This window comes from Pseudomonas hunanensis (genome assembly GCF_013393325.1).
In the GTDB taxonomy this organism is placed as follows: Bacteria; Pseudomonadota; Gammaproteobacteria; order Pseudomonadales; family Pseudomonadaceae; genus Aquipseudomonas; species Aquipseudomonas putida_P.
The window spans coordinates 1-113197 of sequence record NZ_QJRC01000102.1 but is presented as its reverse complement, the minus strand read 5'-3'; the positions used below and the strand labels follow the sequence as shown (position 1 = coordinate 113197).

Annotated in this window: 105 protein-coding genes (1 of these 105 cut by a window edge); 45 read left to right on the top strand and 60 right to left on the bottom strand. The window is 62.5% G+C overall.

The genetic code is table 11. The features are described 5' to 3' along the window. From DM807_RS26840 to DM807_RS26830, 3 genes are all read left to right on the top strand, one after another. Nucleotides 1-31 carry the 3' portion of a sigma-70 family RNA polymerase sigma factor gene (locus DM807_RS26840; protein WP_012270611.1) on the top strand. 467 nt of this gene lie to the left of the window's left edge, so 31 of the gene's 498 nt are visible here — the last part of the coding sequence; the start codon falls outside the window, past its left edge; its stop codon occupies nucleotides 29-31. Between the two features lie 20 nt (nucleotides 32-51). Continuing rightward, nucleotides 52-1014, top strand: coding sequence for a FecR family protein (locus tag DM807_RS26835; RefSeq protein WP_012270612.1), 963 nt, complete (start codon nucleotides 52-54; stop codon nucleotides 1012-1014). 108 nt (nucleotides 1015-1122) lie between these two features. Beyond that, nucleotides 1123-3552, top strand: a complete 2430-nt coding sequence (locus DM807_RS26830) for a TonB-dependent siderophore receptor (protein WP_060493211.1) — start codon at nucleotides 1123-1125, stop codon at nucleotides 3550-3552. A 105-nt stretch (nucleotides 3553-3657) separates the two neighbouring features. Here DM807_RS26830 and DM807_RS26825 read toward each other — a convergent pair whose 3' ends face one another. From DM807_RS26825 to DM807_RS26810, 4 genes are read right to left on the bottom strand one after another with little or no spacing between them, the layout of a single operon-like run. After that, on the bottom strand, nucleotides 3658-4815 hold the full coding sequence (locus tag DM807_RS26825) for an osmoprotectant ABC transporter ATP-binding protein OsmV (protein WP_012270614.1): 1158 nt from the start codon (nucleotides 4813-4815) through the stop codon (nucleotides 3658-3660). Further along, nucleotides 4812-5465 carry an ABC transporter permease gene (locus DM807_RS26820; protein WP_012270615.1) on the bottom strand — a complete coding sequence of 218 codons (654 nt, stop codon included), beginning with the start codon at nucleotides 5463-5465 and terminating at the stop codon, nucleotides 4812-4814. Before DM807_RS26820 ends, DM807_RS26825 begins: the two co-directional genes overlap by 4 nt. Further along, nucleotides 5462-6376, bottom strand: a complete 915-nt coding sequence (locus tag DM807_RS26815; RefSeq protein WP_012270616.1) for a glycine betaine ABC transporter substrate-binding protein — start codon at nucleotides 6374-6376, stop codon at nucleotides 5462-5464. Before DM807_RS26815 ends, DM807_RS26820 begins: the two co-directional genes overlap by 4 nt. Nucleotides 6377-6390: 14 nt before the next feature. Continuing rightward, nucleotides 6391-7104, bottom strand: a complete 714-nt coding sequence (locus DM807_RS26810; RefSeq protein WP_012270617.1) for an ABC transporter permease — start codon at nucleotides 7102-7104, stop codon at nucleotides 6391-6393. A 496-nt stretch (nucleotides 7105-7600) separates the two neighbouring features. Here DM807_RS26810 and DM807_RS26805 point away from each other — a divergent pair, with 496 nt between their 5' ends. After that, nucleotides 7601-9184, top strand: coding sequence for a peptide chain release factor 3 (locus DM807_RS26805; protein WP_012270618.1), 1584 nt, complete (start codon nucleotides 7601-7603; stop codon nucleotides 9182-9184). A 33-nt stretch (nucleotides 9185-9217) separates the two neighbouring features. Here DM807_RS26805 and DM807_RS26800 read toward each other — a convergent pair whose 3' ends face one another. The 13 genes from DM807_RS26800 to DM807_RS26740 all read right to left on the bottom strand — a co-directional run bounded on the left by DM807_RS26800 (nucleotide 9218) and on the right by DM807_RS26740 (nucleotide 24985). After that, complete coding sequence (locus DM807_RS26800) at nucleotides 9218-10297, bottom strand: polyamine ABC transporter substrate-binding protein (protein ID WP_012270619.1); 1080 nt, start codon at nucleotides 10295-10297, stop codon at nucleotides 9218-9220. 52 nt (nucleotides 10298-10349) lie between these two features. Then, complete coding sequence (locus tag DM807_RS26795) at nucleotides 10350-10691, bottom strand: cupin domain-containing protein (RefSeq protein ID WP_012270620.1); 342 nt, start codon at nucleotides 10689-10691, stop codon at nucleotides 10350-10352. A 33-nt stretch (nucleotides 10692-10724) separates the two neighbouring features. After that, a complete protein-coding gene (locus DM807_RS26790) occupies nucleotides 10725-12131 on the bottom strand; it encodes an NAD(P)/FAD-dependent oxidoreductase (protein WP_041166638.1) in 1407 nt (468 codons plus the stop codon). Between the two features lie 64 nt (nucleotides 12132-12195). Continuing rightward, the gene (locus tag DM807_RS26785) at nucleotides 12196-13020 is read right to left on the bottom strand and encodes an AraC family transcriptional regulator (protein WP_012270622.1); all 825 of its coding nucleotides are present in this window, start codon (nucleotides 13018-13020) and stop codon (nucleotides 12196-12198) included. Between the two features lie 271 nt (nucleotides 13021-13291). Then, complete coding sequence (locus tag DM807_RS26780; RefSeq protein WP_060493210.1) at nucleotides 13292-14260, bottom strand: peptide ABC transporter ATP-binding protein; 969 nt, start codon at nucleotides 14258-14260, stop codon at nucleotides 13292-13294. After that, nucleotides 14260-15228, bottom strand: coding sequence for an ABC transporter ATP-binding protein (locus tag DM807_RS26775; protein ID WP_012270624.1), 969 nt, complete (start codon nucleotides 15226-15228; stop codon nucleotides 14260-14262). Before DM807_RS26775 ends, DM807_RS26780 begins: the two co-directional genes overlap by 1 nt. 10 nt (nucleotides 15229-15238) lie before the next feature. Next, nucleotides 15239-16165: an ABC transporter permease subunit gene (locus tag DM807_RS26770; RefSeq protein WP_060515690.1), complete on the bottom strand. Its 927-nt coding sequence runs from the start codon at nucleotides 16163-16165 to the stop codon at nucleotides 15239-15241. Between the two features lie 10 nt (nucleotides 16166-16175). After that, nucleotides 16176-17186, bottom strand: a complete 1011-nt coding sequence (locus tag DM807_RS26765; RefSeq protein WP_060515691.1) for an ABC transporter permease subunit — start codon at nucleotides 17184-17186, stop codon at nucleotides 16176-16178. 91 nt (nucleotides 17187-17277) lie between these two features. Further along, entirely contained in the window at nucleotides 17278-18888 is a 1611-nt protein-coding gene (locus DM807_RS26760) for an ABC transporter substrate-binding protein (protein WP_179028161.1), read from the bottom strand. 78 nt (nucleotides 18889-18966) lie between these two features. Beyond that, nucleotides 18967-20346 (bottom strand): OprD family porin, encoded by a 1380-nt coding sequence (locus DM807_RS26755; RefSeq protein ID WP_012270628.1) that lies wholly within the window; start codon nucleotides 20344-20346, stop codon nucleotides 18967-18969. Between the two features lie 229 nt (nucleotides 20347-20575). Further along, the gene (locus tag DM807_RS26750; RefSeq protein WP_069942224.1) at nucleotides 20576-22168 is read right to left on the bottom strand and encodes an ABC transporter substrate-binding protein; all 1593 of its coding nucleotides are present in this window, start codon (nucleotides 22166-22168) and stop codon (nucleotides 20576-20578) included. Between the two features lie 147 nt (nucleotides 22169-22315). Next, nucleotides 22316-23941, bottom strand: coding sequence for an ABC transporter substrate-binding protein (locus DM807_RS26745; protein WP_060515694.1), 1626 nt, complete (start codon nucleotides 23939-23941; stop codon nucleotides 22316-22318). A gap of 327 nt (nucleotides 23942-24268) precedes the next feature. Next, the gene (locus DM807_RS26740) at nucleotides 24269-24985 is read right to left on the bottom strand and encodes an SIMPL domain-containing protein (RefSeq protein WP_012270631.1); all 717 of its coding nucleotides are present in this window, start codon (nucleotides 24983-24985) and stop codon (nucleotides 24269-24271) included. A gap of 201 nt (nucleotides 24986-25186) precedes the next feature. On the opposite strand from DM807_RS26740, the gene DM807_RS26735 reads away from it, so the two are divergent. The 4 genes from DM807_RS26735 to DM807_RS26720 all read left to right on the top strand — a co-directional run bounded on the left by DM807_RS26735 (nucleotide 25187) and on the right by DM807_RS26720 (nucleotide 29515). Then, nucleotides 25187-26443, top strand: a complete 1257-nt coding sequence (locus DM807_RS26735; RefSeq protein ID WP_012270632.1) for an ATP-binding protein — start codon at nucleotides 25187-25189, stop codon at nucleotides 26441-26443. Then, nucleotides 26443-27003 carry a response regulator transcription factor gene (locus DM807_RS26730; protein WP_003255244.1) on the top strand — a complete coding sequence of 187 codons (561 nt, stop codon included), beginning with the start codon at nucleotides 26443-26445 and terminating at the stop codon, nucleotides 27001-27003. The genes DM807_RS26735 and DM807_RS26730 overlap by 1 nt, the downstream gene beginning before the upstream one ends. A 155-nt stretch (nucleotides 27004-27158) precedes the next feature. Next, the gene (locus DM807_RS26725; RefSeq protein ID WP_012270633.1) at nucleotides 27159-28100 is read left to right on the top strand and encodes an AEC family transporter; all 942 of its coding nucleotides are present in this window, start codon (nucleotides 27159-27161) and stop codon (nucleotides 28098-28100) included. Nucleotides 28101-28156: 56 nt separating this feature from the next. Beyond that, entirely contained in the window at nucleotides 28157-29515 is a 1359-nt protein-coding gene (locus DM807_RS26720; RefSeq protein ID WP_012270634.1) for an amino acid permease, read from the top strand. Between the two features lie 64 nt (nucleotides 29516-29579). Here DM807_RS26720 and DM807_RS26715 read toward each other — a convergent pair whose 3' ends face one another. The 6 genes from DM807_RS26715 to gatC all read right to left on the bottom strand — a co-directional run bounded on the left by DM807_RS26715 (nucleotide 29580) and on the right by gatC (nucleotide 34801). Next, nucleotides 29580-29954, bottom strand: coding sequence for a carboxymuconolactone decarboxylase family protein (locus DM807_RS26715; RefSeq protein WP_012270635.1), 375 nt, complete (start codon nucleotides 29952-29954; stop codon nucleotides 29580-29582). A 10-nt stretch (nucleotides 29955-29964) separates the two neighbouring features. After that, nucleotides 29965-31008, bottom strand: a complete 1044-nt coding sequence (locus tag DM807_RS26710; protein WP_041166382.1) for a calcium/sodium antiporter — start codon at nucleotides 31006-31008, stop codon at nucleotides 29965-29967. A gap of 60 nt (nucleotides 31009-31068) precedes the next feature. Next, entirely contained in the window at nucleotides 31069-31443 is a 375-nt protein-coding gene (locus DM807_RS26705) for a septal ring lytic transglycosylase RlpA family protein (RefSeq protein WP_012270637.1), read from the bottom strand. Between the two features lie 146 nt (nucleotides 31444-31589). Next, nucleotides 31590-33035: an Asp-tRNA(Asn)/Glu-tRNA(Gln) amidotransferase subunit GatB gene (gene gatB / locus DM807_RS26700; RefSeq protein ID WP_012270638.1), complete on the bottom strand. Its 1446-nt coding sequence runs from the start codon at nucleotides 33033-33035 to the stop codon at nucleotides 31590-31592. A gap of 11 nt (nucleotides 33036-33046) precedes the next feature. Beyond that, on the bottom strand, nucleotides 33047-34498 hold the full coding sequence (gatA, locus tag DM807_RS26695) for an Asp-tRNA(Asn)/Glu-tRNA(Gln) amidotransferase subunit GatA (RefSeq protein ID WP_060494444.1): 1452 nt from the start codon (nucleotides 34496-34498) through the stop codon (nucleotides 33047-33049). Between the two features lie 15 nt (nucleotides 34499-34513). Beyond that, on the bottom strand, nucleotides 34514-34801 hold the full coding sequence (gene gatC / locus DM807_RS26690) for an Asp-tRNA(Asn)/Glu-tRNA(Gln) amidotransferase subunit GatC (protein ID WP_003255165.1): 288 nt from the start codon (nucleotides 34799-34801) through the stop codon (nucleotides 34514-34516). Between the two features lie 205 nt (nucleotides 34802-35006). Here gatC and mreB point away from each other — a divergent pair, with 205 nt between their 5' ends. The 8 genes from mreB to tldD all read left to right on the top strand — a co-directional run bounded on the left by mreB (nucleotide 35007) and on the right by tldD (nucleotide 46098). Further along, nucleotides 35007-36044, top strand: coding sequence for a rod shape-determining protein MreB (mreB, locus tag DM807_RS26685; RefSeq protein ID WP_003255163.1), 1038 nt, complete (start codon nucleotides 35007-35009; stop codon nucleotides 36042-36044). A 226-nt stretch (nucleotides 36045-36270) separates the two neighbouring features. After that, on the top strand, nucleotides 36271-37248 hold the full coding sequence (gene mreC / locus DM807_RS26680; protein ID WP_244965096.1) for a rod shape-determining protein MreC: 978 nt from the start codon (nucleotides 36271-36273) through the stop codon (nucleotides 37246-37248). Then, nucleotides 37248-37736, top strand: a complete 489-nt coding sequence (mreD, locus tag DM807_RS26675; RefSeq protein ID WP_012270641.1) for a rod shape-determining protein MreD — start codon at nucleotides 37248-37250, stop codon at nucleotides 37734-37736. Before mreC ends, mreD begins: the two co-directional genes overlap by 1 nt. 32 nt (nucleotides 37737-37768) lie before the next feature. Then, nucleotides 37769-38377 (top strand): Maf family protein, encoded by a 609-nt coding sequence (locus tag DM807_RS26670; RefSeq protein ID WP_179028160.1) that lies wholly within the window; start codon nucleotides 37769-37771, stop codon nucleotides 38375-38377. Between the two features lie 57 nt (nucleotides 38378-38434). Further along, nucleotides 38435-39892, top strand: coding sequence for a ribonuclease G (rng, locus tag DM807_RS26665; RefSeq protein WP_012270643.1), 1458 nt, complete (start codon nucleotides 38435-38437; stop codon nucleotides 39890-39892). 82 nt (nucleotides 39893-39974) lie between these two features. Further along, nucleotides 39975-43796, top strand: a complete 3822-nt coding sequence (locus DM807_RS26660) for a YhdP family protein (RefSeq protein WP_069942222.1) — start codon at nucleotides 39975-39977, stop codon at nucleotides 43794-43796. An 8-nt stretch (nucleotides 43797-43804) separates the two neighbouring features. Beyond that, nucleotides 43805-44656, top strand: a complete 852-nt coding sequence (locus DM807_RS26655) for a carbon-nitrogen hydrolase family protein (protein ID WP_060494441.1) — start codon at nucleotides 43805-43807, stop codon at nucleotides 44654-44656. Between the two features lie 2 nt (nucleotides 44657-44658). Beyond that, nucleotides 44659-46098 carry a metalloprotease TldD gene (gene tldD, locus DM807_RS26650; protein ID WP_012270646.1) on the top strand — a complete coding sequence of 480 codons (1440 nt, stop codon included), beginning with the start codon at nucleotides 44659-44661 and terminating at the stop codon, nucleotides 46096-46098. Nucleotides 46099-46155: 57 nt separating this feature from the next. Here the strand turns inward: tldD and yjgA are convergent, their stop codons facing one another. Next, nucleotides 46156-46677, bottom strand: a complete 522-nt coding sequence (yjgA, locus tag DM807_RS26645) for a ribosome biogenesis factor YjgA (RefSeq protein ID WP_012270647.1) — start codon at nucleotides 46675-46677, stop codon at nucleotides 46156-46158. A 109-nt stretch (nucleotides 46678-46786) separates the two neighbouring features. Between yjgA and pmbA the strand changes: the two genes are divergently transcribed. The 6 genes from pmbA (at nucleotide 46787) to DM807_RS26615 (ending at nucleotide 52040) form a co-directional block, all read left to right on the top strand. After that, nucleotides 46787-48133: a metalloprotease PmbA gene (pmbA, locus tag DM807_RS26640; RefSeq protein ID WP_060515349.1), complete on the top strand. Its 1347-nt coding sequence runs from the start codon at nucleotides 46787-46789 to the stop codon at nucleotides 48131-48133. 128 nt (nucleotides 48134-48261) lie between these two features. Continuing rightward, entirely contained in the window at nucleotides 48262-48663 is a 402-nt protein-coding gene (locus DM807_RS26635; RefSeq protein ID WP_012270649.1) for a hypothetical protein, read from the top strand. Then, nucleotides 48656-50032, top strand: a complete 1377-nt coding sequence (locus tag DM807_RS26630) for a class II fumarate hydratase (protein WP_060515350.1) — start codon at nucleotides 48656-48658, stop codon at nucleotides 50030-50032. Before DM807_RS26635 ends, DM807_RS26630 begins: the two co-directional genes overlap by 8 nt. Before the next feature lie 28 nt (nucleotides 50033-50060). Beyond that, a complete protein-coding gene (locus DM807_RS26625) occupies nucleotides 50061-50522 on the top strand; it encodes a hypothetical protein (protein ID WP_012270651.1) in 462 nt (153 codons plus the stop codon). A gap of 1 nt (nucleotide 50523) precedes the next feature. Continuing rightward, the gene (locus DM807_RS26620) at nucleotides 50524-51135 is read left to right on the top strand and encodes a superoxide dismutase (RefSeq protein ID WP_012270652.1); all 612 of its coding nucleotides are present in this window, start codon (nucleotides 50524-50526) and stop codon (nucleotides 51133-51135) included. An 11-nt stretch (nucleotides 51136-51146) separates the two neighbouring features. Next, nucleotides 51147-52040, top strand: a complete 894-nt coding sequence (locus DM807_RS26615; protein WP_012270653.1) for a ZIP family metal transporter — start codon at nucleotides 51147-51149, stop codon at nucleotides 52038-52040. Nucleotides 52041-52085: 45 nt separating this feature from the next. Here DM807_RS26615 and DM807_RS26610 read toward each other — a convergent pair whose 3' ends face one another. The 10 genes from DM807_RS26610 to DM807_RS26565 all read right to left on the bottom strand — a co-directional run bounded on the left by DM807_RS26610 (nucleotide 52086) and on the right by DM807_RS26565 (nucleotide 59098). Beyond that, on the bottom strand, nucleotides 52086-52358 hold the full coding sequence (locus tag DM807_RS26610) for an HPr family phosphocarrier protein (protein WP_010952144.1): 273 nt from the start codon (nucleotides 52356-52358) through the stop codon (nucleotides 52086-52088). Between the two features lie 19 nt (nucleotides 52359-52377). Continuing rightward, nucleotides 52378-53232 carry an RNase adapter RapZ gene (gene rapZ / locus DM807_RS26605; RefSeq protein WP_012270654.1) on the bottom strand — a complete coding sequence of 285 codons (855 nt, stop codon included), beginning with the start codon at nucleotides 53230-53232 and terminating at the stop codon, nucleotides 52378-52380. 2 nt (nucleotides 53233-53234) lie between these two features. Continuing rightward, a complete protein-coding gene (gene ptsN / locus DM807_RS26600) occupies nucleotides 53235-53699 on the bottom strand; it encodes a PTS IIA-like nitrogen regulatory protein PtsN (protein WP_069942221.1) in 465 nt (154 codons plus the stop codon). Between the two features lie 12 nt (nucleotides 53700-53711). Beyond that, complete coding sequence (gene hpf / locus DM807_RS26595) at nucleotides 53712-54020, bottom strand: ribosome hibernation-promoting factor, HPF/YfiA family (protein ID WP_003255135.1); 309 nt, start codon at nucleotides 54018-54020, stop codon at nucleotides 53712-53714. A 79-nt stretch (nucleotides 54021-54099) separates the two neighbouring features. Continuing rightward, entirely contained in the window at nucleotides 54100-55593 is a 1494-nt protein-coding gene (locus DM807_RS26590; protein ID WP_041166385.1) for an RNA polymerase factor sigma-54, read from the bottom strand. Nucleotides 55594-55768: 175 nt separating this feature from the next. After that, on the bottom strand, nucleotides 55769-56494 hold the full coding sequence (lptB, locus tag DM807_RS26585; RefSeq protein WP_012270657.1) for an LPS export ABC transporter ATP-binding protein: 726 nt from the start codon (nucleotides 56492-56494) through the stop codon (nucleotides 55769-55771). Next, nucleotides 56495-57019 carry a lipopolysaccharide transport periplasmic protein LptA gene (gene lptA, locus DM807_RS26580; protein WP_012270658.1) on the bottom strand — a complete coding sequence of 175 codons (525 nt, stop codon included), beginning with the start codon at nucleotides 57017-57019 and terminating at the stop codon, nucleotides 56495-56497. After that, the gene (gene lptC, locus DM807_RS26575; RefSeq protein ID WP_012270659.1) at nucleotides 57006-57578 is read right to left on the bottom strand and encodes an LPS export ABC transporter periplasmic protein LptC; all 573 of its coding nucleotides are present in this window, start codon (nucleotides 57576-57578) and stop codon (nucleotides 57006-57008) included. The genes lptA and lptC overlap by 14 nt, the downstream gene beginning before the upstream one ends. An 8-nt stretch (nucleotides 57579-57586) precedes the next feature. Then, on the bottom strand, nucleotides 57587-58111 hold the full coding sequence (locus DM807_RS26570) for a KdsC family phosphatase (RefSeq protein ID WP_012270660.1): 525 nt from the start codon (nucleotides 58109-58111) through the stop codon (nucleotides 57587-57589). Nucleotides 58112-58123: 12 nt separating this feature from the next. Then, nucleotides 58124-59098: a KpsF/GutQ family sugar-phosphate isomerase gene (locus DM807_RS26565; protein ID WP_012270661.1), complete on the bottom strand. Its 975-nt coding sequence runs from the start codon at nucleotides 59096-59098 to the stop codon at nucleotides 58124-58126. A gap of 248 nt (nucleotides 59099-59346) precedes the next feature. Here DM807_RS26565 and DM807_RS26560 point away from each other — a divergent pair, with 248 nt between their 5' ends. The 10 genes from DM807_RS26560 (at nucleotide 59347) to hisC (ending at nucleotide 67269) form a co-directional block, all read left to right on the top strand. Then, nucleotides 59347-60156, top strand: a complete 810-nt coding sequence (locus tag DM807_RS26560) for an ATP-binding cassette domain-containing protein (protein ID WP_012270662.1) — start codon at nucleotides 59347-59349, stop codon at nucleotides 60154-60156. Further along, the gene (gene mlaE, locus DM807_RS26555) at nucleotides 60156-60953 is read left to right on the top strand and encodes a lipid asymmetry maintenance ABC transporter permease subunit MlaE (protein ID WP_012270663.1); all 798 of its coding nucleotides are present in this window, start codon (nucleotides 60156-60158) and stop codon (nucleotides 60951-60953) included. The genes DM807_RS26560 and mlaE overlap by 1 nt, the downstream gene beginning before the upstream one ends. After that, complete coding sequence (gene mlaD / locus DM807_RS26550) at nucleotides 60953-61438, top strand: outer membrane lipid asymmetry maintenance protein MlaD (RefSeq protein WP_012270664.1); 486 nt, start codon at nucleotides 60953-60955, stop codon at nucleotides 61436-61438. Before mlaE ends, mlaD begins: the two co-directional genes overlap by 1 nt. Before the next feature lie 9 nt (nucleotides 61439-61447). Further along, nucleotides 61448-62095, top strand: a complete 648-nt coding sequence (locus DM807_RS26545; RefSeq protein WP_012270665.1) for an MlaC/ttg2D family ABC transporter substrate-binding protein — start codon at nucleotides 61448-61450, stop codon at nucleotides 62093-62095. Beyond that, nucleotides 62092-62394, top strand: a complete 303-nt coding sequence (locus tag DM807_RS26540) for an STAS domain-containing protein (RefSeq protein ID WP_012270666.1) — start codon at nucleotides 62092-62094, stop codon at nucleotides 62392-62394. The genes DM807_RS26545 and DM807_RS26540 overlap by 4 nt, the downstream gene beginning before the upstream one ends. A 117-nt stretch (nucleotides 62395-62511) precedes the next feature. Next, nucleotides 62512-62751 (top strand): BolA family protein, encoded by a 240-nt coding sequence (locus DM807_RS26535; protein WP_003255121.1) that lies wholly within the window; start codon nucleotides 62512-62514, stop codon nucleotides 62749-62751. Between the two features lie 23 nt (nucleotides 62752-62774). Further along, the gene (murA, locus tag DM807_RS26530; RefSeq protein WP_012270667.1) at nucleotides 62775-64040 is read left to right on the top strand and encodes a UDP-N-acetylglucosamine 1-carboxyvinyltransferase; all 1266 of its coding nucleotides are present in this window, start codon (nucleotides 62775-62777) and stop codon (nucleotides 64038-64040) included. Nucleotides 64041-64132: 92 nt separating this feature from the next. Next, on the top strand, nucleotides 64133-64768 hold the full coding sequence (gene hisG / locus DM807_RS26525) for an ATP phosphoribosyltransferase (protein WP_012270668.1): 636 nt from the start codon (nucleotides 64133-64135) through the stop codon (nucleotides 64766-64768). A gap of 126 nt (nucleotides 64769-64894) precedes the next feature. Beyond that, nucleotides 64895-66220, top strand: coding sequence for a histidinol dehydrogenase (gene hisD, locus DM807_RS26520; RefSeq protein ID WP_012270669.1), 1326 nt, complete (start codon nucleotides 64895-64897; stop codon nucleotides 66218-66220). Between the two features lie 2 nt (nucleotides 66221-66222). Then, nucleotides 66223-67269, top strand: coding sequence for a histidinol-phosphate transaminase (hisC, locus tag DM807_RS26515; protein ID WP_060493436.1), 1047 nt, complete (start codon nucleotides 66223-66225; stop codon nucleotides 67267-67269). Here the strand turns inward: hisC and DM807_RS26510 are convergent. Next, nucleotides 67217-68467 carry an alkaline phosphatase family protein gene (locus tag DM807_RS26510; protein ID WP_069942220.1) on the bottom strand — a complete coding sequence of 417 codons (1251 nt, stop codon included), beginning with the start codon at nucleotides 68465-68467 and terminating at the stop codon, nucleotides 67217-67219. The two genes, hisC and DM807_RS26510, sit on opposite strands and share 53 nt — an antisense overlap. 138 nt (nucleotides 68468-68605) lie before the next feature. Between DM807_RS26510 and DM807_RS26505 the strand changes: the two genes are divergently transcribed. The 4 genes from DM807_RS26505 to DM807_RS26490 all read left to right on the top strand — a co-directional run bounded on the left by DM807_RS26505 (nucleotide 68606) and on the right by DM807_RS26490 (nucleotide 71432). Beyond that, complete coding sequence (locus DM807_RS26505; RefSeq protein ID WP_012270672.1) at nucleotides 68606-69256, top strand: FadR/GntR family transcriptional regulator; 651 nt, start codon at nucleotides 68606-68608, stop codon at nucleotides 69254-69256. Nucleotides 69257-69269: 13 nt separating this feature from the next. Continuing rightward, the gene (locus DM807_RS26500) at nucleotides 69270-70550 is read left to right on the top strand and encodes a CynX/NimT family MFS transporter (RefSeq protein WP_012270673.1); all 1281 of its coding nucleotides are present in this window, start codon (nucleotides 69270-69272) and stop codon (nucleotides 70548-70550) included. A gap of 71 nt (nucleotides 70551-70621) precedes the next feature. Beyond that, nucleotides 70622-71098, top strand: a complete 477-nt coding sequence (locus DM807_RS26495; RefSeq protein ID WP_060493433.1) for a nuclear transport factor 2 family protein — start codon at nucleotides 70622-70624, stop codon at nucleotides 71096-71098. Then, entirely contained in the window at nucleotides 71091-71432 is a 342-nt protein-coding gene (locus DM807_RS26490) for a GIY-YIG nuclease family protein (protein ID WP_179028159.1), read from the top strand. The genes DM807_RS26495 and DM807_RS26490 overlap by 8 nt, the downstream gene beginning before the upstream one ends. Here the strand turns inward: DM807_RS26490 and yejK are convergent. Continuing rightward, nucleotides 71380-72387, bottom strand: a complete 1008-nt coding sequence (gene yejK / locus DM807_RS26485; protein ID WP_012270676.1) for a nucleoid-associated protein YejK — start codon at nucleotides 72385-72387, stop codon at nucleotides 71380-71382. The two genes, DM807_RS26490 and yejK, sit on opposite strands and share 53 nt — an antisense overlap. 370 nt (nucleotides 72388-72757) lie before the next feature. Here yejK and DM807_RS26480 point away from each other — a divergent pair, with 370 nt between their 5' ends. Beyond that, nucleotides 72758-73039, top strand: a complete 282-nt coding sequence (locus tag DM807_RS26480; protein WP_003255106.1) for an HU family DNA-binding protein — start codon at nucleotides 72758-72760, stop codon at nucleotides 73037-73039. Nucleotides 73040-73089: 50 nt separating this feature from the next. Here the strand turns inward: DM807_RS26480 and rlmF are convergent, their stop codons facing one another. From rlmF to DM807_RS26455, 5 genes are all read right to left on the bottom strand, one after another. After that, nucleotides 73090-74040, bottom strand: coding sequence for a 23S rRNA (adenine(1618)-N(6))-methyltransferase RlmF (gene rlmF, locus DM807_RS26475; protein WP_012270677.1), 951 nt, complete (start codon nucleotides 74038-74040; stop codon nucleotides 73090-73092). 163 nt (nucleotides 74041-74203) lie between these two features. Next, entirely contained in the window at nucleotides 74204-77050 is a 2847-nt protein-coding gene (locus DM807_RS26470) for a valine--tRNA ligase (RefSeq protein ID WP_012270678.1), read from the bottom strand. Nucleotides 77051-77214: 164 nt separating this feature from the next. Then, complete coding sequence (locus DM807_RS26465; RefSeq protein WP_012270679.1) at nucleotides 77215-77580, bottom strand: hypothetical protein; 366 nt, start codon at nucleotides 77578-77580, stop codon at nucleotides 77215-77217. Between the two features lie 5 nt (nucleotides 77581-77585). Then, the gene (locus DM807_RS26460) at nucleotides 77586-78014 is read right to left on the bottom strand and encodes a DNA polymerase III subunit chi (protein ID WP_179028158.1); all 429 of its coding nucleotides are present in this window, start codon (nucleotides 78012-78014) and stop codon (nucleotides 77586-77588) included. Between the two features lie 48 nt (nucleotides 78015-78062). Continuing rightward, a complete protein-coding gene (locus tag DM807_RS26455; protein ID WP_179028157.1) occupies nucleotides 78063-79556 on the bottom strand; it encodes a leucyl aminopeptidase in 1494 nt (497 codons plus the stop codon). Nucleotides 79557-79857: 301 nt separating this feature from the next. On the opposite strand from DM807_RS26455, the gene lptF reads away from it, so the two are divergent. Continuing rightward, the gene (lptF, locus tag DM807_RS26450; protein ID WP_012270682.1) at nucleotides 79858-80973 is read left to right on the top strand and encodes an LPS export ABC transporter permease LptF; all 1116 of its coding nucleotides are present in this window, start codon (nucleotides 79858-79860) and stop codon (nucleotides 80971-80973) included. Continuing rightward, complete coding sequence (lptG, locus tag DM807_RS26445; RefSeq protein WP_012270683.1) at nucleotides 80966-82027, top strand: LPS export ABC transporter permease LptG; 1062 nt, start codon at nucleotides 80966-80968, stop codon at nucleotides 82025-82027. The genes lptF and lptG overlap by 8 nt, the downstream gene beginning before the upstream one ends. Before the next feature lie 60 nt (nucleotides 82028-82087). Here lptG and DM807_RS26440 read toward each other — a convergent pair whose 3' ends face one another. The 13 genes from DM807_RS26440 to arcD (DM807_RS26380) form a co-directional block, all read right to left on the bottom strand. Beyond that, the gene (locus DM807_RS26440) at nucleotides 82088-82576 is read right to left on the bottom strand and encodes an RDD family protein (RefSeq protein ID WP_003255094.1); all 489 of its coding nucleotides are present in this window, start codon (nucleotides 82574-82576) and stop codon (nucleotides 82088-82090) included. A gap of 90 nt (nucleotides 82577-82666) precedes the next feature. Continuing rightward, nucleotides 82667-82879, bottom strand: a complete 213-nt coding sequence (locus tag DM807_RS26435; RefSeq protein WP_012270684.1) for a cold-shock protein — start codon at nucleotides 82877-82879, stop codon at nucleotides 82667-82669. A gap of 358 nt (nucleotides 82880-83237) precedes the next feature. Beyond that, on the bottom strand, nucleotides 83238-84359 hold the full coding sequence (gene gcvT, locus DM807_RS26430) for a glycine cleavage system aminomethyltransferase GcvT (protein WP_012270685.1): 1122 nt from the start codon (nucleotides 84357-84359) through the stop codon (nucleotides 83238-83240). Nucleotides 84360-84386: 27 nt separating this feature from the next. Then, nucleotides 84387-85763: an L-serine ammonia-lyase gene (locus DM807_RS26425; RefSeq protein WP_012270686.1), complete on the bottom strand. Its 1377-nt coding sequence runs from the start codon at nucleotides 85761-85763 to the stop codon at nucleotides 84387-84389. Between the two features lie 152 nt (nucleotides 85764-85915). Continuing rightward, a complete protein-coding gene (gene gcvP, locus DM807_RS26420; RefSeq protein ID WP_012270687.1) occupies nucleotides 85916-88771 on the bottom strand; it encodes an aminomethyl-transferring glycine dehydrogenase in 2856 nt (951 codons plus the stop codon). An 11-nt stretch (nucleotides 88772-88782) separates the two neighbouring features. Next, nucleotides 88783-89166 carry a glycine cleavage system protein GcvH gene (gene gcvH, locus DM807_RS26415; protein WP_012270688.1) on the bottom strand — a complete coding sequence of 128 codons (384 nt, stop codon included), beginning with the start codon at nucleotides 89164-89166 and terminating at the stop codon, nucleotides 88783-88785. Nucleotides 89167-89444: 278 nt separating this feature from the next. Further along, nucleotides 89445-90650, bottom strand: coding sequence for a sodium/glutamate symporter (gene gltS, locus DM807_RS26410; RefSeq protein ID WP_012270689.1), 1206 nt, complete (start codon nucleotides 90648-90650; stop codon nucleotides 89445-89447). A gap of 127 nt (nucleotides 90651-90777) precedes the next feature. Next, nucleotides 90778-92286 carry a sigma-54-dependent transcriptional regulator gene (locus DM807_RS26405; protein ID WP_012270690.1) on the bottom strand — a complete coding sequence of 503 codons (1509 nt, stop codon included), beginning with the start codon at nucleotides 92284-92286 and terminating at the stop codon, nucleotides 90778-90780. Nucleotides 92287-92445: 159 nt separating this feature from the next. Beyond that, nucleotides 92446-92814 carry a DUF5064 family protein gene (locus tag DM807_RS26400; RefSeq protein WP_012270691.1) on the bottom strand — a complete coding sequence of 123 codons (369 nt, stop codon included), beginning with the start codon at nucleotides 92812-92814 and terminating at the stop codon, nucleotides 92446-92448. Between the two features lie 56 nt (nucleotides 92815-92870). After that, entirely contained in the window at nucleotides 92871-93800 is a 930-nt protein-coding gene (gene arcC / locus DM807_RS26395) for a carbamate kinase (RefSeq protein ID WP_012270692.1), read from the bottom strand. A gap of 69 nt (nucleotides 93801-93869) precedes the next feature. Beyond that, a complete protein-coding gene (locus tag DM807_RS26390; RefSeq protein ID WP_012270693.1) occupies nucleotides 93870-94880 on the bottom strand; it encodes an ornithine carbamoyltransferase in 1011 nt (336 codons plus the stop codon). Between the two features lie 69 nt (nucleotides 94881-94949). Beyond that, a complete protein-coding gene (arcA, locus tag DM807_RS26385) occupies nucleotides 94950-96209 on the bottom strand; it encodes an arginine deiminase (protein WP_179028156.1) in 1260 nt (419 codons plus the stop codon). A gap of 33 nt (nucleotides 96210-96242) precedes the next feature. After that, nucleotides 96243-97670, bottom strand: a complete 1428-nt coding sequence (gene arcD / locus DM807_RS26380; RefSeq protein WP_012270695.1) for an arginine-ornithine antiporter — start codon at nucleotides 97668-97670, stop codon at nucleotides 96243-96245. Between the two features lie 436 nt (nucleotides 97671-98106). On the opposite strand from arcD (DM807_RS26380), the gene arcD (DM807_RS26375) reads away from it, so the two are divergent. Further along, nucleotides 98107-99534: an arginine-ornithine antiporter gene (gene arcD, locus DM807_RS26375; RefSeq protein WP_012270696.1), complete on the top strand. Its 1428-nt coding sequence runs from the start codon at nucleotides 98107-98109 to the stop codon at nucleotides 99532-99534. On the opposite strand, the gene DM807_RS26370 is transcribed toward arcD (DM807_RS26375), so the two are convergent. The 6 genes from DM807_RS26370 to gap form a co-directional block, all read right to left on the bottom strand. Continuing rightward, nucleotides 99514-99927, bottom strand: coding sequence for a YbaN family protein (locus tag DM807_RS26370; RefSeq protein ID WP_012270697.1), 414 nt, complete (start codon nucleotides 99925-99927; stop codon nucleotides 99514-99516). The two genes, arcD (DM807_RS26375) and DM807_RS26370, sit on opposite strands and share 21 nt — an antisense overlap. Nucleotides 99928-99981: 54 nt before the next feature. Continuing rightward, nucleotides 99982-100575: a biliverdin-producing heme oxygenase gene (locus DM807_RS26365; protein ID WP_179028155.1), complete on the bottom strand. Its 594-nt coding sequence runs from the start codon at nucleotides 100573-100575 to the stop codon at nucleotides 99982-99984. Nucleotides 100576-100778: 203 nt separating this feature from the next. After that, entirely contained in the window at nucleotides 100779-103367 is a 2589-nt protein-coding gene (locus DM807_RS26360) for a TonB-dependent receptor (RefSeq protein WP_060493427.1), read from the bottom strand. Between the two features lie 126 nt (nucleotides 103368-103493). Further along, the gene (locus DM807_RS26355; RefSeq protein WP_012270700.1) at nucleotides 103494-104456 is read right to left on the bottom strand and encodes a FecR family protein; all 963 of its coding nucleotides are present in this window, start codon (nucleotides 104454-104456) and stop codon (nucleotides 103494-103496) included. A gap of 87 nt (nucleotides 104457-104543) precedes the next feature. Next, nucleotides 104544-105056, bottom strand: coding sequence for an RNA polymerase sigma factor (locus DM807_RS26350; RefSeq protein ID WP_012270701.1), 513 nt, complete (start codon nucleotides 105054-105056; stop codon nucleotides 104544-104546). Nucleotides 105057-105302: 246 nt separating this feature from the next. Next, on the bottom strand, nucleotides 105303-106304 hold the full coding sequence (gap, locus tag DM807_RS26345; protein WP_179028154.1) for a type I glyceraldehyde-3-phosphate dehydrogenase: 1002 nt from the start codon (nucleotides 106302-106304) through the stop codon (nucleotides 105303-105305). 264 nt (nucleotides 106305-106568) lie between these two features. Between gap and edd the strand changes: the two genes are divergently transcribed. The 5 genes from edd (at nucleotide 106569) to DM807_RS26320 (ending at nucleotide 113112) form a co-directional block, all read left to right on the top strand. Next, nucleotides 106569-108395: a phosphogluconate dehydratase gene (edd, locus tag DM807_RS26340; protein ID WP_071890887.1), complete on the top strand. Its 1827-nt coding sequence runs from the start codon at nucleotides 106569-106571 to the stop codon at nucleotides 108393-108395. Then, on the top strand, nucleotides 108392-109354 hold the full coding sequence (locus DM807_RS26335; protein ID WP_012270704.1) for a glucokinase: 963 nt from the start codon (nucleotides 108392-108394) through the stop codon (nucleotides 109352-109354). The genes edd and DM807_RS26335 overlap by 4 nt, the downstream gene beginning before the upstream one ends. Before the next feature lie 165 nt (nucleotides 109355-109519). Then, nucleotides 109520-110245: a two-component system response regulator GltR gene (gltR, locus tag DM807_RS26330; RefSeq protein ID WP_012270705.1), complete on the top strand. Its 726-nt coding sequence runs from the start codon at nucleotides 109520-109522 to the stop codon at nucleotides 110243-110245. Further along, a complete protein-coding gene (locus DM807_RS26325) occupies nucleotides 110226-111680 on the top strand; it encodes an ATP-binding protein (RefSeq protein ID WP_060493424.1) in 1455 nt (484 codons plus the stop codon). The genes gltR and DM807_RS26325 overlap by 20 nt, the downstream gene beginning before the upstream one ends. A gap of 145 nt (nucleotides 111681-111825) precedes the next feature. Further along, nucleotides 111826-113112, top strand: coding sequence for an ABC transporter substrate-binding protein (locus DM807_RS26320; protein ID WP_012270707.1), 1287 nt, complete (start codon nucleotides 111826-111828; stop codon nucleotides 113110-113112). Nucleotides 113113-113197 lie beyond the last annotated feature (85 nt).

Here is a 113197-nt window from a genome sequence, read left to right as displayed (position 1 = left end):
TTTGCGTGAGCACCTGGATGTGTCGGCATGATGAGTCAGGAGACCTTTTCGATGAAACAGCACGGTACCGATACCGTCCGCGAGCAGGCGGCCGCATGGTTTGCCCGCGTGCAGGATGCGCCTCGGGATGCCGGGCTGCAGAAACAGTTGCGTGCCTGGCTGGCGAGCGACGAGCGCCACCGGGAAGAATACGAACACCTCGACCGCGTGTGGCAGGCCGCCGCTTTCATTCCACGCCAGCGCCTGGAGGCGCTGTGCCAACCAGACCCGGTGCAGCAGTTGCCACGTCGGCGGTTCGTGCGCCAGGCGTTGGCCGCCAGTGTCGCGGTATTGGCACTGGGCCTGGGTTGGGGCGGTTGGCACTATCAGCAGCTGAACCATCAGGGCAGCTTGCAGACGGCTTTCAATGAGCGTCGTCAGGTCGAACTGCCGGATGGCTCGCAGCTGGAGCTCAATGGCAGTACACAGGTGCAGGTCGACTTCAGTGCCGGCCAGCGGCATATTCGCCTGAATGCCGGTGAGGTCATGTTCAGCGTCGCCCACGACAGTGACAGGCCGTTCGTCATCGACACCGCTCAAGGCCGCGTGACGGTAACCGGTACCCGCTTTGACGTGCGCCTGGACCCGGCCAGCACCCGTGTGGCGGTGGAGCAGGGTTCAGTGCGTGTGCAGGGCAAGGGTGCCTCGTTGGCGCAGCTCACGGCAGGGCAGGGCTCGCATATCGATGCACAAGGCCTGGTCACCGCACCCTACGCAGTCAATGCCGCCACTGTGACGGCCTGGCGCCAGGGCAAGCTGGTGTTCGACAACGCCACCCTCGCTGAAGTTGTGGCCGAAGCCTCGCGCTACCGTAGCCAGCCATTACGGGTCGCCCCTGGTAAAGTCGCCCAACTGCGCCTGTCCAGCACCTTCAATGTCGATGACACCGACGCCCTGTTGCGGGCCTTGCCGAGCATCCTCCCCGTGGCCATCAAGGCCCATGAAGACGGCTCCAGCGAAATAATCGCGAAATAGATTCAGGTTTTTTTTCGCTCGTTCGTCTTCCTCGCCAGCTGCAACTGCCAAGCATTTCCATTTGCATGCGGTTGGCGTTTATTCCGCTCTCCAGGATGTTTCGACGACGTGAACAACAACAAACCCTTCCCACGCTTGCGCGCCTTGGCGCTGGCCCTGGCGGTCAGTGCCGTGGCCGTCAACAGCCAGGCCGCAGAGGCCGGCAACACCATCCAGATCCAGGCCCAGCCGTTGGGCTCGGCGCTGACCCAGCTCGGTCAGCAGACCAGCCTGCAGCTGTTCTTCAGCCCCGAGCTGGTCGCCGGCAAGCAGGCCCCTGCGGTGTCCGGCAACCTGGCGCCGGTGCAGGCGCTGCAACAGTTGCTGCAAGGCAGCGGGCTGACCTTCGAGATGTCCCAGGACACCGTTGTAATAAAGCCTCTGCCGACCACCCTTGAGCTGGGCAGCGGCAGCCTGGAGCTGGCACCCACCGACATTAAAGTGGTCGGTGACTGGCTGGGTGATGCCCAGCAAAGCGTGGTGCAGAACCACCCTGGCGCACGCACCGTGGTGCGCCGCGAGGCGATGGTGGAGAAGGGCGCAATGAACGTGCGCGACGTGCTGCGCGGTATCCCCGGCGTGCAAGTGCAGGACTCCAACGGCACCGGCGGCAGCGACCTGTCGCTGAACGTGGGTGTGCGTGGCCTTACTTCGCGCCTGTCGCCGCGCTCCACGGTACTGATCGATGGCATCCCGGCTGCTTTCGCACCGTATGGTCAGCCACAGCTGTCGATGGCGCCGATTTCCTCGGGCAACCTCGACAGCATCGACGTGGTGCGGGGGGCCGGCTCGGTGCGCTATGGCCCGCAAAACGTCGGTGGGGTGATCAACTTCGTGACCCGGGCAATCCCCGAGAAAGCCTCGGCGGAGTTGTCTACCACCCTGGAAACCTCCCAGCACGGCGGCTGGAAACACACCGAGTCGGCCTTCGTCGGCGGCACGGCGGACAACGGCATGGGCGTGGCGCTGCTGTACACCGGGGTTAACGGCAACGGTTACCGTGAAAGCAACAACGGCAACGACATCGACGACGTCATCCTCAAGACTCACTGGGCGCCCACCGACGTCGACGAGTTCTGGCTCAACTTCCATTATTACGATGGCCGTGCCGACATGCCCGGCGGTTTGACCCAGGCCCAGTACGACAGCAACCCGTACCAGTCCCTGCGCGACTACGACTACTTTGCCGGCCGGCGCAAGGATGTATCGTTCAAGTGGCAGCGCCAGCTCGACGATGCCACCCAGTTCGAAGTGCTGACCTACTACACCGACAGCTTCCGCGGCAGCGCCATCGCCTCGCGGGACATGAAGACCCTGTCGTCGTACCCGCGCAACTACCACACCTTCGCCATCGAACCCCGCGTCTCGCGAATCTTCTTCGCTGGCCCGACTACTCAGGAAGTCAGCGTGGGCTATCGCTACTTGAAGGAAGCGATGCGCGAGCAATCGACGCGCCTGGCGCTGATCGACAACGTGCCCACGTATACCCCGACTTCCGATGGCCACGTGTTCCAGGACCGCAGCGGCGGCACCGAGGCCAGTGCCTACTACATCGACGACAAGATCGACGTGGGTAACTGGACCATCACCCCTGGCGTCCGATTCGAGCACATCAACACCGATTGGCGCGACCGCCCGGTGCTGGATGCCAACAACCGCCCGGTGCCGGAGAAGAAGCGCAGCATCACCAGCAACGAGCCGCTGCCGGCGCTGAGCGTGATGTACCACATCTCCGATGCGTGGAAAGTGTTCGCCAACTACGAGACTTCGTTCGGCAGCCTGCAGTACTTCCAGTTGGGCCAGGGCGGTAGCGGCAACAACACGGCCAATGGCCTGGAGCCGGAGAAGGCCAAGACCTACGAAATCGGCACGCGCTATGACGATGGCGGCTTTGCCGGTGAGCTGACCGCGTTCTACATCGACTTCGATGACGAGCTGCAGTACATCAGCAACGATGTGGGTTGGACCAACCTCGGCGCCACCAAGCACCAGGGTATCGAGGCCTCGGTACGTTATGACCTGGCCGGGCTGGACCCGCGCCTGGACGGGCTGTCGGTGAGTGGTGGCTACACCTACACCCGTGCAACCTATGAAGGGGATATTCCGGGCTTCAAGGGGCGTGACCTGCCGTTCTATTCACGCCAGGTGGCGACTGCCGGGGTGCGTTACGCGGTCAACCGCTGGACCTGGAACCTGGACGCCTACGCCCAATCCAAGCAGCGTGCGCCGGGCACCGGGATCAATGCCGATGGCAGCTTCAATGGCGACTACATTACCGAGCCGAGTGCCGATGGGCAGTATGGCGATATTCCGGGCTATGTGACCTGGCATGCCCGTGGCGGGTATGAGTTCGGGCCAGAAATGTCCAACCTGAAGCTGGCGGCGGGGGTGAAGAACCTGTTCGACAAACAGTACTTCACCCGCTCCAGCGACAACAATGCCGGCATCTATGTGGGTGAGCCGCGGACCTTCTATGTGCAGGCCAGTGTAGGGTTCTGACACCGCGTCGCCTGATTCGCGGGCAAGCCCGCTCCCACAGGATTGCGCAAAGCCTAGGGTAAGCGCGAACCCTGTGGGAGCGGGCTTGCCCGCGAAGAGGCCGGTTCAGGAAATTACTGCTTCAGCCGGCGACACGATCGAAGTCTTCGCCCCGCGCGACCTTCCTGAACTCAGGTAGGCCGCAATCGACTCCTGCGTCACCTCGCCCAAAAACACCTGTTCGGCATCCAGCACTGGCAACCACGCCCGGTTGAACTCGTACATGCGCGACAGCAGGATGCGCAAATGTTCATCGTGCGATGCCGTGGCATTGAACGGCCGCAGGAAGTCGCCACAGGTGCCTTGCTGGCGGTGCATGTCGCGCCGGCGCACATAGCCCAGCGCCTTGTTCTGCGCATCGGTCACCACCACATAGCGGCGGTCGTGTTCATCAAGCAGTTCCAGTGCATCGTTTACAGGCGTTTCCGGGCTTACCGACGGCGCGTTGTCTGCGGCATCCTCGGCACGCACCAGCAGCAGGCGCTTGAGGGTGCTGTCCTGGCCAACGAAGTTGCTGACGAACTCATCGGCCGGGTGGGCCAGCAGGGTGTCCGGGTGGTCCAGCTGCAACAGTTTGCCGGCACGGAAGATGGCAATCTTGTCGCCCAGCTTGATCGCTTCGTCGATGTCGTGGCTGACCATGATCACCGTCTTGTTCAGCGCCCGCTGCATTTCGAAGAACTCGTTCTGGATCATTTCGCGGTTGATCGGGTCGACCGCGCCGAACGGCTCGTCCATCAACAGTACCGGTGCTTCGGCAGCCAGCGCGCGGATCACGCCAATGCGCTGCTGCTGGCCACCGGAAAGTTCGCGTGGGTAGCGCTGCAGGTACTGTTTAGGTTCGAGCTTGATCATGTGCATCAGCTCGCGGGCGCGTTCATGGCACTTTTGCTTGTCCCAGCCAAGCAGGCGCGGCACTACGGTGATGTTCTCTTCGATGGTCATGTTGGGGAACAAACCGATCTGCTGGATCACGTAACCGATGTGCCGGCGCAAGGTCACTTCGTCCAGCCCGGTGGTATCTTCGCCATTGATGAACACTTGGCCGGAGGTCGGTGTGATCAGGCGGTTGATCATTTTCAGCGTGGTGCTCTTGCCGCAGCCCGAAGGGCCGAGGAACACGCAGATTTCCCCTTCGTTGACCGTAAGGCTTACCGAGTCGACGGCTTTGACGTCCTTGCCGTTGACGTTGAAGGTTTTGCTGAGGTTCTTCAGTTCGATCATGAGCGCAGTCCTTCTGGAGTCAGGGCACGTTGCAGGGTTTGCAGCAGCAGGTCGGCGATGATGGCCAGCAGGCTGACCAGCACGGCGCCGACCAGCAGCATCGACATGTCGCTGCGGCTGATGGAGGTGAGGATGAGCACGCCCAGGCCACCGGCGCCGATGGTGGCGGCAATGGTCATGACGCCAATGTTCATCACCACGGCGGTGCGCACACCGGCGAGAATCACTGGTACGGCGATGGGCAGCTCGACCATGCGCAGGCGCTGGCCGAAAGTCATGCCGATGCCGCGTGCGGCTTCACGGATTCCGGGCTCGACATTGGTCAGGGCCAGGTAGGTGTTGCGCAGGATTGGCAGCAGCGAATACAGGAACACCGCAGTAATCGCCGGCAACGGCCCCAGGCCCTGGCCGAACTTGGAGTAGAACGGCAACAGCAAGCCGAACAGGGCGATAGAAGGGATGGTCAACAGCACCGTGGCGCTGGCTTGCAGCGGGCCTGCGAGGGTTGGGAAGCGGGTCATCAGGATGCCCAGTGGAACCCCCACGAGGATTGCCAGGCTTACGGCAATGCCCACCAGGGTGATGTGCTGCCAGGTCAGTTGCAGCACCTGTGCCCAGTCCAGGTGGCTGAAGGTATCGATCAGGTTCATGGCTGGCCCTCGCTGTTCAGTGGGTGCTCACGCAGGAAAGTGGCGGCCACGGCGGTGGGGTTCTGGTGCTCGACATCGACCTTGGCGTTGAGCTGGCGCATGGTTTCGTCGTCCAACTGCTCGGCCAGCGGCTTGAGCAGGGCGACCAGCTGCGGGTTGGCGTCGAGCACGGCTTTGCGCACAACGGGTGCTGCGGTGTAGTCGGGGAAGTAGTGCTTGTCGTCTTCCAGCAGCTTGAGGTCGAAGGCGTTAAGGCGGCCGTCGGTGGTGTACACCAGGCCGGCGAACACCTGGTTGTTGCGCATGGCGGTGTACACCAGGCCCCCGTCCATCTGGCGGATATTGCGCCGGTCCAGCGGCAGGCCGTACATCTCGCGCAGGCCGACCAGGCCGTCGGGGCGGTTGGCGAACTCGGTGTCCAGCGCCACCAGGTGGGTACGCTGGCTTTCGTCGCGCAGCACCTGGTTGAGGTCGCTGATGGTGTTGACCTGCGGGTAGGCGTCAGCCACTTGCTTGGGCAGGCCCAGCGCGTAGGTGTTGCTGAACTTCGACGGGGTCAGCCAGATCAGGTCCTTTTTCGCATCCAGCGCCTTCACCCTGGCGAAGGTGGCTTCGGCACTGGGCATGCGCTCATCGATGTGGTTGTACGACACCAGCGACACGCCGGTGTATTCCCACATCAGGTCGAGCTGGCCGGTTTCCTGGGCCTGGCGCGCGATGTTGCTGCCAAGGCCGGTGGTGACGCGCACGTCGAAGCCGTTGGCGCGCAGGTATTGCGCGGTGATTTCGGCAAGCACGGTCTGTTCGGTGAACACCCGCGCGCCGATGCGGATCAGCGGTTTTTCCGCCGCCTGGGCAAATCCTGCGAACAGCAGGGCCGCGCCCAGCAGCAAGGCGATTCTCTTCTTCATAACGTTCCCTATCCTTATTGGGCCAGGCCACGTTCCAGCCAGCGCTTGCTGGAGAAACTCACCGCGGCATCCAGCACCAACGCCAGCAGTGCGGTGCACGCGGCACCCAGCAGCAGCTGCGGCTGGTTGTTCAGGGCGATGCCGGGGAAGATCAGGCTGCCCAGGCTGTTGGCGCCAATCAGGAACGCCAGCGGTGCGGTACCCACGTTCAGCGCCAGGGCCACGCGTACACCACCGACGATGATCGGCACCGCGTTGGGCAGTTCCACCTGCCACAGTTGCTGGCGCGGGGTCATGCCGATGCCGGTGGCGGCTTCCTTGAGCGAGGCGGGGACGTTTTTCAGGCCCTCGTAGGTGTTGCGCACGATAGGCAGGAGGGAGGCGAGGAACAGTGCGAAGATCGCAGGCCCGGCGCCGATGCCCAGAATACTCAGGGCGATGGCCAGAACGGCCAAGGGGGGGATGGTGTTGCCAACGTTGAAAAACTGCATGAAGCGCTCGGCTTTGTCGACCCGGTGCGGTCGACTCAACGCAATGCCGGCGGGGATGCCCACGGCCAACGCCGCCGCCATCGAAGCCAGCACCAGTATCAGGTGCGCTTGCAGGTAGAACCCAAGATCGTCGCGATAACGCGCGATCGTGTCGATGCCGATCCAGTGGATCAGCAGGGCCAGGATGACGAGCACGGTGGCGCATCCCAACAGCCCTTTACCGTAGCGTTTAGCCACAGGCGGACTCCTTGTGTTGTCGGCGAGCACACTTCTTTTTTGCCGGCCAGTCCTGGCGGCGATTGGTGTGTTCGCGAGTAGCAGCGTGACGCACGCCGAAGGCTGCGATCAGGCCATGAGCCGAACCCCGTCGGGCCCGAAAATGCTGATGAAACCAGTCCCCAACCGAAGCGGGTTGCAGGGGAGTGGACGTCTCCGTGGGCGTAAAGGTTCCCATCTGAGGCGGCATTTGGCCAGCGTTAATCACTGGGTGGTGGGTTTTTTGGCGAGAAAAAACAGCGGCTTAATGCACTGTAGGCGTTGAAATAACTGCGCTGCGGCCATCTGTCGTGATAAAGCGATTGCCTGTTGAATTTGTTGTGCCTGTCCCGGCCCCTTCGCGGGCGTGCCCGCGAAGGGGCCGGGACAGGTGTCACTGGTTCAGCAAGTTTTGGTCTGGGCCCAACTTCAGGTATGATATCGCCCCTTTTTGAATCCCCCAGTCAGGCGATTTCCCATGACCAACCAGGCCGCCGAAGTCGCGAAGCGCCGCACTTTCGCAATTATTTCCCACCCCGACGCTGGTAAGACCACCATCACCGAGAAGCTGTTGCTGATGGGCAAGGCCATTGCCGTCGCCGGTACCGTGAAGTCGCGCAAGTCCGACCGCCACGCCACCTCCGACTGGATGGAAATGGAGAAGCAGCGCGGCATCTCCATCACCACCTCGGTGATGCAGTTCCCGTACCGCGAGCACATGATCAACCTGCTCGACACCCCCGGCCACGAAGACTTCTCGGAAGACACCTACCGCACCCTGACCGCGGTGGACTCGGCGCTGATGGTGCTCGACGGCGGTAAAGGTGTAGAGCCGCGTACCATCGCCCTGATGGACGTGTGCCGCCTGCGCGACACGCCAATCGTCAGCTTCATCAACAAACTCGACCGAGACATTCGCGACCCGATCGAGCTGCTCGACGAGATCGAAGCCGTTCTGAAGATCAAGGCCGCGCCAATTACCTGGCCGATCGGTTGCTACCGCGATTTCAAGGGCGTGTATCACCTGACCGGTGACTACATCGTGGTGTACACCCCAGGCCACGGCCACGAGCGCACCGAAGCCAAGATCATCCAGAACCTGGACTCGGACGAAGCCCGCGCCCACCTGGGCGACCAGTACGACTCGTTCGTCGAGCAACTGGAGCTGGTGCAGGGCGCCTGCCACGAGTTCAACCAGGACGAGTTCATCAACGGCCAGCTCACCCCGGTGTTCTTCGGTACCGCATTGGGCAACTTCGGTGTCGACCACGTGCTCGACGCGGTAGTCGACTGGGCGCCGCGCCCGCTGGGCCGTGTTGCCCACGAGCGTACCGTGGAGCCTGTGGAAGAGAAGTTCACCGGTTTCGTGTTCAAGATCCAGGCAAACATGGACCCGAAACACCGCGACCGTATCGCCTTCATGCGTATCTGCTCGGGCAAGTACGAGAAGGGCATGAAAATGCGCCACGTTCGCCTGAACAAGGACCTGCGTATCGGCGATGCGCTGACCTTCTTCTCCTCCGAGCGCGAGCAGTTGGAAGAGGCCTTTGCCGGTGACATCATCGGCCTGCACAACCACGGCACCATCCAGATCGGCGACACCTTCACCGAAGGCGAGGCGCTGGGCTTCACCGGTATCCCGCACTTCGCTCCGGAGCTGTTCCGCCGCGTTCGCCTGAAGGACCCGCTGAAATCCAAGCAACTGCGTCAGGGCCTGCAGCAGTTGGCCGAAGAGGGTGCGACCCAGGTGTTCTTCCCGGAGCGCAGCAACGACATCATCCTCGGTGCGGTGGGTGTGCTGCAGTTCGACGTGGTCGCCAGCCGCCTGAAGGAAGAATACAAGGTCGAGTGCGCCTACGAGCCGATCACCGTATGGTCGGCGCGCTGGATCAGCTGCGATGACAAGAAGAAGCTCGAGGAATTCCAGACCAAGGCCATGGAAAACCTGGCCATCGACGGTGGCGGGCACCTGACCTACCTGGCGCCGACCCGGGTCAACCTGGCGCTGATGGAAGAGCGCTGGCCGGACATCAAGTTCCGCGCTACCCGCGAGCATCATTGAGTATTGGAGTTGGGGCCGCGAAGCGGCCCCATTTCAATTTCCGGCTTTGATGCTGGTCCAGATCCGCGTCCTGATGCGGTCGATCTTCGCCGGCATCGCCTCCAGCGCATACAGCTTGCCCATCACCTCGTCGCTCGGGTAAATCATCGTATTACCCTTCATCGCCGGGTCCACCAACCCGTCCGCCTTGAGGTTGCCGTTGGCGTATTGCACATGGTTGCTGATGTTGGCCATCACTTCCGGCTGCAGCAGGTAGTTCATGTAGGCATACCCGGCCTTCTCATCCGGTGCATCGGCCGGCATGGCCACCATGTCGAACCACATCGGCGCGCCTTCCTTGGGTATCGAGTAACCCACCTTCACCCCGTTCTTCGCCTCTTCAGCCCGGTTTTTCGCCTGCAGCACATCCCCTGAGAAACCCACCACCACGCAGATATCGCCGTTGGCCAGGTCGCCGGTGTACTTCGATGAGTGGAAGTAGCTGATGTATGGCCGCACCTGCATCAACAGTGCCTTGGCCTTGTCGTAGTCGGCCGGGTTCTGGCTGTGGTGCGGCAGGCCCAGGTAGTGCAGGGCGATGGGCAGCAGTTCGGGGCCGTTGTCCAACACGGCGACGCCGCAGCTTTTCAGCTTGCTCATGTATTCGGGCTTGAAGATCAGGTCCCACGAGTCCAGTGGCGCGTTGTCGCCGAGCACAGCCTTGACCTTGTCGATGTTGTAGCCGATGCCGGTGCTGCCCCACAGGTACGGGAAGCCGTATTGGTTGCCCGGGTCGTTCACTTCCAGCGCCTTGAGCAGTACCGGGTTGAGGTTTTTCCAGTTGGGCAACTGCGACTTGTCCAGGCGCTTCAGCGCCTTGCCCTGGATTTGCCGGGCCATGAAGTGGTTGGAAGGGAACACCACGTCGTAGCCGGAGTTGCCGGTCATCAGCTTGCCGTCGAGGGTTTCGTTGCTGTCGTACACGTCGTACGTCGGCACGATGCCGCTGGCGAGCTGGAAGTTTTTCAGCGTATCGGGAGCGACGTAGCTGGACCAGTTGTAGATCTTCACCGTTTCAGCGGCGCTGGCCACGCTGGCGGCCAGCATCAGGGGTGCGAGAAGGAGCGTGCGCATGTCGGGTTTACCTTGCTTTGTCTGTTGTTATCGAAGGCAGGCGATCAGCGGATCAGAAAATTAGTACGTAGGTCTTGCGCACGGTCTCCTGGATGTCCCAGATGCCGGTGCTGTTGGCCGGTAGCATCAGTGCGTCTCCGGCTTCTATGTAGAGGGTCTCGCCACCGTCGGGGGTGAAGGTGCAGCGGCCCTTGATGAAATGGCAGAACTCCTGCTGCACGATCTGCCGCCGCCAGCGCCCGGGGGTGCATTCCCAGATGCCGGTTTCGACGCCATCGCTGCGCTCCACGCAGGTGACCGAGGCCACTGCAATGGGCTCGCCGAGCGGTACCGCGACGGGGTTGGAACTGTCCAGCACGGCGCTGGCGGTGTTCTTGAACTGGGTGATGCTCATGACCGGTGGATCCTGTGCAGGTGATAAGGGAAGTCAGTGCATGAAGCCTTCCATGAAGTCCGCAAGCGAGCTGGCCAGGCGCCGCCTCCACGGCGCGCTGGCGGGGTTGGCGAGGGTCCGGTCCTCGTGGACGAAACTTTGGATGATTGCGTTGTAGCCCAACCAACGGCAGGGCTCGGGCGGCCAGCTGGCCAGGCTGGAAAGCGGGCGGTTGTCGAGTACCCAGGGCTGTGCGGTCAGTTCGTTGTGCTGGTTGAGGATCAGCGCGGCCAGGGTGCGCCCGCCCAGGTTGGTGGCGCCCACGCCTTCGCCGCCGTAACCGCCAGCCAGGGCGATACCGCGTTGGCGGTCGCAAAGCATGTGCGGGCGGAAGCGCCGCGCCATGCCCAGATTGCCGCCCCAGGAGTGAGTGATGCGCACGTGCCTGAGCTGTGGGAACAGCTCGCCGAACAAGTAGCGACGCAGCTCGACTTCGTGCTCGTGGAGGTTGAAGTTTTCCCGCAGGCGTCCACCGAAGCGGTAACCTCCGCGGGCGCCGAACACCAGGCGGTTGTCGGCGGTGCGCTGGCCGTAGGTGACCTGGCGGCTGCTTTCGCTGAACGCTTGCCCCTGGCTCAGGCCGATCTGTGCCCAGGTGGCCTCCGGCAGCGGCTCGGTGGCCACCAGCAGGCTCTGTACCGGCAGCTGATGTTTGCCCAACGGCGGCAGGCTGGCAGCGTAGCCTTCCACGGCGGGCACCATCCACTGGCAGCGAATCCGTGCCAGTGGCGTACGCACCTCACCCGGCTGCCAGTCGATGGCCGGGGTGTTTTCGTAGATCGGTACACCCAGCGCCTCCACTGCCCGAGCCAGGCCGCGCACCAGTTTGGCCGGCTGGATAGTCGCGGTGTGCGGGCTGTAGATGGCGCCAAACGCATTACTGACCCGCAGCTGCGCGTCCAGTTGCTCGGGGCGTAGCCAGCGGTAGTCGTCCTCGGTCATGCCCTGGCGATACAAGTCGTCGAGGTATGCGCGCAGGCTGCGCTCCTGTTCCGGGTAGCGCGCAGCGCAGTACAGCACGCCACCTTTGCGGTAGTCGCAATCGATGCCTTCGCGTAGCAGCACGCTGTGCACTTCATCGGGAATACCGTGCAGCAGGTCGATGCTGGCACGGCGCTGTTGCGGCGACAGGGTGGCGAGCAGGCGGTCTTCGCCCAGCAGGTTACCCATCAGCCAACCACCGTTGCGCCCCGAGGCGCCAAAACCGGCGATGTTGGCGTCTATCACGGCGATGTTCAGCTGTGGCGCCTGGCGCTTGAGGTAGTAGGCGGTCCACAAACCGGTATAGCCGGCGCCAATGATGCACACATCCGCTGTCAGCTCTTCGCGCAGGGCCGGGCGGGCGCACAATGGCTCGTCAAGCTGGTCCATCCACAGGCTTAGTGTGCGCAGGGGTTGCATCGGGTTCGGCTCCACGTCCATCGAGGTCTGTGGGCGATCCTAGTGATGTCGGTAGGCGGCTGTCTTACGTGCGTGCACGCAGGGAAATTTGCTTCAGGTAGGCCTTGGGCGTGAGCCCGGTGTGTTCACGGAAGCACTTGTAGAACGCTGACAGCGAGTTGAAGCCGGCGCTGAACGCCAGCTCGTCGATCGTCGCCTCGACGCGGTCGTCGTCGAGGCTGGCCATCAGGTGCTGCAGGCGGGCCTGGTTGACGTAGCGGTAGAAGCTTTGCCCCAGCACTTGGTTCAGCAGGTAGGAGATTTGGTTGCGGCTATAGCCACTGGCGTCGGCCACTTGCTGCAGGTCCAGCTCCGGGTCCAGGTAGGGGCGCTGGCGCTGGAAGTAGTGCTCCAGGTCCTGGGCCATGGTCGACAACTGCCGGGGTGACAGGCCCAGGCGGCTGGTGGCCGGGCGTGGGCCGCTGCCGGCGTGACCGCTGCCGTTCTGGCGAACAAGCGTGGCGTATTCGTTGACCCGCCAGATCAGCCCGTCTTTGACGGTGATGGCTTCGCTGGACTGGAACGCCACCAGGCCGTCGCCGCCCTGGACTGTGACCTGGTACTGGATGAACGCGGTGCAGCCATCGACGCGGATGCGGTCGCTGTGGACGATGTCTTCGCCGGCTTCGTGGGGCAGGCAGGCGCGTACGTAGTCGCGCAGCGCCTGGTAGCCGAGCACGCGGTTCTGGAAGAAGTCGTGGTACTGGATGTCGGGGTGGTACAGCGCGATGACGCCGTCGAGGTCGCGGTGCTTCCAGCACAGGTGGTAGCGCAGCACGGTGTCGGCGGTGAGCGGGGTTTGCTCGGGGCCGTCAGGAAGGGCGGTGGCGGTCATTGGGAGATAGTGCATTGCAGAACACCCAGGTGCAAGGGTGTGGATCCTGCATATTGCACGGTTCGCTCAAGCGGCCTTTGGAGTAAACCGTTGATTCATATGGATGTAATTTTTTGATACAGCTGGCATGAGGGCTGCACCTTTCTTGTCACCATCGAACAAGGAGAAAGGCCATGCGCTCGATACTGCTTTGGATGATTGGGGTGCCGATTCCGGTAATCATTCTGATCTGGTTCTTCATGCATTGAGAACCTGGGGCCGCAAAGCGGCCCCAGCTATCTAAAGGCTAAAGGAACTGCTCGGCATAGTGACAAGCCACCTGCCGCGTACTCACCTGCCGCAACGCCGGCACCTCTTTGGCACACCGTTCCGTCGCATACGGGCAACGTTTGTGAAATGCACACCCATCCGGCGGGTTCAGCGGGTTGGGCAGCTCCCCGACAATGCGGATCTTCGGCTTCAGCGGGTCGGGATGAATGGCCGGTGTCGCCGACAGCAGCGCCTGGGTATAGGGATGCAGCGGCTTCTCGTAGATATCCTCTTTAGGCCCCATTTCCGCCGGCCGCCCCAGGTACATCACCAGTACCTGGTCTGCCACATGCCGTACCACCGCCAGGTTATGCGAGATGAACACGTAGGCGGTGTTGAACTCTTTTTGCAAGTCCATGAACAGGTTCAGCACCTGCGCTTGGATCGACACGTCCAGCGCCGAGGTCGGTTCGTCCGCTACCAGCACCTTGGGTTGCAGCATCATCGCCCGCGCCAGGGCGATACGCTGGCGCTGGCCGCCAGAGAACATGTGCGGGTAACGCTGGTAGTGCTCGGGGCGCAGGCCAACCTGTTCCATCATCTTCTGCACCTTGTCGCGGCGCTCGGCTTTGCTCAGCGAGGTGTTGATCAACAGTGGCTCGGCCAGCTGGTCACCAATCTTTTGCCGTGGGTTGAGCGAGGCGTAGGGGCTCTGGAACACCATCTGCACATCGCGGCGCAGTTGCTTGCGCTCAGCCTTGCTGGCGCCTTTCACTTCGGTGCCGGCAATTTGCAGTGAGCCGGACGATGGCTCTTCGATCAAGGTCAGGGCGCGTGCCAGGGTCGACTTGCCACAGCCGGACTCGCCGACCACGGCCAGAGTCTTGCCCGCCTCCAGTTCGAACGACACGCCATTCAGCGCACGGACCAGCGCGTGGCCCTTGAACAGCCCGCGGGAGACTTCGTAATGCCGGGTAAGCTCCCGGGCGGATAGAACGACGGCCATCACGCCACCTCCTGGTTCAGCGGGTAGAAGCAACGCACCAGGCTATGGGCCTGTGGGTCGAGGGGCGGGCGCTGGCGCCGGCATGTGTCCTGCACGTACGGGCAACGCGGCGACAGCAGGCAGCCGACCGGGCGGTCGTAGCGCCCAGGGACAATGCCAGGCAGGGTGGCCAGGCGTTCGGCGCCGATGCTGTGCTCGGGGATTGCTGCCAGCAAGGCTTCGCTGTACGGGTGGGCGGGCACGTCGAACAGCTCCGGCACCTGGCCCACTTCCACGGCTTGGCCGGCGTACATCACGCACACCCGCCTGGCGGTTTCGGCGACCACGGCAAGGTCGTGGGTGATCAGGATGAGCGCCATGTTGCGCTCTTTCTGCAGGTTGACCAGCAGCTCCATGATCTGCGCCTGGATGGTCACGTCCAGCGCGGTGGTCGGTTCGTCGGCGATCAACAGCTTGGGCTCGCCGGCAATCGCCATGGCTATCGCCACACGCTGGCTCATGCCGCCGGACAGTTGGTGCGGGTAAGCATCCAGGCGACTTTCTGCAGCCGGGATCTCGACTTTTTTCAACAGTTCGAGGGCACGCTGGCGCGCGGCCTTGCCCTTCAGGCCCAGGTGCTGGCGCAGCACTTCTTCGATCTGGAAACCCACGGTATAGCTGGGGTTGAGCGCGGTCATCGGGTCCTGGAAGACCATGGCGATATCCTTGCCAACCACTTTGCGTCGTTGCCGGCCGCTGAGCTTGAGCATGTCCGTGCCATCGAAGGTGAGGGCGTCGGCGGTAATACGCCCCGGGGCTTCGATCAGGCCCATCAAGGCCATCATGGTGACCGATTTGCCCGAGCCGGACTCGCCGACGATGGCCAGGATTTCGCCGGCCTCCACCGCCAGGTCCAGGCCGTCGACGACCGGTACCGCATTGGCGTCGCCGAAGCGCACGTTGAGGTTGTTGATCTGCAACAGTGACATGGCGTTCTCCTCAGGCGGCGTTCTTGAGTTTAGGGTCCAGCGCATCGCGCAGCCCGTCGCCCATCAGGTTGATTGCCAGCACACTGAGCAGAATGGTCAGGCCGGGCAGGCTGACCACCCACCAGGCACGCTCGATGTAGTCTCGGGCCGAAGCCAGCATGGTGCCCCACTCGGGGGTTGGCGGTTGTACGCCGAGACCAAGAAAGCCCAGCGCGGCGGCGTCGAGGATGGCCGAGGAGAAACTGAGGGTGGCCTGCACGATCAGTGGCGCCATGCAGTTGGGCAGCACGGTGACGAACATCAGCCGTGGCAGGCTGGCACCGGCCAGGCGTGCGGCGGTGACGTAGTCGCGGTTCAGCTCGCCCATCACGGCGGCGCGGGTCAGGCGCACGTAGGAGGGCAGGGACACGATGGCGATGGCGATCACCGTATTGATCAGGCCAGGGCCGAGGATAGCGACGATGGCCACCGCCAGCAGCAGCGACGGCAACGCCAGCATCACATCCATCAGGCGCATGATCGATGGGCCGAGCAGTTGCGGGAAGAAACCGGCCAGCAGGCCGAGGAAAATGCCAGGGATCAGCGACATCACGACCGACGACAGGCCGATCAGCAGCGACAACCGTGCACCCTGAATCAGCCGCGAAAGCAGGTCGCGGCCAAGTTCGTCGGTGCCGAGGATGAACTGCCAGGTGCCGCCTTCCAGCCACACCGGCGGGGTCAGCAGGAAATCGCGGTACTGCTCGCTCGGGTCATGCGGGGCGACCCACGGCGCGAACAGGGCGCAGAACACCACCAGGCACATGAAGGCCAGGCCCATCACCGCGCCCTTGTTGCGCGCGAAGGCTTGCCAGAATTCTTTGTACGGCGAGGGGTAGAGCAGGCTCTGGTCCACCGGGCTGGCCGGCGACACGGATTTTGCAAGCGGGCTAGTCATGGCAAGGGCCTCAGCGCTGATGACGGATGCGTGGGTTGGCCAGGCCGTAGAGGATGTCTACGACGAAGTTGACCAGAATCACCAGGCAGGCGATCAACAGGATGCCGTTCTGGACCACGGGGTAGTCACGGGCACCGATGGCTTCGATCAGCCACTTGCCGATGCCCGGCCAGGAAAAGATGGTTTCGGTCAGTACTGCACCGGCCAGCAGCGTGCCGACCTGCAGGCCGAATACGGTCAGCACCGGGATCAGGGCGTTGCGCAGGCCGTGCACGAACACCACGCGGGCTGGCGAAAGGCCTTTGGCGCGTGCGGTACGGATGTAGTCTTCGCGCAGCACTTCGAGCATCGACGAGCGGGTCATGCGGGCGATCACCGCCAGCGGGATGGTGCCGAGCACGATGGCCGGCAGAATCAGGTGCATCACCGCGTCCTTGAACGCACCTTCTTCGTCGCTGAGCAAGGTATCGATCAGCATGAAGCCAGTCTTCGGCTCGATGTCGTAGAGCAGGTCGATGCGCCCGGACACCGGCGTCCAGCCCAGGCTCACCGAGAAGAACATGATCAGGATAAGGCCCCACCAGAAAATTGGCATCGAATAGCCGGCCAGTGAAATGCCCATTACACCGTGGTCGAACAGCGAACCGCGCTTGAGTGCGGCGATCACCCCGGCCAGCAGGCCGACAATGCCGGCGAATAGCAAAGCGGCGAAGGCCAGCTCCAGGGTGGCTGGGAACAGGGTGAGAAACTCGTTCCACACACTTTCGCGGGTGCGCAGCGATTCGCCGAGGTCACCTTGGGCCAGCTTGCCGATGTAGTCCAGGTACTGGACCGGCAGTGGCTTGTTCAGGCCCAGGCGCTCCATGGCCTGGGCATGCATTTCGGGGTCGACCCTGCGCTCGCCCATCATCACTTCCACCGGGTCGCCGGGGATCAGGCGTATGAGCGCGAAGGTCAGCAAGGTGATGCCGAAAAAGGTCGGTATCAGCAGGCCAAGGCGCCGGGCAATAAAACTCAACATTGTCGGGGTTACCTCATCAGGCCGTGGGGCGATCAGCCCGGTACGGCAGTGCCGCCGGTGCCCGTGTGGGTTGCCGGCGGTCGTTGTTGTTCTACTTCACCTTGGTGGTGGCGAAGTTGTTGTTGGTCAGAGGGCTGATCACGTAGCCCTCAACGTTGTCACGCATGGCGGTGAACATCTTCGGATGGGCCATGCTGATCCAGGGTTGGTCGTCATCGTACACCTTCAATGCCTCGCTATAGAGCCTTGCACGTTCGTCGTTGTCGATCACCTCGCGGGCGCGGGTAATCAGTTCCTGGAATTTCGAGTTGCACCAGCGGGCGTAGTTCTCGCCGGTTTTGACCGCGTCACAGCTGAGCAGCGGGGTAAGGAAGTTATCCGGGTCACCGTTGTCGCCTGCCCAGCCGGTGGACACCAGGTCCGCTTCGCCCTTCTTGGCGCGGCGCAGCATTTCCGCCCACTCCATCACGCGGACATCCAGCTTCAGCCCGATCTGTTTCAGGTCGGCCTGTAACATCTCGGCGGACAGGCGCGGGTTAGGGTTGGTCATGCCGCCACCGTTGCGGGTGAACAGCGTGATCACCGTGCCTTCCGGAACGCCAGCTTCCTTGAGCAGGGCGCGTGCTTTGTCGAGGTCGCGCGGCGGGTTCTTGTTACTGGTGTTGTAACCGATCATGGTCGGCGGGTATGGATTGACGCCCACCAGCGCGTTGCCCTTGCCAAACAGCTGATCGACGTGGGTCTGGCGGTCGAAGGCCATGTTGATGGCTTTGCGCACGCGCACATCGCTCAGGTATGGGTGCTCGGTATTCATGGCGATGTAACCGGTGACCAGCGCTTCGATCTCGGCCACCTTGAGCTTGGGGTCAGCCTTGATCGACGGCACATCATCCGGTTTGGGGTAGAGCGCGACCTGGCATTCGTTGGCGCGTAGCTTTTGCAGTCGTACGTTGCTATCGGTAGCGATGGCGAAGACCAGGGCATCGGCGGGTGGTTTGCCGCGGAAGTATTCGGGATTCGGTTTGAAACGGACCTGTGCATCCTTGTTGTAGCGCTGGAAGATGAACGGCCCAGTGCCGATCGGCTTGCTGTTCAGCTCGGCCGTTTTGCCAGCTTCGAGCAACTTGTCGCCGTACTCGGCGGAATAGATCGAGGTGAAGCCCATTGCCATGTCATGCAGGAACGGGGCTTCCGGGCGGGTGAGGGTGATCACCACGGTGTTGTCGTCGCTCTTGCTCACCGACTTGAGCAGTTCCTTGAAGGCCATGCTTTCAAAGTAGGGATAGCCCACGCTGGTCTTGTCATGCCACGGGTGATTCGGGTCAAGCTGGCGATTCAGGCTCCACAGCACATCGTCGGCATTGAATTCACGAGTTGGCTTGAAGTAGTCGGTGGTGTGAAACTTCACCCCGTGACGCAGGTGGAAGGTGTAGGTCAGGCCGTCTGGCGAAATGTCCCAGCGTTCGGCCAGTGCCGGCTGGATGTCGGTGGTGCCGGGCTTGAAATCGACCAGGCGGTTGAACACGGTTTCGGACGATGCGTCGAAAGTGACCGCCGTGGTGTACTGAACAACGTCGAACCCTTCCGGGCTGGCCTCGGTACACACCACCAGTGGTTTGGCGGCCAGTTGCGTGGTGCTGCCCAGCACCAGGACGGCCAGGGCCAGGCGTAGCGGTAGCGATTTCATGAAAGCTCTCTGCATGGGTTGAAGGCTCCCTGCTTGCATTGATTCCAGCGTAGTCGCCACGGCCCGCTGCGAAGTGGGCCGTGGCGCCGGCGGTCAGAGAATGTTGAATGGGATGGTGGTCACCACGCGGAACTCATCCAGGCTGCCATCACCCTGGGCCTTGCTGGCGCGGTGAGTGGTGTAGGTGGCGCGGATGCTGGTGTCTTTCAGCGGCCCGCTCTGCACCGCGTAACTGGTGCCGATCCCCCACTCGTAGTGGGTTTCGCCATCCAGGCCATTCACGTCGTAGGCTGTACCGCGATAGTGAGTGCCATCGATGCCCCAGCCGCGGGCGTTGTACAGGTTGAACTTCAGGCCTGGTACGCCGTAGGGCGCCATGTTCAGTACGTAGGAGATCTTCAGCGATTTTTCGTTGGGGCCGTTGAAGTCCGACAGCAGTGAGTTGGCCAGGTAGATGCCGTTGGTTTCGTGCAGGTAGTCGAAGTACTCGTTACCGTTGACCTGCTGCCAGGAGGCACCGAGGGTGTGGGCCTGGTGGGTCAGGTCGAACGACAGGCTGTAGGTGTCGTTGTCGATCTTGCCCATTTTCTGGCTGCCGGCGTCGACGGTCTTGTAGTAGTTCAGGCCGGTGCTCAGGCTGAGCACTGCGCTGTCGCCGAGCACGTGGTTGGCGCCGAAGTAGTACTGGTTCCAGAAATCGTCGACCTTGGTGGCGTACAGGCTGGTGCTCAGGCTCTTGAACGGCTGGTAGTTGATGCCGGCGGTGCTGGCGCGGTCGGTTTCCACGCCAGTGGCGCTGTATTCGCTGCGGAACTTGCTGAGGCTCTGCTCGGTACGTGGCGAGACGCGGTCGAAGGTGCCCAGGTCGAAGCTGAGGTTATCGAACTCGGCGCTGTGCAGGAACGCGCCCTGGAAGCTCGACGGCAGGGCACGGTTGCCGATGTAGGCGATCATCGGGGTGTCAACCGACTGGCGGCCGAGGGTAAGGGTAGTGTTGGACACCCGTGCCTTGATGTTGCCCAGGCCCAGTTTGCTCCACTGGCCAATGGGGTCGCCATCGCTGTGGGTCAGGGTGCGGTTGTTGGGGCCGGCGACAGCTTCGCGGCTCTGTTGCAGGGCGATGGCGTTGTAGCCAGCGGCCTCGACGGCGATGCCCACGGTGCCTTGGGTGAAGCCGGAGCTGTAGTTGAGGATGCTGCCTTGTACCCAGTTTTCCCGGCTGTGGGTGGGGTGGCGGGTGCCGTCGCTTTTGTAGTACTTCCACAGCGGGGCGCGTGCGGCGCGTTCGCGGGCGTACCAGTTGCGGGTGCTGCCAGACAGGCTCTGGCCGTCGATGAAGCCGCTGGCCTGCGCCTGCTCGCTGCTGCCTTTGAGGGTGAGCGGGATGTAGGCCTGGCTTTGCGGGTCGGCCTGGGCCACGGTGGATAAGGCACTGATGGATAACGCCAGTGCGGTCAGGGTGAATATTCTCAAGGTTGAAGCTCCCATTGTTTTCTAGTTATTGCCGGCCTTGTGGGCCGGGTGGGTGTTGCGGTGTTGCCTGGGTTGCCACGGGATCGCCGGGCTGAGTTGGGGGGGCGTGCTGCCTGTGCTGGCCTTTTCGCGGGTAAACCGCTCCCCCAGGGATCTGCGCAGACGCCTGGTTTGTGAAGATCTCTGTGGGAGCGGGTTCACCCGCGAAGTGGCCCTTGAGGGCTAAAGATCAGTCAACACTCACACCGGAAAAGTCATTGCGCCCAAACGGGCTGACCTTGAATTCGGAAACCTTGACGCTGAGCGGTTGGTTCACCGTGGAATGCGCCACCGGGGTAATCGGTACCTGCTGCTTGAGCCGCTGCTGGGCCTGCTGGTACAGGGCGGTGCGCTGCGTACGGTCGGTCACCTGCTTGGCCTGCTTGACCAGGCTGTCGTACTGCGGGTCGCACCACAGCGAATAGTTGTTGCTGCCGATGGCATCGCAGCTGTAGAGGGTGCCCAGCCAGTTGTCCGGGTCGCCGTTGTCACCGGTCCAGCCGATCAGGGCGATGTCGTGCTCACCGCTTTTCATGCGCTTGAGGTATTCGCCCCATTCATAGCTGACGATGCGTACCTTGAAGCCGAGCTTGTTCCAGTCGGCCTGAAGCATTTCGGCCATCAGCTTGGCGTTGGGGTTGTATGGGCGCTGCACCGGCATGGCCCACAGGGTGACCTCGGTGCCAGGTTTGACACCGGCCTGCTGCAGCAGCTGTCTGGCCTTTTCCGGGTTGTAGGGGGCGTCCTTGAGGCTTTCGTCATAGGACCACTGGGTGGGTGGCATGGCGTTCACCGCCAGTTGGCCGGAGTCCTGATACACCGCCTGGATGATGGCTTGCTTGTTCACCGCCATGTCCATTGCCTGGCGCACTTCCAGGCGGTCGAATGGTGGGTGCTGGGTGTTGTAGGCGATGTAGCCGAGGTTGAAGCCTGGTTGCTGCAACACCTGCAACGTGCTGTCGGCCTTGAGCGCCGGCAGGTCGGCCGGGCGCGGGTGCAGGGTGACCTGGCACTCATTGCGGCGCAGCTTCTGGATGCGCACCGAGGGGTCGACGTTGATCGAGAACACCAGGTTGTCGATCTTCACCTCATTCGGTGCCCAATAGTCCTTGTTGCCCTTGTAGCGGATCTGCGAATCCTTCTGGTATCGCTGGAACACGAACGGCCCGGTACCGATCGGCTGCTGGTTGATGTCGCTGGGGCGCCCGCTGGCCAGCAACTGGTCGGCGTACTCGGCGGAGAGGATGGAGGCGAAGCTCATGGCCAGGTTCTGGATGAACGCAGCATCGACCGTGTTCAAGGTGAACACCACGGTCAGCGGGCCGGCCTTCTCGATGCGAGCGATATTCTTGTCCAGGCCCATGCTGATGAAATAGGGGAACTCGGTAGGGTAGGCCTGGCGGAACCGATGACCCTTGTCGAGCATGCGGTTGAAGGTGAACAACACATCGTCGGCGTTGAGCTCGCGGCTTGGGTTGAAGGCCTTGTTGCTGTGGAATTTCACCCCTTCACGCAGGTGGAAGGTGTAGCGCAGGCCGTCGTCGGACACTTCCCAGCGAGTTGCCAGGGCAGGCTGCACGGCGGTGCCACCCCGTTCGAACTCGACCAGCCGGTTGTAGATGGGTTCGGCGGCGTCGTTGTCGGTGGCGCTGGTGTACTGAGCGGTGTCGAAGCCGGCTGGGCTGCCCTCGGAGCAGAACACCAGGTTGTTGGCCAGCAGGGCCGGGGACTGGCTGATCAGGCCCAGGGCCAATAGGGTCGAAAGGCGGGTAGCGTGACGCATGGCAAGTCCTTTTTCGTCTGTTTGCGCCGCCTCGTTGTACGAATGACGGCAACAGTTCGCCGCTCCCGCGGCGGATAGCAGCAGGACGACATGAAAGGGTGGCAAGGATGGAAGGGCACCCGCCGCTCAGCGGGTGCCCGGGTCAGCCTACTTGTCCACGCTGACGCCGTAGAAGGAGTTCAGTCCGAATGGGCTGATCTTGTAATCCTTCACTTTGGCGCTCATGGGCTGGTAGACGGTGGAGTGAGCGATCGGTGTGATCGGTACCTGCTCCTTGAGGATGTGCTGCGCCTTCTGGTACAGCTCGGTGCGCTTGGCCTGGTCGGAAGTGGCCTTGGCCTGCTTGATCAGGTCGTCGTAGGGCTTGTAGCACCACTTGGAGAAGTTGTTGCCATCCACGGCATCGCAGCCGTAGAGGGTGCCCAGCCAGTTGTCCGGGTCACCGTTGTCACCGCTCCAGCCAATCAGCATGGCGCCCTGTTCGCCGCCTTTGGAGCGTTTGATGTACTCGCCCCATTCGTAGCTGACGATCTTCGCCTTGATACCGATCTTGGCCCAGTCGGACTGGAGCATTTCGGCCATCAGCTTGGCATTGGGGTTGTACGGGCGTTGCACCGGCATGGCCCACAGGGTGATTTCGGTGCCTTCCTTGATGCCAGCTTCCTTGAGCAGTTGCTTGGCTTTTTCGGGGTCGAACGGGGCGTCCTTGATGCTGGTGTCATAGGACCATTGCGTAGGTGGCATGGCATTGACTGCCAGCTGGCCGGCACCTTGGTAGACCGACTCGATGATCTTTTTCTTGTCCACGGCCATGTCCAGCGCCTGGCGCACTTTCAACTGGGCCATGGGGTTGGCGTCGTTGCTGCCCTTGATCTTGTCCATCACGTTGTAGGCGATGTAGCCAAGGTTGAAACCGGCCTGGTCAGGCATTTTTAGCTTGGGGTCTTTCTTTAGTGGCTCGATGTCGGCCGGGCGGGGGAACAAAGTGACCTGGCACTCGTTCTTTTTCAGCTTTTGCATGCGCACCGAGGCATCGGTGGTGATGGCAAAGATCAGGTTGTCGATCTTCACGTCATCGGGTTGCCAGTAGTCCTTGTTGCCCTTGAAGCGGATCTGCGCGTCCTTCTGGTACTTGCTGAACACGAACGGGCCAGTGCCGATAGGCTTCTGGTTGATGTCGGCGGCCTTGCCGTCCTTGAGCAGCCGGTCGGCGTATTCGGCGGACTGAATCGAGGCGAAGCTCATGGCCAGGTTCTGGATGAACGCGGCATCGACTTCGTTGAGGGTGAACTTCACCGTGTGCTCGTCGAGCTTCTCCACTTTGGCGATATTCTTGTCCATGCCCATGTCGGTGAAGTACGGGAACTCGGTGGGGTAAGCCTTGCGGAACGGTTGCTCCTTGTCGAGCATGCGGTTGAAGGTGAACAACACGTCGTCGGCGTTGAACGGGCGGCTGGGCTTGAAGTAGTCGGTGGTATGGAACTTGACCCCTTCGCGCAGGTGGAAGGTGTAGGTCTTGCCGTCGTCGGACACTTCCCATTTGGTCGCCAGGCCCGGGATGACGGCCGTGCCACCACGTTCGAACTGGGTCAGGCGGTTGAACACGGTCTCGGCCGAGGCGTCGAAGTCGGTCCCGGTGGTGTACTGCCCCGGGTCGAAACCGGCCGGGCTGCCCTCGGAGCAGAACACCAGGTTGGACGCGGCCAAGGCCGACGGTGCACCGGTGAGCAAGCCTGCGCCAAGCAGGAACGGAATGACTGCGTGTTTGAGCATGGTGGCCTCATTGTTGTCATTTTTTGGATGAGGTGGCCTCGTGAGCCGACCTGCGGATACTTATGCAGGGGGTGTTCCCAATGCAACAGGAAGAAGGATAGTTGGCGCCGGAAAAGTGGTACGGCCGTACATGGATGTCGCATCGGTATAACTTTCGGCGAAGTTAAACGTTTGCGCGGGCAAAATGATGGCATTTTGCAGGATGTTTCGAGGCGGGAGTATATGTAGGAGGCACCTTAATGGTGCGTAGGAAGCTTCTGAAAATCTGTTTGACGCGATGCCTGGGAGAGCGGGCGCAGCCGCTCCCACAGGTGTTTCGTGAGCCCGTTAAGGCATCTGCACTTCGATCAGGCCATCGGCATTCATGCTCACTTCACTGGTGCCTGCTTCGATATCCGGCGCTGGTGCCGCTTCATCAGCCCCCATGGCCTTCATCGCCATCGGTGCGCTACGCAGGTACGGGCGTGGGTAGCCGCTGCTGTTGAGGTTCAGGTTGACCACTTTGTAGCCCTTGCCGCCCAGCGCTTCTGTGGCCAGCTGCGCGCGTGCCTTGAAGGCATCGACCGCATCCTTGAGCAGTGCATCTTCGCTGGCCTTGCGCGTGGCCGGGGCGATGGAGAAGTCCATGCCGCCCATTTTCAGCTCTTGCAGCAGGTCGGCGGTCAGCTGGGACAAGGCCGGGAAGTTGGCGCTTTCCAGGCGCAGTTCGGCGCGCTCGCGCCAGCCGGTGATCTTCTGGCCCTTGCTGTCATATACCGGGTAGCTGTTGCGGCTGCCCTGGCTGATCTTCACGTCCTTGACCTGACGCGACTGCTGCACGGCCTTGTTCATGGTTTCGGTGATCTGCTTGGCGAGCTTGCCCGGGTCGCTGTTCTGCGCTTCGCTGTACAAGGTCACGACCATCAGATCGCGCGCCACTTCCTTGCTGACTTCGGCACGCAGCGATACCTGGTTGAAACGCGGTTCATCGGCCGCCAGCGCCGGCAGGCTGGCGAGCAGGCCGCAAGACAGGATGAAGGCGGTGCCGCGACGTGGGATTTGCATGTGGTACTCCTTGGCAATAAAAGGCGTGGCGTCTGGTTGTCCATTCCACGCATGGCCCATCAGACCGGCAACAGTGTAGTGGGTTCAAAAGTGCCATCATCAACCTGTGACAAAGTGTGGCGCTTTGCCGCATCGCTGCAGCTAGGCGCCAGGCTTCGGTATACTCCAGCCGATTTTCTGGAGCACTCATCAGGAGAGCTCATGCTCGCTGCCGTACAACCGTTGTCCGCTACCCGTCAGAACCTCTGGCGCCTGACCGTCATTCGGGTCCTGGTCCTGGCTGCCCAGGCTGGCTCGGTGGGCGTTGCCTACTGGACCGAACTGCTGCCGTTGCCCTGGCTGTCGCTGGCCGGCACCTTGGCCTTGTCTTCGCTGCTGTGTGCCTTCACGGCCCTGCGCCTGCGCTTGTCGCTGCCCGTCACCGAAATGGAGTATGCCCTGCAGCTGGCTTGTGACCTGCTGATCCACAGCGCCTTGCTGTATTACTCCGGCGGTTCGACCAACCCGTTCGTTTCGTATTACCTGGTGCCGCTGGCGATTGCTGCGGTGACCTTGCCGTGGCTGTATTCGCTGATCCTGTCTGGCATCGCCCTGACGGCCTACAGCCTGCTGCTGGTGCAGTTCTACCCGCTCGAAGGCTTGCCCATGGCGCGGGACAAGATGCAGGTCTACGGCATGTGGCTGAGTATTGCCCTGGCGGCGGCCGTGATCACCTTCTTTGCCGCGCGCATGGCCGAAGAGCTGCGCCGCCAGGAGCAGCTGCGTTCCGAACGGCGTGAAGAAAGCCTGCGCGACGAGCAGTTGCTGGCCGTGGCCACCCAGGCTGCCGGTGCCGCCCATGAGCTGGGTACGCCGCTGGCGACCATGAGCGTGCTGATCAACGAAATGCGCCAGGACCATACCGACCCGCTGTTGCAGGAGGACCTGCAGATCCTCCAGGACCAGGTAAAGCTGTGCAAGGAAACCTTGCAACAGCTGGTGCGCGCTGCCGAAGCCAACCGACGCCTGGCGATCGTCGAGCAGGATGTGACTGCATGGCTGGACGAAGCGCTGAACCGCTGGCACCTGATGCGCCCGGAAGCCAGTTACCGCTTCCAGCGTCTGCGCGACGGCAAGGTGCCTCGGTTGACACCGCCACCGGACCTTACCCAGGCGCTGCTGAACCTGTTGAACAATGCTGCCGATGCCTGCCCCGATGACCTGGAAGTGCGCCTTGACTGGGACGCCCAGGACATCGTCATCAGCATCCGCGACCACGGCCCCGGCGTGCCGCCGGCCATTGCCGAAGCCATCGGCAAACCCTTCATTACCACCAAGGGCAAAGGCTTCGGCCTGGGCCTGTTCTTGAGCAAGGCCAGCGTGACCCGTGCGGGCGGTTCGGTAAAACTCTATAGTCATGAACAGGGTGGCACCCTGACCGAACTGCGCCTGCCCTATGGCAAGCGAGGAGATGAATGATGAGCGAAGAAAACCAGGTCGAAAGCGAAGAGCTGCCGCACCTGCTGCTGGTGGATGACGATGCCACCTTCACCCGGGTCATGGCCCGGGCCATGAGCCGTCGCGGTTTCCGCGTGAGCACTGCCAGTTCTGCCGAGGAAGGCTTGATCCTGGCTCAGCAGGACCTGCCGGACTACGCCACGCTGGACCTGAAGATGGACGGCGACTCGGGCCTGGTGCTGCTGCCCAAGCTGCTTGAGCTGGACCCAGAAATGCGCGTGGTGATCCTGACCGGCTATTCGAGCATTGCCACTGCGGTGGAGGCGGTCAAGCGCGGTGCCTGCAACTACCTGTGCAAGCCGGCTGACGCCGATGATGTGCTGGCAGCACTGCTGTCGGAGCACACCGACCTGGATACGCTGGTGCCGGAAAACCCGATGTCGGTCGACCGCCTGCAGTGGGAGCACATCCAGCGCGTTCTGAACGAGCACGAGGGCAATATCTCCGCCACCGCGCGGGCGCTGGGCATGCACCGGCGGACCTTGCAGCGCAAGCTGCAGAAACGGCCGGTTCGGCGCTGATTCTTTGCTCAAAGGGCCGGCTTCTTCGCGGGTTTATCCGCGAAGAAGCCGGCACTGACAGAAATTTATGTATAACACCCCGCGATCCCCGCAAATTCCGGCCGTTGGCGTATTATTAGCCGCCTAACGGCAACCCCCTCCAGGATCGCTTGCGCATGCTCGCCCTTCTTATCCAGACGCTGAACATCACGGCACCGGTTTTCGCCATGCTGTTCATGGGCGTGCTGCTCAAACGCATCCACCTGATCGACGACAACTTCAACCGCGTCGCCTCGCAGCTGGTGTTCAACGTGTGCATGCCGGCGCTGCTGTTCCTCGGTATCTATCACGCCGACCTGGCCGCAGCAGTCAAACCCGGTGTCATGCTGTACTTCATCGCTGCCACCCTGGTCGGCTTCGCCATTGCCTGGGGCCTGGCCATCTGGCGCAGCCCGCTGGCCGACCGGGGCATCTATACCCAGGGCGCATTTCGCGGCAACAACGGCGTGATCGGCTTGGCCCTGGCCGCCAGTTTGTACGGTGACTATGGTATTTCCCTGGGGGCGGTGCTCGCGGGCCTGGTCATCCTCATGTACAACTCGCTGTCGGCGGTGGTGCTGGCGGTGTACAGCCCGGACCTCAAGTCCGACCCATGGAGCATCTGCAAGAGCATTTTCAGCAACCCGTTGATCATCAGCGTGCTGGTGGCTACCCCGATGGCTTACGGCCAGGTGCCGTTGCCCAACTGGCTGCTGACCTCGGGCGACTACCTGGCGCAGATGACCCTGCCGCTGGCGCTGATCTGCATCGGTGGCACCTTGTCGCTGGCGGCGCTGCGTGACTGTGGCCGGCTGGCCATCGATGCCAGCCTGGTGAAGATGGTCTGCTTGCCGTTGCTCGGTACCCTGGGGGCTTGGTTGTGTGGCTTTCGCGGTGCGGAGTTGGGCATCCTGTTCCTCTACATCGGCAGCCCGACCGCTGCGGCCAGCTACGTGATGGCGCGGGCGGCCAATGGTAACCATGAGCTGGCGGCGTCGATCATCGTCATTACCACGCTAATGGCGGCAATCACCACCAACATTGGTATTTTCATCTTGCAGTGGGGCGGATGGATCTAGATCCTTGACTGCAAATAACAGCAACAGCACTGCCTCACTGAGCTAAAGGACACTTCATGCAAGACCAGAGCACGCCCGAGCGGTTACAGCGCGGGCTGAAGAATCGCCATATCCAGCTGATCGCGCTGGGCGGGGCCATCGGTACCGGGTTGTTTCTGGGCATCGCCCAGACCATCCAGCTGGCCGGCCCCTCCGTGCTGCTGGGCTATGCCATCGCCGGCCTGATGGCCTTTCTGATCATGCGCCAGTTGGGCGAAATGGTCGTGGAAGAGCCGGTAGCCGGTAGTTTCAGCCACTTCGCCCACCAGTACTGGAGCGAGTTCGCCGGCTTCGTTTCGGGGTGGAATTACTGGGTGGTGTACGTGCTGGTCGGCATGGCCGAACTGACGGCGGTCGGCATCTACGTGCAGTACTGGTGGCCGGAGTTTCCTACCTGGGCCACCGCGGCGATCTTCTTCGTGGCGATCAACCTGATCAACCTGACCCAGGTGAAGGTCTACGGCGAGATGGAGTTCTGGTTCGCCCTGGTCAAGGTGGTGGCCATCGTCAGCATGATCGGCTTTGGCGCCTGGCTGTTGAGCAGCGGCCATGGCGGCCCGGATGCCAGCGTGGCCAACCTGTGGCAGTACGGCGGCTTCTTCCCTAACGGCGTCAGCGGCTTGGTGATGGCCTTGGCGGTGATCATGTTCTCGTTCGGCGGCCTGGAGCTGGTGGGTATCACCGCCGCCGAAGCCGACAACCCCCGCCAGAGCATCCCCAAAGCCACCAACCAAGTGGTGTACCGCATCCTGATCTTCTACATCGGTGCCCTGGCGGTGCTGTTGTCGCTGTACCCGTGGCAGAAGGTAGTGCAGGGCGGTAGCCCGTTCGTGATGATCTTCCATGAGCTGGACAGCGACCTGGTGGCGACCATCCTCAATATCGTGGTGCTGACGGCTGCGCTGTCGGTGTACAACAGCTGTGTGTACGCCAACAGCCGCATGCTGTTCGGCCTGGCTAGCCAAGGTGATGCGCCGCGCCAGCTGCTGAAGGTAAGCCGCAGCGGTGTACCGCTGACCGCGCTGGGCGTGTCGGCCTTCGCGACCGGCCTGTGCGTGCTGATCAACTACCTGATGCCGGGCGAGGCCTTTGGCTTGCTGATGGCGCTGGCGGTGTCGGCGCTGGTGATCAACTGGGCGAGCATCAGCATTACTCATCTGAAATTCCGCAAGGCCAAGCTGGCTGCCGGCATCATCCCCTTCTACAAAAGCCTGGGGCACCCGCTGACCAACTACCTGTGTCTGGCGTTCATCGTGCTGATATTGGTGGTGATGTACCTGACCCCGCCGATTCGCATCTCGGTGATGCTGATCCCGGCTTGGATTGCCGTACTGTGGGTGGCCTTCAAGCTGAAGAAGGCTCGCCAGGCCAAATAGGCAAGGCAGTACCAGCCTCTTCGCGGGCGTGACCGCGAAGAGGCCGGTACTGGAAAAGGCTGCGTCAGCCTTGGTAGCTGTCGATCACTTCCTGCGCGGCCCTGAAGGCATCAATCGCCGCCGGCACGCCCGCATACACTGCACAATGCAGCAACGCCTCGCGGATTTCCTCGACCGTACAGCCATTGTTCAACGCCCCGCGCACATGCCCCTTGAGCTCCTGCGGGCACTTCAGTGCCGTCAGCGTGGCCAAGGTAATCAGGCTGCGAGTCTTCAGAGGTAGTCCGTCACGCGCCCACACACTGCCCCAGGCATGTTCATTGACGAAGTCCTGCAGCGGCTGGGTGAAGTCGGTGGCATTGCCCAGTGCGCGATCGACGAATGCATCGCCCATTACCTGACGGCGAATTTGCTCGCCGGTCTTGTTGCTATCAGCCATGTTGTTTTCCTTAGTGTTGGCGGCGCCAGGCACGTACGGTGGTGTACAGCAACACCATGGCGAGCACTGGCAGTACATAGAACAGCATCAATCGTTCCAGGCGGCCGGCTAGCGGCATGCCCATGGTAAAGGCTGCCACATGCAGGCCATAGACCAGGTACAGGCAAAGAAACACCAGGCCTTCGGCGCGGGTGATGCGGTAGCCGGAATAGAACACTGGCAGGCTCAATAGGGCAACGCCGAGCATTACAGGCAAGTCGAAAGACAGCGCGTTGGGCGAGATCGACAGCGGTTCTGGGGCGATCAGCGCGGTCAGGCCCAGCACGGCCAGCAGGTTGAACAGGTTGCTGCCGATGACCGTGCCCACGGCAATCTCCCGTTCGCCACGCAGGGCGGCAATCAGCGCTGCGGCCAGCTCCGGCAGGGAGGTGCAGACGGCGACGACTGTCAGGCCGATGATGCGCTCGGACAGGCCCAGGTCGGTAGCCACCTCGACGGCGGCTTCCAGCAGTAAGTGGCCCGCCAGGCTCAGCAGGCCAAGGCCGACCAACACCTGCAGCAGCGTGCCTGACCAGAAGCGCCCGGCGCTGGACCTGGCAGCATCCGGGGCGGGGTAAGTGCGTGCATAGTGGCGGGACTGGTGCCAGAGCATTGCCAGGTAACCAGCCAGGCCCAGCAGTAGCAGTGCCCCTTCCACTCGGCCCAGGTGGCCGTTGGTGGACAATGCGTACACCAGCCCGCTGGCGATGATCATCAACGGAATGTCCAGGCGCACCAGTTGGCGTGACACGCGCAGCGGGATGATCAGCGCGGCCAGGCCAAGAATGACCAGGATGTTGAAGATGTTGCTGCCGACCACGCTGCCGACCGCCACATCGGGCGCTCCCTGGTAGGCAGCCTGCAGGCTCACGGTCAATTGTGGCGCGGTACTGCCGAACGCCACCAGGCTCAGGCCGATGATCAGCGGGCGCACGTGCAGGCGCTGTGCCAGGCGCAACGCGGCGCGCACCAGTAGCTCGGCGCCGCCGATCAGCAACAGCAGGGCAATGCCCAGTTGCAGCAGGCTAAAGGTGGGAAGGGTGGCCAGGTCGAAAATGGTCGGACTCCTGTCGCGTCAGTCGCTAAGCCCTTGTACTCGCACGCGCGCTGTTCCGCTACGGAGCATGCCGATTTTTTCTGCTGCGGCGCGAGACAAGTCGATCAATCGGCCACGGGTGTGCGGGCCTCGGTCGTTGATGCGTACCACCACGCTGCGCTGGTTGGCCATGTTGGTGACCAGTACGCGGGTACCGAAAGGCAGGCTGCGGTGGGCGGCGGTAAGGCCGTGCTGGTTGAATGGTTCGCCGCTGGCGGTGCGTTTGCCGTGGTGGCGCGAGCCGTAATAGGAAGCGGTGCCCGTCTGGTCGTAACCGCGTGGGTCGATGTCATGGCTGGCGCAGCCGGCCAGGAAGGAGAAGAGGGCCAGTGTGCCGAGGGATCGTTTTAGCAAGTCAGGTGCTCTCCTAGTGCGGCCATTCGCGGCAACAGCCGCTTCCAAAGCTACGGCGCAGCCCTTCGGCGCGTCGCCGTAGCTTTGGAAGCGGCTGTTGCCGCGAACGAGGGCAAAGCCCTCGCAGCATTACGGGGGTAAAACAATCACCCTTCGAGCTTGGCTTTGAGCAATTGGTTCACCTGCCCCGGGTTGGCCTTGCCTTTGGAAGCTTTCATGGCCTGGCCGACGAAGAAGCCGAACATCTTGCCGCGTTTGGCCTCATCGGCTGCGCGGTACTGTTCGACCTGCTCGGCATTGGCTGCCAGCATTTCGTCGAGCATCTTGTCGATCGCACCGGTGTCGGTAACCTGTTTCAGGCCCTTGCTGTCGATGATGCTGTCGGCATCGCCTTCACCGGCGGCCATGGCCTCGAACACGGTCTTGGCGATTTTGCCGCTGATGGTGTTGTCGCGAATGCGCAGCAGCATGCCGCCCAGTTGCGCGGCGCTGACCGGCGCCTGGTCGATTTCGACACCCAGCTTGTTCAGCAGGCTGCCCAGTTCGACCATGACCCAGTTGGCCGCCAGCTTGGCGTCGCCACCGATCTTCACTACTTCTTCGAAGTAATCTGCCTGTTCGCGGCTGGAGGCCAACACGTTGGCGTCGTATGCCGACAGGCCGTACTGGCTTTGGAAACGCTCGACTTTCTGTGGCGGCAGCTCTGGCAGGCCGGCGCGAATGGTGTCGAGGAAGCTGTCCTCGATCACCACCGGCAGCAGGTCCGGGTCGGGGAAGTAGCGATAGTCGTTGGCTTCCTCCTTGCTGCGCATGGAGCGGGTTTCGTCTTTGTTCGGGTCGTACAGACGGGTTTCCTGCACCACCTTGCCGCCGTCTTCGATCAAGTCGATCTGGCGTTGGATTTCGCTGTTGATCGCGCGCTCGATGAAGCGGAACGAGTTGACGTTCTTGATCTCGCAGCGGGTGCCGAACTCGGTCTGGCCTTTCGGGCGGATCGACACGTTGCAGTCGCAACGCAGCGAACCTTCGGCCATGTTGCCATCGCAGATGCCCAGGTAACGTACCAGCGCGTGGATCGCCTTGACGTAAGCCACGGCTTCCTTGGCGCTGCGCATGTCAGGCTCGGAGACGATTTCCAGCAGTGGCGTGCCGGCACGGTTCAAGTCGATGCCGGTGGAACCGCTGAAGTCTTCGTGCAGGCTCTTGCCAGCGTCTTCTTCCAGGTGCGCACGGGTTACGCCGATGCGCTTGATGGTGCCGTCTTCCAGGGCGATGTCCAGGTGGCCCTTGCCGACGATCGGCAGGTCCATCTGGCTGATCTGGTAGCCCTTGGGCAGGTCCGGGTAGAAGTAGTTCTTGCGCGCGAACACGTTGCGCTTGCCGATTTCGGCGTCGATGGCCAGGCCGAACATGCACGCCATGCGCACGGCTTCCTGGTTCAGCACCGGCAGTACACCGGGCATGCCCAGGTCAACCAGGCTGGCCTGGGTGTTCGGCTCGGAGCCAAAGGTGGTGGCGCTGCCGGAGAAAATCTTCGACTGGGTGGCGAGCTGAGTGTGGATTTCCAGCCCGATCACAACTTCCCATTGCATGTGTGAATTCCTCAGAAGCCGTTGGGGGCGCGGGTGTGCCAGTCGGTCACTTGCTGGTAGCGGTGCGCGACGTTGAGCAAGCGGCCTTCCTGGAAGTACGGCGCCAGCAGTTGCACGCCGACTGGCAGGCCGTCGACGAAGCCAGCGGGCATCGACAGGCCCGGCAGGCCCGCCAGGTTGGCGGTGATGGTGTAGACGTCTTCCAGGTAGGCGGCGACCGGGTCGCTGCTCTTGGCGCCGAGCTTCCAGGCCGGGTTTGGCGTGGTCGGGCCGAGGATCAGGTCGACATCGTTGAAGGCGGCCATGAAGTCGTTCTTGATCAGGCGGCGGATTTGCTGCGCCTTCACGTAGTAGGCGTCGTAGTAGCCCGCCGACAGCGCGTAGGTGCCGACCATGATGCGGCGCTGCACTTCAACGCCGAAGCCTTCGCCGCGGGAACGCTTGTACAGGTCGGTGAGGTCTTTGGGCTCTTCGCAGCGGTAGCCGAAGCGCACGCCGTCGAAGCGCGACAGGTTGGAAGAGGCTTCAGCCGGGGCGATCACGTAGTAGGCCGGGATGGCGTGCTGCATGTTCGGCAGGCTGATTTCCTTGACCACCGCACCGAGCTTTTCCAGCTCCTTGACGCTGGCCTGGACCAGTTCGGCGATGCGTGGGTCGAGGCCTGCGCCAAAGTACTCTTTCGGCAGGCCGATGCGCAGGCCCTGCAGCGAAGCGTTCAGGTTGGCGCTGTAGTCCGGCACTGGCTCTTCGATGCTGGTGGAGTCCTTGGCGTCGAAACCGGCCATGCCTTGCAGCAGCAGGGCGCAGTCCTCGGCGGTGCGGGCCAGCGGGCCGCCCTGGTCGAGGCTGGAGGCGTAGGCGATCATGCCCCAGCGCGACACACGACCGTACGTCGGCTTGAGGCCGGTGAGGTTGGTCAGTGCAGCTGGCTGGCGGATCGAGCCGCCGGTGTCGGTACCGGTGGTGGCGGGCAGCAGGCGCGCGGCCACTGCAGCGGCCGAGCCACCGGACGAGCCGCCGGGTACGTGCTCGAGGTTCCACGGGTTCTTCACCGCGCCGTAGTGGCTGGACTCGTTGGCCGAACCCATGGCGAATTCGTCCATGTTGGTCTTGCCCAGGGTGACCATGCCGGCTTCGGCCAGCTTGGCGACCACGGTGGCGTCATACGGCGCCTTGAAGTTGTCGAGCATCTTCGAGCCGCAGCTGGTGCGTACGCCGTTGGTGCAGAACAGGTCTTTGTGGGCGATCGGCGCCCCCAGCAGCGCGCCGGTTTCGCCAGCGGCGCGACGGGCGTCGGCGGCACGTGCCTGGCCCAGGGCCAGGTCTTCGGTGACGCTGATGAAGCTGTTGATCTGCGGGTCGAGCTGTTTGATGCGCGCCAGCAGCGCGCGGGTCAGCTCTTCGGAAGAAAACGATTTGTCGGCGAGTCCGCGGGCGATCTCGGCCAGGGTAAATTGATGCATGGCAGGTTCTATCCCTTACTCGATGACTTTGGGAACCAGGTACAGACCGCTTTCGGTCGACGGTGCGATCGCCTGGTAGGCGTCGCGCTGGTTGCTTTCGGTGACCTGGTCGGGGCGCAGGCGCTGGCTGGCCTCCAGCGGGTGGGCCAGTGGCTCGATGCCAGTGGTGTCGACCGCTTGCATCTGGTCTACAAGGCCGAGAATGCTGTTCAGGGCGTCGGTAATGCGTGGCAGTTCGCCATCATTGAGGCCCAGGCGGGCCAGATGGGCGATCTTTTCCACGTCGCAGCGTTCAAGCGCCATGAGGATCTCCAAGGGAAACAAAGAACGGAATTTGGGTCCGTAGTGAGGAACATGTCAGCTTTCTGGCGGTCTAACGGCCGCGAAATTCTGCTGGCGTGCTCGGAAAAACAGCCAATTTAACATATTGGCTCCTTGCCCAAAATCCCTGCCATTGTTAGAGTTTGCCGCACTTTTTTACCCACGCTTTCCCCAGGGTCACTTTCCCATGTTCAAGAAACTGCGTGGCATGTTTTCCAGCGATCTTTCCATCGACCTGGGTACTGCCAACACCCTTATTTACGTGCGTGAGCGCGGTATCGTCCTGAATGAGCCCTCGGTTGTTGCCATCCGTACCCATGGCAACCAGAAAAGCGTCGTCGCCGTCGGTACCGAAGCCAAACGCATGCTGGGCCGTACGCCTGGCAACATTGCTGCCATTCGTCCGATGAAGGACGGCGTCATCGCCGACTTCAGCGTGTGCGAAAAAATGTTGCAATATTTTATCAACAAGGTTCACGAGAACAGCTTCCTGCAGCCAAGCCCACGCGTGCTGATCTGCGTGCCGTGCAAGTCGACCCAGGTCGAGCGCCGCGCCATCCGCGAGTCGGCTTTGGGTGCCGGTGCCCGTGAAGTGTTCCTGATCGAAGAGCCGATGGCCGCTGCCATCGGTGCCGGCCTGCCGGTCGAAGAGGCTCGCGGATCGATGGTCGTCGATATCGGTGGCGGTACCACCGAAATCGCCCTGATCTCGCTGAACGGCGTGGTCTATGCCGAATCCGTGCGCGTTGGCGGCGATCGCTTCGACGAAGCCATCGTCACCTACGTGCGCCGCAACTACGGCAGCCTGATCGGCGAATCCACCGCCGAGCGTATCAAGCAGGAAATCGGTACGGCCTACCCCGGTGGCGAAGTACGTGAAGTCGACGTTCGCGGCCGCAACCTGGCCGAAGGCGTACCGCGTGCCTTCACCCTGAACTCCAACGAAGTGCTCGAAGCGCTGCAAGAGTCGCTGGCGACCATCGTCCAAGCGGTCAAGAGCGCCCTCGAGCAGTCGCCGCCGGAGCTGGCTTCGGACATCGCCGAGCGTGGTCTGGTGCTGACCGGGGGTGGTGCGCTGCTGCGTGACCTCGACAAACTGCTGGCCCAGGAAACCGGCCTGCCGGTGATCGTCGCCGAGGACCCGCTGACCTGTGTCGCCCGTGGCGGCGGTCGCGCCCTGGAGATGATGGACAAGCACGCGATGGACTTGCTCTCCAGCGAGTGATCCCACTCGCTGTTCACGAGCGCCCGGTTTACAGGTAGTACGCACAGTGCTACCTGTATGTGCTGGGCTGGCGCCCGTTTGGGGCGCCGTATCCGTCAACCCGCAACCAGGCTGGTGCGTTGTCCCATGTCCAATGACCTCCTGAGTCGTCCACGAGGAACGGCCCATTAAACCGCTTTTCTCCAAGGGCCCTTCGCTGGGCGTTCGCCTGCTCGTTCTGGTGGTGATGTCGGTCGCGTTGATGGTTGTCGACGCGCGCTTCGACGTGCTCAAGCCCGTGCGCAGCCAGATGGGCCTGGTGCTGATGGAATCGTACTGGATCACCGACTTGCCGCAGCGTGCCTGGCAAGGTGTGGCCGGCCAGTTCGGCAGCCGCACCGAGCTGATAGCCGAAAACGAGAAGCTCAAGACCGAAGCCCTGCTGCTGCAGGGGCGCCTGCAGAAGCTGGCGGCCCTGACCGAGCAGAACGTGCGGCTGCGCGAGCTGCTCAATTCCTCGGCCCTGGTCAACGAAAAGGTCGAAGTGGCCGAGCTCATCGGTGTGGACCCCAACCCGTTCACCCACCGCATCCTGATCAACAAGGGGGAGCGTGATGGTGTGTTCCTGGGCCAGCCAGTGCTCGATGCCCGTGGCCTGATGGGCCAAGTGGTCGAGTTGATGCCCTACACCTCGCGGGTGCTGTTGCTGACCGATACCACCCACAGCATTCCGGTGCAGGTCAACCGCAACGGCCTGCGTGCCATCGCCAGCGGCACCGGCAACCCGGAGCGCCTGGAGTTGCGCCATGTGGCCGACACCGCCGACATCAAGGAAGGCGACCTGCTGGTCAGTTCCGGCATGGGGCAGCGCTTCCCGGCCGGTTACCCGGTGGCTACGGTCAACGAAGTGATCCACGACTCCGGCCAGCCATTTGCCATTGTCCGTGCCATCCCCACCGCCGCGCTCAACCGCAGCCGCTATATGCTGCTGGTGTTCAGTGATCGGCGTAGCCCGGAGCAGCGTGCCACCGATGCCGCCATTGCCCAGGAAGAGGCCGACCGCAAGGGCAGCGCGCCTGCTGGCCAGCCGGCCGCTACCGGCGAGCAGGCTGCACCTGCCGTGCCAGCCACCCCGGCAGCGCCGGCTACACCGCCCGCGCAGTCAGCAGCCCCAGCTGCTGCACCTGTCACGCCGGCCGCACCCGCTCACACCCGGAGGCAATGATGGCTGCATCACGCCGCAACAATGGCTGGGTCATCTGGCTGACGTTCGCCATCGGCTTGCTGCTCAGCGTTTCGCCCATGCCGCAGTTCATGGAAGTGTTCCGGCCCATGTGGCTGGCATTGCTGGTGTCGTTCTGGACCCTCGCCGTGCCGAACAAGGTCGGCATGACCACCGCGTTTTTGCTGGGCCTGGCCGAGGATGTGCTGTACGGCACCCTGCTGGGGCAGAACGCGCTGATCCTTACCCTCATCACCTTCCTGGTGCTGTCCTTGCAGCAACGCCTGCGCATGTTCCCCATGTGGCAGCAAAGCCTGGTCATCCTGGTGATCTTCGGCATCGCCCAGCTGATTCAGCTATGGCTCAGCGCACTGACCGGCAATCGCCTGCCTACCCTGGCGCTAGTCTGGTCGGCGGTGATCAGTGCCTTGCTCTGGCCGTGGATCAGTTTCGCCCTGCGCGATTTGCGCCGACGTTTGCATATCAATTGACGGCGACGCGCCACTGACAGGGAGATGTCTGCATGAACCCGCTATACCTGGCCTCCGGCTCGCCCCGTCGTCGTGAACTGCTGACCCAGATCGGTGTGCCGTTCAGCGTCATCAGCGCCCCCATCGATGAAACCCCGCTAGCCAACGAAAGCGCACCGGCCTACGTCGAACGCCTGGCTCGGGCCAAGGCTGCGGCCGGCCTGGCCAGTGTCGATGGCCCCGCTGTAGTGCTCGGCGCAGACACTGCCGTGGTGCTCGATGGTCGTATTCTCGGCAAGCCGGAAAACCGCGAAGATGCCTTGGCCATGCTGGCAGACCTTTCAGGCCGTGAGCATCAGGTGCTGACCGCTGTCGCCCTCGATGATGGCCAGCGCGTGCACAGTTTTTGCGTCACCAGCACAGTACGTTTTCGCACTATCAGCGCCGATGAAGCGCAGCGCTACTGGGCCAGCGGCGAGCCAGCGGACAAGGCTGGCGGCTACGCCATCCAGGGCCTGGGCGCGGTGTTCGTCACCGACATTTCCGGCAGCTACTCGGCGGTGGTTGGCTTGCCGCTCAGTGAAACGGCCGACGTGCTTGGCCAGTTCGGCATCGCCTGCTGGCAAACGCCCGTGCATACGCCAGAGGTAACAAACCCGTAGTAGCCAGCAGTGCATACGCCATCCATCATTACAAAAGACCTTTGACGAGAGCCTGCCATGAGTGAAGAGATCCTGATCAACATCACGCCGATGGAGTCACGTGTGGCGGTGGTGGAAAACGGGGTGCTGCAGGAAGTGCACGTCGAGCGCACCCAGCGCCGTGGCATCGTCGGCAATATCTACAAGGGCAAGGTGGTACGCGTGCTGCCGGGCATGCAGGCGGCCTTCGTCGACATCGGCCTGGAGCGCGCAGCGTTCATCCATGCCTCGGAAATTTCCCAGCGCGAAGGTTCGGCGGTAGAGAACATCACCGCACTGGTACACGAAGGCCAGGCCCTTGTGGTGCAGGTGACCAAGGACCCGATCGGCACCAAGGGTGCACGCCTGACCACTCAGCTGTCGATCCCGTCGCGCTACCTGGTGTACATGCCGCGCAGCAGCCATGTCGGTATTTCGCTGAAAATCGAGGACGAAGCCGAGCGCGAGCGCCTCAAGCAGGTGGTCAGCGATTGCATGGACAGCGAGAACATCAAGGATGCCGGAGGGTTCATCCTGCGCACCGCAGCCGAGGGCGCGCGTGCCGAAGAAATCTTGCAGGACATCCGCTACCTGCGCCGCCTGTGGGAGCAGATTGGCACCCAGATCAAGACCTGCGGCGCACCCACGGTCATCTACGAAGACCTGGGCCTGGCCCTGCGTACCCTGCGTGACCTGGTCAACCCGAAGATCGAAAAGATCCGCATCGACTCGCGGGAAACCTTCCAGAAAACCACGCAGTTCGTCGGCGAGCTGATGCCGGAAATCGCCGACCGCCTCGAACACTACCCAGGCGAGCGGCCTATCTTTGACCTGTACGGCGTCGAAGACGAGATCCAGCGTGCCCTGGAACGCAAGGTGCCGCTGAAGTCCGGCGGCTACCTGGTGGTCGACCCGGCCGAAGCGATGACCACCATCGACGTCAACACCGGGGCGTTCGTGGGCCATCGCAACCTCGAAGAAACCATCTTCAAGACCAACCTCGAAGCCGCCACCGCCATCGCCCGGCAACTGCGCCTGCGCAACATTGGCGGCATCATCATCATCGACTTCATCGACATGGAAGACGAAGAGCACCAGCGCCAGGTGCTGCGTACCCTGGAAAAGCAGCTGGAGCGCGACCACGCCAAGACCAACATCATCGGCATCACCGAGCTGGGCCTGGTGCAGATGACCCGCAAGCGTACGCGGGAAAGCCTGGAGCAGGTGCTGTGCGAGCCGTGCCTGGCCTGCCAGGGGCGCGGCAAGCTGAAGACTCCCGAGACCATCTGTTACGAAATCTTCCGCGAGATCCTGCGCGAGGCCCGTGCCTATCAGGCCGAGGGTTACCGTGTGCTGGCCAACCAGAAGGTGGTCGATCGCCTGCTGGATGAAGAATCGGGCAACGTGGCGGAACTGGAAGCCTTCATCGGCCGAACCATTCGCTTCCAGGTCGAGTCGATGTATTCGCAGGAACAATACGACGTGGTGCTGCTCTGAGGTCTTCTCGAACACGCCGCTGGATGGTCTGGCTGGCAAAACCGGCACTACGGGCCATCATGGATAAACGACTTGGAGGGCCATGGCCATGGGACGTCTGACCCGCGTTCTTGTCGCCCTGACCCGCTGGGGGCTGGGCGTATGCGCCCTGTTGGCGGTTTTGGTGGCGCTGTATGTCAGCCTCGGCCGCGAACTGGTGCCGCTGGTCGCCGAGTACCGCGCCGATGTAGAGCGCAAGGCCGAGCAGGCGCTGGGCCTCCCCGTACATGTGGGTGCCTTGGAAGGCCGTTGGAGCGGGCTGGCACCGGTGCTGCGGGTGCGCGACCTGCAATTGGGCGAAGGCGCCACCGCGCTGCGCCTGGATGACGTGATGGTGGTGCCCGACGTCTGGGCCAGCCTCACCGCCCGCGAAGTGCGCCTGGCACGCATCCAGTTGGGCGGCTTGCAGTTGATCCTGCGTGAGAACGAGCAGGGCGTCTGGGACCTCGAAGGCCTACCCAAGAAGGACGATGCGCCATTGGACCCAGCCGACCTTTTGCAGCGCCTGCGCCAGCTAGGCCGCGTCGATGTATTCGACAGCCAGGTCACCCTGCACCCCTGGCAGCGCGACCCGCTTACCCTGACTTATGTGAGCGCTGGCCTGCAGGCCGGCCCAGCACGCCAGGCGGTGGACCTGCGGGCGACCTTGCCTGACGGCCAGCCTCTGGCACTCACCCTGCACAGCCGTATGTCGGCCAAGGCCTGGCGCGATGGCGAGGTCGAAGCTTATCTGAGCCTGCCGCAAAGTGACTGGTCGCACTGGCTGCCGCCAAGTCTGCTGGGACAGTGGCAAGCTGACACCCTGCGCGCAGGTGGTGAGTTCTGGGTCGACTGGGGCAAAGGGCAGCTGCAGCAGGCCGTAGTACGGCTCAATGCGCCTGAGCTACAAGGCGCCTATGCCGGACGAAAGGCCGCCAAGCTGGATAACCTGGCCTTGGGCGCCTGGTTCCAGCGTCGCGAGCAGGGCTTCGATGTGGTGGTCGACTCGTTGGCCATGGACATCGGCAAGCGTCGCTGGGAGTCGCACCTGCAGTTGCAGCAGCGCCCTGGCCAGAGTGCTGCCGATGAAAGCTGGCAGGTACAGGCTGATCGTCTCGACCTCACGCCGCTGACCCCGTTGATCGATGCCTTGGCACCGCTGCCAGACAACGTCATGGACGTGGTAAATGGCTTGAAGGTGACCGGTGCGCTGCGCAATGTGCGCCTCGAGGCCAGGCCCAAGGCCGAGGGTGATCAGCGCTTGCAGTTCGCCGCCAACCTGGAGAAGGTGGGTTTTGAGGCTTATCACAGTGCGCCAGCCGCCGGTAACGTCAGTGGCAGCATCAGTGGTGACCTGGGCCACGGCGAGCTGCGCCTGGATACCGATGCGTTCATGCTGCATCTGTACCCGATCTTCGCCAAACCCTGGCACTACCAGAAGGCCAATGCACAGCTGACCTGGGCCTTGGACAAAGACGGTTTCACCCTGATCGCGCCGTACCTCAAGGTGCTGGGCGAAGAAGGCAAGATCGCCGGTGACTTCCTGATCCGCCTATTGTTCGAGGAAGGCCGCGAGGATTACATGGACCTGCGCGTCGGCCTGACCGAGGGCGATGGTCGCTATACCGCCAAATACCTGCCCGAAGTGCTTAGCCCGGCGCTCGACGAGTGGCTGCGCAGCGCCATCGTCAAAGGCGCGGTGGATGAAGGTTACTTCCAGTACCAGGGGTCGTTGAATCATGGCGCGGTGCCAGAGGCACGCAGTATCAGCCTGTTCTTCAAGGTGCATGACGCGGCCCTGGATTTCCAGCCCGGTTGGCCGCAGGTGCAGCATGTGGATGGCGATGTGTTCATCGAGGACAGCGGCGTGCGCATCAAGGCCCAGCGCGGTGTGTTGCTCGACACCAAAGTCAGCGATGTACAGGTCGATATTCCGCATGTCGAGGGTGATCAGCACAGCCACCTTTACCTGGATGGCGATTTCGACGGCAGCCTGGGCGATGGCCTGAAAATCCTCAAGGAAGCACCAATCGGCACCGGTGAGATTTTCGCCGGCTGGGAAGGTGAGGGGCCACTGAAGGGCAAGGTCAAACTCGACATCCCGCTGGCCCATGGGCAGCGGCCGAAAGTGCAGGTGGACTTCGCCACCAGCGATGCGCGGCTGAAAGTCGCCCCGCCGAGCCTGGAATTGAACCGCCTGAAGGGTGACTTCAGCTTCGACTTCGACAAGGGCCTGAGTGGCAAGGGCATCAGCTTGCAGGCCTTCGGCAAGCCAGTGACGGCGCAAATTTCCGCTGAAGGCCAAGCGGGGCAGATGCAGACCCGTATCAATGCCAATGGCCAGGTATCGCTCAAAGCGTTGACCGACTGGCTGCAGTTCACCCCGTCCTTGCCGGCGTCCGGCGACCTGCCGTACCAGTTGCAGCTAAGCCTGGGCAGCCGGGAAAACAGCCTGAGCGTCACCTCCAGCCTCAAGGGCCTGGCGATCGACCTGCCAGCGCCGTTCGGCAAAGCAGCGGCGGATACCCGCGACAGCCGCTTCAGCATGAACCTGCAAGGCCCGGAGCGGCGCTTCGATGCCTCCTATACCGACCTTGCACGTTTTGCCTATGCCGCACCGGCCGACAAGCTGGCACAGGGCCGTGGCGAGCTACTGTTGGGTACCGGTGACGCCCAGCTACCTGCCAGCCAAGGCCTGAGGGTGCGCGGGCGTTTGGAGGCGCTGGACCTGGCTCCCTGGCAAGAACAGGCGGCCCGCCTGGCCGGTGACGACCCCGGTGGCAGTGCGCGGCAGAACCTGCAAAGCGTCGACCTGAGCATCGGCCAGTTGAAAGCCTTCGGCATGGACCTGAATCAGGCTGTAGTGCGGCTGGCTCGAGGCGGCCCGGCCTGGGATTTGCGCCTCGATAGCAAGGAAGTCATCGGCAACGCCCGCGTACCGGATGCCAAGGGCGCGCCAATGGTCGTGCGCATGCAGACCTTGCGCCTGCCTGCCGCCAGCGCCGCAGAGCAGCAGGCTGAAGAAGGCCCGGACCCGCTGGCCTCGTTCGATCCGCGCAAGGTGCCGGCGCTGGACCTGAGCATCGACAAGCTCTACCGCGGTGACGACCTGTTCGGCAGCGCCTCGATCAAGCTGCGGCCGACTGCGCGTGGCGTTACCGCCAGCGACATCGACCTTGACTTCAAAGGCTTGCGCATCGATGGCGGTGGCGGCTGGGAAGGTGAAACCGGCAAAACCAGCAGCTGGTACAAAGGGCGTCTGGACGGCAAGAACCTGGCGGATGTGCTCAAGGCCTGGGGCTTCGCTCCCACCGTGACCAGCCGCGACTTCCGCCTGGATGTAGATGGCCGCTGGCCGGGTTCGCCTGCCGCGGTGAGCCTGACGCGTTTTTCGGGCAGCATGGATGCGGCGCTGCGTACGGGCCAATTCGTCGAGGTTGAAGGCAGCGCCCAGGCACTGCGGGTGTTCGGCCTGCTCAACTTCAACTCGATTGGCCGGCGCCTGCGTCTGGACTTCTCCGACCTGTTCGACAAGGGCCTGGCCTATGACCGGGTCAAGGGTTTGCTGGTAGCCAGTAGCGGCGTGTACGTAACCCGCGAACCGATCACCGTGACCGGCCCGTCGAGCAACTTCGAGCTGGATGGCACGCTGGACATGGTGCGCGACCGGGTGGATGCCAACCTGCAGGTGAGCCTGCCGGTGACCAATAATCTGCCGCTGGCGGCGCTGATCGTCGGCGCACCCGCTGTGGGCGGGGCGCTGTTCCTGGTCGATCGACTGATCGGTGATCGTGTGTCGCGCTTTGCCAGCGTTCACTACCGTGTCGAAGGCCCGTGGAAAGAGCCTAGAATCACATTTGTGAAACCTTTCGAGAAATCCCGCTAGGAGTACCCATGAAGGCAGCGGTAATCCAGATGGTCAGCCAGGATGACGTGCTGGCCAACCTGCAGCGTGCCGGTGCCCTGCTGGAGCAGGCAGCGTTGGGCGGAGCACGGCTGGCGGTACTGCCGGAAAACTTCGCCGCCATGGGCCGCAAGGACGCCGCAGCCATTGGCCGTGCCGAAGCCTTGGGTGATGGGCCGATTCTGCCATGGTTGAAACGCACCGCCCGCGACCTCAAGTTATGGATTGTTGCCGGTACCTTGCCTTTGCCACCGGTCGGCCGGCCTGAGTCCAAGGCCCATGCCTGCTCGCTGCTGATCGATGAACACGGCGAGGTGGTGGCGCGTTATGACAAGCTGCACTTGTTCGACGTGGACGTTGCCGATAATCGCGGCCGCTACCGTGAATCGGACGACTACGCCCATGGCGACCAAGTGGTGGTGGCCGACACGCCCGTCGGGCGGCTGGGGCTTAGCGTGTGCTACGACTTGCGTTTCCCCGAACTGTACAGCGCATTGCGTGCTGCCGGCGCGGAGCTGATCACTGCGCCGGCTGCTTTTACCGCCGTGACCGGCGCGGCACATTGGGAGGTGCTGGTGCGCGCCCGGGCCATCGAAACCCAGTGCTACCTGCTGGCTGCGGCGCAGGGAGGCACCCACCCAGGCCCACGGGAAACCCATGGCCATGCGGCGATCGTCGACCCTTGGGGGCGCATCGTCGCAGAACAGGCGCAAGGCGAAGCGGTACTGCTTGCCGAGCGCGACATTGAAGAACAAGCGTCCATTCGGGCGCGCATGCCGGTGGTTTCGCACCGGCGCTTTTTTTCGCAGGGCGCGTTGCGGCCTGCGCACACCTCGGAGTGACTATGAGCCAGATGTTATCCACCGTCAGTGAGCAGCTCCTGGCCCCAGGCGGCTTGACCCTGGACAGCCTGCAGAGCGTACTGGGTGAGTTGGCCGGCCCCGGCATCGACGCCGCCGACCTGTATTTCCAGGGCCAGATCTCGGAAACCTGGGCGCTGGAAGACGGCATCGTCAAAGAGGGCAGTTTCAACCTCGACCAAGGCGTGGGCGTGCGTGCCCAATCCGGTGAAAAAACCGGTTTCGCCTACAGCAATGCCATCAACCTCGAAGCACTGACCTCGGCAGCCCGTGCCGCCCGTTCGATTTCCCGCGCTGGGCAGAACGGCACGGTGCAGGCCTTCCGCAGCCAGGAGGTGACTGCCCTGTATGCCGCGGACAACCCGCTGGACGTGCTCAGCCGTGCCGAAAAGGTCGAGCTGCTCAAGCGTGTCGATGCCGCTACCCGCGCCTTGGACCCCCGCATTCAGCAAGTCAGCGTGAGCATGGCCGGAGTCTGGGAGCGCATCCTGATCGCGGCGGCCGATGGCAGCCTGGCCGCCGACGTGCGCCCGCTGGTGCGCTTCAACGTCAGCGTCATCGTCGAGCAGAACGGCCGTCGCGAGCGCGGTGGGCAGGGCGGTGGCGGGCGTACCGATTACCGTTTCTTCACCGAAGAGCGGGTGATGGGCTATGCCCGCGAGGCGCTGCGCCAGGCCTTGGTGAACCTGGAGGCCATCCCGGCGCCGGCCGGTACCTTGCCGGTGGTATTGGGCTCGGGCTGGTCGGGCGTGCTGTTGCACGAGGCGGTCGGCCATGGCCTGGAGGGCGACTTCAACCGCAAGGGGAGTTCGGCATTCAGTGGCCGCATCGGCGAGAAAGTGGCGTCGAGCCTGTGCACCATCGTGGACGATGGCACCCTGGAAGGCCGCCGTGGATCGCTGAGCGTGGATGACGAAGGCACCCCGACCGAATGCACCACGCTGATCGAGAACGGCGTACTCAAGGGCTACATGCAGGACAAGCTGAACGCGCGTCTGATGGGCATGGCGGTGACCGGCAACGGTCGCCGTGAATCCTATGCGCACCTGCCGATGCCACGCATGACCAACACCTACATGCGAGCCGGCGAAAGCGACCCGCAGGAAATCATTGCGTCGGTGAAGAAGGGTATCTACTGCGCCAACCTCGGTGGTGGCCAGGTGGACATTACCAGCGGCAAGTTCGTGTTCTCGACCAGTGAGGCCTACCTGATCGAAGACGGCAAGATTACCGCCCCGGTGAAGGGCGCGACCCTGATCGGCAATGGGCCGGAGGCGATGAGCCGTGTGTCGATGGTCGGTAACGACCTGGCGCTGGACAGCGGGGTAGGGACATGCGGCAAGGACGGGCAGTCGGTGCCAGTGGGGGTCGGGCAGCCGACTTTGAAGCTGGATGCGATTACCGTGGGCGGTACCGGGGCGTGATGGCTGCGGGGACCGATGTGGCAGCGGGCATGCTCGCTGCCACATCGGTCCCGTATGTCAGCGCAACCCGCGCTGCAACTCGTCGAGGTCGCGGATGTACTTGAATACCTTGCGCGCGGCGGCTGGCGGCTTGTTCCGGGCCTTTTCGTGCTGGGCATGGCGCACCAGTGAGCGCAGCTGCTGGCGGTCGGTGTCGGGGTACTCGTTGACGAAGCGCTCGAGGTCCTCGTCGTTGCCGTCGATCAGCCGGTCGCGCCAGCGCTCCAGGCTGTGGAAACGCTCGTTGTACTGGCGGCTCGAGCTGTCCATCTGCTCGAGCAAGGCGTGGATGGCATCGAGGTCCTGCACGCGCATGAGCTTGCCGACAAACGACATGTGGCGTTTACGGGCACCATGAGCGGTGTGCTTGCTGGCCTCGGCCAGGGCCTTGCGCAGCTCGTCGGTCAACGGCAGGCGGGCCAGGGTATCGGCTTTGAGCGTGGTAAGGCGCTCACCGAGTTCGACCAGCTCATGCAGTTCGCGCTTGATCTGGGTTTTGCTTTTTTCGCCGTCGAAGGCGTCGTTGTTTGAATCAACCATGGTGGCAGTCCGCTAGAAATCGTCGCCATGATAACCAGTCGGGGGCCGCTTGTCCGGCCCGGTCGTAGAATGACCCCAAGCCGTACGCAGAATTTGAGTGGAGAGAACCATGAGTGCAGTCCAGAGCGTAGGTCCGAAAGACCTGCCAGCATTGCAGGAGCAGGTCGAGGCGATCATCGCCGAGGCGCGCCGCCAAGGGGCCAGTGCCTGCGAAGTGGCAGTTTCGCTGGAGCAGGGCTTGTCCACCACGGTACGCCAGCGTGAAGTCGAGACGGTCGAATTCAACCGCGACCAGGGCTTTGGTATCACCCTTTATGTTGGCCAGCGCAAAGGCTCGGCCAGCACTTCGGCCAGTGGCCCGGACGCGATCCGCGAAACCGTTGCCGCTGCCCTGGCCATTGCCAAGCATACTTCCGAAGACGAATGTTCGGGCTTGGCCGACGCGGCGCTGATGGCCCGTGAAATTCCTGATCTGGACCTGTACCACGATTGGGATATCGAACCCGAAAAGGCCATCGAAATGGCCCTGGCCTGCGAGGCGGCGGCGTTTGATGCCGACCCGCGCATCCTCAACGCCGATGGCACCACCCTCAATACCCACCAGGGCTGCCGCGTGTATGGCAACAGCCATGGCTTCATCGGTGGGTACGCCTCGACCCGGCACAGCCTGAGCTGCGTGATGATCGCCGAAGGCGAAGGGCAGATGCAGCGTGACTACTGGTACGACGTGAACCGTCAGGGCAACTTGCTGGCCGACCCGCGCAGCATTGGCGTTCGCGCTGCACAGCGTGCTGCCAGCCGACTGGGTGCCCGGCCGGTTCCCACTTGCGAGGTGCCGGTTCTGTTTTCGGCCGAACTGGCCGGTGGCCTGTTCGGCAGCTTCCTGTCGGCTATTTCCGGCGGCAACCTGTACCGCAAGTCGTCCTTCCTCGAAGGTACCATTGGCCAGCGCCTGTTCCCTTCCTGGCTTACCCTCGACGAGCGCCCGCACATTCCGCGCGCGTTGGGTAGCGCCGCGTTCGACGGTGATGGCCTGGCCACCTACGCCAAGCCGTTCGTCGACAAAGGCGAGCTGGTGTCGTACCTGCTGGGCACCTATTCCGGGCGCAAGCTGGGCTTGCCAAGCACGGCCAACTCCGGTGGTGTGCACAACCTGTTCGTCACCCACGGCGTCGAAGACCAGGCCGCGTTGATTCGCCGTATGGGCCGCGGCCTGCTGGTGACCGAGCTGATGGGGCATGGGCTGAACATGGTGACGGGGGATTATTCCCGTGGTGCAGCTGGCTTCTGGGTCGAAAATGGCGAGATCCAGCACGCGGTTCAAGAAGTGACCATCGCCGGCAATATGAAAGACATGTTCCAGCAAATTGTCGCGATCGGTAACGATCTTGAAACGCGCAGCAATATCCATACCGGGTCTGTGCTGATCGAGCGGATGACCGTCGCGGGTAGCTAATTGCCGCCAGATACATGCAGTGAAATCGAAGACCCGGCCATCGTGCCGGGTTTTTCTTTCACTAACGGATACTTGAAGTGATTCTATTTATCACTTAATAATGAATATCATTATCCAGTCACCCGGCGATGATGTTCATGAAACCCGTCCTCCGCGAACTGCCCTACCTGGAAAACTGGCGCTGGCTCAGCCGGCGCATTCGCTGTGCGCTCGAGCCTGACGAGCCACGGCTGATCGAGCATTACCTGGCCGAAGGCCGCTACCTGGTGTGCTGTACGCAAACCTCGTCATGGACGGTGGCACTGACCTCCTTCCGCCTGCTGCTGGATACCGCCTGCGACCGCATGCTGCCCTGGCATTGGCGCTGCCAGTGCCTGGACCAGGCCTGGCGACCGCTGCTGGACCTGCGCAACCTCGACCGCCAGGAGCAGAACCAGCGCTGGCAACCCTACGCCCTGCAGTTGGCCAATTGCCGCCTGCTGCCGTCGATTTCTCCCGATGAACTGATGCAAGGATTTGATGATGAGTGATACCCGTATCGAGCGTGACAGCATGGGTGAACTGCAGGTGCCTGCCCAGGCCCTGTACGGCGCCCAGACCCAACGCGCGGTCGACAACTTCCCGATCAGCGGCCAGCGCATGCCGGCCCAGTTCATTCGTGCTCTGCTGCTGGCCAAGGCAGCCGCGGCCAAGGCCAACATCGAGCTGGAACAACTGTCCGCCGCGCAGGGCCAAGCCATCGTCAAGGCTGTCGAGCAACTGTTGGCCGAAGACTTCATCCAGCATTTCCCGGTCGATGTGTTCCAGACCGGCTCCGGCACCAGCTCGAACATGAACGCCAACGAAGTGATCGCGACCTTGGCCAGCCGCGTACTGGGTGAGGCAGTCAATGCCAATGATCACGTCAACTGTGGCCAGAGCAGCAATGACATCATCCCGACCACTATCCACGTCAGTGCCGCGCTGGCCCTGCACGAACAGTTGCTGCCAGCCTTGGCGCACCTGGTACAGGTGATCGAGGCCAAGTCGGCGCAAGTGCATCAGTATGTGAAAACGGGCCGCACCCACCTGATGGACGCCATGCCGGTGCGCATGAGCCAGGTGCTGGATGGCTGGGCGGCACAGATCAACGGCGCCAAGGCACACCTCGAAGCCACCTTGCCGAGCCTGCAGGCGCTGGCCCAGGGCGGCACCGCCGTGGGTACCGGCATCAATGCCCACCCCCGGTTCGCTGGCGTGTTTGCCCGCCAACTCAGTGGCCTGACCCAAGTCGAGTTCACCCCAGGGCAAAACCTGTTTGCCCTGATCGGTTCGCAGGATACCGCCGTGGCCCTGTCTGGCCAGCTCAAGACTACCGCTGTGGCACTGATGAAAATTGCCAACGACCTGCGCTGGATGAACTCCGGCCCGCTGGCCGGCCTGGGCGAAATCGAGCTGCAAGGCCTGCAGCCTGGCTCTTCGATCATGCCGGGCAAGGTCAACCCGGTGATCCCGGAGGCCACTGCCATGGTCGCCGCCCAGGTGATTGGCAACGACGCCACCATCGCCATCGCGGGGCAGTCCGGTAACTTCGAGCTGAACGTGATGCTGCCGGTGATCGCCCGCAACCTGCTGGAAAGCATCGAGCTGATGGCCAACGTCAGCCGCTTGCTGGCCGACAAGGCCATCGCCACCTTCAAGGTCAACGAGGGCAAGCTCAAGGAAGCCCTGGCGCGCAACCCGATCCTGGTCACTGCGCTGAACCCGATCATCGGCTACCTCAAGGCCGCCGAAATCGCCAAGACCGCGTACAAGCAAGGTCGCCCGATCATCGATGTGGCGCTGGAGCACACCGATTTGTCGCGTGACCAGCTCGAAGCACTGCTGGACCCGGAAAAACTCACCGCCGGCGGAATCTGACCCTGCGTCACCGCCAAGGAGATTTGCCATGCAGCACTGGAAACGCACCACGGAAACCGCCAACCGCCTGTTCGATCAAGGCGAGCTGGTCGACGCCCGGGAACACTACCTGCAAGCCCTGGCGCTGGCCCAGGTGCTGTTCGAGCGCTGGCATGACGTCGACGAAGCGGTGGCCGCTTTCGTCATCGCCCACCATAACCTGGCCGACCTGCACCTGCGCCTGAACCAGCCGCAGGAAAGCGCCGACTACTTGTGTGCCGCTCACCAGCGGCTGCTGCAGGCCAGCCAGGAGACGCGCCTGCCGCAGGCGCTGCGTGATGCGGCCTTGCGCCACAGCGGGCGCACCTACACCGAACTGCTGAGTTTCATCGCCGAGTACGGCCAGTACCCGCGTACCGAGCGCCTGCTAAGTCGCCACAGCGCCGGGGCCAGCGAGCTCGCTGCCCAGCGGGACCTGGCACCCAGAACCCATGCCTACGGAATTCACTGACATGCCACATACCCTGCCTGCATTGCCATACGCCTATGACGCGCTGGAGCCGCACATCGACGCCCAGACCATGGAAATCCACCACACCAAGCATCATCAGACCTACGTGAATGGTCTCAACGCCGCTATCGAAGGCACCGAGTGGGCCGAATGGCCGGTTGAGAAGCTGGTTGGCGCCGTCAAGCAACTTCCGGAAAACCTGCGTGGCGCAGTTACAAACCACGGCGGCGGCCACGCCAACCACAGCCTGTTCTGGACCGTCATGTCGCCACAGGGTGGCGGTGAGCCTGTGGGCCAGCTGGCGCAAGCTGTCACCGCGCAACTGGGCGGCTTCGAGGCTTTCAAGGAGGCTTTCACCAAGGCTGCGCTGACGCGCTTCGGCAGCGGCTGGGCCTGGCTAAGCGTGACACCGCAGAAAACCCTGGTGGTAGAGAGCAGTGGCAACCAAGACAGCCCGTTGATGCACGGCAATACGCCAATCCTCGGCCTGGACGTGTGGGAGCACGCGTATTACCTCAAGTACCAGAACCGTCGTCCGGAATACATCGGCGCCTTCTACAACGTCATTGACTGGGCGCAAGTGGAGCGCCGTTACCTCGAAGCCCTGAAGTGAGTCGAACCGGTATGCGCTCTGAGGTGATGTCTGTCAGCAGTGTGCGCCTGTTCCGCCTGGCGCTTGGGACCTTGCTGTTGCTGGCTGGCACCGCGCTGCTGGTAGCGCGTGGCCTCGCCTGGCTGGACCTGGAACCGCGCATGCTGCGCGCCCTGGAGGGCGGTGCGTTATGTGCACTGGGCACTGCACTGGGCGCAGTACCGGTACTGGTCATTCGCAACATGCCAGTGGCGCTGGCCGACACGCTGCTGGGTTTCGGCGCCGGTGTGATGCTGGCAGCCACCGCGTTTTCCCTGATCATTCCGGGGTTGGATGCCGCCCAGTCCATCGGGTTCAGCCCTTGGGGCGCGGGTGGCCTGATCAGCTTCGGCTTGTTGTTCGGTGCGCTGTGCCTGTTTCTGGTCGACCTCAAGGTGTCTGGCGCCTCGCCAGAAGCGCTGGTTGGCACCGACAATCAGCCGGTGATTGCTGCACGTATCTGGCTGTTTGTCATTGCCATCATTGCGCACAACATCCCTGAAGGCATGGCGATTGGAGTGTCGGCCGGTGGCGGCATGGCCGACGCCGACAGCCTGGCCATGGGCATTGCGTTGCAGGATGTGCCTGAGGGGCTGGTGATTGCGCTGGTGCTGGCCGGGGCGGGCATGCCGCGTTTCAAAGCCTTCCTGATAGGCGCTGCGTCAGGGCTGGTCGAACCGGTGGCCGCAGTGATCTGTGCCTGGCTGGTGAATGTTGCCGAACTCCTGCTGCCGCTGGGTTTGGCCTGTGCGGCGGGGGCGATGCTGCTAGTGGTCACCCAGGAAATCATCCCGGAGTCGCGCAGCAATGGCCACCATCGGCTGGCTAGCCTGGGGTTGTGTATCGGCTTCTGTCTGATGATGGTGATGGATACCGCGATGTCCTGATTCATCATCAGGTTGGCGCGCGCTCCAACAAGGAGCGTGCCGGCTTTATTCGCCTTCGTCGAAGAAGTTGTTGATCAGTTCGACCAGCGCGTCCATGGCATCGCTGTCTTGCTCACCCTCGGTATGCAGGTGCACCTGGGTGCCTTTGCCCGCTGCCAGCATCATCACCGCCATGATGCTCTTGCCATCCACCAGCTTGTCCGGCGCACGTCCAACCCGTACCTGGCAGGGGAAGCGGCCGGCCACGCCGACGAACTTGGCTGCCGCCCGGGCATGCAGGCCCAACTTGTTGATGATGGTGATTTCGCGGGCGGGCATCGTGGGGCGGATCCTTGGGCTAGAGGTCGCGGTGGCGGACCTGGACGTTTTTCAGGGTTTGCTGCAGGTGTTGGCCAAGGCGCTCGGTGATGTACACCGAACGGTGATGGCCGCCGGTGCAGCCGATGGCAATGGTGACATAAGCGCGGTTGCTGGCGGCGAAGCGGGGCAACCACTTGAGCAGATAGCCCGAAATGTCGTTGTACATGTCTTCGACATCCGGCTGGGCAGCCAGGTAGTCGATCACTGGCTGGTCGAGGCCCGAGTGCTCTCGCAGCTCGGGCTTCCAGTAGGGGTTGGGCAGGCAGCGCACATCGAACACCAGGTCGGCGTCGACCGGCATGCCGCGCTTGAAGCCGAACGACTCGACCAGGAACGCAGTGCCAGGCTCGGGTTGGTTGAGCAGGCGCAGCTTGATCGAGTCACGCAGCTGATACAGGTTCAGGTTGGTGGTGTCGATTTTCAGGTCGGCCAGGTCGGCGATCGGCCCCAGCAAATCGCTTTCCACGCGGATTGCTTCCGCGAGCGAGCGGTTGGCGTTGGTCAGCGGGTGGCGGCGGCGGGTTTCCGAGAAACGCTTGAGCAGCATATCTTCGTCGGCATCCAGAAACAGCACGTCGCACTGGATGTTCCGCGCGCGGGCTTCTTCGAGCAATTCGGGGAAGCGCGTCAGGTGGCTGGGCAGGTTGCGTGCGTCGATCGACACGGCAACCTTCGGTTGCAGCAGTTCGGTGTTGATCAGTGCGTCTTCCGCCAGCTGCGGCAGCAGCCCGGCCGGCAGGTTGTCGATGCAGTAGAAACCGTTGTCTTCCAGGACATCGAGGGCAGTGCTCTTGCCGGAGCCGGACCGGCCGCTGACAATGATCAGGCGCATGTTCAGTGCTCGTTCTGTACGTCCAGGACAACCTGGAACAGGGCCTCACTGCTGGTGGCCGCACGCAGGCGATCACGGACCTCCTTGCGATCGAGCATGCTGGCGATCTGACGCAGCAGTTCCAGATGCGCATCGGTAGCGGCTTCGGGCACCAGGAGGACGAACATCAGGTCCACCGGCGCGCCATCGATGGCGTCGTAATCGATAGGTGCTTCAAGGTGCAGCAGGGCGCTGACAGGAGCGGAACATCCTTCAAGCCGGCAGTGCGGAATGGCGATGCCATTGCCGAAACCGGTAGAACCGAGTTTTTCCCGGGCGACCAGTTTTTCGAAGACGTCTTGCATCTCCAGTTCTGGCACTTGTTCGGCGATGACGGTGGCGACCTTTTCCAGGGCGCGCTTCTTGCTGCCGCCCGGCACGTTCACAAGGGAACGGCCGGGGGTCAGGATGGTTTCAAGTCGGATCATGGATGAGGGGGATCAGCGGGCAGCTGCACCTTGCAGCAGGCTTTGCTGTTTTTCCTTGTGTTTTTTCAGTTGGCGGTCGAGCTTGTCGGCCAAGGCGTCGATCGCTGCATACATATCTTCGTGTTCGGCGTTGGCTACCACTTCGCCGCCGGGAATCTGCAGGGTCGCTTCGACCTTCTGCTGCAGCTTCTCGACTTTCATGATGACCTGCACGTTGGTGATCTTGTCGAAGTGACTTTCCACGCGAGCGAGCTTTTCAAGCACATAATCGCGAAGTGGCTGGGTGACTTCTACATGCTGTCCACTGATATTGACTTGCATACAGCTTCTCCTTTGTTGCCCGTGCATAAAGAAGCAGGTCTTGCACCTGCCCCACAAACGCTGTGGCACATCTCAGGGGCTACATCAGTCGCTTGCGCTCGCTCGACGGTGCGATGCCGAGGGACTCGCGGTACTTGGCGACGGTGCGACGGGCTACCTGGATGCCTTGTGCCTCCAGTAAACCAGCGATCTTGCTGTCACTCAATGGCTTTTTCTGATTTTCCGCTGCAACCAGTTTTTTGATGATCGCGCGGATCGCCGTGGACGAGCATTCTCCGCCTTCGGAGGTGCTGACGTGGCTGGAGAAAAAGTATTTCAGTTCGTAGATGCCACGCGGTGTGTGCATGTACTTTTGCGTGGTAACCCGCGAAATGGTCGACTCGTGCATGCCCACCGCTTCGGCGATGTCGTGCAACACCAACGGCTTCATTGCTTCATCGCCGTGGTCAAGGAAGCCGCGCTGGTGCTCGACGATCTGCGTGGCAACCTTCATCAGTGTTTCATTGCGGCTTTGCAGGCTCTTGATGAACCAGCGCGCTTCTTGCAGCTGGTTGCGCATGAAGGTGTTGTCGGCGCTGGTGTCGGCACGGCGTACGAAGCCCGCGTACTGTGGGTTGACGCGCAGGCGTGGGATGGCTTCCTGGTTCAGCTCCACCAGCCAGCGCTCGCTGTCCTTGCGCACGATGACGTCAGGCACTACGTACTCGGGCTCGCTGGATTCGATCTGCGAACCGGGGCGCGGGTTGAGGCTTTGCACCAGCTCGATGACCTGGCGCAGCTCGTCTTCCTTGATTTTCATGCGCCGCATCAACTGGCTGTAGTCGCGGCTGCCGAGCAGGTCGATGAAATCGGTGACCAGGCGCTTGGCTTCGGTCATCCACGGGGTGCTGGCGGGCAGCTGGCGCAGTTGCAGCAGCAGGCATTCGCCCAGGTTACGTGCGCCCACGCCAGCTGGCTCGAACTGCTGGATGCGGTGCAGTACCGCTTCGACTTCGTCCAGCTCGATATCCAGCTCAGGGTCGAAACCTGCGCAGATTTCCTCGAGGGTGTCTTCCAGATACCCCTGGCCGTTGATGCTGTCGATCAGGGTTACGGCGATCAGGCGGTCGGTATCGGACATCGGCGCCAGGTTCAGCTGCCACAGCAGGTGGCTTTGCAGGCTCTCGCCGGCCGATGTGCGGGTGGTGAAGTCCCACTCGTCGTCATCGTTGCTCGGCAGGCTGCTGGCGCTGGTCTGGTAGATGTCTTCCCAGGCGGTATCGACCGGAAGCTCGTTGGGGATGCGCTCGCTCCACTCACCGTCCTCCAGGCTGTCGGCACTGACAGTGCTTTCCTGGAAGCTATTGTCCTGGGCTTCGGCGGCCGGCTTGTTTTCGGCGTTGTCCGCCATCGGGTCGCTGTTGTCGAAGTCGTCGCCGTCTTCCTGACGTTCGAGCATCGGGTTCGACTCCAGCGCTTCCTGGATTTCCTGTTGGAGGTCCAGGGTGGAAAGCTGGAGCAGACGGATGGCCTGTTGCAACTGCGGTGTCATCGTCAGTTGCTGGCCCATTTTTAGGACGAGCGATGGTTTCATGGCTGGGGCTTAATACCTTGTTCGCCGGCGCGCATGCGCCATCCACTACACGAGGGCGCCGAGGCGCCAGATCAAGCAAGTTTTATGCCTTAAATTGTAGCGTTTGCCTAGAGTACCGTAACAACTTTACCCGCAGTTTTGGGGCTATTTGCCGGTACTCCAGGCGCGCCTCGGGTCAGAGGCGGAACTCGTGGCCCAGGTAAACCTCTTTGACCAGATCGTTGGCAAGGATGGTTTCGGCGTCGCCTTCGGCAATCAACCGGCCATCGTTGACGATGTAGGCGGTTTCGCAGATATCCAGGGTCTCACGCACGTTGTGGTCGGTGATCAGTACACCGATACCTTTGGCCTTGAGGTGGTGGATGATCTGCTTGATGTCGCCGACCGAGATCGGGTCGACACCTGCGAACGGTTCGTCCAGCAGGATGAACTTGGGTGCGGTCGCCAGGGCGCGGGCAATTTCGACGCGGCGGCGTTCACCGCCGGACAGGCTCATGCCGAGGTTGTCGCGGATGTGGCTGATGTGGAACTCCTGCAGCAGGCTTTCCAGCTCCTTGCGGCGGCCTTCGCGGTCCAGGTCCTTGCGGGTTTCGAGGATGGCCATGATGTTGTCGGCCACCGACAGCTTGCGGAAGATCGAAGCTTCCTGCGGCAGGTAGCCGATACCGGCGCGCGCACGGCCATGCATGGGCTGATGGCTGACATCGAGGTTGTCGATCAGTACCCGGCCCTGTTCGGCCTGGACCAGCCCGACGATCATGTAGAAGCAGGTGGTCTTGCCGGCGCCGTTAGGGCCGAGCAGGCCGACGATCTGGCCGCTGTCGATCGACAGGCTGACATCACGTACCACCTGCCGGCCCTTGTAGCTCTTGGCCAGGTGCTGGGCTTTGAGGGTTGCCATTTACTCGGCCTTCTTCTTGGGCTGGATCACCATGTCGATACGCTGACGCGGTGTAGTCACGTTGCCACCGCGACCGGCGGTCGCCACCTGGGTCTGGGTGTTGTAGACGATCTTCTCGCCTTCGGTGGTGTTGCCTTCGTTCTCGACCTTGGCGCGGTCGGTGAGGATCACCAGGTCCTTCTGCGACTGGTACTGGATGGTCACGCCCCAGCCCTTCATCTTGTCCGGCTTGGCGGCGCTCTGCTGCTGCTCGAAGTAGGCCAGGTTGCCCACCGAGGTCACCACGTCGATATCGCCGGAGGCGGAACGGGTGATGGTCACGGTGTTGCCTTTGATCATCATCGAACCCTGGGTGATGATCACGTCGCCGGTGTAAGTGGCCACGCCTTGCTTGTCATCCAGGTGGGCGTTATCGGCCTGGATGCGGATAGGCTGGTCACGGTCATTCGGCAGGGCGAGGGCGCTCGCGCTTCCCAGTGCTGCGCTCAGGCTGAGCAAAAGGGGGAGGGTTTTAACGAGCCTCATACTGTCCTCTTACGTTAGAGAGCAAGTCCATCTTGCCTTCTTTCAAATACGCTTTCATTCCTTTGCCCGTAGTTGTGCCACCGGCGCCGTCGATTCTAACGGCTTGCTCGGTCTGCGCATATTGCTTCTGCGGGAACACGGTCATGCGTGAGCTGGTAATGATGGTTTCACGCTGCTTTTCGTCGGTGCGGGCAACCCGTACCTTGTCGATCAGCTCGACCTCGGTACCGTCCGGGTTGACCTCGGCGCGGGTGCTTTGCACGTGCCACGGGTATTCGGTGCCGCGGTACATGTGCAGGTCCGGCGTGGTCAGCAGGGTAATTTCGCTGGCCTTGAGGTGCTCGACCTTGTCGGCGGTCATTTCGTACTGCAGCTTGCCGTCGGGCAGGAACTGCACGCTGTGGGCGTTGATCGCGTAATAGTCGATGGCGCTTTCGTCGACTTGGGCCACCGGCTTGTCGAGGAAGCTTTCCGGGCTGACATTCCAGTAGCCAATGGCTACCAGCAGGGCGGCGATCGCCCCGAGCAGCACAATGTTTCGGGCTTTCTTGCTGAACATGGGCAGCCTTACAGGTAGTTGGCGTTGGCAGCGTCCAGGGTGCCCTGGGCCTGCATGATCAGTTCGCAGAATTCACGGGCCGCGCCTTCGCCACCGCGTGCCTGGGTCACGCCATGAGCGTGCTGGCGTACGAACGGTGCGGCGTTGGCTACAGCCATGCCCAGTGCCACCCGGCGAATCACCGGCAGGTCGGGCAGGTCATCCCCCAGGTAGGCCACTTGATCATAGCTTAGGCCCAGTTCGGCGAGCAGGCCGTCAAGCACCACCAATTTATCCTCGCGCCCCTGATACAGGTGCGGGATACCGAGGTTCTTGGCGCGACGCTCGACCACCGGGGTCTTGCGCCCGCTGATGATGGCGGTGGTCACCCCCGAGGCCATGAGCATCTTGATGCCCTGGCCATCGAGCGTGTTGAAGGTCTTGAATTCGCTGCCGTCCTCGAGGAAGTACAGGCGCCCGTCGGTGAGCACGCCGTCCACGTCGAATACCGCGAGCTTGATGCTCTTGCCGCGTTGCATGAGGTCCTGGTTCATTCCATCGCTCCTTTACATTACGCCGGCGCGCAGCAGGTCGTGCATGTTCAGGGCGCCGGTCGGGCGGTCCTCGCGGTCCACCACCACCAGGGCGCCGATCTTGTGGTCTTCCATGATCTTCAGGGCTTCGGCGGCGAGCATTTCGGCCCGCGCGGTTTTGCCATGAACGGTCATGACCTGGTCGATCAGGGTGGTGTGCACATCGATGTTGCGGTCCAGGCTGCGGCGCAGGTCGCCGTCGGTGAAGATCCCGGCCAGCTTGCCATCGGGCTCGACGATCACGGTCATGCCCAAACCTTTGCGGGACATTTCAAGCAGCGCATCCTTGAGCAGGGTGCCGCGAGGTACCTGAGGCAGCTCATCGCCGCTGTGCATGACGTTCTCGACCTTCAGCAGCAGGCGGCGGCCCAGCGCACCGCCTGGGTGCGAGAAGGCGAAGTCCTCGGCGGTGAAGCCGCGGGCCTCGAGCAGGGCGATGGCCAGCGCGTCACCCAGTACCAGCGATGCCGTGGTGGAGGAGGTGGGCGCCAGGTTGAGCGGGCAGGCTTCTTGCTCGACACGGGCGTCGAGGTTGACCTCGGCGGCCTGGGCCAGCGGCGAGTCCGGGTTGCCGGTCAGGCTGATAAGTTTGATGCCCAGGCGTTTGATCAGCGGCAGCAGGGTGACGATTTCGGCAGTGCTGCCGGAATTCGACAGGGCAAGGATGACATCATCGCGGGTGATCATGCCCATGTCGCCATGGCTGGCTTCGGCCGGATGTACGAAAAACGCCGGGGTGCCGGTGCTGGCGAGGGTTGCGGCGATCTTGTTGCCGATGTGCCCGGACTTGCCCATGCCGACCACGACAACCCGGCCCTTGCTGGCCAGGATGAGTTCGCAGGCCTTGACGAAATTGTCGTCGATGCGCGCCAGCAGGGCCTCTACGGCCTCGAGTTCCAGGCGCAGGGTGCGTTGGGCGGATTGGATCAGCTCGCTGGATTGGCTCATGTCGAAAAAGCAGTGCCTGATGAAAAGGCCGCGATTATACGCGCAATGAAGAAAACCCTCACCCCTTCGATTGCTGTAGCGAATGTCATCAAAGCCTGTCTCGGGGCTGAACGACTGCTTGCCTGGCCTTGGGGCGGCGCTGTCAGCGGTGCTATAGTTCGCCGCTATTCGGCCTGCCAGGGGTGCGTGTGCCTTCCTGATGGAGGCCGGCGTCCATTAGGACGAGGCTGCACTAGCAAGGAGTCTAGATGAGTGTGGATAGCGCCTACGCGGTCGAGTTGAAGGGGGTTACCTTCAAACGCGGTTCGCGCAGCATTTTCAGCAACGTCGACATCCGCATCCCGCGCGGCAAGGTCACCGGCATCATGGGACCATCGGGTTGCGGCAAGACCACGTTGCTCCGCCTGATGGGCGCGCAGCTGCGCCCTTCCAGCGGTGAGGTATGGGTGGCCGGCCAGAACCTGCCGACGCTGTCGCGCAGCGACCTGTTCGACGCCCGCAAGCAGATGGGTGTGCTGTTCCAGAGCGGCGCGCTGTTCACCGACCTCGACGTGTTCGAGAACGTCGCGTTCCCGCTGCGCGTGCATACCCAGCTGTCGGATGAAATGATCCGTGACATCGTGTTGATGAAGCTGCAGGCCGTGGGCCTGCGCGGCGCCATCGACCTGATGCCCGACGAGCTGTCCGGTGGCATGAAGCGCCGAGTGGCGCTGGCTCGGGCGATTGCCCTGGACCCGCAGATCCTCATGTACGACGAACCGTTCGTCGGCCAGGACCCGATCGCCATGGGGGTACTTGTGCGCCTGATCCGCCTGCTCAACGACGCCCTGGGCATCACCAGCATCGTGGTTTCCCATGACCTGGCAGAAACCGCCAGCATTGCCGATTACATCTACGTGGTAGGTGATGGTCAGGTGCTGGGCCAGGGCACGCCTGATGAGCTGATGGGCTCGGACAACCCACGGATTCGCCAATTCATGAAAGGCGACCCGGACGGCCCGGTACCCTTCCACTTTCCCGCGCCTGACTACCGCGCCGACCTGCTGGGGGCGCGTTGATGCGCAGAAAATCCTTACTCGAACGTGTCCGTCTGCTGGGCCGTTCGGCAATCGACGTGCTGGCCGTGCTCGGGCGTTCGTGCCTGTTCCTGTTCCATGCGCTGGTCGGTCGCGGCGGCATTGGCGGCGGCTTCCAACTGCTGACCAAGCAGCTGTACTCGGTGGGTGTGCTGTCGCTGGCGATCGTTGTCGTGTCCGGGGTATTCATCGGCATGGTGCTGGCGCTGCAGGGTTACAGCATCCTGACCAAATACGGCTCGGAACAGGCGGTAGGGCAAATGGTTGCCCTGACCCTGCTGCGTGAGCTTGGCCCGGTGGTGACGGCGCTGCTGTTCGCGGGCCGTGCCGGTTCCGCGTTGACCGCCGAAATCGGCAACATGAAGTCCACCGAGCAGTTGTCGAGCCTGGAAATGATTGGCGTCGACCCGCTCAAGTACATCGTTGCGCCACGTTTGTGGGCCGGTTTCATCTCGCTGCCGCTGCTGGCGCTGATCTTCAGCGTGGTCGGTATCTGGGGTGGCTCGTGGGTGGCGGTGGACTGGCTGGGCGTCTACGAGGGCTCGTTCTGGGCCAACATGCAGAACAGTGTTTCATTCACTGACGACGTGCTCAACGGGCTGGTCAAGAGCCTGGTGTTCGCTTTCGTCACAACCTGGATCGCCGTTTTCCAGGGGTACGACTGTGAGCCCACCTCAGAAGGGATCAGCCGTGCCACCACCAAGACCGTGGTCTATGCCTCGTTGGCAGTGCTGGGTCTGGACTTTATTCTGACCGCCTTGATGTTTGGAGATTTCTGATGCAAAACCGCACCCTGGAAATCGGTGTCGGCCTGTTCCTCCTGGCCGGGATCCTGGCGCTGCTGCTGCTGGCCCTGCGAGTCAGCGGGCTGTCGGCCAGCCCGAGCAGCGATACCTATAAAGTTTATGCCTACTTCGACAATATCGCCGGTTTGACGGTCAGAGCTAAAGTGACAATGGCCGGTGTGACCATCGGCAAGGTCACCGCCATCGATCTGGACCGTGATTCCTACACCGGTCGGGTGACGCTGCAACTGGACAAGTCGGTGGACAACCTGCCGACCGACTCCACTGCCTCGATCCTGACCGCAGGTCTGCTTGGCGAGAAGTACATCGGCATCAGCGTGGGCGGTGAAGACCAGGTGCTCAAGGAGGGCGCGACCATCCATGACACCCAGTCGGCACTGGTGCTGGAAGATCTGATTGGCAAGTTCCTGCTCAACTCTGTTGGCAAGGAACCGAAAGAAGCGCAACCGGCTAATTAAGGAGTTTCCATGATTTCGATCCTGCGACGTGGCTTGCTGGTCCTGCTGGCGGCCTTCCCCTTGCTGACCATGGCTGCGCAGACACCGCACGATGTGGTCCAGGGCACCACCAATGAACTGCTCGGCGACCTCAAGGCCAACAAGGAGCAGTACAAGTCCAACCCCAACGCCTTCTATGAATCGCTGAACCGCATTCTTGGGCCGGTGGTGGACGCAGACGGTATTTCCCGCAGCATCATGACCGTCAAGTACTCGCGCAAGGCTACCCCGGAGCAGATGCAGCGCTTCCAGGAAAACTTCAAGCGCAGCCTGATGCAGTTCTATGGCAATGCCCTGCTCGAATACAACAACCAGGGTATCGTTGTCGATCCGGCCAAGGCCGATGACGGCAAGCGCGCCAGTGTCGGCATGAAGGTGACCGGCAACAACGGTGCCGTGTACCCGGTGCAGTACACCCTGGAAAACATCGGCGGTGAGTGGAAGGTGCGTAACGTGATCGTCAATGGCATCAATATTGGCAAACTGTTCCGCGATCAGTTCGCCGATGCCATGCAGCGCAACGGCAACGACCTGGACAAGACCATCGATGGCTGGGCCGGCGAAGTGGCCAAGGCCAAGCAGGCGGCCGACAACTCGCCAGAGAAGACCGTCCAATGAGTGAGGCCGGTGTGAGCATGGCCGAGCCGGGCGTACTGCGCCTGGCGGGTGTGCTGGACTACCGCAGCGGCCCGGCCTTGCGCAAGCAGGGCAAGGCGCTGATCGACGGTTCTCGCGAGCCACGTCTGGTGCTTGATTGCTCGGCTGTCGAGAAGTCGTCGAGTGTCGGCTTGTCGCTATTGCTTGCGTACATTCGCGACGCGCAGGCCACCGGCAAGGCGTGCGAGGTACGTGGCATGCCCGACGACATGCGGGAAATTGCCGGGGTCTATGACCTTGATGAAGTGCTGGCAACCTGATGGCCCGGCGCGGATGATGGCCCCTCGGTCAGCGAAGCCTTCGTTGGGCTTCGCAGGCGAGGGGCTTTTTTGTATGATGGCCGACCCGTGCGCATCGGGCGCCGATTGAGGTTGAGCATGCAGGCCGTAGAAGTTAAAAGCTTCCTTGAAGAGAAATTGCCGGGTTCCCGGGTCGAAGTTGAAGGCGAAGGCTGCAACTTCCAGTTGAACGTGATCAGCGACGAGTTGGCTGGCCTGAGCCCGGTCAAACGCCAGCAGGCGATCTATGCTCACCTGAATCCGTGGATCGCCAATGGCAGCATCCATGCGGTAACCATGAAATTTTTCAGCAGCGCAGCCTGGGCTGAGCGCACCTGAGCCAACTTGGCGGCGAGATTCCAATGGACAAACTGATTATTACTGGCGGCGCTCGTCTTGACGGCGAGATCCGCATTTCGGGCGCGAAAAACGCAGCCCTGCCGATTCTGGCGGCGACCCTGCTGGCCGATGGCCCGGTCACCGTGGGCAACCTGCCACACCTGCACGACATCACCACCATGATCGAGCTGTTCGGGCGCATGGGCATCGAGCCTGTGATCGACGAAAAGCTGTCGGTGGAGATCGACCCACGTACCATCAAGACCCTGGTTGCGCCTTACGAACTGGTCAAGACCATGCGCGCCTCGATCCTGGTGCTGGGCCCGATGGTTGCCCGATTCGGCGAAGCCGAAGTGGCCTTGCCTGGCGGCTGCGCCATTGGTTCGCGCCCGGTCGACCTGCACATCCGCGGCCTTGAGGCCATGGGTGCGAAGATCGAAGTAGAAGGCGGCTACATCAAGGCCAAGGCACCTGAAGGTGGCCTGCGTGGCGCGCACTTCTTCTTCGACACCGTGAGCGTGACCGGTACCGAGAACATCATGATGGCCGCAGCCCTGGCCAAGGGCCGCAGCGTGCTGCAGAACGCCGCGCGCGAGCCTGAAGTGGTTGACCTGGCCAACTTCATCAACGCCATGGGCGGCAACGTCCAGGGCGCTGGCACCGATACCATCACCATCGATGGCGTCGAGCGCCTGCACTCGGCCAACTACCGTGTGATGCCAGACCGTATCGAAACCGGTACCTACCTGGTCGCCGCCGCCGTGACCGGTGGCCGCGTCAAGGTCAAGGACACCGACCCGACCATCCTTGAAGCCGTACTGGAAAAACTCAAGGAAGCCGGCGCTGACATCAACACTGGTGAAGACTGGATCGAGCTGGACATGCATGGCAAGCGGCCCAAAGCCGTCAACCTGCGTACGGCCCCGTACCCGGCGTTCCCGACCGACATGCAGGCGCAGTTCATCTCGCTGAACGCCATTGCCGAAGGCACTGGCGCGGTGATCGAGACCATCTTCGAAAACCGCTTCATGCACGTTTACGAAATGCACCGCATGGGCGCGCAGATCCAGGTCGAAGGCAACACTGCCATCGTCACCGGCGTCAAGGCGCTGAAAGGCGCGCCGGTCATGGCCACCGACCTGCGAGCTTCCGCCAGCCTGGTATTGTCGGCGCTGGTTGCCGAAGGCGATACGTTGATCGATCGCATCTACCACATCGACCGTGGTTACGAGTGTATCGAAGAGAAACTGCAGATGCTCGGCGCAAAAATCCGCCGCGTACCGGGCTAAACAGCCCGCTGGTGCAAGGACGCACCTTTCGAATTGAATGCGGCCAGGTCGATGACCTGGCCGGCAGCAGCCGCTTAAGGACCGACGTTCCAATGTTGACCATCGCGCTTTCCAAAGGCCGTATTCTCGACGATACCCTGCCGTTGCTGGCCGAGGCCGGTATCGTGCCGACCGAGAACCCGGACAAGAGCCGCAAACTGATCATCCCCACCACGCAGGACGACGTGCGCCTGCTGATCGTGCGTGCCACCGATGTGCCGACCTATGTCGAGCATGGTGCTGCCGACCTGGGTGTGGCCGGCAAGGACGTGCTGATGGAGTACGGCGGCCAGGGCCTGTACGAGCCCCTGGACCTGCAGATTGCCCAGTGCAAGCTGATGACCGCTGGCGTGGTCGGCGCACCCGAGCCCAAGGGCCGCCTGCGTGTGGCCACCAAGTTCGTCAACGTAGCCAAGCGCTACTACGCCGAACAAGGCCGCCAGGTCGACATCATCAAGCTGTATGGCTCGATGGAACTGGCACCGCTGATCAACCTTGCCGACAAGATCATCGACGTGGTCGACACCGGCAACACCCTGCGTGCCAACGGCCTGGAGCCCCAGGAACTGATCGCCACGATCAGCTCGCGCCTGGTGGTCAACAAAGCCTCCATGAAGATGCAGCACGCCCGCATCCAGAACTTGATCGACACGCTGCGCCAAGCGGTCGAATCGCGACACCGCGGTTGATTCCTGAGCGCGGCCTTCGCTGTCGCGCCCGTCTATCCGCGTCATAGCCATTTTTCTCAGGTGCCCGCGCGGATGGACTGGTAGCCTAGGGCGCCTGAGCATTCGCTAATAATCGAGGCCCTCGCCATGACCGTGTCCACTGCAATTGCCCGTCTCAACGCTGCTGATCCGGATTTCGCCCGACATCTGGATCATCTGCTGAGCTGGGAAAGTGTGTCTGATGACGCGGTCAACCAGCGCGTGCTCGACATCATCAAGGCCGTGCGTGAGCGTGGCGATGCCGCGCTGGTGGAATTCACCCAGCGTTTCGATGGTGTCGATGCGAAGTCGATTGAAGACCTGATCCTCAACCGCGAACGCCTGGAACTGGCGCTGACCCGCATTACCCCTATCCAGCGCGAAGCCCTGGAAAAGGCCGCCAACCGTGTGCGCATGTACCACGAACGGCAGAAGCAGGACTCCTGGCAGTACACCGAAGCCGACGGCACCGTGCTCGGCCAGAAAGTCACCCCACTGGACCGTGCTGGCCTGTACGTGCCAGGCGGCAAGGCGTCGTACCCGTCGTCGGTGCTGATGAACGCCATCCCGGCCAAGGTTGCCGGCGTGGCCGAAGTGGTGATGGTAGTGCCGACCCCGCGTGGTGAGGTCAACGAACTGGTGCTGGCCGCCGCGTGCATCGCCGGTGTCGACCGTGTGTTCACCGTCGGGGGGGCTCAGGCTGTCGCTGCGCTGGCCTACGGTACCGAAAGCGTGCCGCAGGTCGACAAGATCGTCGGCCCTGGCAACATCTACGTTGCCACCGCCAAGCGCCACGTGTTCGGCCAGGTAGGCATCGACATGATCGCCGGCCCGTCAGAAATCCTCGTGGTCTGCGACGGCCAGACCGACCCGGACTGGATCGCCATGGACCTGTTCTCCCAGGCCGAACACGACGAAGACGCCCAGGCCATTCTGGTTAGCCCGGATGCCGCCTTCCTCGACCGCGTTGCCGCCAGCATCGACAAGCTGATGCCGACCATGGAGCGTGCCGAGATCATCGAGAAGTCGATCAATGGCCGTGGCGCGCTGATCCAGGTGCGTGACATGCAGCAGGCCATGGATGTGGCCAACCGCATCGCCCCGGAGCACCTGGAGCTGTCGGTGGCCGACCCGCAGGCCTGGCTGCCGCACATTCGCCACGCTGGCGCGATCTTCATGGGCCGCCACACCAGCGAAGCGCTGGGCGACTACTGCGCCGGCCCCAACCACGTGCTGCCCACCTCCGGCACCGCGCGCTTCTCGTCGCCGCTGGGGGTGTATGACTTCCAGAAGCGTTCGTCGATCATCTTCTGCTCCGAGCAGGGTGCATCCGAATTGGGCCACACCGCCTCGGTCCTGGCCCGTGGCGAGTCGCTGACCGCCCACGCCCGTAGCGCCGAATACCGTATCCTGACCCAAGACAAGGGGAACTGAGCATGAGTCGATTCTGGAGCCCCTTCGTCAAGGACCTGGTGCCTTACGTGCCGGGCGAGCAACCCAAGCTGGCCCGCCTGGTCAAGCTGAACACCAACGAAAACCCCTATGGCCCGTCGCCCAAGGCGCTGGAGGCCATGCGCGGCGAGTTGAACGACAACCTGCGCTTGTACCCGGACCCGAACGGTGATCGCCTCAAACAAGCGGTGGCCGAGTACTACGGCGTGACACCGGCGCAAGTGTTTGTCGGCAACGGCTCGGACGAGGTGCTGGCGCACATCTTCCACGGCCTGTTCCAGCACGATGCACCGCTGCTGTTCCCCGATATCAGCTACAGCTTCTACCCGGTGTACTGTGGCCTGTACGGTATCGCCTTCGAACAGGTGGCGCTGGACGAGCAGTTCCAGATCCGCATCGAGGATTACAACAAGCCCAATGCAGGCATCATCTTCCCCAACCCCAACGCGCCGACCGGCTGCTTGATGCCGCTGCAAGCGGTGGAGCAATTGCTGCTGGCCAACCGTGATTCGGTGGTGGTGGTGGATGAGGCCTACATTGATTTCGGTGGTGAAACGGCCATCAGCCTGGTGGACCGCTACGATAATCTGTTGGTGACCCAGACGCTGTCGAAGTCGCGTTCGCTGGCAGGCTTGCGCGTTGGCCTGGCGGTTGGGCACCCCGACCTGATCGAGGCGCTGGAGCGAATCAAGAACAGCTTCAACTCCTACCCGTTGGACCGTGCGGCCATCGTCGGCGCGGCGGTGGCGTTCGAGGATCGCGAGTACTTCGAGCAAACCTGCCGCAAGGTGATCGAAAGCCGCGAAGTGCTGGTTGGCGAGCTGCAGGCCAAGGGCTTCGAGGTGTTGCCATCAGCGGCCAACTTCATCTTCGCCCGCCACCCGCAGCAGGATGCCGGCGAGCTGGCGGCACGGCTGCGCGAGCAGGGCGTGATCGTGCGCCACTTCAAACAGCCACGCATCGCCCAGTTCCTGCGTATCACCATCGGTACACCGGAGATGAACCAGGCGCTGCTGGACGCGTTGAGCTGACTGTATCCGCAGCCTTCGCGGGGCGGCCTGGGGTGACGAACGCCTTGGCCGCCGGCCGGTTGCGCACCGCCGCCGGTGTACCATCGAGCACCAGCACATAATCGTTCTGCTTTCCCATGCCCTCCGGATCAGTCCATTGCCCGTCGCTGGCTGCTACCTGGGCAACCACTTGCCCGTTCTTGATGATCGTCAGGTAGCCATCGGCGTTGCTGTTCCAGCGCAGCCGCCCTGTGTTCTCATCGGCCCGCACCTTGCGTACGCCGGTGTTGCCCAGCAAAGGTGTGCCGTCCAGTAGCCACTCCGGCTGCAGCTTGAGGCCCATGTGGCGCAACACCGTGGGCGCTACCGAGGTTTGCGCAGGTAGCCCATACAGGTTGTTGGGGCCAGGCATTTCTGCGGGAATGCTCAGTTCGGTCAGTTCCTGATTCAGCGGCTTGCTGCTGGCGATGAAGATGCTCTTCTCCTGCTCTGAAACGCTGCCGTGGCCTTTTCCCCAATAATCCCGGCCGTGGTCGGTGCTGACGATAACCAGCCAGTCTTCCTGCGGGAACATGCGGCGCCGCTGGTCCACCTTGTCCAGTAAATGCCCGATCTCGATGTCCACCTTGCGCAATGCCTGCAGGTAGCGCTGGCCGTAACCCTCGTTGTGGCCGACTTGGTCAGGTTCGTCCAGTTGAATGAAGGTGAAGTCGGCAGGTGTATTGCCGAGGATCTGCAACGTACGTTCGGTCACCTGTGCATCCGTCAAACCACTTTCGCGCACGTCGGCGCCGTGCGCGTCTTCCAGCAGAAATGCCGTGTTGATGGGGGGCCAGTTGACGATGCTGGCAAGGTAAGCGTTGGGGAAAGCCTGGCGTAACCGCTTGAACAGGCTGGGAAAGGCCGGGTTTACCCGCTGTGAGTCGGCGTTTGAGTCAACGCCATGTTTGTTGCTCCACACGCCGGTCAGCAAGGTGACCCAGCCGGGACCGCTCAAGGTCGGTTGTTCGCTGGCCGTGCCATTGATGCCACCGGCGTAGGCCTTGCCGTAGTAAAGCCGTTGCGCCAAGTTGGTGGCGTCGCCCAGTTGCAGGTACTGCTGCAATTGCACGCCGCCAAGGCCAATGAACAAGGCTTTGGGCTGGCTTGGATGCCGGGCCGGCTCGCAGCCCGGCAGCAGGGCCAGGAGCAGCAGTAACAACAGGTTCACGCGTCGCATCAACGTATACCTTGAGAGTACGTTGTGAGCGTTGCAACAAAGGCCTATGCCCACAACTGGCAGAAATGACAGGTGGTTTACGGCGTTGCCCGCTATCCAGTAAGCTGCGCAAATTCATCGGATGATTGGTTGAGTGGCATGAGTACAGAATTGACCAAGCGTTCCTTGGTGGAACTGGCGGTTGAACGTATGCGCGAACGCATCGTTTTGGGCGACTGGCAGGTCGGCCAGCGCCTGCCGACCGAACCGGAACTGGCCCTGCAGCTGGGCATCAGCCGTAACACCGTCCGTGAGGCCATGCGCGTGCTGGCTTTCAGTGGCCTGGTAGAAATCCGCCAGGGTGATGGCAGCTACCTGCGCACGGCCCAGGACCCGCTGCAGGCGGTGCAGGCAATGTCGCGCTGCACCCCCGAGCAGGCCCGTGAAACCCGCCATATCCTCGAAACCGAGGCTATCGGCCTGGCGGCCTTGCGACGTACCGACGCCGACCTGCAGGCGCTACGTGATGCCCTGGCAGGCAGTGCCGGGCACTTTCACGGGGATGTCGATGCCTATGTGACGTGTGATCTGGTGTTTCACCAACGGCTGGTCGATGCCGCCCACAACCCGGCGTTAAGCGAGCTGTATCGTTACTTTTCCGGGGTGGTGGCTGCCGCGCTGCAGCGCAACATGGCGACCGTGCCACGCTGCCAGGCCACGTTCGACCTGCATGGGCAGATCCTCGACGCCATCGAGCAACGCGACGCGGAGCGGGCCAAGCGCCTGAGCCGTACCCTCATCGAATCCTGACTCCGAGAAGGCCATGGCTGAATCAATCACACGCAATACCCCGCCAAAGGAGCGCGAGCTCGATGAGCTGCTGATCGACGCTGAAGCTGACGACGAGCAAGTGCAGCAGCAGCCCGTGCTGCTGAGGCGGCCCTGGTTTTTGTTGCTGGGCCTGGTGCTGGTGGCGTTGAACTTGCGCCCGGCGCTGTCGAGCATGGCGCCGGTGCTGGGCCAGGTCTCCGAGGGCCTGGGGCTCAATGCCTCGCAGGCAGGCTTGCTGACCACCTTGCCGGTGCTGTGCCTGGGCCTGTTCGCGCCGCTGGCGCCTGCGCTGGCACGGCGCTTTGGCAGCGAGCGGGTGATCGTCGGCATTCTGGTTACCCTGGCGCTGGGTATCGGGGTGCGAAGCACATTTGGCGTCACCGGGGTGTTTCTCGGTAGCCTGATGGCGGGTGCCAGCATCGGCATTATCGGCGTGTTGCTGCCGGGTATCGTCAAGCGCGATTTCCCGCAGCACGCTGGCACGCTGACCGGTGTGTACACCATGGCTTTGTGCCTGGGCGCGGCCATGGCGGCGGGGGCCACCGTACCCTTGGCCCAGCATTTCGACGGTAGTTGGGCGCTGGGGCTGGGCTTCTGGGGGCTGCCGGCCTTGCTGGCCATGCTGGTGTGGCTGCCTCAGGCCCGGCACGGGCATGGCCTGCACAAGGTTGCCTATCGCGTGCGTGGCCTGTGGCGCGACCCGCTGGCCTGGCAGGTGACCCTGTACATGGGGCTGCAGTCGTCGTTGGCCTACATCGTCTTTGGCTGGTTGCCGTCGATCCTGATCGGCCGCGGCCTAAGCCCGACCGAGGCGGGGCTGGTGCTGTCGGGCTCGGTGATCGTGCAGTTGATCAGCTCGCTCACAGCACCTTGGTTGGCCACCCGTGGCAAGGACCAACGGCTGGCTATCGTGGTGGTCATGTTGATCACCCTGGCGGGGTTGTTCGGTTGCCTGTATGCACCGATCTCCGGGCTGTGGGGCTGGGCCGTGGTGCTTGGTCTGGGGCAGGGCGGTACTTTTGCCCTGGCGCTGACCTTGATCGTGCTGCGCTCGAAGGACGCGCACGTTGCGGCAAACCTGTCGAGCATGGCCCAGGGGGTCGGTTACACCCTGGCGTCAATGGGGCCATTTGCGGTGGGGTTGGTGCATGACATGACCGGGGGCTGGGCGGCAGTGGGGTGGATTTTCGCGGTGCTGGGTACTGGCGCCATCGTGTTCGGGCTGGGTGCCGGGCGGGCGTTGCATGTACAGGTGACAAGCGAGAAGGTCTGAGTGCCGGCACTGGTATAAGCCTTCGGGGCGGATTATCGTGCTGCTTTCGACCCGAGGACGGACCAGCCCCCATGAGCGACGCCAACCGCGACCTGATCACCCGCTTCTACCAGGCCTTCCAGCGCCTGGATGCCGAGGCCATGCTGGCCTGCTACAGCGACGATATCGTTTTCAGCGACCCGGTGTTCGGGACCCTGCGCGGCAAGGACGCGGGCGATATGTGGCGGATGCTCACCAGCCGCGCCAAAAACTTCACCCTGACGTTCGACAGCGTCCGTGCTGATGAGCGCACGGGTGCTGCGCACTGGGTGGCAACCTACCTGTTCAGCCAGACCGGCCGCGTCGTGGTCAATGACATCCAGGCGCGCTTTGTCATTCGCGATGGGCTGATCTGCCAGCATGACGACACGTTCGACCTGTGGCGCTGGTCGCGGCAGGCGCTTGGGGTGCCCGGCATGTTGCTGGGTTGGTCGCCGCTGTTGCAGAACAAGGTCCGCCTGCAGGCATTCAAGGGTTTGCGCGCCTTCCAGCAGGCCCAAGGTGAGTGAAGTCGTCGAACCTGTGGTTGGTAAACCCTGGTTTGTCTACCTGGTACGGGCGGCCAATGGCTCGTTATATTGCGGCATCAGCGATGATCCGCAGCGGCGCTTCGTGGCACATCAGAGGGGGCAGGGCGCCCGCTACTTCAAGACCAGCCCGGCCCAGGCGCTGGTGTATGTGGAGCAGTGGCCGGATAAAGGCGAAGCGTTGCGCCAGGAACGGTTGGTGAAGCGGCTGCGCAAGTCGGCGAAGGAGGCACTGGTGGCCTCCTTCAAAGGCGTTGGGGGAATCAGTCCTTGCGGCGCTTCAGCTGATCGACCAACGTCGTCGGCAGCCCCTTGATGATCAGGGTGCCCGCAGCTTCGTCATATTCAACCTTGTCACCCAGCAAGTGCGCCTCGAAGCTGATCGACAGGCCTTCGGCGCGCCCGGTGAAGCGGCGGAACTGGTTCAGTGTGCGTTTGTCCGCGGGGATTTCCGGCGACAGGCCGTAGTCCTTGTTGCGGATATGGTCGTAGAACGCTTTGGGCCGGTCCTCGTCGATCAGGCTGGACAGTTCCTCCAGCGTCACCGGTTCGCCCAGCTTGGTCTGGGTGGTGGCGTACTCGACCAGGGTCTGGGTCTTTTCGCGGGCGGATTCTTCCGGCAGGTCTTCGCTTTCGACAAAGTCGCTGAAGGCCTTGAGCAGGGTGCGGGTTTCGCCCGGGCCATCAACGCCTTCCTGGCAGCCGATGAAATCGCGGAAGTAATCCGAGACCTTCTTGCCGTTCTTGCCCTTGATGAACGAAATGTACTGCTTGGAGTTCTGGTTGTTCTTCCACTCCGACAGGTTGATGCGCGCCGCCAGGTGCAGCTGGCCAAGGTCGAGGTGACGTGACGGGGTGACGTCCAGCTCGGCGTTCACCGCCACGCCTTCGCTGTGGTGCAGCAGGGCGATTGCCAGGTACTCGGTCATGCCTTGCTGGTAGTGGGCAAACAGGATGTGCCCGCCGGTGGACAGGTTGGACTCTTCCATCAGCTTCTGCAGGTGCTCGACAGCGACGCGGCTGAAGGCGGTGAAGTCCTTTTCCTCATCCAGGTACTGTTTGAGCCAGCCGCTCAGCGGGTAGGCCCCCGATTCGCCGTGGAAAAACCCCCAGGCCTTGCCTTGCTTGGCGTTATAGCTGTCATTGAGGTCGGCCAGCAGGTTTTCGATGGCATCGGAGGCCGCCAGTTCAGAGTCGCGAGCATGCAGCACGGCGGGGCTGCCATCGGGCTTTTTGTCGATCAGGTGAACGATGCAATGACGAATTGGCATGGAATTCTCGGCGAGCTGCAAAAGTCGCCAAGTTTACCCTACACGCAAGGTGATGCAGTGGCCGTATGTTGGCAGATATGTCGGTTGTTCGTTTTTTGTTCAATTTTGTACGAATTAAGCTAAAACCCCCGAAAAACCTGCATTAAATCGAAGCGTGCAGCGGATATTTATCCATTCCTGTGGTAGTTTTGCGCGGTCTTGCGCCCCTCGTGTGGCGCATTGCTGGCAGCGTGCTTTCGTCGTGTCGAACCAAACGCCGATTTACGTATCTACATACGCGATTGGCGCGGCCCTCCACTAAAAGGGGCTGGCCCGATAACGTCGTAGTTCGCTGCATAACCATCGAATTTGATAGGGAAGGAACACCACCATGGCATTGACCAAAGACCAACTGATTGCCGACATCGCCGAATCGATCGCCGCGCCAAAAGCCACCGCCAAGAACGCTCTGGAGCAACTGGGCCAGATCGTTGCCGACCAACTGGAAAACGGCGCTGAAATCACTCTGCCAGGCATTGGCAAGCTGAAAGTCTCCGAGCGTCCTGCCCGTACCGGCCGCAACCCTTCGACTGGCGCTGCCATCGAAATCGCTGCCAAGAAAGTCGTCAAGTTCGTTCCAGCCAAAGTGCTGACCGACGCCATCAACAAGTAATTGTTGAAGCGTTGACGAAACCGCGCCCGGCTTGCCCGGGCGCGGTTTTTTCATGCCTGTGATTTACGCTGTGCGTGCCAGGCCAGGCGCGCAGCGGCGTCATGGAAGCTCCAGGCGACCATGCGGCTCTGTTTCTGCCCTTGGCCCATCTCGATGATGCGCACGGCCTTGGCGCCCGCCTTTTTCAGCGCCGCCTCGATACCTGGCAGGTTGCTGGCCTTGGACACCAGGCTGGTGAACCACAGCACCCGCTCGGCATATTGCACGCTTTCGCCAACCAGTTGGCTGACAAAGCGGATTTCGCCGCCTTCGCACCACAGTTCATTGTTCTGGCCTCCGAAGTTGAGCACGGGCAGTTTGCGCTTGGGGTCCTGCTTGCCCAGGTTTTTCCACTTGCGCTGGCTGCCGCGGGTGGCTTCGTCGCGTGAGGCATGGAAGGGCGGGTTGCACAGGGTCAGGTCGAAGCGTTCGCCCTCTTGCAGCAGGCCGCTGAGGATGTGTGCACGGTTGGCCTGCTGGCGCAGGATGATGGCCTTGCCCAGGCCATTGGCCTGGACGATGGCCTTGGCCGAGGCCAGTGCCACCGGGTCGATGTCCGAGCCGAGGAAGCGCCAGCGGTAGTCACTGTGGCCCAACAGCGGGTAGATGCAATTGGCACCTACGCCAATGTCCAGCGCACGTACCTGGGCGCCCTTGGGGACCTCACCCGCATTGTCGTCGGCCAACAGGTCGGCGGCCACGTGGATGTAGTCGGCGCGACCTGGAATGGGCGGGCACAGGTAGTCGGCGGGGATGTCCCAGTGCTGGATGCCGTATTGGGCCTTGAGCAGGGCGCGGTTGAACACCCGCACGGCTTCGGGGTTGGCGAAGTCGATGCTGGGTTTGCCGTGGGGGTTGGTGATGGTGAAGCGGGCCAGGTCAGGGTGGGCCTTGATCAGGCTGGGGAAGTCGTAGCGGCCCTGGTGGCGGTTGCGCGGGTGCAGGGTGGGTTTTTCTGTCATGGTCGGATCCGGTGTTGCAGGCCGTGGGGCTGCTTTGCAGCCCTTTCGCGACACAAGGCCGCTCCTACAGGATAGCGGCGCCCTTCAAACCGGCGCCGTCCCTGTAGGAGCGGCCTTGTGTCGCGAAAGGGCCGCAACGCGGCCCCTGCGGTCTATCAGATTGTTACAGCGCTGCAATCCGCGCATGTTGCTCGGTGAAGTTGGCCAGGGCCTGCTCGGACTCGGCCAGCTTGGCGCGCTCCTTCTCGATCACCGCAGGCGGCGCCTTGTCGACGAAGGCGGCGTTGGACAGCTTGCCGCCCACGCGCTGGACTTCACCTTGCAGACGCTGGATTTCCTTGTTCAGGCGAGCCAACTCGGCGTCTTTGTCGATCAGGCCTGCCATCGGCACCAGCACCTGCAGATCGCCCACCAGTGCGGTGGCCGACAGCGGCGCTTCGTCGGCATCGCCGAGGACGGTGAACGACTCGACCTTGGCCAGCTTCTTCAGCAGCGCTTCGTTTTCCTGCAGGCGGCGCTGGTCGTCGGCGTTGGCGTTCTTCAGGAACAGCGGCAGCGGCTTGCCGGGGCCGATGTTCATCTCGGCGCGGATGTTGCGCAGGCCGACCATCAGCTCTTTCAGCCACTCGATGTCGCCTTCTGCAGCGGCGTCGATGCGCGCTTCATTGGCCACTGGCCACGGCTGCAGCATGATGGTCTTGCCATCGATGCCAGCCAGCGGCGCGATGCGCTGCCAGATTTCTTCGGTGATGAACGGCATGAACGGGTGCGCCAGGCGCAGCGCTACTTCCAGCACGCGCACCAGGGTGCGGCGGGTGCCACGGGCGCGCTCGACCGGGGCGTTTTCGTCCCACAGTACCGGCTTGGACAGCTCCAGGTACCAGTCGCAGTACTGGTTCCAGATGAACTCGTACAACGCCTGGCTGGCCAGGTCGAAGCGGAACTGCTCCAGCTGGCGGGTCACTTCGGCTTCGGTGCGCTGCAGTTGCGAGATGATCCAGCGGTCGGCCAGCGACAGTTCGTAGGCTTCGCCGTTCTGACCGCAGTCTTCGCCCTTGTCCAGCACGTAGCGGGCAGCGTTCCAGATCTTGTTGCAGAAGTTGCGGTAGCCTTCGACGCGGCCCATGTCGAACTTGATGTCGCGGCCAGTGGAGGCCAGCGAGCAGAAGGTGAAGCGCAGGGCGTCGGTGCCGTAGCTGGCGATACCTTCAGGGAACTCGGCCTTGGTCTGCTTGGCGATTTTTTCGGCAAGCTTGGGCTGCATCATGCCGCTGGTGCGTTTTTCCAGCAGGGCATCGAGGGTGATGCCGTCGACGATGTCCAGCGGGTCCAGGACGTTGCCTTTGGACTTGGACATCTTCTGGCCCTGGCCGTCACGTACCAGGCCGTGCACGTACACGGTCTTGAACGGTACCTGCGGGGTGCCGTCTTCGTTCTTGATCAGGTGCATGGTCAGCATGATCATGCGCGCAACCCAGAAGAAGATGATGTCGAAGCCAGTCACCAACACGTCGGTGGAGTGGAACTTCTTGAGGAATTCGGTCTGTTCCGGCCAGCCCAGGGTGGAGAAGGTCCACAGGCCCGAGCTGAACCAGGTGTCGAGCACGTCGTCGTCCTGGCGCAGGACCACGTCGGCGCCCAGGTTATGCTTGGTGCGCACTTCAGCCTCGTCGCGGCCGACATAGACCTGGCCGGCCTCGTCGTACCACGCCGGAATGCGGTGGCCCCACCACAGCTGGCGGCTGATGCACCAGTCCTGGATATCGCGCATCCAGGAGAAGTACATGTTCTCGTACTGCTTGGGCACGAACTGGATGCGGCCATCTTCCACGGCGGCGATGGCGGGTTCTGCCAGCGGCTTGGTGGAAACGTACCACTGGTCGGTCAGCCACGGCTCGATGACAGTGCCGGAGCGGTCGCCTTTCGGCACTTTCAGCGCGTGGTCGTCGATGCTGACCAGCAGGCCCTGGGCGTCCAGGTCGGCGACGATCTGCTTGCGCGCGACAAAGCGGTCGAGGTTGGCGTACTGGGCCGGCAGTCGGGTGTCGACCTGCTCGTTGACGCTGCCGTCGAGGTTGAAGGCCTGGGCGCTGGCCAGCACGAAGGCGTTCTTGTCGAAGATGTTCAGCAGCGGCAGGTTGTGGCGCTTGCCGACTTCGTAGTCGTTGAAGTCGTGGGCCGGGGTGATCTTCACGCAACCGGTACCGAATTCTGGGTCGCAGTAGTCGTCGGCGATGATCGGAATGCGGCGACCGACCAGTGGCAGTTCAACGAACTTGCCGATCAGTGCCTGGTAACGTTCGTCGTTCGGGTTGACGGCCACGGCGGCGTCACCCAGCAGGGTTTCTGGACGCGTGGTGGCAACGACCAGGTAATCCTGGCCTTCGGCGGTCTTGGCGCCGTCGGCCAGCGGGTAGCGCAGGTTCCACAGGTGGCCTTTCTCGTCGTGGTTTTCCACTTCGAGGTCGGAGATGGCCGTGTGCAGCTTGGTGTCCCAGTTGACCAGGCGCTTGCCGCGGTAGATAAGGCCGTCTTCATGCAGGCGCACGAACGCTTCTTTAACGGCTTCGGAGAGGCCGTCGTCCATGGTGAAGCGCTCGCGGCTCCAGTCTACCGACGAGCCCAGGCGACGGATCTGGCGGCTGATGTTGCCACCGGACTGATCCTTCCACTCCCAGACCTTTTCCAGGAACTTTTCGCGGCCCAGGTCATGACGGTTCTGGCCTTTGGCTTCGAGCTGGCGCTCGACCAGCATCTGCGTGGCGATACCGGCGTGGTCGGTGCCTGGCTGCCACAGGGTGTCGCGGCCTTGCATGCGACGGAAACGGATCAGGGCGTCCATGATCGCGTTGTTGAACCCGTGGCCCATGTGCAGGCTGCCGGTGACGTTCGGCGGCGGGATCATGATGGTGTAGGACTCGCCTGCACCTTGCGGGGCGAAATAGTTCTCGGACTCCCAGGTGTTGTACCAGGAAGTTTCAATAGCGTGCGGCTGGTAGGTCTTATCCATGCGCGGCGGGACCCTGTGCATTTATTCGGGAAAGCCGAAAAGTATAACGAAGGCACAGGGTTTAGGCGACAGGCCGGGGGCTGCTTTGCAGCCCTTTCGCGACACAAGGCTGCTGCCACAGATGAACGCCTTCCTCCTGTGGCAGCGGCCTTGTGTCGCGAAGGTCACTCCGAACGCTTGATCAACCGCTCGATCCGCGCATCCAGCCGGCGCTTGATCTCGTTCTCGATGTGCGGGGTAAAGTCGTTGATCACGTCCTGCATGATCAACTGCGCAGCCGCCCGCAGCTCGCTTTCCAGGTGCAGCAGGGTGTCCTGGCGGCGGGTCTGCGGGTCTTCCTCGGGTTCTACAGCTACCGGTTCGGCAACAGGGGCAGGTTTGCCGGCAGGCTCTTCCAGCAGCAACGGGATCTGCTCTACCGTCTCGGTCAGCAGCGGCGGTTGCAGGTCGGCGTCGCCAAGCAGCTGGCGGATCGACTCAAGGTCATCGAGCAGGTGGGCGGAGTCGGGCAAAGGGGAGGGCTTGTCCATCGTCGTCAAAGTCGCTGTAAGCGGTGGTCTTGCAGAGCATAGCCCTGTTCACGGTAGAAACGGAATCGCTCACGGGCTGATTGGCGGATACCAGGCTCTTCGACGACGATTTCGGCTACCCGCTCGAACTGGCCGACAAAACCCGGCACGCTGGCGCCCAGGTTGATCAGCAGGTCGTGGTGCTCGCCTGCGTTGTCAGCCAGGCCCAGGGCCACGTCAGTATCGGCATGCACTTCGGCCAGGTCGTGGGGCACGAACGCCTCGCCCTTGAAACGCCATAAGCGCTGGTCCAGCTCGCTGCGCTGTTCAGTATCCTGGCAGTGCAGATAAACACGGTGGCCGAGGCGCCAGGCTTTTTCGCACAGTTTGCAGGCGAAATCGAGCCGCGCCGACAACGAGTCGGTGGGCAAGATGTAGAAGTCGACTTTGCTCATGGTTGGTCTCGCCGGCCGGTGGCGCAGGGCACCACCGGCTTCACGGCGTCAGGCGCCAGCGCGGTCCAGCAGGTACTGGGTCAGCAGGGGGACCGGGCGGCCAGTGGCGCCCTTGTCCTTGCCGCCGCTTACCCAGGCGGTGCCGGCGATGTCCATGTGCGCCCAGTTGTAGGCCTTGGCGAAGCGCGACAGGAAGCAGCCAGCGGTGATGGTACCGGCCTTCGGCCCGCCGATGTTGCCCATGTCGGCGAACGGGCTGTCCAACTGCTCCTGGTATTCGTCGAACAGCGGCAGCTGCCAGGCACGGTCGTCGGCGCGCTTGCCGGCATCGAGCAACTGGCCGACCAGGTCGTCATTGTTGCCCATCAGGCCGGAGGTGTGGCTGCCCAGGGCAACGATGCAGGCGCCGGTCAGGGTGGCGATGTCGATCACCGCCTGTGGCTTGAAGCGTTCGGCGTAGGTCAGGGTATCGCACAGCACCAGGCGGCCTTCGGCGTCGGTGTTGAGAATTTCCACGGTCTGGCCGCTCATGGTGGTGACGATGTCACCCGGGCGGGTGGCGCCGCCACTTGGCATGTTCTCGGCGCAGGCCAGCAGGCACACCAGGTTGATCGGCAGTTGCAGCTCGAGCACGGCACGCAGGGTGCCGAACACGCTGGCGGCGCCGCACATGTCGTATTTCATTTCGTCCATGCCGGCGCCTGGCTTGAGGCTGATGCCGCCGGTATCGAAGGTAATGCCTTTACCGACCAGCACGAACGGCTTGTCGGCCTTCTTGCCGCCCTGATAATTGAGCACGATCATGCGTGGCGGCTGGTCGCTGCCCTGGCCCACGGCGTAGAAAGCGCCCATGCCCAGGTCCTTGATCTTTTTCTCGTCCAGCACTTCAACCTTGAGGCCTTTGTGCGCCTTGCCCAGGTCCTTGGCCTGTTCGGCCAGGAAGCTTGGGTGGCAAAGGTTGGGCGGCAGGTTACCGAGGTCGCGGGTGAAGGCCATGCCGGTGGCGATGGCGCTGGCGTGCTTGACCGCGCGCTCGACTTCGGCCTGGCCGGCCTTGTCGGCCAGCAGGGTGACCTTTTTCAGGGCGCGTGGCTCGGCCTTCTGGCTTTTGAAACGATCGAACACATACTCGCCGTCGAGCAGGGTTTCAGCCAGCAGGCGGTACTTGCCGTAGTGGGCGTCGCGGTTGCTGACAGCGATATCGTCCAGAGCCAGTACGGCATCAGCGCCGTTCAGGCCCTTGAGTACGCCAGCGACACTGGCAACCAGTTTGCGCCAGGCGCGGTCACCCAGGGCTTCTTCCTTGCCACTGCCAACCAGCAGCACGCGCTCGGCCTTCAGGCCCGCGAGGTTCTGCAGCAGCAAGGTCTGCCCCGGCTTGCCGGCCAGGTCGCCGCGCTTGAGCACGGCGCTGATGGCGCCTTCGCTGGCCTGGTCGACTGCCTTGGCAACAGCGCCGAGCTTGCGATTTTCACCTACCGGAATGACCAGCGTGGCGGTTTTTACGGATGCAGCAGCTACGCTTTTTACAACCAGTTCCATGTCAGGGTCCCCGAATGATCGATACGTATGGCGCTGTGCGTTCCAGCGCTCTGGACGGGCCTGGCCGCGTCGTCGCGCACCAGCAGAAAAGCTGCCAGTTTGAGCCTGCGGCAAGCGTGCTGACAACCCCGTTGTGCACCTTCATGCGCGGCCAAGTGACAGGGGCGGCCAATCACAGGATAATGCGCGCACTTTACATGGAGGTTCGCCTTTGGCGAACCGGCATTGGTCTTGGATGTACTAAGTCATTGTTTGGCGCCATTGCATGGCAGTCCGCCCTGACAACCCAGGAGTGTCTGGTTTGATCGTCTTTCGTTATCTGTCCCGCGAGGTCCTGGTGACCTTGAGCGCCGTCAGCGCTGTGCTGCTGGTGATCATCATGAGCGGGCGCTTCATCAAGTACCTGGCCCAGGCTGCCCAAGGCGTGCTCGATCCGGGTGTGCTGTTCCTGATCATGGGCTTCCGCCTGCCGGGCTTCCTGCAGCTGATCCTGCCGCTGGGGCTGTTCCTCGGCATTCTTCTGGCTTACGGGCGCCTGTACCTGGAAAGCGAGATGACCGTACTGTCGGCCACGGGCATGAGCCAGCAGCGCTTGCTGGGCCTGACCATGGCGCCGGCTGCCCTGGTCGCCCTGCTGGTGGCCTGGCTGAGCCTGAGCCTGGCACCGCTGGGCGTAGCCCAGGTGCAGCAGATCATCAGCCAGCAGGATGCCCTGACCGAGTTCGACACCCTGGTGCCGGGCCGCTTCCAGACATTGCGTGATGGCTCGCGGGTAACCTACACCGAGCAACTGTCGGATGACCGCATCAACCTGGCTGGGGTGTTCATCTCCGAGAAGCGCTTCAACCAGGACAAGACCAAGGACCGTGCCCCGTCGGTGCTGGTCGCCGAGAAAGGCCACCAGGAGATCCAGGCCGACGGCAACCGCTACCTGGTCCTGGAGAACGGCTACCGCTACGACGGCAACCCAGGCCAGGCCGACTACCGTGCTATCAAGTACGACACTTACGGCGTGCTGCTGCCCAAGCCGGAAGTCGCCGAGGAGGTAACCGAGCGCGAAGCTATCCCTACCTCCGAGCTGATTGGCAAGAAAGGCCTGCGTGAGCGCGCCGAACTGCAATGGCGGATATCGCTGCCGATCCTGGTGTTTGTCGTTACCTTGCTGGCGGTGCCGCTGTCACGGGTCAACCCGCGACAAGGCCGCTTCCTCAAGCTGTTGCCAGCAATTCTTCTGTACATGGCCTACCTGACAATGCTGATTTCCGTACGCGGCGCCCTCGAGAAGGGCAAACTGCCGATCGCCCTGGGCATGTGGTGGGTCCACGGCCTGTTCCTGCTGATCGGCCTTGGTCTGATGTACTGGGAGCCTCTGCGCCTCAAACGCGCCGCTCGCCGTGCGGAGGTGGCCCATGGCTAAGCTCGACCGCTACATCGGCCAGAGCGTGCTGATGGCCATTCTGGCTGTGCTGGGGATCATCCTCGGCCTGGCCTCGCTGTTCGCCTTCATCGATGAGATGAGCGACCTGAGTGACACCTACACGGTGATGGAAGCGGGCAACTTCGTCCTGCTTACCGCACCACGGCGGCTGTACGAAATGCTGCCGATGGCGGCATTGATCGGCTGCCTGATCGGCCTGGGTAGCCTGGCCAGCAGCAGCGAACTGACCATCATGCGTGCGGCGGGTGTTTCCATCGGCCGTATCGTCTGGGCGGTGATGAAGCCGATGCTGGTGCTGATGCTGGTTGGCCTGCTGATTGGCGAGTACGTGGCACCGGTGACCGAGAACAAGGCCCAGGCCGACCGTTCCCTGGCCCAGGGTGGCGGTGAAGCGCAAAGCTCCAAACGCGGCATGTGGCACCGCCAGGGCGAGGAATACGTGCACATCAACGCCGTGCAGCCCAACGGCCTGCTGCTGGGTGTAACCCGCTACCGCTTCGACAACGAGCGCAAGATCGTCACCTCGAGCTTCGCCCGCCGCGCGCAGTACCAGGACGACCACTGGCTGCTGGCTGACGTGCGCACCACCTACTTCCGTGGCGACCACACCGAAGTGGTCAACGCGCCGCAGGAGCGCTGGGACGTTTCGCTCACGCCAGAACTGCTCAATACCGTGATTCTGGCGCCGGAGTCGCTGTCGATCACCGGGCTGTGGGACTACATCCACTACTTGTCCGACCAGGGCCTGAACAACGCCCGTTATTGGCTGGCGTTCTGGACCAAGGTGCTGCAGCCGATGGTGACGGCGGCACTGGTGCTGATGGCGATCTCGTTCATCTTTGGCCCGCTGCGTTCGGTGACGCTTGGCCAGCGCGTGTTCACCGGTGTACTGGTGGGCTTCGTGTTCCGCATCGGCCAGGACCTGCTGGGGCCTTCGAGCCAGGTGTTCGGCTTCCCGCCGCTGCTGGCGGTGGTGATCCCGGCAGGCATCTGTGCGCTGGCGGGTGTGTGGTTGTTGCGCCGAGCGGGTTGATGGCCTGAGCTGCATAAAAAGCCGACCCTAGGGTCGGCTTTTTCGTAGGCCCGTTCTGGGTCATTTCTTCTGCTTCGGCACCCGCACCAGTTGGCTTTCCGAGTAGATGTCATGCCAACCGCGCTTGCGCTTGTCGATCAGCACCCAGAAAAAACCCAGCCCCAGGCACAGCCATGAGGCGATCGATACCACAAAGCGCAACAGCGCCTGCCACAGGCTGATGGCCGAGCCATCGGCGTTCTGCACCCGCACACCCCACACCTGCATGCCCAGGGTCTGCCCACCGTGGGTCCAGAACTTGGCAAAGAAGCCGAACAGGGCGAACAGCAACACCGTTGACAGCAGAGGGTCGCCATCCAGTGCGCCGGCCTCGGTCAGCTCGCGCATACGCGCCTCGCCGATAATCGACATCTGGATCATCTTGTAGGCACCAGCGGTTACGATCAGCAGTGCCGTACACAGCAGAAAGTCATAGAACATCGCCGCCAGGCGCCGGCCCAGGCCGACCGGCGGAAAATCACCCTGGGGTGTGAGCAGAGGCTTGGACATGCAGGACGGCTCCAGAAGACGAAGCCGCTATTCTACGGGCAAAAAAAAGCCCCTGCACTTGGCAGGGGCTTTTGGGTGTCTGGTATTCGCTTATGCGACGACCTGAACCTGGTCAGCCTGCAGGCCTTTCTGGCCCTGGACGGCTACGAAGGTAACCTTCTGGCCTTCTTTCAGGCTTTTGAAACCGTTGCCTTCGATAGCACGGAAGTGCACGAACAGATCAGCACCGCTTTCTGGGGTGATGAAACCGTAACCTTTCTCGTCGTTAAACCACTTGACGGTACCGTTCTGACGCTCAGCCATTGTCTTATTTCCTATGAAGCTTGAATTTTGATGACAGTTACTTTCGCACTTGTTTGTAAGCGAAAGATTACTGGGCTGGGTTGCAGGAAAGTAAGAGACGTCGAACGGGTTGTAGCAAATCTCGGCTACTGGCCCAGGTCACGAACTGTTGCGACCCATGCAAACACAGTGCAGTGACTCTACGCCAACTCCCGAGCGAAAAACAAGCCCTTGGTCGTATGGAAAAATGACCGTCTGCCGATAACCGACCGCTTTGTCGGAAACGGCGTGGCGCCTGGCCTGGCGCCATGTTCAAAAGTTATTGGGAAGGTTCGAAAACGAATATGTCGAACCTGCCCGCAACCTTCACAGAACCGTTTCAACCACGGTAGTAACGTTGTGCCACGAAAGGCATTTTGCTGACTTTCAAGGCAACCTTCTTGCCGCGTACTACGGCAAACAGGGGGGTGTCGAGTGCAGCATGTTCACTCTCGATATAACCCATTGCAACAGGGGCGCCGAGTGTCGGGCCAAAGCCACCGCTGCACACTTTACCTACCGGTTTATCGTTTGCATCGACAATGTCCGCCCCTTCACGTACTGGGGTACGTTCTTGTGGCAACAGCCCGACACGTTTGCGCGCCACTCCCTCGCGCTGGTGGGCGAAGATTGCCTCGGCGCCAGGGAACCCTGCAGCACGCGCACCCTCGGCACGGCGCACTTTGGAAATCGCCCACAGCAGACTGGCTTCGATCGGAGTGGTCTCGGTATTCATGTCATGGCCATACAGGCACAGGCCGGCTTCCAGGCGCAGCGAGTCGCGCGCGCCCAGGCCGATAGGTTGTACTTCCGGCTCGGCCAGCAGGCGGCGGGCCAAAGCTTCGGCGCCTTGGACCGGTACCGAAATCTCGTAGCCGTCTTCGCCGGTGTAGCCCGAGCGGCTGACGAAGCAGTCTTCACCCAGCAGTTTCACCGGGCGGAACTGCATGAAGGTCATGCCGGCCACTTCCGGGGCCAGGCGCTCAAGCACCTTGACCGCTGCCGGCCCTTGCAGGGCGAGCAGGGCACGCTGCTCGAACAATGGCTGCACCTCGCAACGGCCGCCGATGTGCGTTTGCAGGTGGGCCAGGTCCTGGTCCTTGCAAGCGGCGTTCACCACCAGGAACAGGGTGTCGTCGCCCAGGTTGGCCACCATCAGGTCGTCAAGGATACCGCCTTGTTCATTGGTGAACATGGCATAGCGTTGCATGCCCACCGGCAGGTCGATGATGTCCACTGGCACCAGGCTTTCCAAGGCCTTGGCGGCATCGGCGCCGCGCAGGATGATCTGGCCCATGTGCGAGACATCGAACAGGCCGGCCTGCTCGCGGGTGTGCAGGTGTTCCTTGAGCACGCCCAGCGGGTACTGCACTGGCATGTCGTAGCCGGCGAACGGCACCATGCGCGCCCCCAATTCCAGGTGCAGGGCATGCAGTGGGGTCTTGAGCAGTGTTTCGGACATCGGTGACTCCTTGCTGTTGTTGTCGGGTCAACATTCGATGATGTTGACGGCCAGGCCGCCTCGGGCGGTCTCTTTGTATTTGCTTTTCATGTCGGCGCCAGTCTGGCGCATGGTGCGGATGACCTTGTCGAGGGACACGAAGTGCTGGCCGTCCCCGCGCAAGGCCATGCGCACCGCGTTGATGGCTTTCACCGAACCCATGGCATTGCGTTCGATGCAGGGCACCTGCACGAGGCCTCCGATCGGGTCGCAGGTCAGGCCCAGGTTGTGTTCCATGCCGATTTCGGCGGCGTTCTCCACCTGCTGCACGCTGCCGCCCATCACTTCGCACAACGCCCCGGCGGCCATCGAACAGGCGACACCGACTTCTCCCTGGCAGCCCACTTCGGCGCCGGAGATGGAGGCGTTTTCCTTGTACAGGATGCCGATGGCCGCAGCGGTGAGCAGAAAGCGCACCACCCCGTCCTCGCTGGCACCCGGCACGAAACGCATGTAGTAGTGCAGTACCGCCGGGACGATGCCCGCCGCACCGTTGGTGGGGGCGGTAACCACACGCCCGCCATAGGCGTTTTCCTCGTTCACCGCCAAAGCGTAGAGATTGACCCAGTCAAGCACCGACAGGGCGTCACGCAGGCTGGCCTCCGGGTGGCGGCTCAGTTGGCGGTACAGGGCTGGTGCCCGGCGTTTTACCTTGAGCCCTCCTGGCAAGATACCTTCGTGCTGGCAACCGGCTTCGACGCAATCCTGCATCACCTGCCAGATGCGCAGCAGCCCGGCGCGGGTTTCTGCCTCTGGGCGCCAGGCGGCCTCGTTGGCCAACATCACTTGGCTGACTGACAGTTGCATTGCAGAGCAATGGCCTAGCAGTTCCTTGGCCGTCTTGAAGGGGTAGGCCAGCACGGTGCTGTCCTCGACGATGCGGTCATGGCCGGCGGCGTCCTCATCCACCACGAAACCGCCGCCCACCGAGTAGTACTCGCGGCTGCGGATTTGCAGGCCGGCCTCGTCGAACGCGCGGAAGATCATGCCATTGGGGTGGTAGTCCAGCGGCTTGCGGATCATCGCAAGGTGCTGCTTTTCGATGAACGCAATGCTGTGCTCGCCCAGCAGGTTGATGCGGCCGCTGTCGCGGATGGCCTGCAGCCGAGCCGGGATGCTGTCGGTGTCGATAATGTCTGGGTGTTCGCCTTCAAGGCCCAGCAGCACGGCCTTGTCACTGCCATGGCCCTTGCCGGTGGCGCCCAGTGAGCCATACAGCTCGGCCCTGACGCTGGCGGTGCTGGCAAGCAGGCCGTCACGGCGCAGCCCTTCGGCAAAGCGCGCAGCGGCACGCATCGGGCCGACTGTGTGTGAACTGGAGGGGCCGATGCCGATCTTGAACAGGTCGAAGACACTCAATGACATGGTGACCTCCTGCCAGGGTTTCAGGACGGACGGTGAACCCTGTGGGAGCGGGTTTACCCGCGAATGCGGCGGTAAAGCCACCATCGCATTCGCGGGTAAACCCGCTCCCACAGAGGCCCACACCTCAACTCAGGGAACGGGCCCGAAAGCTATCAGGCGTCCTGATAGCTCTCGATCGACGGGCAGGCGCATACCAGGTTACGGTCGCCGAACACGTTGTCGACCCGGCCGACTGGCGGCCAGTATTTGCCTTCCACCAGGCTCGGCAGCGGGTACACCGCCTGTTCGCGGCTGTAGCCATGGGCCCATTCGCCAACCAGCTCGGCCGCCGTGTGCGGGGCGTTTTTCAGCGGGTTGTCGTCCTTGTCCAGGCTACCGTTCTCGACCGCGCGAATTTCTTCGCGGATCTGGATCATCGCGTTGCAGAAACGGTCGAGTTCTTCCTTGGACTCGCTTTCGGTCGGTTCGATCATCAGCGTGCCTGCCACCGGGAAGGACATGGTCGGGGCATGGAAGCCGAAGTCGATCAGGCGCTTGGCCACGTCGTCGACGCTGATGCCGCTGGTGTCCTTCAGCGGGCGCAGGTCGAGGATGCACTCGTGAGCCACCAGGCCATTACCGCCGGTATACAGAACAGGATAGTGCTCTTCCAGGCGGCGGGCGATGTAGTTGGCATTGAGGATCGCCATCTGCGAGGCACGCTTGAGGCCGGCACCGCCCATCATGCGGATGTACATCCAGGTGATCGGCAGGATGCTGGCGCTGCCGAACGGTGCGGCGCACACCGCACCTTCGGTGTTTTCCAGTTTCGCGTGACCAGGCAGGAACGGCGCCAGGTGCGACTTGACGCCAATCGGGCCGACGCCCGGGCCGCCGCCACCGTGCGGGATGCAGAAGGTCTTGTGCAGGTTCAGGTGGGAAACGTCGCCACCGAACTTGCCAGGGGCGCACAGGCCGACCATGGCGTTCATGTTGGCGCCGTCGATATACACCTGGCCACCGTTGTCGTGAATGATTGCGCAGATTTCGCCGATCGCTTCCTCGAACACACCGTGGGTCGACGGGTAGGTGATCATGATCGCGGCCAGGCGCTCGCGGTGTTCGATGGCCTTGGCGCGCAGGTCCTCGACATCGACGTTGCCGCGGGCGTCACAAGCGGTGACTACGACGCGCATGCCCGCCATGTGTGCGGTGGCCGGGTTGGTGCCGTGGGCCGACGATGGGATCAGGCAGATGTCGCGGTGGCTTTCGCCGCGGCTGCGGTGATAGGCGCGGATGGCCAACAGGCCTGCGTATTCGCCCTGCGAGCCGGCGTTGGGCTGCAGCGATACTGCGTCATAACCGGTGGCGGCACACAGCATGGCCTCCAGTTCGGTGGTCATCTGCAGGTAGCCTTGGCTCTGCTCGGCCGGGGCGAACGGGTGCAGGTTGCCGAACTCGGCCCAGGTGACCGGGATCATTTCGCTGGCGGCGTTCAGCTTCATGGTGCACGAGCCCAGCGGGATCATGCTGCGGTCCAGCGCCAGGTCCTTGTCGGCCAGGCGGCGCAGGTAGCGCATCAACTCGGTTTCGCTGTGGTAGCGGTTGAACACGGGGTGTTCGAGGATGGCCGACTGGCGCAGCAGGGCGGTGGGCAGCAGCGAACCGGTGCTGGCGGCCAGGGCGACGAAGTCAGGTTGTGCCTGGTCACCAGCGAACAGCTGCCACAGCGACTCGACGTCAGCCTGGCTGCTGGTTTCGTCCAGCGACAGGCCCAGGTGGGCGGCGTCGATCTGGCGCAGGTTGATGCCCTGGGCGCGTGCCTTGTCATGCAAGCTGGTGGTGGCGGTACCGGTGGCCAGGGTCAGGGTGTCAAAGGCGCTGGTGCCCACTACCGGTACGCCCAGGGCCTTCAGGCCGGCGGCCAGGATCGCGGTCAGCGCATGGGTACGCTCGGCAATGCGCTTGAGGCCGGCCGGGCCGTGGTACACGGCAAACATGCTGGCGATGTTGGCCAGCAGTACCTGTGCGGTGCAGATGTTGCTGGTGGCCTTTTCGCGGCGGATGTGCTGCTCGCGGGTTTGCATGGCCAGGCGCAGGGCGGTTTTGCCGAAGCGGTCGATCGATACGCCGACCAGGCGGCCCGGCATGTCGCGCTTGAACGCGTCGCGGGTGGCGAAGTAGGCCGCGTGCGGGCCACCGAAGCCCAGGGGTACGCCAAAACGCTGGGCGCTGCCGATGGCCACGTCGGCGTCGAACTCGCCCGGAGGGGTCAGCAGCGTCAGCGCCAGCAGGTCGGCAGCGACGGCGACCAAGGCGTTGGCGGCGTGGAAGCGCTGTACCACTTCACGGTAGTCGAACACTTCACCGTTGCTGGCTGGGTACTGCAGCAGGGCGCCGAAGAAGGCGCTGACATCGCCCAGTTCGCGCTCGTCGCCGACCACGACCTCGATACCCAGCGGCTCGGCGCGGGTGCGCAGCACGTCCAGGGTTTGCGGGTGGCAGTGCACGGAGGCGAAGAAGGTGTGGCTGGCCTTGTTCTTCGACAGGCGCTTGCAGAAGGTCATGGCCTCTGCGGCGGCAGTGGCTTCGTCGAGCAGCGAGGCATTGGCGATCGGCAGGCCGGTCAGGTCGCTGATCAAGGTCTGGAAGTTCAGCAGCGCTTCCAGGCGGCCCTGGGAAATTTCTGGCTGGTACGGGGTGTAGGCGGTGTACCAGGCTGGGTTTTCCAGTAGGTTGCGCAGGATCGGCGCCGGAGTGTGGGTGTTGTAGTAGCCCTGGCCGATGTAACTTTTGAACAGCTGGTTCTTGCCGGCGATGGCCTTGAGCGCGGCGAGCGCGTCGGCTTCGCTCTGGCCGTCGTGCGAGCCAAGCACGCTGGTGCCCTTGATGCTGTCAGGGATGACTGCGGCAGTCATGGCGTCCAGCGAGTCGAAGCCCAGGGCGGCGAGCATGGCCTGTTCGTCAACGGCGCGCGGGCCGATGTGGCGGGCGATGAATTCGTTGGCGGTGCCGAGGTTGATGGTCATGGCGGAATTCCTCAGGCGTCGTCGTTGGCTTTGATCAGGCGGTCGTAGGCATCCTGGTCGAGCAGTGCGCTGACTTCGCTCATGTCGGCCGGGTTGAAGCGGAAGAACCAGCCTTCGCCCATCGGGTCTTCGTTGACCAGCTCTGGGCTGTTTTCCAGCTGGTCGTTGACCGCGACCACTTCGCCGCTCAGCGGCATGTACACGCCGCTGGCGGCCTTTACCGATTCAACGGTGGACGCTTCGCTGCCTTTCTCGTACTGCTGCAACTCGGGCAGTTGCACGAAAACCACATCGCCAAGGGCGTTCTGGGCGTAGGCGGTGATGCCCACGGTGACGCTGCCATCGGCTTCGACGCGCAGCCATTCGTGATCTTCAGTGAAACGCAACTCGCTCATGGGGAATCCTCGGGAAGCAGGGCGTTGGGCGCGGTGGCTCCGCGCTCTTGGGTTGCGATTCCCTAAGCAATATCGCGGCCAATCACAAAAAATCGTTATAAATCATATGCTTATATTGTTTCTGCAATGCGTTTGACATTTTTGTGGAACGATAACGCTACAGTTGGCGAGGGGAGAGAAAGGGTTTTGTGATCAAACCCTTGTGCAGACGCATCTGAATGGTTGTGTATCGATTTCAATCCGGCGTACTGAAATCGATACAGTCTTGAGAGCCGGGTTCATCCTCCGATAAGGAGGAGCAATGCCAGGTACAACTTGATCACGACGACATTGATGATGTCGATGAAGAACGCGCCCACCATCGGTACCACCAGAAAGGCAATCTGGGAGGCGCCGTAGCGCTGGGTCACCGCCTGCATGTTGGCGATGGCCGTCGGCGTCGCACCCAAGCCGAAGCCGCAGTGCCCTGCGGCCAGGACTGCCGCATCGTAGTTGCGCCCCATCACCCTGAAGGTCACGAAGATCGCGAATAGCGCCATGACCAGTGTCTGCACGGCCAACAAGATGAAGAAAGGTAAGGCCAGGGCTGCCAGGTCCCACAATTTGAGCGACATCAAGGCAATGGCCAGGAACAGGGACAAACTCACGTTGCCCATTACTGACACTTCCCGCTCGAATACACGGTAAAAGCCGATTGCTGAAAGCCCGTTGCGCAACACTACCCCCACGAAGAGTACGCAGACGAAGGTCGGTAGTTCAAATGTTGTGCCTTTCAATGCGCTATTAAGTAGTGTGCCGGCCAGCAAGCTGACGGCAATAAGTGCGAGGGTCTCGATAAATGTAAATGGCGTAATCAGGCGCTCTTTATGCGGGTGTTCGAAACCCTTTGGTAACTGCGGAACTTCTTCTTCGATACCGGGTGCCTTGACGCGCTTGATCAACATCCTGGCGACGGGACCACCAATCAAACCGCCCAGCACCAGGCCGAAGGTGGCAGAGGCCATTGCCAGTTCGGATGCCGAAGCCAGGCCAAATCTCTCGGTGAAGGTTGCGCCCCAGGCAGCGCCTGTACCGTGGCCCCCCGACAAACTGATCGAACCGGTCAGCAAGCCCATCAGTGGATCGAGCCCCAATGCTGTTGCCAGGCCGATGCCCATGGCGTTCTGAACCAGCAGCAAGCCTGTGACCACCAGCAAAAACACCGCCACCACGCGCCCGCCCTTTTTCAGGCTGGCGAAGTCTGCACTCAAGCCGATGGTGGCGAAGAATGCCAACATCAACGGCGTTTGCAGCGAGGTATCAAACTGGACGTGTACATCGAAACTGCGCAAGGCCAAGAGTGACAAGGCAACGACCAGGCCGCCTGCAACAGGCTCCGGGATATTGTAAGTACGCAGGAAACCAATTCGTGCGACCAAACTACGCCCCAGTAGCAATACTAAAGAGGCGGCTACAAGTGTCCCGTAAAAATCGAGTTCAATCATCAGGGTACTCTTCGTTCAGGGTGACAAGCGAAATTACAACGTCACCATTCTACGGCGAGCACTCCCGTCAATTGCGGCTGCGCGGTTAGGAAAAGTCTGAACCATCCGCCAGTTTTGACGATAACTATCAGGGTTTGCCGGGTATTCCATATTTGCGCAAGCGCTGGGCGATGGCGGTATGCGAAGTTTGCAAGCGCCCGGCCAGTTGCCGCGTCGATGGGTAACTGGCATACAGGCGCTGCAACAGTTCGCGTTCGAAATCTCCCACGGCCTGTTCCAGGCTGGCCACTTCACCCTCTTGCCCGCGTGCCACCGAGGTCCCCGCAATGTCCAGGTCGCCGATGTCCACCAGGTTGCTCTCGCAGATGGCCGCCGCGCGGAAAATCACGTTCTGCAACTGACGCACATTGCCCGGCCAAGGGTTGGCCAGCAGTGCCGAATGGGTGGCCGGAGTCAGCCGGCAGGCTGGGCGCTGGATCTGCGTGCAAGCCTGCTGCATGAAGAAGTGCGCCAGCATCAGGATGTCCTGGCCACGGTCGCGCAGTGGCGGCACCTGCAGGTTGAGCACGTTCAGGCGGTAGAACAGGTCTTCGCGGAAGCTACCTTCGGCAACCATGCGCTCCAGGTCGCGGTGGGTGGCGCTGATGATGCGCACATCCACCTTCACCTCGCGGTCACCGCCCACCCGGCGGAAGCTGCCGTCGCTGAGAAAGCGCAGCAGCTTGGCCTGCAGGTACGGTGACATTTCGCCAATTTCATCAAGGAACACCGTGCCCTGATTGGCCAACTCCATCAGCCCGGGCTTGCCACCGCGTTGCGCGCCGGTGAAGGCGCCGGGGGCGTAACCGAACAACTCGCTCTCGGCCAGGCTCTCGGGCAGCGCGGCGCAATTCAGTGCCAGGAACGGTGCCGCATGGCGGCTGCTGATGGCATGGCAGGCGCGGGCGACCAGCTCTTTACCCGTGCCGGTTTCACCATGTACCAGCAGTGGCGCATCAAGCGCTGCCACGCGGAGGGCGCGGGCCTTCAGGGTGCGTATGACCGGCGACTCGCCAAGCAAGGCATCGAAGCCTTCGGCGTGGTCGTGGTGCAGGGCCGACAGGCGTTCGCCCATGCGCGAAGGTGGGTACAGCGTCAGCAGGCCACCGGCGTTGGTGATCGGCATGGCGTCCAGCAGCAGGCTCTGGCCGTTCAACTGCATTTCGCGCATGGGCAGGTGGAAGTTGTTGTCCAGCAGGGCCTGCAGCAGTGCAGGGTCGCCAAACAGTTCATCCACCGAGCGCCCGGCGGATTCACGGCCGCACAGTTCGATCAGCGCCGGGTTGGCCAGCAACACCAGGCCTGCGCTGTCCACCGCCAGCACCGGGTCGCTCATGGCCGCTAGCAGGGCATCGAGTTGCAGGTGGCGACGCTGGCCGGGGAGGATGTCGACCACGTCCACCGACTGCACGCCGTGTACTTCGAACAGCGCGTCATGCAGTTCTTCGAGCACGGCGGGGCTGAGGGTGGGGGCGTCGATGTAGACGTTCGGCGGGACCATCTCCACGGCGTCCAGGTTGAGGTTGCGGGCACCGAGCAGGGCGAGGACTTCCTGGGTGATGCCGACGCGGTCGATGAAGCTGACGTGGATGCGCATGGGGAGGCGAAAGGTGGTGGCCGGGGAGGGCGGTAGTATGCCTTAACATCGCCGGGGCCGCTTTGCGGCCCTATCGCGACACTAGGCCACTCCCACAACGTTTACGCATTCAGTTGTGGGAGCGGCCTTGGGCTGCAAAGCAGCCGAAAAATGCTGAAATCACTCGAGATGTTCAGGTTTGATCGGGTCGCCCGATTTCACATCGAGCTTTTCGCGGATGTCCGCGAACATATAGTCATAGAGCTTGTGTGGCGAACTCAGGGTCTCGAACTTCTTTGGCGGCGCCAGGTACGACTGGGCCTTGCGGGTCAGCAGCATGAGGAAACTGGGCAGTACCTGGTCCTTGGGGAGGAAGAACTTTTCTTCCACCGGTTTGCCTTCGATGCTGCCATGCATGTGGAATTGAATGCCTCTGCCTTCCCTGGGGTCCGACACGGCCTCGTACTCGATGTTCAGGTCGTAGCTGTGGTCGGCATTGTTCAGCGCAGTGCGCTCGATGTGTACATGACCGGGGTGGTACTGGGCCATGGTTAGCTCCTTTGGAAGGTCGAAAATGGCGGGCCCCGTGAGCCCGCCGACTGCATTCAACGGTAGCTGATCCCAGGCTTCTCGGTAGAAACCCGAGTGCCGGCGGTGCCCTTGACGATGTCCTCGATGTTTTCCAGCGAGCTGATCACGGCGACCTTGCCGGTATTGCGGGCGAAATCACTGGCTGCTTGAACCTTCGGCCCCATGGAGCCGGCAGCGAAGCCCAAGCGTTCGAGTTCGTCCGGGTGGGCCTGGGCAATGGCTTTCTGCGTTGGCTTGCCCCAGTCAATGTAGGCTGCATCGACGTCGGTGGCGATTATCAGAAGGTCGGCTTCCAATTGTTCGGCCAGCAGCGCCGAGCACAGGTCTTTGTCGATCACCGCCTCGATGCCTTTGAGCTTGCGGTTTTCATCGTACATGGTGGGGATGCCGCCACCGCCGGCGCAAATCACGATACTGCTCTTTTCCAGCAGCCACTTGATCGGGCGAATTTCGAAGATGCGCTTGGGTTTCGGGCTGGCCACCACGCGGCGGTACTTGTCGCCGTCGGCCTTGACTACCCAGCCCTTTTCCTTGGCCAGGCGCTCGGCTTCTTCCTTGCTGTAGACCGGGCCGATGAACTTGGTCGGGTCCTTGAACGCTGGGTCGTTGGCGTCCACTTCCACCTGAGTCAGCAAGGTGGCGAACGGCACCTCGAAGGCCAGCAGGTTGCCCAGTTCCTGTTCGATCATGTAGCCGATCATGCCTTCGGTTTCGGCACCCAGCACGTCCAGTGGGTAGGCTTCGTCCGGCTTGTAGGAAAGGGCCTGCAGCGACAGCAGGCCGACTTGCGGGCCGTTGCCGTGGGCGATGACCAGCTCGTTACCGGGGTGAATCTTGGCGATCTGTTCGGTGGCGGTGCGGATATTGGCGCGCTGGTTGTCAGCGGTCATGGGCTCGCCGCGACGCAGCAGGGCGTTGCCGCCCAATGCAACAACGATACGCATGGGGAATGTCCTTTGCATTTGCAGAAGAGGGGTACACCTCGCCCCCCACAAGGAGGGCGAGGTACGCCGTCAGAGGTCAGCCAGGGTCGAAACCAGGATAGCCTTGATCGTGTGCATGCGGTTTTCCGCCTGCTCGAAGGCGATGCAGGCGGGTGACTCGAACACGTCGTCGGTCACTTCGATACCGTTGGCCAGGTCTGGGTACTGTTCGGCGATCTGCTTGCCGACCTTGGTTTCGGAGTTGTGGAACGCCGGCAGGCAGTGCATGAACTTGGTCCGTGGGTTGCCGGTGGACTTCATCAGTTCGGCATTCACCTGATAAGGCTTGAGCTGCTTGATGCGCTCACCCCAGGCCTCGATCGGCTCACCCATCGATACCCACACGTCGGTATGCACGAAGTCCACACCCTTGACCGCGGCTTTCGGATCTTCGGTGAGGGTGATGCGCGCGCCGCTTTCTTCAGCGTACTTCTTGCAGCGTTCGACCAGGTCGTCGTGTGGCCACAGCGCCTTGGGCGCGGCGATGCGCACATCCATGCCAAGCTTGGCGCCAATCAACAGCAGCGAGTTGCCCATGTTGTTGCGGGCGTCGCCCAGGTAGGCGTAGCTGATGTCGTGTAGCGGCTTGTCGCTGTGTTCGCGCATGGTCAGCACGTCGGCGATCATCTGCGTCGGGTGATATTCGTCGGTCAGGCCGTTGAACACCGGTACGCCGGCGAACTTGGCCAGCTCCTCGACGATTTCCTGCTTGAAGCCACGGTATTCGATGGCGTCGTACATGCGCCCGAGCACACGGGCAGTGTCCTTCATGCTCTCCTTGTGACCGATCTGCGAAGAGTTGGGGTCGATATAGGTAACGTTGGCGCCCTGGTCATAGGCGGCCACTTCGAACGCGCAGCGGGTACGGGTGGAGGTTTTTTCGAAGATCAGGGCAATGTTGTTGCCCTTCAGGTGCTGCTGTTCGGTGCCGGTGTACTTGGCGCGCTTGAGGTCGCGGGACAGGTCCAGCAGGTAGCGCAACTCGCGCGTGGTGTGGTGTTCCAGGCTGAGCAGGTTGCGGTTGTGAATGTTGAACGCCATGACAGTTTCTCCTTGAGTCCGGTGATGTCCCGGCCGCCACTTTGTGGGTGCGGCCGGGCGTAATGGTCGTTAGTAGTCGATCGGGTCGCGCACAATCGGGCAGGTCATGCAGTGGCCGCCGCCCCGGCCCCGGCCCAGTTCGCCGGCGCTGATGGTGATGACCTCGATGCCGGCCTTGCGCAGCAGGGTGTTGGTGTAGGTGTTGCGGTCGTAGCCGATGACCACGCCGGGCTCGATGGCCACCACGTTGTTGCCGTCATCCCACTGTTCGCGCTCGGCGGCGAAGCTGTTGCCGCCTGTTTCGACCACGCGCAGGCCACCCTTGAGGCCAAGCTGCTCGCCGACCACTTCGATGAACGACTTGTTGATACGGCGCACATCCATGCCGTAAGGCTTGCTTTCGTCCGGGCGGATGATGAATGGCACGATCTCTTTCACCACTTCCGGGAAGACCGTGACCAGGTCGCGGTCGCAGAAGCTGAACACGGTGTCCAGGTGCATGGCGGCGCGGGACTTCGGCAGGCCGGCAACGATCACTTCCTTGACGGCGCCCTTGGCGAACAGGTTCTGCGCCAGTTGGCCAATGGCCTGGCGCGAGGTGCGCTCGCCCATGCCGATGAGCACGATGCCATTGCCGATCGGCATCACGTCACCGCCTTCGAGGGTGGCATTGCCGTGGTCCTTGTCCGGGTCGCCGTACCACACCTGGAAGTCAGCGCCGGTGAATTCCTTGTGGAACTTGTAGATGGCGGTGGTCAGCAGGGTTTCCTGGCGGCGCGCCGGCCAGTACATCGGGTTCAGCGTGACGCCGCCGTAGATCCAGCAGGTGGTGTCGCGGGTGAATTGGGTATTGGGCAGTGGCGGCAGGATGAAGCTGGAGTGGCCCAGGTAGTCGTTGTACATCTTGACCACATCGGCGCCTTCGCTCTGTGGCAGGTCCTGGCCCGCCACACCACCGATCAGGAATTCGGCCAAGTGACGCGGCTCAAGGCCTTCGAGCCAGCTGCGCACTTCGTTGGTCAGCCCCACGCCGACGGTGTCGGGGGTGATCTTGCGGTCGAGGATCCACTTCAGGGCCTCTTTGTTCTGCACGATGTCGGTCAGCAGGTTGTGCATTTCCAGCACATCCACGCCACGCTCGCGCATCTTGGTGACGAAGTCGAAATGGTCACGCTTGGCCTGGTCGACCCAGATCACATCGTCGAACAGCAGTTCGTCGCAGTTGCTCGGCGTCAGGCGCTTGTGCGCCAAGCCCGGGGCGCAAACCATCACTTTGCGCAGTTTGCCGGCTTCGGAGTGGACACCGTACTTCTGTTTTTCAGCGGACATGGTTTCATTCCTCCAATTGAACGAAGACGTGGGTCAAAGGGTCAGGAAGCCGTCGTACAGGCCAAAGGCTGCCACCAGGGCGCCGACGACCACGGCTGCGAAGATCAGTTTTTCCACGTTGGTGAAGACAGGTTGGCCTACCTCACGCTTGGCCTTGGCGAACAGGATGGCGCCAGGTGCGTAGAGCAGGGCCGAGAGCAGCAGGTATTTCACACCGCCGGCGTACAGCAGCCAGACGGCGTACAACAAGGCGATACCGCCGATGATCAGGTCTTTCTTGCGCTCGGCCAGGGCCTGTTCGTAGGTTTCGCTGCGCAGTGCCAGCAGGAAGGCGTAGGCCGCCGACCACAGGTAGGGCACTAGGATCATCGAGGTGGCGAGGTAGATCAGCGACAGGTAGGTGCTGTTGGAGAACAGCGTGATCACCAGGAAGATCTGCACCATGGCGTTGGTCAGCCACAGGGCGTTGGCCGGTACCTGGTTGGCGTTCTCGCGGCGCAGGAACTCCGGCATGGTGTGGTCCTTGGCGGCGGCGAACATGATCTCGGCGCACAGCAGCACCCAGGACAGCAGGGCCCCCAGCAGCGAGATGATCAGGCCGACGCTGATCAGCACCGCGCCCCAGTGGCCGACCACATGTTCCAGCACGGCGGCCATCGACGGGTTCTGCAGCTTGGCCAGCTCTGGTTGGGTCATGATGCCCAGCGACAGCACGTTGACCAGCACCAGGAACAGCAGCACGGTAACGAAGCCGATGACCGTGGCCTTACCCACGTCAGAGCGTTTTTCCGCCCGGGACGAGAAGATGCTCGCGCCCTCGATGCCGATGAACACCCACACGGTGACCAGCATCATGTTGCGCACTTGGTTCATCACGCTGCCAAGCTCTGGTGTGCCTACGGCCCAGATGTCGGCGGTGAAGATATCGAGCCTGAAAGCGAACAGGCAGATCAGGGCGAACAGCACCAGCGGCACCACTTTGGCCACGGTGGTGACCAGGTTGATGAACGCTGCCTCCTTGATACCGCGCAATACCAGGAAGTGCACGGCCCACAACAGGATCGACGCGCCAATGATGGCGGCCGGCGTGTTGCCTTCACCGAAGATTGGGAAGAAGTAGCCCAAGGTGCTGAACAACAGCACGAAGTAGCCGACGTTGCCCAGCCAGGCACTGATCCAGTAGCCCCAGGCTGAGGAGAAGCCCATGTAGTCGCCAAAACCGGCCTTGGCGTAGGCATATACCCCGCCATCCAGATCAGGCTTGCGGTTGGCCAAGGTCTGGAACACGAACGCCAGGGTCAGCATGCCGACCGCGGTGATGCCCCAACCGATCAACACCGCGCCAACCCCAGCGCTGGCGGCCATGTTTTGCGGCAGCGAGAAGATCCCGCCACCAATCATCGAACCGACGACAAGTGCAACTAACGCACCAAGCTTTAGTTTTCCGGATGAATCAGACATTTAACAACTCCTGCCAGGAGAAAGTTGACGACAGAATAGATCCGACGCCTTTGCCGTAACCTGACTTGCGTCAGTTTAAGGCGATGTGAAGGTAGGAAATTTCCTTCACGGGTGCTCCTGGAGAGTGCCGACAGCTTAAGCTGCAGGCCTTGCGCGCTGGCACCTCCATGTCCTTCTAGAGCAAACGCTCTGTTCAGCCTGCGAAGCTTGAAACTAGCCGCTTTTGCCGCTTTCGCAAATTTTTCACAAGAATTTTGAGTTTTATCAGTTTCTTTTCTAGTTGCCGTACTGCTGCTAATTTTGAGAGAAGGGCTGCATAGACAAAGCAGTTATTAGTGCTATAGGTTTAACCCGCGTCTACAGTATAAGTAACAACATTTATATGGCCCGCAAAGCGGTTACAAATGCATGACAGGGCTTGAAAAAAGGGAGGCTCATGAGCGAACCGGGACAGAAGCTGCGCCTGGGCGCGCTGATCGCGCTGGTGGTCGGCTCGATGATCGGTGGCGGGATCTTCTCGCTGCCGCAGAACATGGCCGCGCGCGCCGATGTGGGGGCTGTGTTGATCGGCTGGGGGATCACCGCGGTTGGCATGCTGGCCCTGGCCTTCGTGTTCCAGACCTTGGCCAACCGCAAGCCCGAGCTGGACTCAGGGGTGTACGCCTATGCCAAGGCCGGTTTCGGCGAGTACATGGGCTTTTCCTCGGCCTGGGGCTACTGGATCAGTGCCTGGCTGGGTAACGTTGGTTATTTCGTACTGCTGTTCAGCACCCTGGGCTTCTACTTTCCCGTTTTCGGCGAAGGCAACACGCCCATTGCCATCGGCTGCGCGTCGCTGTTGCTGTGGTCTGTGCATTTCCTGGTGCTGCGAGGCATCAAGGAAGCCGCGTTCATCAACCAGGTGACCACGGTAGCCAAGGTGGTGCCGCTGTTGATCTTTGTGGTGATCGCGGCATTCGCCTTCCGCGCCGATATCTTCACCCGGGATATCTGGGGCCTCAGCAACCCGCAGTTCGGCAGCGTGCTGGAGCAGGTGCGCAACATGATGCTGGTGACCGTGTTCGTATTCATCGGCATCGAGGGCGCCAGCGTGTATTCCGGGCGCGCCGAGCGTCGTTCTGACGTGGGTAAGGCCACGGTCATCGGCTTTCTCGGTGTACTGGCGCTGCTGGTGCTGGTCAACGTGTTGTCGCTGGGGGTGATGACCCAGCCGGAGTTGGCCGGGCTGCAGAACCCCTCGCTGGCCTCGGTGCTGGAGCATATTGTCGGCCCCTGGGGCGCCTTGCTGATCAGCCTTGGCTTGGCGGTCTCGCTGCTCGGCGCCTTGCTTTCGTGGGCGCTGCTGTGTGCCGAGATCCTGTTTGCCACGGCGCGGGACAAGACCATGCCGCGCTTTCTAGCCAAGGAAAACGCCAACCATGTGCCAGCCAACGCCCTTTGGCTGACCAACTGCATGATCCAGGGGTTCCTGCTGATTACGCTGTTCTCGGCCGGTACCTACACCAGCCTCATCTACCTGGCCTCGTCGATGATCCTGGTGCCCTACCTGTGGTCGGCGGCCTATGCCGTGCTGCTGGCGGTGCGCGCAGAAACCTATGCCGGGCAGCCGGGGTTGCGGCGCAAGGACTTGCTGGTGGCGCTGGTTGCCTTGCTGTATGCCGTGTGGCTGCTGTATGCGGGCGGGCTCAAGTACCTGTTGCTGTCGGCGCTGCTGTACGCCCCAGGTGTGATCCTGTTCGCCAGGGCCAAGCATGAGCAAGGCCAGACCCTGTTCACTAGCTGGGAAAAGCTGATTTTCGCCGCTGTGCTGGTGGGCGCTGCGCTGGCGGCCTACGCCTTGTATTCAGGGCTGCTGAGCTTGTGATGGGGCGGGGCAGGCGTGCTCCGGGCGCGACCAGATCCACAGGTTGCCCAGAGTCATGCCGGCGATAGCCAGGAACACTGGCCAGTGGTGTTCAAGGAAGGTCAGCATCAGCCCGGCGCACAGCAGCATGCTGAGGGTCGCGCTGACCTTGGCCCGGCGCTGGATCACCTTGCCGTTGCGCCAGTTGTACAGGATCGGCCCGAACAACCGGTGGTTCTCCAGCCAGGCCGAAAGGCGCGGTGAGCTGCGCGTGGCGGCCCAGGCGGCCAGCAGGATGAACTCGGTGGTCGGCAAGCCGGGAATCACGATGGCGACCAGGCCCACCCCGAGGCTCACGTAAGCCAGGATTCCATACAACAGGCGGGCGAGTTTCGAGCGGGCTGGTTGGGTCATGTTCTCACTGCATAAAACGGTTCGGCCACCGGAGGGGTGGCCGGCTACGGCGTATCAAACCAGCGCGGCATCCGCGGCATAGGCGTGCTTGAGCAGCTCGGTGAAACGCTCGAAAGCGGCAACCGCGCCGCGCTCGGCAGCGGCTTCCTCATCGGCCGAGAGTTCCAGCCCATCAAGGATGCGGGTGAACTGCTTCCAGCCTTCGGCACGGCCACCGGCTGGCTCGCCCAAGTGGCGGGCACCGAAGCTGTCGGACAGTTCCAGGGCCACGGCACGCTTGATCAGAAACGCAGCGCCCAGTTTGGAGCCTTCGGAGACGAAGATCCAGCCCATTGCCTCGCCCAGGCTTGGGTTGCCCACGGCACCTGGCACGGCGGCCGGCACTTCGGTGTCGAGGTCAGCGAGGTCGAGACGGGCCTGGTCTGCGCGGCAGCGCTCGGCCAGGTCGGGGACGATGGCGATCAGTTGTGGGTCGTTGTACAGCGCCTGCAGCTCGGATTGGAACAGGTACTGGGCAACGACAAAACGGGCGAAGCTTTCGCGGCTGTCGAAGGGCGCGTGGGATTTGACCAGGGCATCCAGCTCGGCGTGCGGGGCGTGGGTGATCTGGTTCAGGCGCTGGGAGCGCAGGGCTGGGCGTTCGGTCATGGGGCAGTCCTTGGAAAAAGGGGCGTCTAGATACAAGACGAAACAGCGGGGGAGTGACAGTAAAAAAAGCCAGTATTTGTGTTGCCTGTACCGGCCTCTTCGCGGGTGAACCCGCTCCCACAGGAACATCACAGGGCCCAAGGCCTGCGCAATACCTGTGGGAGCGGGTTTACCCGCGAAGAGGCCGGTACAGGCGTGAGGGATCAGATATCCCAAACCACATTGATACCGAAGTTGCGCCCTGGCATGGTCAAGCGGTCGATGTTGGCTGGCTGGGTCACAGCTGCCTCACCCTGGCCGTCGTAGCTGCGTACCGAATCCCACTGCCAGTATTTCTTGTCGGTGAGGTTGTACAGGCCGGCGTTGATGGTCACGTCGTCGGTAACCTTGTAGAAGCCGGTCAGGTCCAGCACGCCGTAGCCCGGGGTGCGGAACTTCGAGCTCGAACCGTCGGGGGAGTAGAAGCTGGAGTCGTCGACACGGGTCTTGCGCTTGACCAGTGTCCAGCTCAGCAGGCCGCCGTAGTTCTGCTGCTCGTAACCCAGGCCGAATACGCCCTTCAGCGGGTTGACGCTGTTCAGCGGTTCACCGGTGTCATCGTTACGACCATAGGTGTAGGCAATCGAGCCCTGGGTATAGAGGCCCTGCGGTGCGCCGAAGTGGTCCAGGTTCAGGCGGCCCTTGACCTCGGCACCCTTGATGGTGGCGTGCTTGATGTTGTTGGCCTGGAAGGTCTGTTCCAGGTTGGCGCTTTGCACGGCGTCTTCGTCGATGAAGTCGCGGTACTTGTTGTAGAACACCGCCACGTCGAAGTTACCCGCGTCGAAGTTGCCACGCAGGCCGGTTTCGTAGCTTTTGCTCTTTTCCGGTTCCAGGCCGGGGTTGCCTTCTACGCGGTAACCTTCCTCAAGGTTGACGAATTTTCCGTACATGGCCTTGGCGGTCGGGGTGCGGAAGCCTTCGGCGTACTGGCCATACCAGGTGTAGTTGTCGTTGAAGGCGTAGGTCACGCCGAGCTTGGGCGACACACGGTGCCACTTCTTGTCCGAGTCGTCCTGGGAGGTGGGTGCCGTGCCGGTGGACTCCAGGCCGCGCAGGAATTCGTCGGTGAACTTGGGTTCCATGCGCGTGTAGTCGTAGCGCGCACCGGGCATGAAGGTCCAGTTGTTCCAGCGGATTTCATCCTGCACGAACAGGCTGTAGGTGTTTACGGTCGGGTCCGGGAAGTCGCTGACCAGAACCTGGCCGTCTGCCGGGCGTTCGGCGCCAGCGGCGGAGCAACCGGAGCCCACGGTCAGGCAGGTGCCGGTGCCGCTGCGGGACCCGGTGATTTTCTCGTGCTTGATCGTGGTGCCATAGGTCAGCAGATGGTCGGTGGCGCCGATGCTGAAGGCCTTGTCCAGCTGGGCGTCGAACACCCACTGGCGGTCCTTGTAGGTGGTGTCGCGGGTACGCAGCACCTGGCGGCCAGGCGGTGCGTAGACTTCTTCGGTGTGCTGGTCGGTCTTGGCGATCTGGTAGTTCAGGCTCCACTTGACGTGGTCGGCGACCAGCGAATCCAGGCCGAACTCATGGTTGATGCCAAAGCGCTCGCGGGTGATGGTGTCGTTGCCATTGCGCGCCTTGTAATAGCCCGTGCCGCCAAAGCCCGGAATGAACGGCCCGCCCACCGCGCTGAGGATGTTCTGGTCGCGGTCATCCTTGTAGCGTTCGTAGGTGAAGCCCAGGCGCGCGTCATCGGCGTAGTTCCAGCCCAGCTTGGCCAGCACGTTGGTGGTGCGCACATCCATTGGATTGGCTTCGGTGCGCGACAGGCCGGCACCGCTGTGGCTGCCGTGGGTTTCAGTCTCGTGGCCGTTGCGCTGGCTCAGGTGCAGCAGGCCATCGAAATCACCCTCGCGGCCGGCGACGGTGGCGGAGGTCAGCCAGCTTTCGTCAGCCGAGCTGTAACCGGTTTTCAGGCGTGCACCCACGTCTTTGCCAGGCTTGATGATGTCGTCCGGGTCGAGGGTGAAGTAGCTGACCGCGCCGCCGATGGCGTTGCTGCCGTACAGCACCGAGGCCGGGCCGCGGAGGATTTCCACGCGCTTGACGATTTCTGGGTCGACGTAGTTGCGTTGGGTCTGGGCATAGGGGCCATAGAAGAAGCTGTCCGGGATCGACACGCCGTCAACCTGGGTGAGGATCCGCTCGCCGTCGATACCTCGGATGTTGTAGCCGTTCAGGCCGCTGCGTTGGCCGGTACCTGCCACCGACACACCCGGCTCGTAACGCACCAGGTCCTGGATGTTGTTGACGTTTTGCCGGTCCAGTTGCTCGCGGGTCTGCACGCTGACCGTGCTCGGCACCTGGCTGACGTCCTGGGCGCTACGGGTGGCGCTGACGGTCACCTGCTGCAAAGCGATCACGTTACCGACGGTCTGGCGCTCAAGAACCACGTTGCCGTTGCTGATCTTGCGAAAGCTCAGGCCCGTTCCATGCAGCAGGCGCTTGAGTGCGGCATCTGGCGGCAGCGAACCCTGTACCCCAGGCGAGGCCACGCCGTCGGCCAGCTCGGCGCTGAAGCCGACCTGCCAGCCGGTGACCTGGCTGAAGGCGTTGATCGCCGACACCAGGGGCTGCTGGCCGATGCTGAAGCGATAGTCGCCCATGCGCGGGCTGCTGGCCTGGGCCGGCTCGGCGGCCAGCGCCGGGAGGCTGCAGGCACCGCTGGCGAGCAGGGCCAGGGTCAATAGGGACAGTTGCCCTGTACGGCGGGGAAGGGTGGACGAGCGGGTAGGACCAGTGGACATCGGAAGCGCTCCCAGACGCGCGGACTGTTATAGGTGATGACTGTTCTCGTTTTCAAACAAGAATCAGTTGCATTGGCTATAACGAGACGAGCGGGGTAGCACGACCGCGTAAAAATAATTTCAGGGTCAGTTCAGAATGACCAGCGCCGGGTACTCATGCAGCTGTGCCGAGGTGATGTGGGCCAGCGCGCGCAGGGTTTCCAGCGGCTGGTCGAGGCGGTAGTTTCCGGTGACGGCAACGTCTTCCAGCTGTGCATTGCGGTTGATGATCCAGCCTGGGTAGTAACGCCGCACTTCGGCCAGCACCTGGCTCAAAGGGCAGTTCTCGAACACCAGGCGGCCATCGATCCAGGCCAGGTCCTTTTGCATGTCGGGGCGCTGGCGCTGGCCAAAGCCTTGCGGGCCGACGCTGATGCTGTCGCCGGCACTCAGGCGGATACGCTGGTCACGTGCGCCTTGCAGGTCGACATCGCCGCGTTGCACCCGCACCTGGGCCTCGCCGTCGAGGTAGCGCACGGCAAAATCGGTGTCGCGCACCTGGGCGCGCACAGGCCCTGCCTGCACCTCCAGCGGCAACAGCGCGCCCTCCGGTACCTGGAAGTACGCCTCGCCTTGTAACAGGCGGGCGACCTGGCGGCCGTCCCGGCGGTCGTTGGCAAAGGCCGAATTGGTGTTGAGCAGCACTTTTGCGCCGTCGTCCAGTTGCAGGCGCTGGCGTTCGCCCACCACGGTCAGGTGATCCGCCTGCAGGCGCATGGGCAGGTTACCGACGGTGAACAGCCCCACCAGCAGCACCGCGGCGGTGGCCAGGGGTTTCCAGTGGCTGCGCAGGCGCCCACGCCATGAGCGGCGTTGCTGCTGGTGCATCTGCGTGGCCGCCTGGTGCAACGGCGTACCGTTCCACAATGCCTCTGCCTCGACATAGGCCTCGGCGTTCTCCGGCGCGGCGCTCAGCCAGGCTTCAAAGGCCTGGGTGTCTGCGGCATCTGCGCATTGCAGGCGTACCAGCCAGTCCAGCGCCTCGTCCATGGCACGAGCACGGGCACTGGGCCCGGCAGGTGACGGGCGAGGGGCAGGGCTGTCGGTCACGGTGAATCCTTGAATGGTTTTTGCGAATGATCAAGGCTAAGGCGGGGTGTGGCAAGGGCTTTGCGTTGCCGTTCGCCTGCGCTCAGCTCACTTGAGGCGCTCGGCAACACCCATGCAGATCGCCATGATCAGTTTCAATTCCTTTTGTACCGTGCTGGGCGAAACACTCAGTTGTTCGGCAATTTCCAGGTAGGTGGCGCCATGCAGGCGGCTGAGGATGAAAATGCGTTGCTGGCGCTCGCTTAGCTGATTGAGGCTGATGCTCAGGTGCTTGAGCAACTGCTCGGCATGGGCGGCATCCTCGCTGCTGGTGGCGGGAGCGGCTACGCTGTGCAGCACTTCGTCGGGCACATCGTCGACCAGCATGCGCGCCTGCACCCGGCGTGCGCGCAGGTGGTCCAGCGCCAGGTTGCGCGCGGTCTGGAACACGAACGGCTCGATGTGCTCGATGGGCCGCTCGCCCAGGGCGCGGGATACCCGCAGGTAGGTTTCCTGCAGCAGGTCTTCGGCCGTGCTGGGGTTGCCGACCATGCGCTGCAGGGTACGCAGCAGGGTAAGGCGCTGGACGAGGAAGACGGAGTTGAACCGGGACTGACTCACGGGGAAACCTGGCCGACGAAAGGTTAATGATAATGCTTATCATCTGTGTCGTAGGTCAAGTGGTGAAATGTTAGGAAAAGGTAAAGATTGTGAGAGCTCCGTCGCTGCGCGGTCCCTTGTAGGAGCGGCCTTGTGTCGCGATGGGCTGCGCAGCAGCCCCGAAATCTCGGCTCCAGCACCAATTGTCGGGGCCGCTTTGCGGCCCATCGCGACACAAGGCCGCTCCTACAGGGCGTGTGTCAAATCTTAGCGGGCGCTGCACAACGCCAAGCAGTTATCCAGCATCCGGTTGCTGAACCCCCACTCGTTGTCATACCAGGCCAGCACCTTGAGCATGCGCCCATTGGCCCGGGTATGGTTGGCATCGAAAATGGACGACAGCGGGTTGTGGTTGAAATCGCAGGAAACCAATGGCAAGGCGTTGTAGCCCAATACCTTGGAATGCTTGCTGGCTTCAAGGAACAGCTGGTTGACCTGCTCGGCGGTGGTCTCGCGCTTGAGGTTGACGGTGAGGTCCACCAGCGACACGTTGATGACCGGTACCCGCACCGCCATGCCGGTCAACTTGCCCGCCAGCTCTGGCAGCACCAGGCCGACGGCCTCGGCGGCGCCAGTCTTGCTCGGGATCATCGACTGGGTGGCCGAACGCGCGCGATATGGGTCGCTGTGGTACATGTCGGTCAGCACCTGGTCATTGGTGTAGGCGTGAATGGTGGTCATCAGGCCTTGTTCGATGCCGAACTCGCGGTGCAGCACCTGGGCGATCGGCGCCAGGCAGTTGGTGGTGCAGGAGGCATTGGAAATGACCTGGTGCGAGGCCCGCAGGATGTCGTGGTTGACCCCGTACACCACGGTGGCATCGGCACCCTTGGCGGGTGCCGAGACAATCACCTTGCCCGCCCCGGCGGCCAGGTGTGCAGCGGCCTTGGCGCGGTCGGTGAATAGCCCGGTGCACTCGAACACCACGTCGATCGCCTCGGCCTTCCAGGGCAGCTCGCCCGGGTTGCGGATGGCACTGACCGCGATACGGTCACCATTGACCGTCAGGCTCTCGTGGTCGGCCTCGACACTGGCGTCGAAGGTGCCGTGCACACTGTCGTACTTGAGCAGGTGGGCATTCATGGCGCTGTCGCCCAGGTCGTTGATGGCGACGACCTGCAGGTCCTGGCGGTAGCCTTGGGTATACAGTGCGCGCAGGACGTTGCGCCCGATGCGGCCGAATCCATTGATGGCGATGCGAAGGGTCATGGCAGTACCTCTGGCAGTCCGAGTGAAACCTGTGGCACAAAGGAGCTTCACTGAAACGGTTTTGTTGTTGGAATTACAAGATTATTCACTGGCCGATAGAAAACAAGCCTTTTTAGTGGCAGTATTTTGTTTAAACATACAACGAGTGGTTGGGCGACGTGCCTCCACCGATGCAGCGGGCTCCTCACCTTGAGCCTAGGCCGCAATCGTTTGGAGGGGAAATGCCCGGTAAACCGCCCTTACAATTAGCCTGGAGTCCAGTACATGCATCCGCGCATCCTTGAGGTCACCCAGCGGCTGGTCGAACGCAGCCGTGCCACCCGCGAACGTTACCTGCAGCTGATTCGCGGCGCGGCCAGTGAAGGCCCCATGCGTGCCAGCCTGCAGTGCGCCAACTTCGCCCACGGCGTGGCCGGTTGCGGCAGCGAAGACAAGCACACGCTGCGCCTGATGAACGCGGCCAACGTGGCTATCGTCTCGGCCTACAACGACATGTTGTCCGCCCACCAGCCATACCTGCATTTCCCCGAGCAAATCAAGCAGGCCCTGCGTGAGGTCGGCTCGGTCGGCCAGTTCGCCGGTGGCGTGCCGGCCATGTGCGACGGTGTGACCCAGGGCGAGCCGGGCATGGAACTGGCCATCGCCAGCCGCGAAGTGATCGCCATGTCCACGGCTGTCGCGCTGTCGCACAACATGTTCGACGCCGCGCTGATGCTGGGCATATGCGACAAGATCGTTCCTGGCCTGATGATGGGCGCGCTGCGTTTCGGCCACTTGCCGACCATTTTCGTACCGGGTGGGCCAATGGTGTCCGGCATTTCCAACAAGCAGAAGGCCGACGTGCGCCAGCGCTATGCCGAAGGCAAGGCCAGCCGTGAGGAACTGCTGGAGTCGGAGATGAATTCCTACCACAGCCCAGGCACCTGCACCTTCTACGGCACCGCCAATACCAACCAACTGGTGATGGAGGTAATGGGCCTGCACCTGCCGGGCGCTTCGTTCGTCAACCCGTACACAGCGCTGCGCGACGCACTCACCGCCGAGGCTGCGCAGCAGGTGACACGCATGACCAAGGCCAGTGGCAGCTTCATGCCGCTGGGTGAAATCGTCGACGAAAAAGCGTTGGTCAACTCCATCGTCGCCCTGCACGCTACCGGCGGCTCGACCAACCACACCCTGCACATTCCAGCGATTGCCCAGGCTGCGGGTATCCAGCTGACCTGGCAGGACATGGCCGACCTTTCCGAAGTGGTGCCGACCCTGTCGCACGTCTACCCCAACGGCAAGGCCGACATCAACCACTTCCAGGCGGCTGGTGGCATGGCCTTCCTGATCCGCGAGCTGCTCGACGCCGGGCTGCTGCACGAGGATGTCAATACCGTGGCCGGCCACGGCTTGCGTCGCTACACCCAGGAACCGTTCCTCGACAACGGCAAGCTGGTGTGGCGCGAAGGGCCGCAGCAGAGCCTGGACGAGAGCATCCTGCGCCCGGTGGCGCGGCCGTTCTCCGCCGAAGGCGGCCTGCGGGTGATGGAGGGCAACCTGGGCCGTGGCGTGATGAAAGTGTCCGCCGTCGCCGCCGAACATCAGGTGGTCGAGGCCCCGGCGCGGGTGTTCCAGGACCAGCAGTCGCTGGCCGATGCGTTCAAGGCCGGTGAGCTTGAGCGTGACTTTGTCGCCGTGGTGCGCTTCCAGGGGCCACGTTGCAACGGCATGCCAGAGCTGCACAAGCTAACGCCATTCCTCGGTGTGCTGCAGGACCGTGGCTACAAGGTAGCGCTGGTTACAGACGGGCGTATGTCGGGTGCCTCGGGCAAGATCCCGGCGGCTATCCACGTTTGCCCCGAGGCTTACGACGGCGGCCCGCTGGCGCGTGTGCGCGATGGTGATATCGTGCGGGTCGATGGTGTCGAAGGTACCTTGCGGGTCATGGTCTCGGCCGAAGAGTTGGCCAGCCGCGATCTGCCGCCGGCGCCCCAGGGCAATGACCTGGGTTGCGGGCGTGAGCTGTTCGGCTTCATGCGCATGGCGTTCAGCCCGGCAGAGCAGGGCGCGAGTGCGTTCACTTCGGCCCTGGAGAACCTCAAATGAAAGACCTGCTGGTTGGCGACATCGGCGGCACCAATGCCCGTTTTGCGTTGTGGCGTGACAACCAGCTGCATGATGTGAAGGTTTTCGCCACTGCAGACTACACCAGCCCGGAGCAGGCCATCGAGGCTTACCTCGAAGGCCAGGGCATCGCCCGCGGTGGATTGGCGGCGGTATGCCTGGCGGTAGCTGGGCCGGTCGATGGCGACGAATTCCGCTTCACCAACAACCATTGGCGTCTGAGCCGCACCGCCTTCTGCAAGACCTTGCAGGTCGATCAGCTGTTGCTGATCAACGATTTCACTGCCATGGCGCTGGGCATGACTCGCCTGCGCGAAGGGGAGTTCCGCGAAGTGTGCCCCGGCCAGGCCGACCCTTCGCGGCCGGCGCTGGTGATCGGGCCAGGGACAGGCCTGGGTGTGGGCTCGCTGCTGCGCCTTGGTGAGCAGCACTGGCAAGCCCTGCCAGGTGAAGGCGGGCATGTTGACCTGCCGGTGGGCAATGCCCGCGAAGCGGCGATCCACCAACACATCCATGGGCAGATCGGCCATGTCAGCGCCGAGACCGTGCTCAGTGGGGGTGGCCTGGTGCGGTTGTACCAGGCGATCTGCGCACTGGACGGCGACACCCCCAGGCACAAGACCCCGGCGCAGGTCACCGATGCCGCACTGGGCGGCGAGCCTCGAGCGCTGGCGGTGGTCGAGCAGTTCTGCCGGTTTCTTGGGCGCGTGGCGGGTAACAATGTGCTGACGCTGGGCGCGCGAGGTGGGGTTTATATCGTCGGCGGCGTGATTCCGCGCTTTGCCGAGTTGTTCCTGCGTAGCGGGTTTGCCGCCAGTTTTGCCGACAAGGGTTGTATGAGTGGTTATTTTGCTGGCGTGCCGGTGTGGCTGGTGACGGCCGAGTTTTCCGGCTTGCTGGGGGCCGGGGTGGCCTTGCAGCAGGCTTTGGATCATAGCTAGGCGTAAGGGGGCCGCTGCGCGGCCCATCGCGACGCAAGGCCGCTCCTACAGGGATCGCGCAGTGTGTAGGAGCGGCCTTGTGTCGCGATGGGCTGCAAAGCAGCCCCAGAAGGCAACACCCAACAGCAGGCAAAAGATCTGCAAACAACAAGAGGAAGGACCACCTTGAGCACTGCCGGCAAATCGATCCTGATGGTCGACGACGACCAGGAAATCCGCGAACTGCTGCAAACCTACCTGAGTCGCTCCGGCTTTCAGGTGCATGCCGAAGCCGACGGCAAAGGCTTTCGCCGTGCGCTGGAAAGCACGCCCTGCGACCTGGTCATCCTCGATGTCATGCTGCCCGACGAAGACGGCTTCAGCCTGTGCCGCTGGGTACGCCAGCACCCGCGCCAGGCGCGCGTGCCGATCATCATGCTCACCGCCAGCTCCGACGAGGCCGACCGGGTCATTGGCCTGGAACTGGGCGCCGACGACTACCTGGGCAAACCGTTCAGCCCCCGTGAACTGCAAGCGCGAATCAAGGCCCTGCTGCGTCGCGCCGAATTCGGCCAGGCGGCGCCGGGCAGTGCGGTGCTGGCCTTCGATGACTGGCGCCTGGACACGGTCAGCCACCGCCTGTTCCATCACGACGGTGAAGAGGTGATTCTTTCTGGCGCCGACTTTGCCCTGCTCAAGCTGTTTCTCGACCATCCGCAGCAGATTCTCGACCGCGACACCATCGGCAACGCCACCCGTGGTCGCGAGCCGATGCCGCTGGACCGCATCGTCGACATGGCGGTCAGCCGCTTGCGCCAGCGCCTGCGTGATACCGACAAGCCACCCCGGCTGATCCGCACGGTACGCGGCAGTGGCTACCTGTTGGCGGCGCATGTCTGCAGTGCGCCCTGAGCGGCGCTGGCGCCTGCTGCCGCGCTCATTGCTGGGGCGTATGCTGCTGCTGACCTTGTTGGTTGTGCTGCTGGCCCAGGGCCTGTCGAGCATCATCTGGGTTGCCCAACTGCGGGCCAGCCAGTTGCAGGGCCTGCGCGCCAGTGCCAGCAGCCTGGCCCACTCGATGAGCGCCAGTGTCAGTTACTTCCGCTCGCTGCCGGTGGCCTATCGGCCGATGGTGCTCGACCAGTTGCGCAGCATGGGTGGCACGCGCTTTTTCGTGTCGCTCAACGCCAAGCCGCTGGACATGCCGGTATTGCCCATTACCCCACGCAAGCAGGCGGTGATCGATGTGTTCCAGCAGGTGCTGCACGAGCGCCTAGGGTCGCAGATGGACATTTCCGTGGAGTTCGTCGCCCCCGACGACCTGCGTATCTTCAACAGCGGCCTTAAGCTAGACGAGCTGCCACGTTCTTGGGCGCATTACTCGTTGACCCTGGAGCCGCTCAACCCGCCGGTGCTGGTGACGCAGATTCGCCTGGGCGAGGGTGAGTGGCTGTACATCGCTTCGCTGCTGCCTGAACCCTATACCAGCCTGGAGGCCGAGCGCCTGCCACGGCAGCAGATCGGTTTCATCGTACTCACCACGGCCTTGCTGTTGTTGTTCATCGGCCTGCTGGTGCACTGGCAGAGCTGGCCGCTCAAGCGCCTGGCGCGGGCCGCACGGGAGATGTCGCTGGGCGCCGATGTGGCGCCGGTGGCGGAAGGCGGGGGTAGCGAAGTGGTCGAGGTTAGCCGGGCATTCAACAGCATGCGTGAGCGCATCAGCCGCTACCTGACCGAACGCAGCCAGCTGTTCAGCGCCATCTCCCATGACTTGCGCACGCCAATCACCCGCCTGCGCCTGCGTGTCGAACTGCTGGAGGACGAGCGCCTGCAGGCCAAGTTCAGCCAGGACCTGGACGAACTGGAGCTGCTGGTCAAAGGCGCCTTGCAGTGCGTTAAGGACACCGATATCCACGAGAACATAGAGCCGGTCGACCTCAATCAGGTGCTGGAGATTCTGGCAGAGCCGTATCTGCGTGATGGCCGTATCACGGTCGACGGCCGGGCGCTGGCGCCTTACCCAGGCAAGCCGCTGGCGTTGCGACGCTGCATCGGCAACCTGATCGACAACGCCATCAAGTATGGCGAGCGGGCGCGGCTGCGCATCATCGACAGTGCCGAGGGCTTTGTGCTGCAGGTGGACGACCAGGGGCCGGGCGTACCGCAGCAGCAACTGGAGCAGGTGTTCGAGCCGCATTTCCGGCTGGCAGGGCAGCAGCAGGGCTATGGGCTGGGGTTGGGGATTGCACGCAATATCGCCCACAGCCATGGGGGCGAGGTGAGTTTGCTGAATCTGCGAGAGGGTGGGTTGCGGGTGACGTTGTACCTGCCACGGGGCGTGGAGTGAAACGCTGCGTTACCTGTACCGGCAATGTAACCAAACGATGACATTCATGCATCGCTTCGTTACCCGGCGCGGCGGGCGTGCTGTTTAGACTCCATGCAACGCAAGCGATCGACTTGCACGGCATAACAACAAGAAAGGTGTTTCGATGAATTCCACGCTCCGTCTCGCTGCCGCAATCTCCCTGGCTTCCTTACTCCCGCTCAGTGCCCAGGCTGCCGAACCCAAAGGCAGTGTCGAGGTGGTGCACTGGTGGACCTCCGGTGGTGAAAAGGCGGCCGTCGATGTGCTCAAGGCCCAGGTCGAGAAAGACGGCTTCACGTGGAAGGATGGCGCTGTCGCCGGCGGTGGCGGCGCCACGGCCATGACCGTGCTCAAGAGCCGCGCCGTAGCGGGCAACCCGCCGGGTGTCGCACAAATCAAAGGGCCAGATATCCAGGACTGGGCGGCCACCGGTTTGCTCGACGGCGAAGTGCTCAAGGATGTGGCCAAGCAAGAGCAGTGGGACACCTTGCTCGACAAGAAGGTCGCTGACAACGTGAAGTATGACGGTGACTATGTTGCCGTACCGGTAAACATCCACCGTACCAACTGGCTCTGGATCAACCCAGAAGTCTTCAAGAAGGCCGGCATCGACAAGGCGCCGGCCACGCTCGATGAATTCTATGCCGCTGCCGACAAGCTCAAGGCCGCTGGCTTCATCCCGCTCGCCCATGGCGGCCAACCGTGGCAGGACAGCACCGTGTTTGAAAGCGTGGTGCTCTCGGTGATGGGCGCGCAGGGTTACAAAAAGGCCATGGTCGACCTCGACAATGCGGCCCTGACCGGCCCGGACATGGTCAAGGCGCTGGCCGAGCTGAAAAAGGTCGCCAACTACATGGACCCGGATGGCAAAGGCCAGGACTGGAACCTGGAGGCGGCCAAGGTCATCAACGGCAAGGCCGGCATGCAGATCATGGGCGACTGGGCCAAGAGCGAATGGACCTTGGCGAAGAAGACCGCCGGCAAGGACTACCAGTGCGTGCCGTTCCCGGGTACCGACAAGGCCTTCCTCTACAACATCGATTCGCTGGTGGTGTTCAAGCAGAACAACGCAGGCACTTCTGCCGGCCAGCAGGACATTGCCCGCAAGGTGATGGGTGAGGACTTCCAGAAAGTCTTCAGCACCAACAAAGGGTCGATCCCGGTGCGCAACGACATGCTGGCCGACATGGCCAAGTATGGCTTCGATGCTTGCGCGCAGCGCTCTGCCAGTGACTTCCTGGCCGATGCCAAGAATGGCGGCCTGCAGCCGAGCATGGCGCACAACATGGCCACCACGCTGGCCGTGCAGGGTGCGTTCTTCGATGTAGTGACCAACTACATCAACGATCCCAAGGCCGATCCGGCCGATGCGGCGAAGAAGCTGGCGGCGGCGATCAAGGCTGCCCGGTAACGCGACGCCATCTCCCTTTGTAGGAGCGGCCTTGCGTCGCGATAGGGCTGCACAGCAGCCCCAAAACTGCGCACTCGATCTTCCA

What these genes read in the sequence shown, in the direction of transcription:
- DM807_RS26835 (WP_012270612.1), top strand. Translation starts at nt 52, where the DNA reads ATGAAACAGCACGGTACCGATACCGTCCGCGAGCAGGCGGCCGCATGG.
- DM807_RS26825 (WP_012270614.1), bottom strand. Translation starts at nt 4,815, where the DNA reads ATGATCGAACTGAAGAACCTCAGCAAAACCTTCAACGTCAACGGCAAG.
- DM807_RS26820 (WP_012270615.1), bottom strand. Translation starts at nt 5,465, where the DNA reads ATGAACCTGATCGATACCTTCAGCCACCTGGACTGGGCACAGGTGCTG.
- DM807_RS26815 (WP_012270616.1), bottom strand. Translation starts at nt 6,376, where the DNA reads ATGAAGAAGAGAATCGCCTTGCTGCTGGGCGCGGCCCTGCTGTTCGCA.
- DM807_RS26805 (WP_012270618.1), top strand. Translation starts at nt 7,601, where the DNA reads ATGACCAACCAGGCCGCCGAAGTCGCGAAGCGCCGCACTTTCGCAATT.
- DM807_RS26800 (WP_012270619.1), bottom strand. Translation starts at nt 10,297, where the DNA reads ATGCGCACGCTCCTTCTCGCACCCCTGATGCTGGCCGCCAGCGTGGCC.
- DM807_RS26795 (WP_012270620.1), bottom strand. Translation starts at nt 10,691, where the DNA reads ATGAGCATCACCCAGTTCAAGAACACCGCCAGCGCCGTGCTGGACAGT.
- DM807_RS26790 (WP_041166638.1), bottom strand. Translation starts at nt 12,131, where the DNA reads ATGCAACCCCTGCGCACACTAAGCCTGTGGATGGACCAGCTTGACGAG.
- DM807_RS26785 (WP_012270622.1), bottom strand. Translation starts at nt 13,020, where the DNA reads ATGCACTATCTCCCAATGACCGCCACCGCCCTTCCTGACGGCCCCGAG.
- DM807_RS26780 (WP_060493210.1), bottom strand. Translation starts at nt 14,260, where the DNA reads ATGGCCGTCGTTCTATCCGCCCGGGAGCTTACCCGGCATTACGAAGTC.
- DM807_RS26775 (WP_012270624.1), bottom strand. Translation starts at nt 15,228, where the DNA reads ATGTCACTGTTGCAGATCAACAACCTCAACGTGCGCTTCGGCGACGCC.
- DM807_RS26770 (WP_060515690.1), bottom strand. Translation starts at nt 16,165, where the DNA reads ATGACTAGCCCGCTTGCAAAATCCGTGTCGCCGGCCAGCCCGGTGGAC.
- DM807_RS26765 (WP_060515691.1), bottom strand. Translation starts at nt 17,186, where the DNA reads ATGTTGAGTTTTATTGCCCGGCGCCTTGGCCTGCTGATACCGACCTTT.
- DM807_RS26760 (WP_179028161.1), bottom strand. Translation starts at nt 18,888, where the DNA reads ATGCAGAGAGCTTTCATGAAATCGCTACCGCTACGCCTGGCCCTGGCC.
- DM807_RS26750 (WP_069942224.1), bottom strand. Translation starts at nt 22,168, where the DNA reads ATGCGTCACGCTACCCGCCTTTCGACCCTATTGGCCCTGGGCCTGATC.
- DM807_RS26745 (WP_060515694.1), bottom strand. Translation starts at nt 23,941, where the DNA reads ATGCTCAAACACGCAGTCATTCCGTTCCTGCTTGGCGCAGGCTTGCTC.
- DM807_RS26740 (WP_012270631.1), bottom strand. Translation starts at nt 24,985, where the DNA reads ATGCAAATCCCACGTCGCGGCACCGCCTTCATCCTGTCTTGCGGCCTG.
- DM807_RS26735 (WP_012270632.1), top strand. Translation starts at nt 25,187, where the DNA reads ATGCTCGCTGCCGTACAACCGTTGTCCGCTACCCGTCAGAACCTCTGG.
- DM807_RS26730 (WP_003255244.1), top strand. Translation starts at nt 26,443, where the DNA reads ATGAGCGAAGAAAACCAGGTCGAAAGCGAAGAGCTGCCGCACCTGCTG.
- DM807_RS26725 (WP_012270633.1), top strand. Translation starts at nt 27,159, where the DNA reads ATGCTCGCCCTTCTTATCCAGACGCTGAACATCACGGCACCGGTTTTC.
- DM807_RS26720 (WP_012270634.1), top strand. Translation starts at nt 28,157, where the DNA reads ATGCAAGACCAGAGCACGCCCGAGCGGTTACAGCGCGGGCTGAAGAAT.
- DM807_RS26715 (WP_012270635.1), bottom strand. Translation starts at nt 29,954, where the DNA reads ATGGCTGATAGCAACAAGACCGGCGAGCAAATTCGCCGTCAGGTAATG.
- gatB (WP_012270638.1), bottom strand. Translation starts at nt 33,035, where the DNA reads ATGCAATGGGAAGTTGTGATCGGGCTGGAAATCCACACTCAGCTCGCC.
- gatA (WP_060494444.1), bottom strand. Translation starts at nt 34,498, where the DNA reads ATGCATCAATTTACCCTGGCCGAGATCGCCCGCGGACTCGCCGACAAA.
- gatC (WP_003255165.1), bottom strand. Translation starts at nt 34,801, where the DNA reads ATGGCGCTTGAACGCTGCGACGTGGAAAAGATCGCCCATCTGGCCCGC.
- mreB (WP_003255163.1), top strand. Translation starts at nt 35,007, where the DNA reads ATGTTCAAGAAACTGCGTGGCATGTTTTCCAGCGATCTTTCCATCGAC.
- mreC (WP_244965096.1), top strand. Translation starts at nt 36,271, where the DNA reads ATGTCGGTCGCGTTGATGGTTGTCGACGCGCGCTTCGACGTGCTCAAG.
- mreD (WP_012270641.1), top strand. Translation starts at nt 37,248, where the DNA reads ATGGCTGCATCACGCCGCAACAATGGCTGGGTCATCTGGCTGACGTTC.
- DM807_RS26670 (WP_179028160.1), top strand. Translation starts at nt 37,769, where the DNA reads ATGAACCCGCTATACCTGGCCTCCGGCTCGCCCCGTCGTCGTGAACTG.
- rng (WP_012270643.1), top strand. Translation starts at nt 38,435, where the DNA reads ATGAGTGAAGAGATCCTGATCAACATCACGCCGATGGAGTCACGTGTG.
- DM807_RS26660 (WP_069942222.1), top strand. Translation starts at nt 39,975, where the DNA reads ATGGCCATGGGACGTCTGACCCGCGTTCTTGTCGCCCTGACCCGCTGG.
- DM807_RS26655 (WP_060494441.1), top strand. Translation starts at nt 43,805, where the DNA reads ATGAAGGCAGCGGTAATCCAGATGGTCAGCCAGGATGACGTGCTGGCC.
- tldD (WP_012270646.1), top strand. Translation starts at nt 44,659, where the DNA reads ATGAGCCAGATGTTATCCACCGTCAGTGAGCAGCTCCTGGCCCCAGGC.
- yjgA (WP_012270647.1), bottom strand. Translation starts at nt 46,677, where the DNA reads ATGGTTGATTCAAACAACGACGCCTTCGACGGCGAAAAAAGCAAAACC.
- pmbA (WP_060515349.1), top strand. Translation starts at nt 46,787, where the DNA reads ATGAGTGCAGTCCAGAGCGTAGGTCCGAAAGACCTGCCAGCATTGCAG.
- DM807_RS26635 (WP_012270649.1), top strand. Translation starts at nt 48,262, where the DNA reads ATGATGTTCATGAAACCCGTCCTCCGCGAACTGCCCTACCTGGAAAAC.
- DM807_RS26630 (WP_060515350.1), top strand. Translation starts at nt 48,656, where the DNA reads ATGAGTGATACCCGTATCGAGCGTGACAGCATGGGTGAACTGCAGGTG.
- DM807_RS26625 (WP_012270651.1), top strand. Translation starts at nt 50,061, where the DNA reads ATGCAGCACTGGAAACGCACCACGGAAACCGCCAACCGCCTGTTCGAT.
- DM807_RS26620 (WP_012270652.1), top strand. Translation starts at nt 50,524, where the DNA reads ATGCCACATACCCTGCCTGCATTGCCATACGCCTATGACGCGCTGGAG.
- DM807_RS26615 (WP_012270653.1), top strand. Translation starts at nt 51,147, where the DNA reads ATGCGCTCTGAGGTGATGTCTGTCAGCAGTGTGCGCCTGTTCCGCCTG.
- DM807_RS26610 (WP_010952144.1), bottom strand. Translation starts at nt 52,358, where the DNA reads ATGCCCGCCCGCGAAATCACCATCATCAACAAGTTGGGCCTGCATGCC.
- rapZ (WP_012270654.1), bottom strand. Translation starts at nt 53,232, where the DNA reads ATGCGCCTGATCATTGTCAGCGGCCGGTCCGGCTCCGGCAAGAGCACT.
- ptsN (WP_069942221.1), bottom strand. Translation starts at nt 53,699, where the DNA reads ATGATCCGACTTGAAACCATCCTGACCCCCGGCCGTTCCCTTGTGAAC.
- hpf (WP_003255135.1), bottom strand. Translation starts at nt 54,020, where the DNA reads ATGCAAGTCAATATCAGTGGACAGCATGTAGAAGTCACCCAGCCACTT.
- DM807_RS26590 (WP_041166385.1), bottom strand. Translation starts at nt 55,593, where the DNA reads ATGAAACCATCGCTCGTCCTAAAAATGGGCCAGCAACTGACGATGACA.
- lptB (WP_012270657.1), bottom strand. Translation starts at nt 56,494, where the DNA reads ATGGCAACCCTCAAAGCCCAGCACCTGGCCAAGAGCTACAAGGGCCGG.
- lptA (WP_012270658.1), bottom strand. Translation starts at nt 57,019, where the DNA reads ATGAGGCTCGTTAAAACCCTCCCCCTTTTGCTCAGCCTGAGCGCAGCA.
- lptC (WP_012270659.1), bottom strand. Translation starts at nt 57,578, where the DNA reads ATGTTCAGCAAGAAAGCCCGAAACATTGTGCTGCTCGGGGCGATCGCC.
- DM807_RS26570 (WP_012270660.1), bottom strand. Translation starts at nt 58,111, where the DNA reads ATGAACCAGGACCTCATGCAACGCGGCAAGAGCATCAAGCTCGCGGTA.
- DM807_RS26565 (WP_012270661.1), bottom strand. Translation starts at nt 59,098, where the DNA reads ATGAGCCAATCCAGCGAGCTGATCCAATCCGCCCAACGCACCCTGCGC.
- DM807_RS26560 (WP_012270662.1), top strand. Translation starts at nt 59,347, where the DNA reads ATGAGTGTGGATAGCGCCTACGCGGTCGAGTTGAAGGGGGTTACCTTC.
- mlaE (WP_012270663.1), top strand. Translation starts at nt 60,156, where the DNA reads ATGCGCAGAAAATCCTTACTCGAACGTGTCCGTCTGCTGGGCCGTTCG.
- mlaD (WP_012270664.1), top strand. Translation starts at nt 60,953, where the DNA reads ATGCAAAACCGCACCCTGGAAATCGGTGTCGGCCTGTTCCTCCTGGCC.
- DM807_RS26545 (WP_012270665.1), top strand. Translation starts at nt 61,448, where the DNA reads ATGATTTCGATCCTGCGACGTGGCTTGCTGGTCCTGCTGGCGGCCTTC.
- DM807_RS26540 (WP_012270666.1), top strand. Translation starts at nt 62,092, where the DNA reads ATGAGTGAGGCCGGTGTGAGCATGGCCGAGCCGGGCGTACTGCGCCTG.
- DM807_RS26535 (WP_003255121.1), top strand. Translation starts at nt 62,512, where the DNA reads ATGCAGGCCGTAGAAGTTAAAAGCTTCCTTGAAGAGAAATTGCCGGGT.
- murA (WP_012270667.1), top strand. Translation starts at nt 62,775, where the DNA reads ATGGACAAACTGATTATTACTGGCGGCGCTCGTCTTGACGGCGAGATC.
- hisG (WP_012270668.1), top strand. Translation starts at nt 64,133, where the DNA reads ATGTTGACCATCGCGCTTTCCAAAGGCCGTATTCTCGACGATACCCTG.
- hisD (WP_012270669.1), top strand. Translation starts at nt 64,895, where the DNA reads ATGACCGTGTCCACTGCAATTGCCCGTCTCAACGCTGCTGATCCGGAT.
- hisC (WP_060493436.1), top strand. Translation starts at nt 66,223, where the DNA reads ATGAGTCGATTCTGGAGCCCCTTCGTCAAGGACCTGGTGCCTTACGTG.
- DM807_RS26510 (WP_069942220.1), bottom strand. Translation starts at nt 68,467, where the DNA reads ATGCGACGCGTGAACCTGTTGTTACTGCTGCTCCTGGCCCTGCTGCCG.
- DM807_RS26505 (WP_012270672.1), top strand. Translation starts at nt 68,606, where the DNA reads ATGAGTACAGAATTGACCAAGCGTTCCTTGGTGGAACTGGCGGTTGAA.
- DM807_RS26500 (WP_012270673.1), top strand. Translation starts at nt 69,270, where the DNA reads ATGGCTGAATCAATCACACGCAATACCCCGCCAAAGGAGCGCGAGCTC.
- DM807_RS26495 (WP_060493433.1), top strand. Translation starts at nt 70,622, where the DNA reads ATGAGCGACGCCAACCGCGACCTGATCACCCGCTTCTACCAGGCCTTC.
- yejK (WP_012270676.1), bottom strand. Translation starts at nt 72,387, where the DNA reads ATGCCAATTCGTCATTGCATCGTTCACCTGATCGACAAAAAGCCCGAT.
- DM807_RS26480 (WP_003255106.1), top strand. Translation starts at nt 72,758, where the DNA reads ATGGCATTGACCAAAGACCAACTGATTGCCGACATCGCCGAATCGATC.
- rlmF (WP_012270677.1), bottom strand. Translation starts at nt 74,040, where the DNA reads ATGACAGAAAAACCCACCCTGCACCCGCGCAACCGCCACCAGGGCCGC.
- DM807_RS26470 (WP_012270678.1), bottom strand. Translation starts at nt 77,050, where the DNA reads ATGGATAAGACCTACCAGCCGCACGCTATTGAAACTTCCTGGTACAAC.
- DM807_RS26465 (WP_012270679.1), bottom strand. Translation starts at nt 77,580, where the DNA reads ATGGACAAGCCCTCCCCTTTGCCCGACTCCGCCCACCTGCTCGATGAC.
- DM807_RS26460 (WP_179028158.1), bottom strand. Translation starts at nt 78,014, where the DNA reads ATGAGCAAAGTCGACTTCTACATCTTGCCCACCGACTCGTTGTCGGCG.
- DM807_RS26455 (WP_179028157.1), bottom strand. Translation starts at nt 79,556, where the DNA reads ATGGAACTGGTTGTAAAAAGCGTAGCTGCTGCATCCGTAAAAACCGCC.
- lptG (WP_012270683.1), top strand. Translation starts at nt 80,966, where the DNA reads ATGGCTAAGCTCGACCGCTACATCGGCCAGAGCGTGCTGATGGCCATT.
- DM807_RS26440 (WP_003255094.1), bottom strand. Translation starts at nt 82,576, where the DNA reads ATGTCCAAGCCTCTGCTCACACCCCAGGGTGATTTTCCGCCGGTCGGC.
- DM807_RS26435 (WP_012270684.1), bottom strand. Translation starts at nt 82,879, where the DNA reads ATGGCTGAGCGTCAGAACGGTACCGTCAAGTGGTTTAACGACGAGAAA.
- gcvT (WP_012270685.1), bottom strand. Translation starts at nt 84,359, where the DNA reads ATGTCCGAAACACTGCTCAAGACCCCACTGCATGCCCTGCACCTGGAA.
- DM807_RS26425 (WP_012270686.1), bottom strand. Translation starts at nt 85,763, where the DNA reads ATGTCATTGAGTGTCTTCGACCTGTTCAAGATCGGCATCGGCCCCTCC.
- gcvP (WP_012270687.1), bottom strand. Translation starts at nt 88,771, where the DNA reads ATGACCATCAACCTCGGCACCGCCAACGAATTCATCGCCCGCCACATC.
- gcvH (WP_012270688.1), bottom strand. Translation starts at nt 89,166, where the DNA reads ATGAGCGAGTTGCGTTTCACTGAAGATCACGAATGGCTGCGCGTCGAA.
- gltS (WP_012270689.1), bottom strand. Translation starts at nt 90,650, where the DNA reads ATGATTGAACTCGATTTTTACGGGACACTTGTAGCCGCCTCTTTAGTA.
- DM807_RS26405 (WP_012270690.1), bottom strand. Translation starts at nt 92,286, where the DNA reads ATGCGCATCCACGTCAGCTTCATCGACCGCGTCGGCATCACCCAGGAA.
- DM807_RS26400 (WP_012270691.1), bottom strand. Translation starts at nt 92,814, where the DNA reads ATGGCCCAGTACCACCCCGGTCATGTACACATCGAGCGCACTGCGCTG.
- arcC (WP_012270692.1), bottom strand. Translation starts at nt 93,800, where the DNA reads ATGCGTATCGTTGTTGCATTGGGCGGCAACGCCCTGCTGCGTCGCGGC.
- DM807_RS26390 (WP_012270693.1), bottom strand. Translation starts at nt 94,880, where the DNA reads ATGGCGTTCAACATTCACAACCGCAACCTGCTCAGCCTGGAACACCAC.
- arcA (WP_179028156.1), bottom strand. Translation starts at nt 96,209, where the DNA reads ATGTCCGCTGAAAAACAGAAGTACGGTGTCCACTCCGAAGCCGGCAAA.
- arcD (WP_012270695.1), bottom strand. Translation starts at nt 97,670, where the DNA reads ATGTCTGATTCATCCGGAAAACTAAAGCTTGGTGCGTTAGTTGCACTT.
- arcD (WP_012270696.1), top strand. Translation starts at nt 98,107, where the DNA reads ATGAGCGAACCGGGACAGAAGCTGCGCCTGGGCGCGCTGATCGCGCTG.
- DM807_RS26370 (WP_012270697.1), bottom strand. Translation starts at nt 99,927, where the DNA reads ATGACCCAACCAGCCCGCTCGAAACTCGCCCGCCTGTTGTATGGAATC.
- DM807_RS26365 (WP_179028155.1), bottom strand. Translation starts at nt 100,575, where the DNA reads ATGACCGAACGCCCAGCCCTGCGCTCCCAGCGCCTGAACCAGATCACC.
- DM807_RS26360 (WP_060493427.1), bottom strand. Translation starts at nt 103,367, where the DNA reads ATGTCCACTGGTCCTACCCGCTCGTCCACCCTTCCCCGCCGTACAGGG.
- gap (WP_179028154.1), bottom strand. Translation starts at nt 106,304, where the DNA reads ATGACCCTTCGCATCGCCATCAATGGATTCGGCCGCATCGGGCGCAAC.
- edd (WP_071890887.1), top strand. Translation starts at nt 106,569, where the DNA reads ATGCATCCGCGCATCCTTGAGGTCACCCAGCGGCTGGTCGAACGCAGC.
- DM807_RS26335 (WP_012270704.1), top strand. Translation starts at nt 108,392, where the DNA reads ATGAAAGACCTGCTGGTTGGCGACATCGGCGGCACCAATGCCCGTTTT.
- DM807_RS26325 (WP_060493424.1), top strand. Translation starts at nt 110,226, where the DNA reads ATGTCTGCAGTGCGCCCTGAGCGGCGCTGGCGCCTGCTGCCGCGCTCA.
- DM807_RS26320 (WP_012270707.1), top strand. Translation starts at nt 111,826, where the DNA reads ATGAATTCCACGCTCCGTCTCGCTGCCGCAATCTCCCTGGCTTCCTTA.